Genomic DNA, 115343 nt, shown 5'->3' on the forward strand with positions numbered 1-115343 from the left:
ACTGAAAATTATGATATAAAAATCGTAATGGTTCACTTGTCCGCATTCTTAGAAGCTAGAGTCGGTATTTGTAACAAAATGATAGCGTGTGTATAAGCCACCTATGAAGCTGTGAGCTTGCTCACAGCTTGTAGTCACTTTGATTAATGAGCATAGTACGAGTTAGTTTTCTACTACTTTCAACCACTTAATATCATACGCATCAAAAATGATGTTTTGGTGATAGGGCTTTCGCTCTTGGTTAAGCACGTCTTGCACCTCTCTTGAACCCAAAATATCACATATGGATGTTGGAATGGTTTGCCGATGTTCACTGAAGTTACATATAGCCAATAGTCGGTCACCATTAGCTGCCTTTCTGACATAAGCAAAAAGATGAGGCCGATACGTCTCTAGAATTTCCGTTTCCGCCACACCTAACACTGGCAGAGATTGACGAAGCTGAATCATATCTATTAGCTGTTGATGAATGCGACCTCGCGGATCACATTGGTCTTGAGCAATCGCAATGTCTTTTTCCGAAATAGCTGGACGATTAACCCAACGAGTATCATCAACTTTGTGTGGATCGTTAACGTATTGATAGTCATTGAACATCCCGAGTTCATCACCTTGATAAATCAACGGTACACCGCCAATGCTCAAATTGACACTATTTAGCAATCTGACTCGTTTCACAGCAAACTCAATATCTTGCTGATGTCCAGATTGCATCGCTGCTTCCAAACCACATAGCGATGCTAAAGATCCACACACTCGACAATCCCCAGTCTCTGGATTTTCTTGGAATGGGATACCATTGGCAAACGCCCCTTCAAACTTACCTGTATAGAACTGATTGAGAAACTGACGATGGTCATGCCCATTGATACCCAGCTGATCTGCTACAGCATCATCGAAAGTCCAGCCAATGTCGTCATGACAACGTATATAGTTCACCCAACTGCAATCCGGCGAGATAGCAAAACTTTTCTTTAAAGACGCTGTGAGTAACTTGGTTTCTCTGGTTGCCAAGCTTTCCCACATCAAAGCCATCATCAATGGGTTATAGGATAATTGGCATTCATCTTTATCAATGTATTGAGCGACCTCATCCGGATGAACGATGGCTTCACTCTTAAATAAAACTGATGGAGCTGTGATCTGTAAGCAGAGGTTGAATGCCTGAATCAAAGTATGCGCTTTTGGCAAACTTTCACATTGAGTCCCCTTCTCCTTCCAGATAAACGCTAATGCATCGAGACGTAAGCCATCACAACCTAAGTTGGCCAAAAATAGCATTTCATCAGTGATTGCGTTAAATACTGCTGGGTTACTGTAGTTTAAATCCCATTGAAAGCTATTAAAGGTCGTCCATACCCATTTTTCTACGTCTTCCAACCACGTAAAACTGCCGCGCCTAACTGAAGGGAATATCTCTCGACACGTAGCGTTGTATTCATCAACGTCCCGTTTGTCGTCAAAAAAATAGTAAAACTCTTGATATTGCTCGTCACCAGATCGAGCACGCTTTGCCCATACATGTTCATCTGAGGTGTGGTTAAAGACAAAGTCTAAAACCAGGGCAATTCCAGCTTCGTTAAAGGCATTGGCTAAGGACTTCAGATCCTTCTCTGTACCTAGCTTGGGGTCCACTTTACGGTAATCCGACACAGCATAACCACCGTCGCTATTCCCTTCTGGAGCTAAATACAAAGGCATTAAGTGAACATAATTAATGCCAAGTTGCTCAAAATACGGGATCTTCTCTTTCAGTTTTTTAAAATCACCCGCAAACAAATCAACATAAACTGCCATGCCTAGGACGTTTTCATCTCGAAACCAATTAGGTGTTTTAAGTCGAATCGCATCTTTGTTTTTTAGCTTACGAGAACGCGATGCGAATCCTGCGCAGAGCATTTCTACCAGTTTCTGTAGATAAAAGAAAAAATCATAACGAGTGCCATACAAAGCGTAATAGTGCTCAAATAAGGCCGGAAAGTGCTGCTCTAATCTTCCATAAAGCTCTTTCTCATCTTTTTTAGTCAATTTGGGTAAGGTGATGGAGTCCATTACCTGCTTAAGTGCTCTCTGGCTTGTCGTGATTCCTTGCATTACCTCACCTTAATCGATTAAGTCTGAACTTAACCAATTATAGAATAAGTTAATTTTCGATATTCGAGTTTTTGTGTGACCAACTTCTTAATCGATTAAGTTCAATGAATAGAATCCAAAAAAAAGCGCATCAAAAGATGCGCTTTCCATTAGTGTTAGTTAATTCTAGATCGAGACTTAGAATTTTTTTGGAGCAAAACCTGTCATCACTTTCAGCTTTAGCTCTTTACCAATCTTCGTCATTGGATGCACTACGACCAAGCCTTTTACCGACTTTTTCAGTTTACCCATATCCGCCTGTTCTGCTTTGGTGATCTCACGAGAAAACGGCATATCAAGCAAGCTTTTACGCTCTTTGTTCATATCGTAGCTCTGCTTGTGCTTAAGCTGAGCAATCTTCTTTGTCAGTTTGTCGATTTCATCGGTAAAGCGAGAAATCAGCTCATTGTCGCCACGCGATTTGGCACCAGCCAATTTATGATTACATTTATCGAGGCGGTTATTCAGTTTTTGTAGTTCTTGTTTCATGCTCATGGCCGGAACGTTTCCTGTTAATTATTAGCGAATAGCGGTGTTGCGAACTAAGTGCGGTACAAGACCTTGACGACATGCCAACCAAACTTAGTCTTCACTAAATGGGGAACAAGCGTTTCACCACTAAAACAAACTTTGTCAAATTGAGGCACCATCTGTCCCTTACGAAATTCACCTAAGTCGCCGCCTTTTTTACCTGAAGGGCAAGTGGAGTACTTTTTAGCAAGAGTTTGAAACTTAGCGCCTTTTTTCAGCTGTTTGATGATATCTTCAGCTTGTTCTTTATGTTTCACTAAAATGTGAAGTGCTGCCGCAGTTCTTGCCATTAGTTGTCTACCCTTTTTAGCGTCTATGGGATGATGGAATGCGCAGAGTGTAATAGAAAATGAGATACAAATCACGTTTACTTTTCAAGCGGCTAAACTTTTTTCTTTCCCGGCCGCATTAACTTTTGATAATAAAGTTTATAAAATCAATCTATTGGCTTATAGAGTAAGAACTCAAATGAATACTAGCATCAGTAAAGCGAACCAATCACAGGGCATGTTACTGTTTACCCTCAACTTGCAAAAGCAACGTTTTGCCATTGGCACGCTAAAAGTGCGAGAAATCGTTCCTTTCTTACCCACTACGCAAATTCCCTACTCTCATCAACATGTCGTTGGCACTGTCAGCATTCGAGGCCTGACCGTCCCCGTTATTGATATGGCAGCTGCAATTGGTTTTAGACCTATCGCACCAGAGGAATACGCGAACACCTACTTAGTGGTTACCGATTGCCTGAGAACCGTTGTAGCGTTTATGGTTCGAGATATTGATAAAATCATAGAATGCGACTGGAAGTCCATTGAGCCAGCTCCCGATAGTGCAGGTAGAAATGTATTTGTTACTGGGGTCACTCGATTTGAAGATCATATAGTTCAGCTACTAGACGTAGAACTATTACTATCCAAAATCTATCCACAGTACGCCGATACCAAGATCCCAATGTTGACCGACGTCCAGCGCGAAAGAATCAAGTCGCTGAACATTCTGCTGGTTGACGACTCTTCCATCGCGCGCAAACAGTTAGGTGATGCGCTTAACAACATCAATATCCCTTTCGATATCTGCCGAGATGGCAATAGCGCCCTTGAGTTTATGCGCGTTAAAGCAAAGCAAAATGATGCTATCGATATATTAGTCAGTGACATTGAAATGCCCGGTCTTGATGGTTACGAACTGGCTTTCGAAGTTCAAAATGACCAAACACTCAGTCACGCCTACCGCATTTTACACACCTCGCTTTCAAGCGAAATGTGCACGGAGCGTGCTCATCAAGTTGGTGCCCACGAAGCGCTAGTTAAGTTCAATGCGGGTGAATTGATTGAAGCTATGTTGAGAGGGGCGGAGAACCTAACTGCGAATTGAAGTTCCCCTTCAACCAGTAGTTAAGCTGAAAGGGATAATGGACTTATTTACCGTCGTAGTTATTGTTTGGCGCAAATGAAAACCCTTGACCACCGATAGAAGCTTCATACATTAAGCCGCCCTTAGTCATGGTAAATACTGCCATGCCATTAATGTAATTCGCTTTAGTCTGGTTGTCTCCAGCCTGTGCCCCTACACCTGTTGAACCAGCTTGTGCACTAGCGCCCACCGTTAAAGCAACAGCAGATGCCTGAGCACCAAATTCAAAACTGCCGCTTGTAAATGAGTAGTAGTCTGCTTTGCTTTCGAAGAAAACGATTTCGCTATAAGCCTGTGCGCCTAATTGAAGTCCAATGCTAAGCTGCGCTAACGTTGAATCACCAACGTGAACGCCTTGGCGATACACTTGCCCTTCACCGTAGGACCCACCAATGCCAAAACCACCCTTACCAACGGTTGGAAATAGTGCATAACCATACGCATATTTGAAAAATGGGTGCGTTGCGTCTGCTTGCTTGAATTTATTTAACGTAGCTTCATATTTACTACTATTATCGCTAGCAGAAACTGCTTGGTCTTTTTCTTTAGCCACTTCAGTTCCTTCTGTGACACTTTGACCATCTTTCTGAAGTGCTTCTGAAGCATAGGCTTGGGGGATAATGGTAACACACGCAGCCAGTAGATAAGGCCTAATTCTAACTAACATACTCTTTCCTTTCTCGAGTAAGATTTTGTATTTTGACGACAATTTTCATCATTAGTTCACCCTATAACGCACTCATCAATAGATCAATTCCTTCACAGCATGTTTTGCACCTAAAGCAAATAGAATCTACACTGTTGCCATATCAAGTCGAGTAATAACTTAATGAATCCTATGATAAAGAAGCTGCTCATCAATCTAATTTTGATATTAGTCGGCGTTCCGATTCTGTTAGTCGTATTCCTTAAGTTTCTTAATCCGCCAATTTGGGGATGGAAAGTAGCTCGTACCCTATTTCCACCGGAAGGTTATCCAACACAAACCCACCACACATGGGTTCCTCTATCTCAGATAAACCCTAACATGCCGCTCGCAGTAATTGCGTCAGAAGATCAGAATTTCCCAAATCATATTGGTGTGGATTTTGGAGCCCTTATAAGTGTTTTGGCAGAGAGTGGCAGCCCGTCTCGCGGAGCGAGTACCATTACTCAACAAACCGCAAAAAACGTGTTCTTATTTCCAAGCCAAACTTACATTCGAAAAGCTTATGAACTTTATATTGCCTTACTGCTCGAAGTCATTTGGGGTAAAGAGCGCATTATGGAAGTTTATTTGAACGTTATAGAGTTTGGCCCCGGTATTTATGGTGTAGAAGCAGCCAGTCAATATTACTTTGGCATCAGTGCCAACAGATTAAGTAAAGTCCAAGCAGCTCAACTCGCAGTAGTGCTGCCTAACCCTTATCGAATTAAGCCGACACCGATGTCAGATTACGTTAACAAGCGGACACTCTGGGTAGTAAGTCAGATGAATAACCTAGGATATAATTCAATTAACTATCAATAGTGTCCATTTGTTTCGTTCCACCAGCATAACGTCTGATCTGGCTCATTAGAAGAACGGCTGCCATCAACAAGGCTGATGCAATATAGAAACTTCCTAGCGTCATTTGGCTTGTTACCCAGCGTTCAACCAAATACCCACCAAATACACCAGCTATCACCATTTGAATTGAGCCGGATAACGCCGACACCGCGCCCGCGTTTTCTTTATGAGGACCAAGTAACAAAGCGATGGAAATCGGAAATGACAACCCTTGAGCAACAGTGAGCCAAGTAAAAGCGAACACAAGGTTAAATACCGTCATCTCAGTCATTAACAACCACAAACCCGATAACGACATAATGGTAATGGCGAGGAACAAAATCCAGTTGTTAGAAAAATACCGGTTGAGGATATTGAGCGATACGCTTCCCATCATAAGACCTGCTGATGGGATAATCATTATCGTTCCATATTCTGCCGCAGTTAAACCCAGCTGATGCTGCATTAAGAATGGGAATAAACTTAAAGAGACAACTGCACCTAGGTAACTGATCCAGTTATAACTTGCACTGCCAATCACTTGAGGGTTAACAATTAACTTTGAATAGCCATGGATCACTTCTGTCACTTTGAATTTACGAGGCTTATAAGGCAAGGTTTCCGGCAAGATGAACCAGCCAAGCGTGAAGATAGCGACCAAATATACCAAGACGAAAACAAACACTGCTTCCCAGCTTAAGTGAAATGCAATCCAGCCACCAAAGACAGGGGCAATAATAGGCATAACCGAAGCCGTCACCGAAATATAAGACAGCGCCTTGGTAAGTTGTTTTCCGTCATAGCTATCACGAAGTACACTTCGTCCCAACACGGAAGCACTACCGGCTCCGAGTCCTTGAAGCAATCGACCTACTTCTAACGCGGTAAAGTGTTCATTTAAAGCAATACACAGCAGTGTTCCGACTAGGTAAACTCCTTGACCAAGGATAAACACGGGACGTCGGCCAATAGCATCGGACAAAGGACCATAAAAGAGTTGAGAAAGTCCGAAACCAACCAAAAACAGTGTCACGAGCATCTGAACATCCGCATGTCCAATCGATAGGGCTTCGCTAATAAGTGGAAGTGAAGGTAAGTAAATGCTCACGCCTACTTGACCCGTTGCGATGATCATCATCGCGAGCAACATAGGTGTTTTATTAAAAGATTTATTGTGTTTTCTATTCATACACACATTCTATATTGCGTATGAATCATTGATAATACACTATAAAGGAAACAGAATACGTCCTAATAGGAAATAATCTAGGAGTGCACATGGATTGGATATCGTGTATCAATACTTACATTCGTGTCGTCGAAGAAGGCAGTTTCAATGGTGCAGCCAGAAGACTGAATACTACCAGTTCAGCCATCAGCAAACGCGTCCACTGGCTTGAAGAACGTATCGGTGTCCAGCTTCTAAAAAGAACCACTCGCTCTGTCACCCAAACTGAAGCAGGTGCGCTTTTCTATCAACGCTCAAAAGATTCTCTTGATAGGTTTCAGTCCATCATTGACGAGACTCGCTCGGTCAATGAAACACCGGCAGGATTGTTAAAAATAGGCGCAACCATCGCCGTCGGCTCCAAATTTCTGGTTCAGTATTTAAACGACTTTCTGACGCAATATCCTGACATTCGAATTCAGCTGACCACCACAATTCCCGGTCAGCTTCCAGATACCAACCTAGATGTATTTATTAGTCGCGAGCTCGAAACACTCAATAGTCTTAGTATGAGACAAACTTCATTATTTGAGCAGCGTATCGGCTTTTATGCTGCGCCTTCCTACATCAGAGAGTTTGGCGCTCCTCAATCTATTGACGAGCTCAAACAACATAACATCCTTATTTGGGGTGAGCGTCCACAACGAGAATACAAGATATCCAAAACACAACGTGTGATGTTGTCAGGAAACTTTGCGACTACTAACCCAGAAGCATTGTTTTATGCCGCTAAAAATGGGATGGGGGTATTAATCAGTAACGACGTTATGATCAAAGAAGACGTCAAGTCTGGCGCTTTAGTTAGAGTTCTACCCGAGATCCAAGCGTTGGATTCTACCGTCTACGCCTATTACCCTAAACTGGATTATGAGCATACGAGAACCAAACTATTTTTGGACTATATCAAAATGCGTTTGGCTCAGTCGAACGAGGAAGGGTAAAGCAATGGAAAAATCGTAAGCACTACCCTGCTCTATATCAATAAAAAGAAAGCAAGCTCCATTTTGGTTCAAGATGCGCGAGTAAAGTGCATCTTTGTTTTTTTCAGAGTCCTATCTAGTACGCCGATGGCCAAAGACAAACAGAAGAAGAACCAAACGAGCTGACCAGCAATAACTAACCAACTGTTTTTCCATTCAGATGCTGTGTAAACAATGAGTTGCATCCCGGAAAAATAAGCCATGATGCTCAAGAAAACCAAGGCAATAAACCCGAACACCATCAACAATGTTATCCATTTAGGCATAATTAAACTCCAATAAGTAATGAAAAATCCAAATATTCCTTATTGTCCTGCATAAGTAGATCCACTTTAATTGTGGTTATTTTCTTGTTCAGTTATTTCGAACTTCTCTCTCAAATTTAGTGACTTTTCAGACACGCTTCGTCTGATTAAACTGGACGCATTGTTTAGGAAGCGAAAGTGACTTCCCCATAAAAGGATAACGATATGTCTAAAACTCTTGTTCTAAAGTCCAGCATTCTAGGTGATTACTCTCAATCAAATCAGATCATTGATCAAGTTATTGAAGGTAAATCCGAAGTGATCATTCGTGACCTAGCCACTAATCCAGTACCAGTATTGAACATGGAAGTGGCAACAGCTCTTCGCAGCAATGGCGAAGACTTAACGCCAGAACTTCAGGAGGTTGTCAAACTTTCAGACCACCTCATTGAGGAACTCAAGAGCGCAGACAAAGTGATTATTGCGGCACCGATGTACAACTTCATGATTCCAACCCAGCTTAAGAACTATTTTGATCTTATCGCCCGTGCTGGCGTAACGTTCACCTACACTGACACCGGGCCTGTTGGTCTTATCCAAGGGAAAGAAGTGGTGGTATTGACTACTCGTGGTGGCATTCACAAAGATACACCTCGCAACAGTATGAATGATTATCTTGCTACGATTTTAGGCTTCCTTGGTATGACGGATGTGGAATTCATTTATGCCGAAGCGCTAAACATGGGTGATGAACCTGCCGCAGAAAGCCGTGCATCTGCACTAGAATCTCTGAGCGCATTAGTCTAACCGTTCTTGGTGAGTCAATAGAGCAAATACAACGCGAATTGTACTCACCGCTTTTGTTTCTCGCACTCCTTCCCCTTGTTTCCATACAAACCTATGACACTTCTCCACAGATATAACTATACGCCTGTGCAATAATTTATTTATCAATGAATTGGAGGAGCCGTGTTGGTCGTTTTTTTCTGCTTTTGTCTAAGCGCGTACTACTTAGTCGCCTTTCCGGGGGGTGTTCACGCCTACCGCAAAGGAGCGTTGAGTTGGGGAGATGCGTTTTTGCCTCTAATGGTCTTCGCTGCTTGGTCTGTACTGGCAGTGTTTGGCGTAGGTGCACAGAGCTTGGGAAACTTGATAGAGGTTATCTTGCTGCTCATTGCAGCCGTTTGTATTTTCTATATTCGACTGATTTATGTTCACAGATATCCGAGTAACCGCCTGCATTCGCTCTATATGATGTATCTGATTATCACTGTGGTAGTTATTCTAACCCGTATTTTCTTTCCACATATGATGGAATAGCACTGAGGATAGTATTAATCATTATTAATACTCTTAGAAACGACGTTCTAACAGCCATTCGTTATGGTAACTCATCACTTATTTCATATTGATTTACCATGAAACGTCTTTTCGCTCTTGCTATCGCCATACTCGCTGCCTATGCCTTATTGAGTCCCAGTCATTATGTGACCAACCCTTGCCCTCAGTCTCACTTTGAGCCCACTTCAAAGTCATTTGATGATGTTCACTTCCAGCAGTTGATCAAACAAGCACAATCTTGTTCGTCTTGCTCAAAAAGTCACACCTAGAATTGATATAAAACCCCGTAAAAAAAATGGGCGCTCGAACCAGTCGATACGCCCTCCCAAAACAGTGCAAATTATCAACAATCCGTCAGTTCAAGCTCACTTCTACATCCGATTTAATGGTACTGGAACAAGCCAGCACAAATCCATTAGCTTTCTCTTCTTCAGTCAACGTTTCATAGCTGGTAGAGTCTACTTGGCCAACTTTCACCTTACATTTGCATGAACCACAAATACCACTGCGGCAAGCTGCAATAACCGGCACGCCTCCCTTCTCTAAGGCATCAATTAACAAGGTTCCCTTATCAGCATCAAGCTCAACGCCAAAGTCAGGCACCGCAACTTTTACAACGCCCTCTTCCATGTCTACCGTAACATCAGTCGGCGTAAAGCTTTCTTGATGGAACTCCGACATATCAAAGTTGGCTTGCTCTAGGGAAGATTTGACTACCTCCATAAAGCCCGTTGGACCACACAAATAAACGGTGCGTTCATGAAAGTCAGGAATTAACGACGTTAGCCATTCAAGATTTATCAAACCTTGCGGAAAATCTGTGCCAGAATTGTCCTCAAGCAACATTTTTAGTGCGAAGTTATCGACCGTTTGGTTAAGCTCAACCAACCTATCAAAGTAAATTGCATCTTGTTTGCTCTTCGCAAGATGGAGAAATTCGATATTGACATCTGCACCGTCCACAAGCCATTGATCGACCATGGACATGACAGGTGTGATACCACATCCCGCGCTGATCATTAGGACTTTGTTTTTGGGCTGACAGTCAATATTATTGAAATGACCAAGCGGTGCTAACGCTTCTACCTGAGCACCAACTTCAAGCTGCTCAACAATATGGTTTGACACCAAACCGCCTGCGACGCGCTTCACCGTGAATTTAAGCGTTTTACTCCCCGGTACTGAACTAATTGAATAAGCTCGATACGCTCTACTGCCGTCAATATCGAAGCCAAGCGATGAGAATTGACCCGGTTTGAATTGAAATTCAGTCTCGCCGGACTTTGAAGCAAGTTCAAACGATACCGAATCTGGTGTTTCAAACCACTTATTAGTACATGTCAGCTCTATCGTATCTGATTGGGACCATGCCATTACATCATTCCTCTGAGTAAGAAATGGCGTCTTAAACGCCATTTCTAGTACTTTTTTACGCTGCCAAAATCGTCTTTAAGTCGTTTTCTACGGTAGAAATACCGCGCATATCAAACTTCTCTTGTAGGATGCTAAGCAGGTTATCTGTAAGGAATGCAGGAGCCGTTGGGCCGGTATAGATGCCTTTAACGCCTAAAGCAAAGAGTGTCAGCAAAATAACAATCGCTTTTTGCTCAAACCAAGATAGGACGAGAGTCAGTGGCAATTCGTTAATGCCACAATCAAACTCATCAGCAAGCGCTAATGCCAATTGGATAGCAGAGTAAGCGTCATTGCACTGACCCACATCCAATAGGCGAGGAATACCATTGATGTCACCAAACTGGTTTTTGTTGAAGCGGAACTTGCCACACGCCAGCGTCAGAATAACACTATCTTCCGGAGCTTGAGCTGTAAAATCGCTGTAGTAACTACGCTCTGCCTTGTCGCCATCACAACCACCAACCAAGAAGAAATGCTTGATTGCGCCCGCTTTCACCTGTTCGACGACTGCTGGTGCTGCTTGCATTAGCGCATTGCGACCAAACCCAACCGTGATCATGTGTTCAATTTCGTCGTGCTGGAAGCCGTCTTGTGCAAGTGCACATTCAATCACTTGACTGAAATCGTCCCCTTCAATGTGCGCCACACCTGGCCAACCTACAATGCTGCGCGTGAACAGACGGTCCGCGTATTGACCGACATTAGGATTCAACAGGCAGTTAGACGTCATTACAATCGCACCAGGGAAGTTGGCAAACTCTTTTTGCTGGTTCTGCCATGCGCTGCCATAGTTACCGACTAAATGAGGGTACTTCTTAAGCTCTGGATAAGCGTGAGCTGGGAGCATCTCACCATTAGTGTAGACGTTAATGCCTTTTCCTTCTGTTTGTTGAAGGATTTTCTCTAAGTCATGAAGGTCGTGACCAGACACTAGAATGCAGTGGCCTTTTACCGTTTTAACGTTAACTTGAGTCGGCTCAGGGTGACCGAAGGTTTCCGTTTCACCTTTATCTAGCATTTCCATGATCTTGTAATTCATAAGACCAATTTGCATCGAGGTATTCAGTAATGGCTCCAAATCGACAGGGTCAGTACCTAACCAAGCCATAATTTGGTGATACTCACCATAGACCGCTTCATCTTTTTGAGAGAGTACACGAGCATGCTCAAGGTAGGCGGCTGCACCTTTAAGACCATAAAGACAGAGTAAACGAAGGCCAATCACGTCTTCATGTAGACTATCGTGACCACGGTTTACCGCTGCAGTTGGAGCAAATTCTAATAGCGCTTGTTTTGTAGTTGGTAAGTCAAACTGAGCTGCAGGAGAAAGTTCATCAATCGCGATACCTTGTACTAGAGAGGCAGCTTGAACTTGTTCTTGAAGACGCGCTTTATATGTTGCAGCCAGATTGGCGAGCTCGATGATGCGTTCAGGGTCGAAGTTAACGTTAGTTAGCGTAGAAAAGAATGCTCTAGGCGCCCATTGGTCGATTTCTTGGTCTACGATACCAAATTTACGACCCTGATCGGCCCAGAATGAAACCCCTTGAAGGGTATACACTAATACGTCTTGTAGGTCAGAAACTTCAGACGTTTTGCCACACATACCTTGAGTATAAGAACACCCTTTAGCAACAGGGGTTTGAATAGTTTGTTCGCATTGAATACAGAACATAATGAGGACTCCAGTATTTTAATTCGTGCCTTGGTACTTTGCCAAAGCTGATTATTCCTGAAGTCTCTATAGCATAACGTGTGCCAATTTTTATCTTATTGTAATTAAAGACTTTTAACACAAAAATCACAATTAAAACAGTCATTTAGACCTAGACCACAATCACAACATTAAAACACACCTGAGTCATTATGACCTAAATTACATCAAGAAAACGATTCTCCATTTCAACTTCTTGAAGTTTCATTAGTTTCAACGCGGTTTTCATATGTTTCTGCATGACTTTATACGCCATTTCAGAATCACCAACTCTCAATGCCTCAATTAATGAAAGTTGGCTATCTATACCTGTGCGCCAGAGATCGTAATTTTCTGGCTCATATAGCTTCTTGTAGATTGTCATATCTGACAACATTTGAGCAGTAAAACGGATAACCAGTTTTAGTAACTCATTGGAGGAAAAACTTGCCAAAATACGATGGAATTCAATCGACGCTAAGTGATGCTCTCGCTCTTCATAAATATCACGAGGAGGCGCAGCATACAATTTGGTTTGGTCCTTTAGCTCTTTGAGCTGATTCGACGTTAGTTTACCCGCTAAACTGGCGGCAAGTTGGGGCTCTAATGCGAGACGTAGCTGATACAAATCTTCAATTGAAGTCTCCTTGAAGAATAGATAATTACTCAGCAACATTTGCGCTTTTTCTTCAGAGACTTCGGAAACGAAGACACCACCTTTGGGACCCGTTTTTGTCTGCAATAGCCCCTGAGCGTCTAATAGTCGCATCGATTCGCGCACTGTGCTTTTTGAGGCGTCAAACATTTCCATCACTTCCACTTCATTAGGAAGTCTATCTCCTGGCTGAAGCTTCTGTTCCACAATCCATTTTTTAATCGCTGACGCTACGTTTTCGGTTCGTCGTTTTTTGACGGTCAAAAGACACCTCTATTTTTACTCGATTTCAATGTCTACGGTAACTGAAACTCCCTGTCGGGTGAAGCAGTTACCTTAAAACACAAGGTTATCAGCTCTCAATATCGTTACAAATCATACTCACAAAAGCGACGACATCGATTGCATTTATCATGATAAATAGTGTATTTTGCCAATTTATCATGATAAATAAGTAAACGCAGCATCAAAAACGAGAATAAATATGACCATTGCATCCACTTCATCACTAGCTTGGGATTGGCTTGAGCAACTAGCAAAATGTTCTGAGACAACCAACCCTGATGTAGAAGGCGTAACCCGTCTTTGTGCCACAAAAGAACATAAAGAGGCCATCAATCTACTTAAGCAATACATGATGGAGTCAGGCATGTCAGTGAGAATGGACAATGCCGCCAACCTAATTGGCCGATACGCCAGCGCGGAATCAAACGCAAAGACTCTCATCTTTGGTTCACATCAAGACACCGTTCCTAATGGTGGTAAGTACGATGGAATTTTGGGAGTCGTTGCCCCACTCGCTCTCGTTCACCACCTGAACCAGCAAGATATTCAACTTCCGTACAACATTGATGTCATCGCCTTTAGTGATGAAGAAGGCACTCGCTTTCAATCAACACTACTCGGCTCGAAAGCCATTTCCGGTATTTTCGACCCTGCAATGCTCGACGCTAAGGATCCACAAGGGGTATCGCTGCAAGACGCACTTCACGACTTTGGTTGTGAGACACAGCAAATAGAAAATGATGCCTACGACGCAGAAGAAGTCATTGGTTTTGTTGAGCTGCACATAGAACAAGGCCCACAGCTTGAAGCCGAACAACTGCCAGTCGGTGTTGTATCCGCTATCACTGGGATAGAAAGACATACCATAACCATTCATGGCAAAGCGGGACATGCTGGTACTGTTCCAATGCACAACCGCCAAGACTCTCTTGTCGGCGCTGCAAGTGTAATCAGCACTTTTGATGCCCTGTGTAAAAGTGATAGAGATCTCGTTGGCGTGATAGGAAAAATAGAAAACTACCCTAACGGCGTGAACGTCATCCCACAGAAAACGCATATTACCGTTGAACTTCGCTCTCCTATTGATGAGAAGCGCCGTAAAGCAAGAGCGACATTTTTAGCGTCTATTCAGCAACAACTTAACGCACTCAATCTCAGTTACGACCATACTCAGACCTATGAGCAACAAGCCGTTCAATGTTCAAAGGCCCTGTCAGATAAGCTAACTCAAGCTATCGAAACCTGTGGTATTAAACCGAAAACCTTATTCAGTGGAGCTGGTCACGATGGCCTCGCGGTCAGCTCTCTAACCGACATCGCAATGCTGTTCATGCGATGCACTGATGGCGTAAGTCATCATCCTGACGAAGCGATTACTCAGGAAGACTTACAAGCATCTTTACAAGTACTAAAAGAATTCTGCCTAGCGATATAAAAACGTAAAGAATCAACCTAGAATCAAACTATGGAGAATATTGGACATGGAAATGACCAATCAGATTGACACAACATCGAAACGCCCCTGGTACAAGTCAATGCCAGACCCTATGGTCTTAATTTTTGGCATTTTGGTGGCAACTTACTTGCTCACATTTATCGTTCCAGCAGGCGTATTTGAAAGGGCCGTTGTTGATGGAAAAACAACGGTAGTTCCTGAGTCGTTTACGTATCTTCAAGATGCACCATCGGTGCATTTCTTTGATATTTTCGTCGCCATTCCGAAAGGTTTGATTAGTGCAGCACCTTACCTGTTCATTGTGTTTATCGCTGGTGGGTTGTTCCATATTCTGCAACGTTCCGGAGCATTAGAAAATGCTATTGGTGTCGCAGTAAATCGCGTAGGAGTAGAAAACCGTAACCTAATAATCACTATTGGTACGTTTATTTATGGTTTCTTCGGTGTTGCGGTTGGTTTTGAAAATAACATTGCGTTGGTCCCAGTCGCTGTTTTGATTTCCGCGGCGGTCGGTTATTCAAGCCTAGTAGGTACCGTAATGGCAGTGGGTGGTATCGGTGTCGGTTTTGCTTTGTCACCTATTAACCCATATACCGTAGGTGTTGCTCAAGGTATTGCAGAACTGCCTACTTTCTCTGGCGCTGGCCTGCGTACCGCTCTTGTTATCGCCTCGCTGGCTCTTCTTTCACTCTTTATCTGCAAGAAAGTCACCAAAATGGACTTTGTAGAACAAGATGACTCCGCCGGGCTTAAGAAAGATCTTAGCGAATACTCGATGAATCGAGAGAACAAGCTCACGCTTGCTGCTTTTGTTGCAGGCCTTGGTGTGATGCTTTATGGTGTTTTCGCCAATGGTTGGTACATCAATGAGATTGCAGGTTTATTCCTGCTCATGGCGATTGTTATCGGTATCATCAACAAAATGAATGCTAACCAAATCGTCAAGGAAATGATGGTTGGTGCATCAGGTGTAACCGCAGGTGCCTTGGTAATCGGTGTCGCGGCATCCATTCAGGTGATTCTGGATCAAGCACAGATCATCGACACTATCGTTAATGCACTTAGCTCTCTAATCCAAGATATGCCAATTGCGATCTCTGCGATCGTAGCCAGTGTCGTGCAAGGTATTATCAACTTGTTTGTTCCATCAGGTTCAGGACAAGCAATGGTAACTATGCCGATTCTAATTCCTGTTGCTGATTTAGTAGGAATGAGTCGTCAGCTGATGATTACTGCATTCCAAGTTGGCGATGGTTTAACCAACCTAATTGTTCCAACATCAGGCGGTACTTTAGCTATGCTGGCATTGGGACGAGTCTCTTACGAGCAATGGCTTAAAGCCATTATGCCATTCATGCTTATGGTATACGGACTAAGCTGGGTCGCACTATTCATTGGCCAATTAATCGGCTACTAACTTCAATTATAAGTGGAGGCACTGCGCCTCCCATTTCCAGAAGACTATGACAATATCTCTATTACATTTTAATCCATTAACCGGAACCTCCGCGTCCATTACTGCGACAGGAGGTCCTTGCGTTGGCGGATATGTCAATCATTCTTGGCGCTCCGTTGGTGCATGTGCTACCCAAGGGTTATTTACCAATCCTTGGTATGCAGACTTTGCCAAAAACAAATTACAGCAAGGTACTTCCGCCAGAGATATTATCAACGAACTGACTGCGTTAGACTCAGGGCATAGTCAACGACAATGTCTTGTTATGGACCAAAACGGAGCATCCGCTGCGTTAAATGGCAGCGACAACATTGCCTACATTGGCCACCTTAGCTATCCAACTATTGCAGTGGCAGGCAATATGTTAGAGGGACATCAAGTCTTAGAGCAGTTCAGTCGAGTATTTATTGAACAAACGGCCATAAACTCCCAAGCGGTATTGGAGCACATTGAGGCCCCTCAATATAAACCAGACTATGAAGCAACTTTGCCCGATGCACTTATTAGCGCTTTAGAAGCGGCCTTATCAGCGGGTGGAGACAAACGAGGTACAGTTTCTGCTTCATTGCGTATTGAATTTGCGCATCTCGCACCGATCGACATCCGCATAGATTGGGCAAAGGCCGACCTTATCGAAGAGCTTCGCTTTGTTCTGGATAAAGTACGAGAAAGAAGCTTTCAAGCGTTTTTATCTGAGCTCCCTCGACAAGTAGACCATTAAATCTTCTGGTGTCAGAAGTGTGACATCACTTCTGACACACTTATTATTCAACTAGCTTCTCAAGCGCTTGTTATAGCTTAACGATATTGCTAATGTAGACGCATATAACAAAAACAATGGGTTCCAAGTGAACGCTGTCAGCTTTAACAACGTCGATAAATGGTTTGGGGAATTCCAAGCTCTCTCAGCAATTAACCTCGAAGTCCTCCAAGGTGAAATTGTCGTAATCTGCGGCCCTTCAGGCTCAGGAAAGTCCACATTAATCCGCTGCATTAACGGATTAGAACAATACAATAATGGTGACATCCAAGTATTGGGGCAAGCTATAAACTCTAGTGGAATAAAGCCCGGACAAGTTGGTATGGTATTCCAGCACTTCAATTTATTTCCACACCTTACTGTGTTAGAAAATCTCACTCTATCGCCTATTCGCACACTCAAGCTATCTAAAAAAGAGGCCACATCTCGTGCACTCGAAATGCTTGATCGCGTGAAAATCGCCGAGCAAGCGAACAAGTACCCTTCTCAACTATCCGGTGGTCAGCAGCAAAGGGTAGCAATAGCGCGCTCTCTTTGTATGAAGCCTGACATATTGCTGTTCGATGAACCAACTTCAGCGCTCGATCCTGAGATGATCAGTGAAGTGCTCAATGTGATGGTTGAGTTGGCAGAAGAAGGGATGACCATGCTCTGTGTTACTCATGAAATGGGCTTCGCAAAACGTGTGGCAGACAGAGTAATCTTTATGGATGAAGGACAAATTCTAGAATCCGCTCCGCCGAGCCAGATTTTTGATAATCCGCAACACCCTAGAACAAAAGCCTTCTTAGATAAGATCTTAAATCACTGATGATATTAAAGATTATTAAGCCAGTTCTATCGGCATTGATACAGATCGCATTAGTCACTGTCGCGCTTGTTTGGCTGCTCGATAGCGGAGCCCAAGCGATGGGCTATCGCTGGCAGTGGGAACGCGTACCCGATTACCTCGCCTTTTATGAAGATGGACAGTGGTGGCCCGCTGAGCTGCTTGAAGGACTTGTCGTAACACTCAAAATCAGTGGACTAGCGCTCGTTTTCACCTTGTTGTTTGGACTCATTACTGCCTTACTTAAAACATCAAACTCAGTCGTTGGTCGTGGCATAGCTCATTGTTATGTCGAAGGGATTCGAAATACACCACTACTTGTTCAAATCTACCTGCTTTACTTTGTGTTTGGTCCAATTATAGGTCTTGATCGTTTTTCTACTGCCGTGTTCGCGCTGGCTTTATTTCAAGGTGCTTATACAGCTGAGATATTGCGAGCAGGCTTAAACAGCATCCCTAAAGGGCAATTTGAAGCCTGCCGTTCAGTAGGTTTGTCGCGATTCTACACCTATTACGATGTGATACTGCCTCAAGTCGTGAGACGCACTGTCCCTCCACTCACCAATGAAATCGTATCGCTAATAAAAAACTCATCCATCGTCAGCGTTATGGCTATTTTCGATTTAACCACAGAGGGTCGCAACATCGTTTCAGAAACGGCCATGCCTTTTGAAATTTGGTTTACCGTGGCCGCTATTTATTTAGTACTAACACTTACGTTATCCGCTTTATCCGCTTGGTTGGAGCATCGCTTAAACCAATCGCAATCGATTTAACTTAAATCGCAATCAAGGAGTCAGACTATGCAAGGAAAACTCAAAAACATAATTAGAGCCATCACTACCGCTGCTATCGGTATGGCGGTGTCTCTAGGTGTCGCTGCCAGTGACACTCCAAACCTGGACAAGATCAATGAACGAGGCACGTTACGCGTTGGTATGTCCACCTTTGTTCCATGGGCTATGCGTGACAAACAAGGTGATTTAATTGGTTTTGAAATCGATGTTGCTAAACGCCTCGCAGAGGACTCAGGCTGGAAAGTAGAATTTGTTCCCACTGCCTGGGACGGTATTATTCCGGCTCTATTGGCGCAAAAATTTGATGTGATCATCGGAGGTATGTCGATCACACCAGAGCGTTCTAAGAGTGTTCTCTTCACTACACCTTACTCTCATTCAGGGGTTCAAATTGCCGCGAGTAAGAAACTTGCAGAAGGCTTCTCGACCATTGAAGACTTCGATTCTCGTCGAGTTAAGATCGCAGCAAGACGAGGCGCCTATACGGTTCAAGTTGCTCGTGAAACCTTCCCTAAAGCCAAAGTCTTACAATTTGACGATGACGCCCAAGCGTTTCAAGAAGTACTTAACGGTAACGCGCATGCAGTGATCGCATCTAGCCCTAAGCCAGAGCATGAAGCAATTAAACACGCCAATGCCCTGTTTATTCCGTTTAGTGAGCGTTTATCAAAAGGTAACGAAGCATTTGCAGTGCGCTTGGGTGAAGAGGACAAAAAAGCATTCTTTGATCAGTGGATTCAGGCTCGTACCGATGATGGTTGGCTAAAAGACCGCTATGAGTACTGGTTCTCTACTCTTGATTGGCAAGATCAAATCGCTGGCGGACAGTAAATATTATGATGAACACCGACACAACAAGTCGTAAATATCGCGATGGTGCAATGAAAAAGAAGTGGCGCTTATCCACTTTGGATCTTGTTCTTATTACCGTGCTGGTTGTACTACTAGCATGGCTCGGCTATCGCTCTTCCATCGGTATTAATTACCATTGGCGATGGTCTCAGGCTTTTGAGTTGGTGTTTACTCCCACTAGCAATGGTGGACTGCCCTACTTCGCTCAAGGCGCTATCTCGACATTGCGCCTTAGTATTTGGGGTATGCTGTTGGCGCTTTCCCTAGGCACTCTACTTGGACTAGCGAAGCACTCAAATATGGTGTTTTTGCGGGTTCCAGCAAATATCTTTATTCAGCTAGTAAGGAATATTCCACCACTCGTCTTCATATTTATTTTCTATTTCTTTATTTCCAATCAGCTAATTCCATTACTGGGGTTATCTGAATTACTTCGTGGTAGCAGTAGTGAAATCAGTGGCTGGCAATCCTTCTTATTCGGCCCCCAATCACTATGGGAGAACTTACTATCCGGCGTAATATGCATAGGTCTGCTTTCCTCAGCCTATGTCGCTGAAATTGTCAGAGCAGGGCTTAACGCTATACCAAAAGGTCAGTGGGAAGCTGGCCAATCATTAGGTTTGTCTACATGGCATCAATATCGTGATGTTATTGCCCCTCAAGTGCTTACTACTATAAGCCCCGCTTTAGCCGGTCAAGCCATATCCTTAGTCAAAGACACCTCGATTGTTTCACTGATCTCGATACAAGAGATGACATTTGTTGGCACTGAAATCGCTAATTCATCTGGATTGATATTTGAGATCTGGTTAATCGTGGGTCTGTGCTACTTTTTGCTCTGCTTTTCATTATCGCTATTGTTTAAAAAGCTAGAAGTAACCCAGCGCTAACACTGCGCAAACCTAAGCACTACTTTCTGACAGAACATTCAAATTATGGCCGTAATAGTATGTTATGGTCATTTCTTATCCATACTCACATTATTAGTAACCGCCAATTATTTTAACCACGTCATACTTTTAGGTATAAACATTATTATCTAACCATACGGTTTTATATAAACCTAGCGCCTTTATAATACGACATAATATTACATTTAATACATAACATTACCCGAACTTACATAACACCCTCACAAGTACCGACATACCGTAACTCATAGCCTATTTTTAAATATAAATTAATTTATCCATAAAGATCATCGTCGGAAATATATTCTATTAGCCATTTACTGAAACTTTAATTCCATTTGTCTGCACTTATAGCTTTGTTAATAATCATTTAGCCTATTTATAGATACGACGAGCCAAGAGCGTATTAATAATAAAACTTATTAGAGACTAAATAGGGATTTAACATGAAGAAAGTTTCTCTTTTAACAGCGGCTATTATTGCAGGTTTATCAGCAACGGCAGCGAATGCAGCTGACGTATATAAAGGTGATAATCTGAACCTAGCAGTGGGCGGTCGAGCTGAAGCGCGTGCTGATTTTGACAACAGTAGCAATGGTAGAGCGGTTACCGACACTAGCCGTGCGCGTGTGAATGTTCTAGCAACAACAGAAATTGCCGACGGCGTTCAAGCTAAAGGTTTCTTTGAAGAAGAGTTCAACCGAGGAAGTATGACCGACGGTAAGGCAAGCGGCGACGGGTATGATAACCGCTACCTATATGTTGGCATTGCTGGCGAGAACAACGAACTCCAATATGGTAAAACGGATGGTTCTTTAGGTATCATTACTGACTACACTGATATTCTTGATGCGTTCGGCGGCGAAGCGGGTAACAAAACAGCTACTGCTGACCGTACGACAAACCAATTGTTGTATATCGGTACATTCGGGGATCTTAAAGTTAAAGCTAACGCTAGTGGCGGCGGCAGCGCTGATTCATTCAACAAATACGACGCTGATATCTCAGGCACTGTAGATCAAGGTTATGGCATTGCTGCGCAGTACCAACTTGGCGGTCTTAGCTTCGGTGCAGGTTATGCTTATCAAAAAGATACTGATATCACGTCTAAAATTGGCGGGACAACAACTAACATTGACGAAGCGAAAAGCCAAAACGTTCTAGTTGGTGCGGGTTATCAGCTAAATGACCTATATCTTGGTGGTTTATATACTCAAGGTAAACTGCTAGACCAAGACTATAAAGGTTTTGAAGTAGCATCTAAATACGACCTAACAGACCGTATTCGTCTTGCTGCTGCATTCCAACAAGTTAAGTTCGATATCGCTGACGAAACAGACCAAAACATCGCGGCAAGCGTACACTACAAATTTACTAATTACTTCACGACTTACGCAGGTATCTCACAAGACCTTAAAGGCGACAAAGATACAGCAGGACGTGTTGGCGCTATCGTCACGTTCTAATTCTAAACTGCACTTTTGTTAGATGGGATGGATTAACATGACCGAAGATCTTTCCTGGCAGCTAGTTTAAATCCAAACGCCCTATCAGCCATCACCTTGTGATGGCTGTTTTTTTATTATTGAAGAATTAAATTGGTAGGTAGTGGTCCACCAGCAACACTACAAATAAAATCATCAAATGCATAATGGAGAATTTAAAAGTATCCATTGCTGTCTTTTCTGTTGCCGCATACTTTAATTTCCAAGCATAATAGATAAAACCTGCACTCAAGAAGGTCGAACCGGCCAAATACACCAATCCTGTCATTCCAACTAAGGCGGGTAATAAGCACACTAATGCCAACAAAATGGTATAAAGCAAAATAGAAGTCTTGGTGTATTCAATCCCGTGAGTCACCGGAAGCATAGGAATATCGGCTTTCGCGTAATCATCTTTTCTATGAATCGCCAATGCCCAAAAATGAGGTGGCGTCCATATGAAGATAATCATTACCAGTAACCAAGCATTAGCGTGCAGCTCTCCTGTGACCGCGGTCCAACCTAACAACGGCGGCATCGCACCAGCAATACCTGCGATGACAATATTTTGTGGCGTCGCTCGCTTTAAATACAAGGTGTACACAACAGCGTAGCCAAGCAAGCTAGCGAATGTAAGCCAAGCGGTTAACCAGTTCACCCCCAAAGCTAATATTGCAAAACCTAATACGCCAATACTCAGTGCAAAAGTAAAGACTTTACCAACACTCAAGTCTCCTGATGGCAACGGACGTTTATGGGTTCTAGCCATGACAGCATCAATTCGACGGTCAATTAGATGGTTGAAAGCTGCTGCAGAACCAGCCATTAAAGCTATACCCAACAATCCCAGCACGGTAGCCTGAACAGGCAAGGCTCCCGGTATCGCCAAACACATCCCAACCAAAGCTGTTAAGATCATTAATGCGACCACTTTCGGTTTGGTCAATGTTAAATACACACGCCAGTTGAGTCTTGGTTTAACGACGGAATCCACACGACTTGTCGCCGCCATTGTCAGTTTATTCATAGAGAACTCTCCTTGTCTCCAGATGCTTTCAGTCTCTCAACTTTATTCTCCGACTCAATAACTGTCAGTGTCGGCTTTTCTGATTGAGCGTACCGTATATTCCACATAATATAGTTAGCTTGAATTAGGCTTAATAGAAGTAGCGCAGCGCCCAGATTATGCATAACAGCTATTGGCAAAGGTAAATGGAACACCACATTGCTCACCCCAAGTGCAAGTTGAATCGCTAACAGTCCTAATAACAGTACTGCGACGTTGCGTACCACGCGTTGCTTATGTTTTAGCAAGCTCAGGCCTAATATCCCAACGAGTAAAGTCACCACAATCGCACCAAAACGATGACTCACATGGATGGTCATTCGTGCAGCATAGTCAAGTACGCCAAATTCGTAATTATCAAAGCCAGAATGGACTGGAGTGAAAGCGGTTTTAAAGTCGAGATAGCGCACCCATTCGCCTTCACAAATCGGCAAAGCGGTACACACCACAGCAGCATAATTTGAAGATACCCAACCGCCGAGTATTATTTGTAAGATGGTTGCGGTAAGAGCCAAGCCAGCCAATATTTTGAGTCGACGACCAATTATCTTTGGCTCACCAGTCACGATATTAGCTTCAACCACTGTTGGCTGAAAGGTCGCACTTACCGCAGATTTAGATTTCGCTTTATTATCCTGCCGCGTCGCTGTCACGTTCGGACGTAGTTTTAAATATGTGAAAAATAGTAAAGAAAACATCGTAAAGCCGCCTATCAGGTGACCCATGACTACAATTGGCATCAACTTAAGCGTCACCGTCCACATCCCCAATGCAGCCTGGAAGACAATCACTAAAGATAACGACAACGGCAAAGCCACCCCTAGTCGTGTACGCTCATATCTTAATGCCAGGTAGGTCATCGCGAACACAACCAGACCCAGAGATCCTGCCAAATAACGGTGTATCATTTCTAGCCAAGCTTTATGAGGCTCCACCGCTCGCTCGGGAAAAAGAGTATTAGCAACGGCAACATCAACGTTATTGCTCGGAACCGTAAGATGGCCATAACAACCTGGCCAGTCCGGACAACCTAAACCAGCATCAGCAAGGCGTGTATAAGCCCCCATTGCGATGACAACAACGGTCAGAACCAACGCCCCTTTCACCAAATCTATCAGTCTCATTGCAACTCCTTATGCCTTCAACACTGGTGCGCTCAACCTTTCGCTTCTACCCTACTCGCGATAACTTGAGTAACTTTCTTAGATCGGATAACAACCCCTTGCTATGGGCGATTTGTTGCTCCTTAGTTGTGGGTTCAAAAAACATCACGACTTGACCTAACGTGTCGGTAATGACATACCCTTGTGATGGCACTAAAGCCGAGAAAGCATCGTTAGCGGTCAACACGGTCACCGAATCCGGTAGTTCAGGCAGTACTTGTCCGGTCTGTACATAAACAACAGGTGTCACGCGCTCTTTATACTTTCCTAGCGCTAAGTATGTTTGTCCCATGACGTATAAGCGATTTAAGCATGCATCATCGCATGTAGCAGGAAGCATAAAACCAAGCTGCCAACTCTCTCCTTGAAGAGGGTTCACCATTCCCAGTGACTCAAACGTTACTCGAGGCTCCAACAGCTGACCATGATTGGTCACGCCAGACTCATACCAATGGTTACTCAGAATCGCCTTCGCGACGATAAACGGCAACGCAAAAAACAGAATCAACGCCAATAGCGTAAGTCGTCCTTTTAACACGGCTTTGGGCTTAAGCGAATGTGTCGTCATCCCTGTGCTCATAAACGCTCCTAATGTCTTGTTGAATGAGTTTTTCTGGCCCATCGATACACGGCAATACCTACTACGAAGGCAAATACCAACGCCATGGAGAACCACTGAAAAGCGTACCCATAGTGTTTGCTCGAGTTCATAGACAATGGTTTCCAAGGGTGAGCATAAGGCGTTGTTGAATCGATAGGCTGCAACGCCCATGCTTGTAAGGGCTTACCAGTAAGCTCTGCCAATGAACCTATATTTAAGTTCTGAATTCGAAATCTGGTAGAAATCGAAGAGGTAAAATCTTCAGGGTAGAGCTCATTACCTAAAGGGCTGTCCATCTTTTGATATAAACGCCCGGTTATCATCAGAGGTTGGGTTAAAGGCTCAACAACAGGTAATGACTGTCTTTGCTCCATTCCTTTAACGAAACCCAGTTCAAGAAGCAAAAAGCGTGACTGGTCATCGATAATAAGCTGAAACACCAAATAACCAACTTGTCCTTCAAAGGTCTGATTATCCAAATAAAAAAGCTCTGGCAGAGGTGTGACCTCAGCAAAGACGGTGACACCTATCCAATCAAGATAATCACTGTTCGATTGAGGCGTGTTTGAAAAATGGACAGAACTTAAAGAAACCGGAGGCAGCTTACTTCGCTGAGTCAACATCGACTCCATATGTGATTTGTCGTTACCTCGCTGTAGCTGCCACAATCCTAATTTGACCAAAGTAGAAAACACAACCACAGTTAATACAAAGCCGACCCAGAATTTCACCGATTTGAACCAAGCCACGTGAGGAACCTCAATGTCACCGACACTATTGTTTAAGATTGTTTTAGTACTGCTGTTACTTTTCATCATCTTTAACTTAGCGCTTGCCTTAATTCGAATGGTGCGAGACGACCCTAATTCTGATAAACCCATGAGTCACTATCTGGGTCGCCGTGTCTTATTTTCTGCGATCGTTATTATTCTTTTGATCATCGCCCTTCAAAGTGGATTGCTTGCTCCTAACCCCCGCCCTTATTAAGTCAGTTCTCTAAAACTTGAGTTAAAGTACATAAACAAAAACAAAGAGGCACAACCAAACCACATCAACAAAGTGCCAGTACCAACTGCCAGCCTGAAATGCAAAATGGTCTTTGGGAGTAAAATGATCTTTAGCGATTCGGAACAAGAGTACAATCAAGAAGATCGTTCCTAAACACACATGTAGGCCATGGAATCCAGTCAGCATAAAGAAGGTATTGCCGTATATCCCAGATTGTAAGGTCAGTCCCATATCTTGATATGCATGCGCATATTCAACCGCTTGGTAATAGAGGAAAAACACCGCTAGTACGATGGTAATCTCAAGCCAGACGATAAGCGCCGTTCGTTTGTTTTTCTCCAAACTGACATGCGCCATATGCAGCGTAATCGAAGAAAGCAGTAGTATGATCGTGTTCTTCAATGGCAAACCTTGCCATGGCATCGCCTCAGTCGTGTCACCTGCTGGCGTTGTCGTCAAAGGCCAAATTGCTTCAAAACTAGGCCACAGAACTTCGTGAGTCATCACATTGTTGTCTGCCCCGCCAAGCCAAGGGACGGAGATCATTCGTGCATAAAACAACGCCCCAAAAAAAGCGCCGAAGAACATCACTTCAGAAAAAATGAACCAGCTCATCCCTTGACGAAATGAACGCGTAATCTGATCTGAATACAAGCCTGACAATGATTCACTGACAACGTTGCTAAACCAACCTGACAGCATGTACAACAACACGACAAAGCCAAGCGCTAGAGTAACGTTACCAATGACACTACCCGCCCCACCAGTTTCTAAATGTTGAACCGTGAGCCCAGCACCAACCGCTACTAAAAACAGCGCGATTGCCCCCACGATTGGCCAACTACTCTGAGCTGGAACGTAATAAGATTGAGGTTTACTCATAGCTTAACTCCCTGTTAAGTGCGCTTTTGCTACCCTTACTGCGTTCAACGGCATCCTGCACGCTTGCATTGCTTGTGATGTTGTAGAGTGTGTACGACAAAGTCAGTGTGTGAATTGACTCGGGGATATCAGGTTCGATATAGAAAATTAGAGGCATCTCCGCTTCGCCATTAGCATCAAGAGGTTGATGGTTGAAGCAAAAGCACTCAATTTTATTAAAATAAGCAGCGCCAGTGCCCGGAGATACAGATGGCACTGCTTGCCCGATTAAAGATTGTGACGCATTGTTCTTTGCCAAATAAGCAGTTTGAATCACCTCACCGGGATGAACATCAAGGTAGATGGTTTCGGGCTTAAAGGTCCACGGCATATCAGGATTGATGTGTGCCATAAACTCAACACGAATCGTACGCGAGATGTCCGCCCTCATTCCGACGGGTTGCACCGCAGACACCGTATTGGTTTTACCATTGATACCCAATGCTTCACACATAATGTCGTACAACGGAACCAAAGCAAAACCGAACCCAAACATGCCGATAACAGCAACACTAAGCCACGTTACTAACTTTTTATTTGACTTACGGTTTTGCTCGCTCATAAGTCACCTCTCTAATCCACTTTGGGTGGAGTACTAAAGGTGTGATGCGGTGCTGGACTTGGGACTGTCCATTCTAGCCCTTCCGCTCTGTCCCAAGGTTTGGCTTCGGCCTTTTCTCCACCTTTAATGCACTTGATTACTAACCATAAGAAAATCAACTGCGACAAACCAAAGGCAAAACCGCCGATTGAGACGATCTGGTTTACATCCGCAAATTGAATTGCATAGTCAGGAATACGCCTTGGCATGCCCGCTAATCCTAAGAAGTGCATCGGGAAAAACAGCACATTAACCGAAATAACCGAGCACCAAAAATGCCACAAGCTAAGTTTGTGATCGTACATATGTCCTGTCCATTTGGGCAGCCAGTAATAAGCGGCCGCCATAATTGAGAACACAGCACCAGAGACCAATACATAGTGGAAGTGAGCCACGACAAAATAGGTATCGTGATACTGGAAGTCCGCCGGCACGATAGCTAGCATCAACCCAGAAAAACCACCGATGGTAAACAAGACAATGAAGGCGATGGCGAACAGCATGGGCGTTTCGAACGTTAACGCACCGCGCCACATAGTTGCTACCCAATTAAATACTTTCACACCCGTTGGCACAGCAATCAGCATAGTGCAGTACATGAAGAACAACTCTGCGAATACCGGCATCCCTGTAGTAAACATATGGTGCGCCCAAACCAAGAAAGACAACAGTGCGATACTGCACGTCGCATAAACCATAGAGTGGTAGCCAAACAGTTTCTTACCACTAAACGCTGGTACGATTGCAGAGACGATACCGAAAGAAGGTAAAATCATGATGTACACTTCTGGATGGCCAAAGAACCAGAAGATATGTTGGAACATCACAGGGTCGCCGCCACCCGCTGCATCAAAGAAACTGGTTCCAAAATACTTGTCTGTTAACACCATTGTCACAGCACCCGCTAACACTGGCATCACCGCAATAAGCAGGAAGGCTGTAATCAACCAAGTCCAAACAAAGAGTGGCATTTTCATCAACGTCATCCCAGGGGCGCGCATATTGAAAATGGTAACAATGACATTTATTGCCCCCATGATGGAGCTAATCCCCATGATATGTACCGAGAAAACAAACAATGCCGTACTATCGGGACCATAGGTTGTAGAAAGTGGTGCATAGAATGTCCAACCAAAATCAGGACCACCACCGGGCATGAAGAGAGATGACAATAGAATCAGGAAGGCGAACGGCAGAATCCAAAAGCTTAAGTTATTCATGCGCGGTAATGCCATATCTGGCGCACCGATCATCATAGGGATCATCCAGTTAGCCAACCCAGTAAATGCAGGCATTACTGCACCAAATACCATCACTAAGCCGTGAACTGTGGTCATCTGGTTAAAGAAATTTGGCTCTACAAGCTGTAAGCCCGGTTGGAATAGCTCTGCACGAATGACCATTGCCATCGCGCCGCCAGTAAGAAACATGGCGAAACTAAACCACAGGTACAATGTCCCGATATCTTTATGGTTAGTGGAGTATACCCATCTTGCCCAACCTGAAGGGGCGTGATCATGATGATCGTCTTCAATAACGGCCGTGCTTTCCGCACGACTCATCTCTGCATCCGTCGCTGTTGACGATTTAACTGTTTCCATAGGATCCGTTTTCATCATAACTCCTTGGAGCTGGTTTGCTCCCCATCTTGCGCTTTGAACGCATTGATATCAGAGGCTTGTACTGCATCTCCCGTATCATTACCCCAAGCATTTCGCTGGTACGTCACTACTGCTGCTATTTCTTTGTCTGTCAATTGGTTAGCAAACGACTGCATGGCTGTTCCATTTACCCCATCAACAATTTTGCTGATGTGAATCGACACATCTCCGGTCGTCGCAACTGCACTCCCCGCAATGGCTGGAAAAGCCCCCGTGATACCTTCACCGTTTGCTTGATGGCAGACAGCACAACGACCCGCATACACTTCTTCACCAATTGTCATCAGTTCATCAAGTGGAAGTGTGGCATCAAGAGATTTTGCTGCTTCCGCTGCTGCCAATGCCATTTCTTGTTTCTTTCCTGCTAACCATGCATCGTAATCACTCTGCTCCATGGCTTGAACGACGATCGGCATAAACCCATGAGCTTTACCACACAGTTCGGCACATTGACCGCGATAAACACCTGGCTCGTCAATCTTGGTCCATGCCTCATTAATAAAGCCTGGGATTGTGTCTTTCTTGACGGCAAAATCCGGCACCCACCAAGAGTGAATTACATCATCGGATGTCATTAAGAAGCGGATTTTTTGATTGATGGGTACGACGAGTGGATTGTCTACTTCTAGTAGGTAATGAGCACCTTTTTCTTCAATACCATCTATTTGCTTTTGAGATGTAGCCAACAAGGAGAAGAAATTAACATCTTCACCAAAGTACTCGTAGTGCCATTTCCACTGCGAGCCTGTAATTTTGATGGTGATATCGGATTGAGACGTATCTTCCATTGCCACCAAAGTTTTGGTCGCGGGAATCGCCATCGCAATCAATATGATAATCGGAATAACCGTCCAGACAATTTCAACTTTGGTGCTTTCGTGGAAATTAGCGGCGACGGCGCCGCGAGATTTTCTGTGTTTGAAAATGGAGTAGAACATCACTCCGAATACAACAAATGCAATGGCACAACAGATGTAGAAAATCAGCATATGCAATTCATAAACTTGGTTACTGATATCAGTAACGCCTTTAGTCAAGTTATAGCCGCTCGACTCGGCGATGAGAGGTTGGCTGATTAGCGCAGCAGCCACACCAATCCATAAGCGAATGGTCAGCAATCTCTTCAAAAGATTTCTCCTTTGCCTAGCCACGTTTGTCCTAACGTGGTTCCCCTATGACTTATACCAAGCACGTCTGAAGAGTGATCAAACAATTCAGGATGGTAAAGCCCGCAATCAAAACCCAACTAACTGTGATTCGACGACGTCTAACGAAGACCAACTAGGTTTTATCAACTCGAAAATGAGTTTCAAAAATAAAGCCAAACTGCACAAGTAAACAGTCATACACATGATAACCACTTACTTATTGAGTCCGGTATCAATAAAATACAACACAAAACAATTTGTTATATTTTTGTTAACTAAAGGCTAGTTAGAGAATTAGAGATTCGCAAGGATAAAAATAAAAGGTCACTTTTTGTGATGGTGGCTTGTCGATTACCGTTTAAATTTTGACAAACTGGAAAACTGATGTCTCTAGAACAACGGAAGGCGTGGATTCTGTCATTGCTCACAAAATACGTAAAAAACCATGAACCGCTCGTAGAAGTATTTTATTATTGTATGACAATATGGCATATTATTTCTATTCCCTTTAGACATACTTCGTATATACAAGAGAGTTGGTATGAGTAACGACAAATCATTCGATGCAATCAAGGCCATGAAGCTGGAAAACGACACTTCTGCTGGTAACTTGGTTGACCTACTACCTATTGAAGTTCAGAAACGAGACTTTGACCTGTCCTTCCTAGATAACCTTGCAGAGGCTCGTCCTCGCCTACTCATCCAAGCCAATGAACTAGCCGAATTTAAATCAAGAGTTAAAAAAGATGAATCTCACTGCATGTTCGATGACTTCATGAATAACTCGACGGCCAAATTTTACGATACTGAACCTTACCCAGAACCTCAGCCTTACCCAGAAGAAACGGTTGGCAAAGCCTCTCTTTGGCGACCTTATTGGCGTCAAATGTACGTTGATTGCCAGATGGCGCTCAATGCGACACGAAATCTAGCGATCGCAGGCATTGTCAAAGACGATAAAGAACTTATTGGCAAAGCTAAAGCTTGGACGCTCCAACTCGCGTCCTATGATCCAGACGGTGTAACATCTCGCGGCTACAACGACGAAGCAGCCTTCCGCGTCATCGCAGCAATGGCTTGGGGCTATGACTGGTTACATGGTCACTTTACTGAAGAAGAACGTACAATAGTACGTGAGGCATTAGTGACTCGTTTAGACGAAATTATGCATCACCTAAAAGTCACCGTTGACCTATTAAATAATCCATTGAACAGTCACGGCGTTCGTTCTATTTCTTCTGCTATTATCCCGACGTGTATTGCTCTCTATCACGACCATCCTAAAGCTGGTGAATATATTGCGTATGCGTTGGAATACTATGCCGTCCATTATCCGCCATGGGGTGGTGAAGATGGTGGCTGGGCAGAAGGTCCAGATTATTGGAATACTCAAACAGCCTTCCTAGGTGAAGCATTCGATCTGTTAAAAGCATACTGTGGTGTAGATATGTTCAATAAAACATTCTACGAAAACACAGGAGACTTCCCACTTTATTGCATGCCAGTTCACTCGAAACGAGCCAGCTTCTGCGACCAATCTTCTATCGGTGACTTCCCTGGGTTAAAACTTGCCTATAACATCAAGCATTATGCTGGAGTAAATCAAAAGCCTGAATACGTTTGGTATTACAACCAGCTGAAAGGCCGTGATACTGAAGCACATACGAAGTTCTATAACTTTGGTTGGTGGGACTTTGGCTATGACGATCTTCGTTTTAATATTCTTTGGGATGCGCCTGAAGAAAAAGCGCCGTCAAACGATCCGTTGTTAAAAGTGTTCCCTGTCACAGGCTGGGCAGCTTTCCACAACAAGATGACAGAGCGTGATAACCATATCCATATGGTCTTTAAATGTTCACCATTTGGTTCAATCAGCCATTCACACGGCGACCAAAATGCGTTTACTCTGCATGCCTTTGGTGAAACATTAGCGTCTATCACCGGCTACTATGGTGGCTTTGGCGTCGATATGCATACGAAGTGGCGTCGTCATACTTTTTCTAAGAACTTGCCCCTGTTTAATGGCAAAGGGCAGTACGGAGAGAACAAAAACACCAAATTTGAAGGTCACCAAGACCGCTTCTGTATCGAAGCAGGCGGTCAAATCACAGACTATGACACAGACTCTGACGTCAAATTTGTAGAGGGCGATGCAACCGAATCCTACAAGTTCTTTACACCAGATATCGAATCCTACAAACGTAAGATTTGGTTCGTGAAAGGCAAGCTCTTTGTCATCCAAGACAAAGCGAGCTTTGGCGAAGAGAAAGATCTCACTTGGCTAATGCATACCACGTTTAATACCGAGACGGCTCAAAAGTCATTTGCTATCCACGGTGACAAAGCACATCTAGATGTGAGCTTTATCAATCAGAGCGCTGAGAAAATTACGTCAGTGACCAACGTCGAAGGCTTTGGCGATGTGGACCCTTACGAGTTCCAAGATCTCGAGCTCCACCGTCATGTAGAAGTAGAATTTTCTGCATCAAAACAACACGACATTCTTACGTTGCTTGTCCCTAATAAGAACAACGGGGAACAGGTGCAGGTATCATACAGCGTTTGCGGTAGTGAACTAACGCTCATTGTAGACGGCGAAACGGTAGTCATTGATTTATCGTAATCCGTAAAAAAGGAACACAGCCCCTTTTAGCTACGCTTCAAGGGGCTTTTTTATCACTAACAGCTTTCGACTCTGGCTCATCCGAAACATCAAATTATATACATAATCTATAAACTGATTATCTATAGCCATCAATTATCAACAGAATAGACACCTGATAATCTCCGCCCTGCAATAAACAACGCATCGAACGCACTGTTGGTGCTGTTCATTGGAGAAACATATATGCAATATGAAGGTAAAGTTTATCGGCCTTGGCCCGAAGCGCGCAGCATCTTGATTCAGACCACTCTAGGTTGCAGTATTAATACTTGCACTTTTTGTAGCATGTTTGACGACAAACGCTTCAAAGTTCGAGATCTTGACGCTGTTTTTAAGGATGTTGACGACGCTAGATTCATCTATCCTCATGTGGACTCTATTTTCTTAATCGACGGTAATGTTATGGCAGCGCGCACCGAGTACCTTGTTAAGTTACTGGATAAACTGCGCAACACGTTTCCCGAAGCCTCTAAGATTTCGATGTACAGCGGCTTAAATGACTTTAGAAGAAAGACGGTCTCAGAGCTTAAAGAGATCAAAGATGCAGGACTGGATATGTGTTATTCCGGCTTGGAATCCGGAGATCCTGTCGTGCTGGAGCGAATCAAGAAACGTATGACCGCACAACACGCGATCGAAGGAATGGCAAGGGCGAAAGAAGCTGGTATTGAGACGCTGCTCTCTTTCATTTTTGGATTAGGTGGTCGTGAGCGTTCGAAAGAACATATCGTAGCAACGACTGAATTATTGAATATCACCAGTCCAGAACAAATTGCGCCCATGGCACTCGCGATTCAACCGGGTACCATCATGGAGCAAGAAGTGCAACGTGGCGAGTTTACTATGCCAACTCAGTTGCAAGTGCTGGAAGAAGAAAGATATTTGTTAGAAAACCTCAATATCGATACTTTCTATTGGGGTGATCACGGTAATAACCTTGTACCTCAAAAAGGTTTCTTACTTGACTCACGCGATCAGTTTTTGGCAAATATAGATCGAGCCATCGTGGCGAATCCTTTAGCAAAAGATAATATTATTCATACGTTTGCTTGGTAGAGGTAACGTGCTAGTGTGGCGGCCTACTTTAGACTGCCCACTTCATCGCTTCTCAAGTTCCCAATATGGCTGGCTTCCAAAATAGTCCGAGAAAAAGTCGATGAACGCTCGAACTTTTGGCGCTAGCAAGCGCGAACTTGGGTAGACCGCCCAAATAGCGGTTTCAGATATCAAAGGGTAGTCTTCTAGAATCGGAATCAACTCCCCTCGCTCTAGATACTCGTAGCAACACCATGCAGAGCTTACCGTTATTCCTAATCCATGCACACAAGCGTCTCTTACTGCTTCACCATTGTCGGCTTTAAACTCGCCTTTAGGTTTCACAGATACCGGACCATCTGGTGTCTCGAATGTCCAATTTTCAAAGCCAGTTAAACAGACAAAATCATGTTCAAGCAATTCAGTAGGATGAGTTGGCTTGCCATGTTTAATGAGGTAACTAGGAGATGCACATACAATTCTAGTATCACTGGTAAGTTTACGTGCCACTAATGTTGAATCTTTGAGGGCCGCATTCCTTATTGCAACATCAAATCCTCCTTCAACTAAGTCGATAATAGAGTCCGAGAGTCGGCAATCGATTTTTAACCCCGGATGTGCATCCATAAAAGCCTGCATGGCTGGAATCAAATGCATACGTCCAAAAGACGCCGGAGCAGAAACTCGTAGAACACCACTTGGTAGCCTATTCCCCGCTCCTACCGATGCTCTGGCTATTTCTATACTTTCCAATACCTCTTCCGCGTGCGGGAGAAAAGCTACTCCTTCTTCGGTTAGCGATACTTTTCGGGTTGTTCTATGAACCAATCTAACACCTAAAGCGCTCTCTAACTTACTGATATAGGAACTTGCTACGGCTGGCGACAAGCCTAGCTCTTGGCCAGCTTGACTAATATTGTGCGTTGCCGCAAGACGAACAAATAGTTTTAGATGCTCAACATTCATGGTTTCCCTTATCTCAAAACATCAGTAGGCATACTCACTTAGTGAGTAAATTAAAACCTAGCGACGCACTTACACAACAATGACACTTCACCAATAGCATTCAATATCTAAATAATAATGCAAATATCGGACGATTATAAACGTTATCTATAAAGTATTTCAGGAAAACAAGCATAGTTTGCAAGCAACTATCACTCTAAAGTTAGGTCAATAGCAACGGACAACGGACCTGCATCGAGATCAGGTTTGGTGATTTCAATAGTTAATGATCAATAAAAGGAAGGCGATATGTCTATGTATTATTCAGTTTTAGAAGTGACACCAACAAGTCAAGATTGGGTAGCTGACTACATTGGTCCGGCAAATAAACTTGTCGCTAAATATGGAGGTAAGTATCTGGCCCGAACTAATCACCATGAGCGTCTTGAAGGTGAACGACAGGATCCTGCTCTGCGAATTATTATTGAGTGGCCTTCACACCAGGCGGCCAAAGACTTTATGAATGATCCGGAATACCTTCCGCACCTTACCGCACGAACCAAAGGTTCAGTCAGTCATCACGCGCTTATCGAAGCCAAAGATGACTTAACATAAAATAAAAAGCCATCACGTTCGCAGTGATGGCTCAAAATGTCAGCTAAAGAAACTTGATAGTTCAATAAAAATGTACCGTCTGCTAACCTAAATCGCCAGCCATTCCACCTCGACAATGGGTTTGCCTAGATACTTCACACGTCCTAAGAAACGATCACCAGAAACAATCTCGCCAACCCCTTGGGGCGTCCCGGTCATCACAATATCTCCATCTTGCAATTCAGTGTAAGAAGCCAGTTCTTGCAAAATCACAGCTGGTTTATACAACATTTGTTTGGTGCCACCTAGTTGCATTCGCATACTGTTGATAAACAACTCCACCTCAAGCTCACAGACATCCATATCTGATAATGGAATGAAACGGCTAAATTTGGCCGAGTTATCAAACGCTTTAGCTCTTTCCCAAGGCAGACCCTTCTGTTTCAACTTAGACTGTAAGCTTCGTTTGGTAAGATCTAATCCAAAGCCCACTGCGTAGAGTTGTCGGTTGCGGATAAGGAAGCAAATTTCTGCCTCGTAATGAAGAGGCTCATCAAGGTAAGAATAAAGCTCTGATGCGATACTAGAGTTTGGTTTGTTGAACACCACCATATCTTCAGGGATCTCATTCCCTAATTCATTGATGTGTTCGACGTAGTTACGGCCTACGCACAAGATCTTCGATGGGAAAAAAGAGTCATCTCCAACAAATACCGCTTTCATTGCCCTTCCTTGACTGACAGGTAAATTCAACACTAAGAACTGTGCATTTTAACGGATTTATAGTGACAGACTTATGATTTAGAGGAGTATTTTTCAAAGTTGAGGCAAGGATCGAGGTTTAAGTTGTTATCGTAGTTGCGCACCCAGCCCACAAATTTGATAGGAATTCATCTCACTCCTTGCATTTTAATTCAATTTCGACAACCATTTGTATATTCAATTTATCGAGTGACGAGTCGTTAATGTCCGCTGAGCCCCTGTATATTCAAATCAAACAATACATCAAACAGAAGATAGACCAAGGGCACTGGCCTGTTGGACAGCGTATCTCAACCGAAATGGAGCTCACCGAACAGTTTTCTGTCAGTCGAATGACCGTTAATAAAGCCATTAGGGATCTGGTGGGTGAAGGAAAATTAGAGCGACGACCAAGGCTTGGTACGTTCGTAAAAAAGCAGAGTGAAAAGGCTGAGAGTCCTCTACTTGATACACGGAACATCGCCAAAGAAGTCGCTTCTCGCGGTAAAACTTATTCGTGCGATGTCATTAAACACCTCGCAACCAAAGCCGACCAGAATATCGCCACCAAGCTAGGCGTTATGTTGGGGAGCTCGGTTTACTACAGTGAGATCTTACACAAAGAAAACGACCTTCCTATTCAGTTGGAATGTCGTTGGGTAAACGCAAAGTTTGCACCTGACTATTACAAACAAGATTTCTCGAAAGTCACTCCAAACGAGTACTTGACGCTAAACTGCCCAATGACTGCAGTTGAACATACCGTCGAAGCCATTATTTGTAATGATGAAATAGGTCAGAGACTCAAAATGACGACAAAGGAGCCTTGTTTATTGCTCCACAGAAGAACTTGGAGTGACGACCGCCTTATCAGTACAGCCCTGCTCTACCATCCCGGTAGCCGCTATCAGCTGAGCTCGAAAGTCACCCTTTAGTCACGTGTAGTACTCTCGAATTAAACAAACTAAACAACTCACTAATTTGTAAGCTAACTAACTATAATACAACGAGTTAGCTTACGTTGGCTTACCCCAATACCTAAGTTCCAATGTTAGGATTTCTCGCATAATAACCACACAAACCAGTGAGAAATCAGAATGAAAAAAACAGTCTTAGCACTTTCTTTAGCCATCGCCGCTTTTTCTACGGCACCTTTAGCCAACGAAGGCTTCTACGTTGGTGCCTCTTATTCAAAAATGAGTTACGACGCAGCGTTTGTAAGCAGTAACGAAGTGACAAATGGCTTCTCAGCGAATGGCGGCTATGATTTTGCTTTGGGTAGCTTTTTTGTACTTGGTACAGAGCTAGAATATAAGAATCTTGGTTCAACCAAAGAGTCTTTCCTCAACGATTATTACACCTTGTCGATGACCTCATACGGAATCAATGTCATCCCAAAACTTTATATGGGCGATCGTTTTTACGCGCTAGCAAAACTAGGTTTCCACAAAATTAATTCTGAAGTTGAAACTAACGTTTCGGTCAACGGTTCATCAGTCTCCGACACTGCATCCGTATACGGACTCGGTCTTGGCTACGACATCACGGAACACTTTGCGATTCAAGCTAGCTACGAAATTCACAACATTGCCGTCTACAATACCAAGTCTGCCAACCTTGGAGTGAAGTTTAACTTCTAATCTTCCCTATATCTGGCAAATTGTACTCACTTTAGTAGGTCACCGTATAGTGGCCTACTTCTGTTTAAGAACATGTATATCAGTCAGTTAAGCCACAGAGTTACCGCCGTTAAGGTTTAAAATCACCTAACCTGATCCTTCTATTTAATCATCTACTAAAACCTCAAATCTTAGATGCTTAGATCACATTTTGTACGATGCACTATTGATCAATTGTATATATTCGACTAAATATTTGTATATACAATAAAGCTTTGGATTAAACATGCACTTAATTCTTAAAAATGCCCGACTTGTTACTATGGAAGAAGGTTCAACTGGATACACTCCTACGGAGCCTTGTTACCTTCTTATTCGTAGTGGGTTAATCGTCGCTATAGGTGAAGACCTATCCACACTCTACGGCAATACGCCAAAAGAGTGGTCAGATTGTCCAGTACTCGATTGCGCTGGCAGTATTGTTACGCCCGGATTAATTGATCCTCATACACATTTGGTTTTTGCCGGGAGTCGAGCACAAGAATTCGAAGCACGTTTAAACGGCGAATCGTACCAAGCTATCGCTCAGCGCGGTGGCGGTATTAACAGTACGGTTGCATCGACTCGTGCCGCCTCTGTGGACGAGCTAATTGAACTTGCCCTACCAAGATTGGACAGTTTGATCAAAAGTGGCTGTACAACTATCGAAGTGAAGTCAGGTTACGGATTGACGCTAGAAGATGAAGCGAAGATGTTGGTGGCCGCCAAGTCGTTAGAAAACCATAGACGCGTCAGTATTACCACGACGTTACTCGCAGCACATACTGTCCCCCCTGAATATCAGGATAGAGCGGACGACTACATAAACTACGTGGTAAACGACATCATCCCTCACATCGCAAAACACAACTTGGCAGATTCTGTAGACGTGTTTTGTGAATCCATAGGATTTACTCTAGAGCAAACTGAACGTGTTTTTGCCGCAGCTAAAGCGCATGGTCTTGCTGTCAAAGGGCACACCGAGCAGCTCAGTAATCTTGGCGGCAGTGTACTTGCCGCTCAATACAAAGCGCAGTCGGTCGACCATATCGAGTATCTGGACCAAGCGGGCGTAGAAGCTCTTGCCACTTCAGGGACCGTAGCAACACTTTTGCCCGGGGCATTTTACTTCTTAAGAGAAACACAGCTGCCACCCATTGAATGGCTGCGTGAGTTCAACGTGCCAATGGCAATCGGTAGCGACATTAATCCCGGAACCTCTCCATTTGCAGACTTACAGTTAATGATGAATATGGCTTGTACCTTATTCCGTCTAACGCCAGAAGAAGCGCTTCGTGGTGTGACATGCCATGCTGCGGCAGCAATTGGTCAGAAAGACACCATAGGACAAATCCGCAAAGGATTTAAAGCCAATTTAGCCATTTGGGATATCGACCATCCGAGCGAGCTTAGCTATCAGTATGGATTGAAAGGACTTAAACAACGTATCTTTGCTGGGAGTATCGAACATGTCGCCTAAAGCAATCAATACTCAGCACAGTTTTACTTGGTCTGGCCGTGACGACCTCGAAGATGGCAAGATGCGTCTCAGAGTTCATCACGTCATTACACAGATTCATGAGCTAACGTCAGACACTTGTGGTGCTCAACTTCTAGGTTTTGAAACCGATGAGGGCGTGTCCCGAAACAAAGGCAGAGTTGGCGCTAAAACGGCACCTAATGCGATCCGAGGTGCCTTAAGTAATTTGGCTTGGCACTCTGAAGCTAAGATTTTAGACCTAGGCAATTCCGGCTCACACAACACATCGTTGGAACAAAATCAAAGTACAACAGCCGAAATCATTACCAATGCCCTCTCGCATGGACCTGTCGTCGTGCTCGGCGGTGGACATGAAATCGCTTGGCCATCTTTCTTAGGGCTATCAAACTACCTACGCCAAAGCGAACCCAATCCCAGAATCGGTATCATCAATTTCGACGCTCATTTCGATCTTCGAGAGTATCAATCTGAAACCATGCCCTTAAAGCCGAGCTCTGGAACACCATTCTCGCAAATTGCTGACCACTGCCAATCAGAGCAACTCGCTTTCGAATACCTTTGTATCGGCATCAGTTCAACTTCCAATACACAAGCCTTATTTGATAAAGCGCAGCGCTTGAATGTTCGCTATATCGAAGACACAGAGCTACTGCTTACCCCCCACACACCAATGCTTGAGGAACTTGAACAGTTTATTGCCAGCGTCGACTACCTCTATCTCACAATCGATCTAGATGTGTTCAATGCAGCGCTTGCTCCGGGAGTCAGTGCTCCCGGTGCGATTGGTTTATCCATTGAACACTTCTATCCATTTTTTGACGCGATATTACAGCACAACAATAAGTTGCTGATGGCGGATATTGCTGAATATAACCCTACTTATGACATTGACAATCGCACCGCCAAACTCGCCGCTAGGCTCTGTTGGCAAATGCTGACGGCAATGTCCAAGCAGCAAAAATAGACAATAGATAACAATTAACAACCAATTACGTGAAACACAGTGCGACGCCGCATAACGAACCAACTTGGCGTCCACCATTCAAAAGGAAAACAAGATGACTGATAGTAATAATGCTCGTCTAGATGTGACTCGCAAAATCAAGGCACCACATGGTACTGAGCTAAATGCCAAATCATGGCTGACAGAAGCACCACTGCGCATGCTGATGAACAATCTTGATGACGAAGTTGCTGAGCATCCTCAATCATTAGTGGTTTACGGCGGTATCGGCCGAGCGGCCCGTAATTGGGAGTGTTACGACAAAATCGTCGAAGTCCTAAAACGTCTTGAAGATGATCAAACACTCTTAGTTCAATCCGGCAAACCCGTCGGCGTTTTCCCTACACATAAAGACGCCCCACGCGTATTAATTGCCAATTCCAACCTTGTCCCACATTGGGCCAATTGGGAGCACTTTAACGAGCTGGATAAGCAGGGCCTAATGATGTACGGCCAAATGACGGCAGGTTCGTGGATTTACATTGGTTCTCAAGGCATCGTTCAAGGCACGTATGAAACCTTTGTGGCGATTGCCAAGCAACATTTTAATGGCGATGCCAATGGCAAGTGGATTCTAACAGGTGGCCTTGGCGGTATGGGGGGCGCTCAACCACTCGCGGCGACTATGGCTGGCTTTTCAATGATTGCTGTAGAGTGTGACGAATCTCGTATCGATTATCGTCTAAATACTCGTTATGTCGATACTAAAGCGCATAGCCTCGATGAAGCATTGTCCATCATTAAGAATAGCGACAAACCAATCTCAGTTGGTCTACTAGGAAATGCCGCTGATATCTATGCAGAATTGGTAGAGAAAAACATCACGCCAGATGTTGTCACCGATCAAACCTCAGCACACGATCCTCTTAACGGTTACTTACCGCAAGGCTGGACCATGGAACACGCTAAACAGCAACGTGAAAGCGATCCAACGGGCGTGGTGAAAGCGGCCAAAGCCTCGATGGCAGTGCAAGTTGAAGCCATTCTAACTATGCAACAACGCGGCTCAGTAGCAACTGACTACGGTAATAACATTCGTCAAATGGCGTTGGAAGAAGGGGTAGACAACGCGTTTGATTTCCCAGGTTTTGTTCCTGCGTATATCCGTCCACTTTTCTGTGAAGGTATAGGACCTTTCCGTTGGGCTGCACTCTCTGGTGATCCGGAAGACATCTATAAAACAGACCAAAAAGTCAAAGAGCTGATTCCTGATAATCCGCATCTGCATAACTGGCTCGATATGGCGCGTGAGCGTATTCAGTTCCAAGGTTTACCTGCTCGTATCTGCTGGGTAGGCCTGAAAGATCGTGAGCGTTTGGGTCAGGCTTTCAATGAAATGGTTAAGAATGGCGAACTAAAAGCACCTGTGGTTATTGGTCGTGATCATCTTGATTCAGGTTCAGTAGCCAGCCCGAACCGCGAAACCGAAGGTATGATGGACGGCTCAGATGCGGTGTCCGATTGGCCATTATTGAACGCCTTACTCAACACCTCAGGTGGTGCTACTTGGGTCTCTCTGCACCACGGCGGCGGTGTAGGAATGGGCTTCTCACAACACAGTGGAATGGTCATTTGCTGTGATGGTAGCGATGATGCTGCTCGACGTATTGCACGCGTTTTACACAATGACCCTGCAACTGGCGTAATGCGCCATGCCGATGCTGGGTACGACATAGCTAAACAATGTGCCAAAGAACAGGGCCTAGACCTGCCAATGCTGAATCAAAATGATGATAATCGAGCTTAAGGAGCACACCATGTTGAAATTAGTTCTTGAGCCAGGTCAGCTAACGTTAGCGCAACTACGCCAACTCAGCCGTTCTCCTGTGAGCTTATCTTTGCATCCTTCAGCGGTTGAAGACATTGATGCAAGCACTCGAATTGTAGAGCAAGTTATCGCCGAAGATCGTACGGTCTACGGCATCAATACTGGCTTTGGATTGTTAGCTAATACACGCATTGAGCCAGAAGATCTCGAGATCCTGCAAAAGAGTATCGTATTGTCACACGCCGCCGGTATTGGTGAGCTAATGAGTGATGAAACCGTTCGTCTGATGATGGTGCTAAAGATTAACAGTCTTGCACGCGGCTATTCAGGTATTCGACTTAAAGTGATTCAAGCCTTGATTGAACTGGTTAACTCCCAAGTTTACCCATGCGTTCCACAAAAAGGCTCTGTGGGCGCATCAGGTGACTTAGCCCCACTTGCTCACATGAGCACAATCTTACTCGGTGAAGGTGAAGCGAGACATAACGGGAAAATCATTAGTGGTCTAGAGGCTTTGCAAATTGCTGGGCTTGAACCAATCACGCTAGCACCAAAAGAAGGGCTAGCACTACTAAACGGCACGCAAGCCTCGACAGCGTTTGCTTTAGAAGGTCTGTTCTTAGCGGAAGATCTGTTTGCATCAGCAACGCTATGTGGCGCAATGTCGGTCGAAGCCGCACTGGGTAGTCGCCGTCCATTTGACCCGCGCATTCATCGAGTAAGGGGACATCGCGCACAAATGGATGCAGCTCTAGCCTATCGCCACCTATTGGAAGGCAGTAGTGAAGTGGGTGATTCTCACCAAGCATGCGAGAAGGTACAAGACCCGTATTCGCTGCGTTGTCAACCTCAGGTGATGGGGGCATGTCTACAACAAATTCGTAACGCCGCAGAATCACTTCAAGTGGAAGCCAACTCTGTTTCTGACAACCCATTAGTGTTTGCTGATGACGGCGATATTATTTCCGGCGGTAACTTCCATGCTGAACCTGTCGCAATGGCGGCAGATGGCTTAGCGCTAGCGATCGCAGAAATTGGCAGTCTTTCAGAGCGCCGAATGGCATTGCTCATTGATAGTGCCCTGAGTAAGTTACCGCCTTTCCTCGTCGACAACGGCGGTGTTAACTCAGGCTTTATGATTGCGCAAGTAACTTCAGCAGCGTTAGCAAGTGAAAATAAAACCCTTGCTCACCCAGCCTCAGTTGATAGCTTGCCAACTTCGGCTAACCAAGAAGACCACGTTTCTATGGCAACCTTTGCAGCTCGTCGCTTAAAAGATATGTCAGAAAATACGCGCGGTATCTTGGCCGTGGAATATCTAGCGGCAGCTCAAGGGTTGGACTTCAGAGCACCACTGAAGTCCTCGCCACGAGTAGAGCAAGGTAAACAAATCCTGCGTGAAGCGGTGCCGTTCTACGATAAGGACCGCTACTTCGCCCCGGATATCGCTAAGGCAAATGAGATTATCAAGCTCGCACTACATAACGCACTGATGCCTGAGAATATACTTCCAAGCCTCTGATTTTATAGATTTAAAAAAGAGCTAGCATACTGCTGGCTCTTTTTTGTTGTACGCAAATATTTACCAATTAAATAACCGGACGACATGTTGGCAGTCACAAGTTTAAAATGAGCCTATGTGTACATGCATCAAATTGCGTTATAACAAATGTGCTTAATAAAAGAACAACGAGGCACAAAAGACATGGAAAATACGTTTAACCACCCTATGCCCAACGATGAGGGCTATTTTGGCGAATACGGCGGTAGTTTTATCCCTCCTCAGCTACAAGAAATCATGGATGAAATCAGCGCAGCTTACGACTCATGCCGCCAAGATCCAGATTTCAGAGCCGAGCTTGCACGCCTATATAAACACTTTGTAGGTCGCCCTAGTCCAATCTTCCACGCTCAAAATCTTTCTGATAAATACGGCGCACCTATTTATCTCAAACGGGAAGATTTAAACCACACCGGCGCACACAAAATTAATCACTGCTTGGGCGAAGCGCTGCTTGCTAAAAAGCTTGGTAAGAAAAAGCTCATCGCGGAAACTGGAGCGGGTCAGCACGGCGTTGCCCTTGCCACAGCGGCGGCTTTAGTAGGTCTAGAGTGTGATATCTATATGGGTGAAGTCGATATCGCAAAAGAGCACCCAAATGTAGTAAGAATGCGAATTCTAGGTGCTAATGTGATTCCTGCCACTCACGGTAGAAAAACGTTGAAGGAAGCGGTAGATGCTGCATTTGAAGCCTACTTAGCGGACCCGCACACTCAGTTATACGCCATTGGATCGGTTGTCGGTCCCCATCCATTCCCTGCAATGGTGCGAGACTTCCAATCGATTATCGGTAACGAAGCCCGCGTTCAGTTCCAAGAAATGACAGGTGAACTGCCCAATAATCTCGTAGCATGTGTTGGTGGAGGCTCTAATGCAATGGGTCTGTTTAGCGCGTTTTTGAATGATGAAGAGGTTAAAATCCACGGGGTCGAACCATCAGGGCGCGATTTGCATACCGAAGGTGAACATGCTGCGACGCTAACACTTGGTGAGCCTGGCGTTATGCACGGGTTCAAATCATACATGCTAAAAGACGGAGAAGGCGAGCCTCAAGAAGTATACTCAGTGGCAAGTGGTCTCGACTATCCATCGGTAGGGCCTCAACACGCCTACCTCAAAGATACTGGCCGAGTGAGTTACGGCCATATTAATGATAAAGAAGCCATTGATGCTTTTTTCGAGCTATCTCGTTTGGAAGGCATTATTCCAGCCATTGAGTCGGCTCACGCCGTTGCTTACGCGCTGAAATTGGCAAAAGAGGGAGAAAAGGGGTCTATTCTTCTCAACTTATCTGGTAGAGGCGACAAAGATATCGATTTTGTTGTTGAGCATTATGGGCAAGACTTCGGTATTGAATCGCTGCTGTAGGCCGTAAAAGACCACAACATACCTTAAAGAGTTCTGCCTGATTGAGTCGCTTATCAGGCAGAATTAACATTCTCACTCATTGATAAAATCAACATTAAAACCAACGCTAGACCAGTATTTTAGAATAATCATCTAGAATATGTCATTTTAATGCCAACCTCGCCGATTTATTGAGTTTGATTCCATAAATAAAGCAAACCATTCGCCACACTTATTTTTCCACTCTAAATTACTTTCTATCACTTGCCGGATGCGAGTGACCATAAGAATAAAGACTTCCACTTGCGTGTTAATACGCATTAGAAACTGATTAAGAGAAGGTATTGGTATGAAACAGACAAGAGTCTTGCTTTCAATGGCGGCACTTGGTTTAGTTGCTAGCCCGTTAGCATACAGCCACGGATACGTTTCAGCGGTTGAAAGCGGTGTTGCAGAAGCTCGTGCAACGTTATGTAAGTATCCAGCCGACACTGGAGAAAAGAACGTAAATTGTGGCTCCGTCCAGTGGGAACCCCAAAGTGTTGAAGGTCCTGAGGGCTTTCCTCAAGCTGGCCCTCCTGACGGCCAAATCGCGAGTGCAGGCCTAACACAGTTTTCTCCTCTTAACGAGCAGACGTCTGACCGTTGGGTAAAGCGCCCTATTCAATCAGGTATGCAGACTTTTGAGTGGACATTTACAGCCAATCACGTCACTAAAGATTGGAAGTATTACATTACCAAGCCGAACTGGAATCCGAACCAAGCCTTGACGAGAGATTCATTCGATCTGAATCCATTTTGTGTGGTAGAAGGCAATATGCAAAAGCCACCAAAATTAATGAGCCACCAGTGTAATGTCCCTGAACGGGAAGGCTATCAAATCGTACTAGCGGTGTGGGATGTGGGTGATACTGCCGCTGCTTTCTATAATGTTATTGACGTACAGTTTAATGGTGATAATCCTGGCATCCCTGGCTGGTCTCAAGCAGGTACAATCAATCCAACGATGGATTTGAAGGTTGGCGACTCCGTTTTCACTCGCGTCTTTGATTCTAACGGTGAGCTACCAAACCTTTCTACAAGTATTACCATTACTTCAGAGCAACAAGGACAGGCAAATCAGTGGTCTCACGCTCTCGCGACACAAATTAATCATGAGCACACTGATATCAAAGCTGGACAGCAAGATAGTAACGGCAATATCTCACCAGTTTATGGTAGCAACACCGTGTATGTGGCAGATAATAGCGGCTTAGATCGCGTTGAAATTGGCTATGATATTGTGACACCTCCACCTTCAATTGGTGCAGACGTAACGGGACTGGAGCCAGAGTATCAAATCGGTGAAACACCAGTTGAACTGACACTGAATGTCGCGGCTACAGGTAACGTGGACGTGAGCATGAATGTTTACAACCACGCACAAGAATCTTTAGCGAGTCAGGAACTTAGCTTAGCGGATGGTGAAAACCAGAATGTAACCCTCATACTGTCTAAATCTGAAGCTGGCCACCATATGTTAGTGACACGCGTAAGAGACGATAAAGGCAATCTTGTCGACCAAACAACGCAGGACTTTATGCTGGTAGAACAAACCATCCCCGGCGACTATGACTTCGTTTTCCCTGATGGTCTGTCACAGTACACAGAAGGCACTAAAGTCCTCGCTAAAGATGGTCACATTTATCAGTGCAAACCATTCCCGAACTCCGGTTACTGTGTGCAATGGTCACCAACAGCAACGCAGTTTGAACCCGGCGTCGGTAGCCACTGGACATCGGCTTGGAACAAACTGAATTAATTTTACCTCTAAGGTAGCACCTTCCCCTATGGGTGTTGCCTTTCTTGTTTTCACTCTTTTGAGTGGCCAATAAAAAAACCCATTAACCTCTAGTTAATGGGCTTTATAATTCATCGGTCCAGCATTTAGTTTTGCTGTTCGCCAACCATAGACAGAGCAAGCGCTTCTGCCACTTTGATACCATCTATACCTGCCGACAGAATACCACCAGCGTAACCTGCACCTTCACCTGCGGGGAAGAAGCCTTTAAGATTAACACTTTGATAGTCTTTACCGCGTTTGATGCAAACAGGCGATGAAGTACGAGTTTCAACACCAGTTAACAGGCCATCTGCACCAGCGAAGCCTTTGATCTTTTTATCAAACGCAGGAATCGCCTCTCTGATTGCTTCAATAGCAAAATCAGGTAGTGCTTTAGAGAGATCGGTTAGCTTGATGCCCGGTGTGAATGACGGTTCTACCTCACCTAAAGCACTTGGGTCATTACCTTTTAAGAAGTCACCAATTTTCTGAGCTGGTGCATCGTAATTCTCACCACCTAGCAGATAAGCATTACTCTCTAATTCACGTTGGAATCGAATACCTGCTAATGGATCACCTGGGTAGTCTTGATCAGGTGAAATACCGACTACAATTGCACTGTTAGCGTTGCGCTCAGCACGAGAGTATTGGCTCATTCCGTTAGTCACTACGCGACCTTCTTCAGAAGTCGCCGCAACAACGGTTCCGCCTGGGCACATACAGAAACTATATACTGTGCGACCATTTTTGCAGTGATGTACCAGTTTATAATCAGCCGCGCCAAGGATTGGGTTACCAGCATTAGGACCAAAACGTGCTTCATCAATCACTGATTGTCTGTGTTCAACACGGAAACCCACAGAGAAAGGTTTAGCTTCCATATAAACACCACGTTCATGCAGCATTTCAAACGTATCACGAGCACTGTGACCTACGGCTAGTACCACGTGGCGTGATTTGATTTCTTCGCCATTTGACAGTGTCAAGCCAGTGATTTGCCCGTCTTCCATGTGAATATCATCAACGCGAGTACTAAAACGAATTTCACCACCTAGTTCGATGATTTTCGCACGCATTTTCTCAATCATGGTCACAAGTTTAAACGTACCGATATGCGGCTTACTCACGTAAAGAATTTCTTCTGGTGCGCCAGCAGCTACAAACTCTTCGATGACTTTACGACCATAGTGCTTTGGATCTTTGACTTGGCTATAGAGTTTGCCATCTGAGAACGTCCCCGCACCACCTTCACCAAACTGTACATTCGACTCTGGGTTCAGTGTACGCTTACGCCAAAAACCAAAAGTATCCTTGGTACGTTCACGAACTTCCTTACCACGTTCAACGATGATCGGATTAAAGCCCATTTGTGCCAACACAAGGCCAGCAAATAGACCGCAAGGGCCAAATCCAATAACGACTGGACGTTCAGTGTTACCAGCAGGAGCTTTAGCAACGAATTTGTACTCCATATCCGGAGTGACTTTGACGTGCGGATCATCGGTAAATTTCTCAAGCAGTAATGCTTCATTCTGCACTTCTACATCTAGAGTGTAGATAAGGAGAATCTTGGCCTTCTTACGCGCATCATAGCCACGCTTGAACACATTGAATGACATCATCTGCTCAGCAGAAATGCCGAGTTTTTTAAGAATGGCAGCAGAGATTGCGCCTTCTTCGTGGTCAAGAGGAAGTTTAATTTCAGTTAAACGTATCATGGAGGGGTCTCGCCTAGTCGGTGTCTTAGCCTAATCGGTCAACTTGGGGACCGATAAGCTCACAATGGCGCGCATTTTACGTTAACTTGTTTTGTCTGTCATACTTAATTCACTTTAGGCAGGAGTTAGATACACGAATAACCTCCTTCTAATATTGAATTTTGTTGGCGAATGAGTATTATCGCCCCTCCACAAATTTGGCAAATTAAGAGTTGATAACCATGGCTTTTGTCGTCACTGATAACTGTATCCAATGCAAATATACCGATTGTGTCGCGGTGTGCCCTGCTGACGCATTCTACGAAGGCCCAAACTTTATGGTCATTAGCCCTATCGACTGCATTGATTGTGGACTTTGTGTACCTGAGTGTGACGCTCAAGCAATTTTCCAAGAAGACGAGCTTACGGAAGACCAGCAAGTATTTATTGAGTTGAACGCTGAATTAGCAGAAGTCTGGCCCAATATCACCGAAGTCAAACCTGCTATGGATGAAGCAGAGAAATGGAATGGCGTGCCAAACAAGTTAGGCATGCTTGAAAAATAGCACTATGAACATCAAAAAAGGGCGCAATATCAATAAGGTATTGCGCCCTTTTTAGTTCTAATCGTGTTCTGGAAAAGCCGTTAAACTTCACTATGTTGGCGGCGGAAGTTATCGAGAATAATCCCCGTTGCCATAGCTACATTCAGTGATTCGGCACCACCAAATGCTGGAATGGTAATTTTATCTGTCACATACTGTTCAGCGTCAGGGCGGACACCGTGAGACTCACTACCCATTAGCAAGATGCCCTCTGGAGAAAAGGTCATCTTATGCACATTTTCGCCTTCTAAGAATGCTCCATATACCGGTAGTGACGCTTGCTCTAGGTAGCTAGGAAGATCCAAAAGCGTTACTTGAACACGCCCAAAGCTGCCCATCGTAGCTCGGATGGTCTTTGGATTATACGGATCCGCACAATCGGTACTGGCCACGATATGTTTGATGCCATACCAATCGGCGATTCGAATAATGGTGCCCAAATTACCCGGATCAGAGACCCCATCTAGGGCGATCATCATCCCTTTAGCCGCTGGTATTTCCGTTTGAGGGATCGCTACAACGGCCACTGCCGCATTGTTACTCACAAGAGAACTGGCTTTAGTCAGTTCCTCAAGCGATGCTTCGATACATTCAACACGTTGCAACGCTTCTCGATTGCTTGCCAAAAATTCACTGGTGGCAAAGACATGTTTTATCACCATGGATGTCTCCAATAGCTCTAACACGTTCTTCTCACCTTCTACGAGAAATAAGCCATGTGCTTTACGCTGTTTCTTTTGACTTAATGCACGAAGAAGTTTTAATTGGTTTTTGGAAATCATAGTCATACCCCAGATGAAAGCGCGGGCATTATATACTTAATTGAGAATCTGATGCGAGTAGCAAAACGCTGCCTAGCGTCATTTCTAAAACCTTGGCGTTTCAGAGAATATTGGGCAATAGCCATAAAGTTGCACTTATCGACGTTATGAACCAATTTGATAACAAAGTTTATAAAAACGCACACTAAAGAGCCTCAGCAAACGGTTGCCACCTGCCAATACAAAATAGCCACAAAATAATCACCGTCACAATAAAACACCTAACTCAATGATTTTATTATGCTAAATATCAATATCACTCAGCTAGCTGTAAAAATACGACAATTCGCCTCTTGACTCTCACATTTACATCACCATAATACGCGCCGTTTGCCTGAAATCTGGTAAATGGTGTATTTAAATTTAGATAATTGTGAGGTAAGAGATGTCTGCGGATAACAACTACAGTCTAGGTCCGGTTCCACAATCGGCTAGAAAGGGAGTCGCTTCATTAACCATGGTGATGTTAGGACTGACTTTCTTCTCCGCAAGTATGTGGACAGGTGGTTCACTCGGTACTGGTCTCTCCTTTAATGATTTCTTCCTCGCTGTTCTCATTGGTAACCTCATCCTCGGTATTTACACTTCTTTTCTTGGTTACATCGGCTCTTCCACTGGCCTCTCCACTCACCTCCTAGCTCGTTTCTCTTTTGGCTCTAAAGGCTCTTGGCTTCCTTCTGTTCTTCTTGGCGGCACTCAAGTAGGTTGGTTTGGAGTCGGTGTGGCTATGTTTGCCATCCCCGTACAGAAAGCAACAGGTATCGATACCAATACACTAATCATAGTAAGTGGCCTGCTCATGACAGCGACGGTTTACTTCGGTATTTCTGCGTTAATGGTTCTATCAGCCATCGCGGTACCTGCCATTGCTATTCTTGGCGGTTATTCAGTATTCACCGCAGTCGACAGTGTTGGCGGTATTGGCGAGCTTCAGAAAATTCAACCGGCGGAGCCTCTCGATTTCTCAATTGCACTGGCCATGGTAGTCGGGTCGTTCGTAAGTGCTGGTACACTTACTGCTGACTTTGTTCGCTTCGGTCGTAATCCGAAAGGTGCTGTATTCATTACAATGGTGGCTTTCTTTATCGGTAACTCACTGATGTTCATCTTTGGTGCAGCAGGTGCATCGGTGACGGGACAATCAGATATATCTGAAGTGATGATTGCTCAAGGTCTATTGCTTCCAGCCATCATCGTACTAGGTCTGAACATTTGGACGACTAATGACAATGCGTTGTACGCATCAGGTCTCGGTTTCTCGAACGTGACAGGTTTGCCAAGTAAGTATCTGTCTATGGCGAATGGTCTGGTTGGCACATTATGTGCGCTTTGGCTCTATAACAATTTTGTTGGTTGGTTAACCTTCCTATCGCTTGCTATCCCACCTATCGGCGGCGTAATCATCGCGGATTTCATTACAAACAGAAAACGTTACGCAAATTTTGAAACTGCGAAATTCCAAACTGTGAACTGGGCAGGTATCATTGCAGTAGGTCTTGGCGTAGCAGCAGGTAATTTTCTACCAGGTGTAGTACCAGTTAATGCTGTACTTGGCGGTGCCATCAGCTACGTCATATTAGACCGCCTTATCAACAAGAAAGCGGCGCAACTTAAACAAGCAGACGCTTAATAATTAGGAATTTGGTGTTATGTCATCTTTGCTCATTCAAAATGCTTCAATCAATATGAAAGAAGGTCTTTATGACCTTTTGATTGAAGACGGCGTTTTCAAGGCGATTGAACCTGCTGGCTCAAAAACGCTGACTGCGGACAAACACATTGACGCGACTGGTCATATGGCGGCAGCGCCATTTTGTGAACCTCACATTCATTTAGACACGACTCAAACTGCCGGAGAGCCTAGTTGGAACATCTCGGGAACCTTGTTTGAAGGGATTGAACGTTGGGCAGAACGCAAAGCACTTCTGTCTATTGAAGACGTTAAGCAGCGTGCTAAACAAACTTTAAAGTGGCAGATTGCCAACGGTATTCAGCACGTTCGTACTCACGTTGATGTGTCTGACCCAACACTAACCGCGCTTAAAGCGATGGTGGAAGTTCGTAAAGAAATGAAGCAGTGGGTTGATATCCAGATCGTTGCTTTTCCGCAGGAAGGTATTTTGTCTTACCCGAATGGCAAAGAGCTCCTTGAAGAAGCGGTACAGCTTGGTGCGGATGTTATCGGTGCGATTCCACATTTTGAATTTACTCGCGAGTACGGCGTTGAATCACTTCATTACGTCTTTGAATTGGCGCGTAAATACGACCGCTTGATTGACGTTCACTGTGATGAAATTGATGATGAACAATCTCGCTTTGTGGAAACTCTTGCGGCGCTCGCTCATAAATACGAAATGGGCGACAAAGTGACAGCAAGTCACACCACCGCAATGGGTTCTTATAACGGCGCGTACGCATCTCGCTTGTTCCGTCTACTGAAGATGTCAGGCATTAGCTTTGTCGCAAACCCGCTGGTTAACATTCACTTACAAGGTCGTTTCGACGATTACCCTAAGCGTCGCGGTGTAACACGAGTAAAAGAAATGTTGGCTGCAAACATCAACGTCTGTTTTGGGCATGATGATGTTTTTGATCCTTGGTACCCATTGGGTACTGCCAACATGCTTCAAGTCTTGCACATGGGGCTACATGTATGTCAGGTGATGGGCTACGATCAAATCAATCAGTCACTTGACTTGATCAGTACTAATTCAGCTAAAGCACTGAATATCCAAAACAAGCACGGTTTGGAAGTGGGCAAAGCAGGTAGCTTGCTATTGCTGCCAGCGGAAAATGGCTTTGACGCTGTCCGTCGCCAAGTACCCGTCAGCTACTCTATTCGTAACGGTTCTATTATCGCTCAAACGAAGCCAGCCGAGACTCAAATCCACCTCGAGTCCTCTGAAAACGTTACGTTTAAACGCTAATCATCATCTCAAAAGAGCAAGTCACGAATGGCTTGCTCTTTTTGTAACTAATTCATAAGAAATTCATTTAATCCTTTGCTAGGTGTGTTACACTGCTTGCGCTCTGGTGTTCAGAGTTATTTAAAGTAAGAGTAAAAGAGTACGAGAAGTATTGTCAGATAATTTCCCTTGCGGGTATTTGTCATTCGTTTTTCCCATTTACGGCTTGATTAAATAAACGGAAACACAAAGCGAGATCGCCGAAAGGCAAATTTTAATCTTAAAAGTAAGGGACATAACATGTCTAACACAAATACTGGCACAGTAAAATGGTTTAACGAAGAGAAAGGCTACGGCTTCATCGCTCAAGAGAACGGTCCAGACGTATTCGTTCACTTCCGCGCTATCTCTGGCGAAGGTTTCAAAACTCTAAAAGAAGGCCAAGCGGTTTCTTTTGGTGTTGAGCAAGGCCAAAAAGGTCCTCAAGCTGTTAACGTTATTCCTCAATAATAACGACAGTTAAAGAATTTCTAAAAGGCTTCGAGTAATCGAAGCCTTTTTTGTATCTGCAAACACAACTACCCACCTCTCTTTTCCAACGCTTTTCTAACACTGCTACATTAGGCTACTAAACTCATCATCTTTACGATATCTCCTGTCACTCACCGTGACATAGGCTGTCTCTCCGAGGCTCTAAATCAGGAGAGTCAGTCATCCAATCTTATGGATTTCCACGCAGGGATGCGATTTCGTCAGTTGGTATTTTCTAACTGTATTTTTGACAATTTTGGAATCGTAAAGACAATGAAAAAACTACTCGCATCTGCACTAATCGTGGCTTCTTCCTCAACTATCGCAGCAGGTATGGACGACGTTAATTTTAACATTTTGGCAGGGTACGACCGCAATGCACCTACGGTAGCGTTTGAAGTTGATTATGCAAACATCCTATTGGGTACGCAACTCCATGCGGAAAAGACACAGTTCGTCATGGAAGCACCATCTGACAGCCAGCATAGCGCGGGTAAAACCGAGCAAAACAAATTTTCCATTTATACCGGTTATCGCTTCAATAACGGACTGACGCTAAAAGCAGGTACAACAATCAGCAAACTCGAGTTTTCTGGTATCGGTGGTAACACCGACGGTGTGGAAGCTAAAATTGATGCAAAATCTTCGAAAGTACTAGCATTCGTCGGTGCTGGTTATGAGTTTGACAACGGCTTCAACATGAACTTGCACAGCACTATTGGAAACAATGACAAAGTTGAACTGGGTAAATATGGCCATGCCAAAGTTGAAGATAAAGCCAACATCAGCTTCTTAGTCGGATACCGTTTCTAAAAGCCTTGTAACGAGAAGCCCACAGTAATCTCATCACTCGAAACAAGACATATGAAAACACTGAAATTAACAATGCTAGTCATTGGCGCTTCACTATTGTCAGGCTGTTCCGTCTACAACGCGGTGAAAGCAGGACAACTGCAAGCGGACTACGACCTAATCTTAAGAAATAGCGCCATTTATAATTCTGATAATGGCAGCCAATACAGTATCCCTGTACCTCATAATGAAAGCAGGAACAAAATGCTGGTTTGCTATAACCAAAGCGGTATCTTCAGTGCCTCCGATTCTGGGGAGTTACGAGAAGTGGCCAATGAATGGCTAAGCAAAAATAAGCCGGGAAAGCTCGCTGGCGACGAACTAAACCGTTCTGGCGTTTGGGATTCTAGAACCTGTTACGAGTTCGACATTGTAGATACTCAACCGATAGGTGCGTATCTCGATGAAGAAACAGGGGAAGTCGTTATCGTCGGTGAAAGTCACGGATAAGCAATATATAAGAGCCTAGATCTAGGCTCTTTTTACTTTATTCATACCACGACTCTGGGATCGGGTCATCGTACAAAAAGACATCTTGGTTTCGCTTTAAGAACGCTTGCACTATATCTGCCATTCCTTTAGCACTGGCTAAAAACGATCTTGCCTCGCCAATAGTCCCCCAATGGCCGATACCTTGTTTAACAAATGGACGCTCAAGCTTGTCATAGTTTTCATGAATGCTACCAAACGGACTTTTATGGCGACGCAGAATCGTCTCAATAGCCTCATCACCTTTAATAATCGTGATGGCTTCTGACTCAGAATCGATACGGTTAGGAATCGCACTCCACTCCTCCACACCATGTATGTATGTGTTACGAGTTAAAGGACACCCTAGAAAGAGAATCTGCGCATCAACGTCATAGAGTCTTCCCCAAGCGCCATGTCGAGGGCATGGAGACGTCAATGTTTCTTCGCCAGCAATAAACTGCTCGGCATTTTTCCCCAACGCGGCCATAGAGTGAGTAGGATGGAGCGAACGAAGCACGCCCTCTCTTTGCCTAAACATCTCACCAAGGATACCGACGCAAGAGGGTTCTGTTTTAGGGTCGTAAATACCATTAGCAAGATTGTGCTTGTCCCAACTGTGCGTGGGTAGCAATAACAGCCCTTCCGACATAAACTCACTCAAAGCATCCAGTACTGTGTCAGCCCCTCCCTCAACGTCTCCTATGGCTTTCATGGAGGAATGTACAAGCAACGTTCCATTTGGATTGATGCCGATATCTTGGAAATCGCTAATTAATCTCTGTTTCGTGATCATTTTTTTGTTGGTTTTCGTTGTTTCGAAAGATACTGACAAAAACCGCAGTAAATAACCGTTAACCAGACGTGTATTTTGGCATATTTACAGAGATATGACGAAAAAAGCCGGAGCAAAAAACTCCGGCTTAGCCAAAACTAGAGAACTTAGAAGAAGCCTAACGGACTAGTCGAATAACTCACCAACAAATTCTTGGTGTTTTGATAATGGTCGAGAGCCAGTTTATGAGTTTCTCGTCCAATGCCCGACTTCTTGTAACCACCAAATGCAGCGTGTGCTGGATATGCATGGTAGCAGTTAACCCACACTCGTCCTGCTTGAATTTCACGTCCCATGCGATACGCTAAGTTGCCATTACGAGTCCAAACCCCTGCGCCTAGACCATACTCAGTATCGTTAGCAATTCGCAGGGCATCGGCTTCGTCTTTAAAGGTGGTAATCGCGATAACAGGGCCAAAAATCTCTTCTTGGAATACACGCATTTTGTTGTTACCTGCAAGCATGGTTGGCTGAATGTAATAGCCGTCTTGTAAGTCACCTTCTTGCTTGTTCATGTCGCCGCCAATGATCACTTTTGCACCTTCTTGACGACCTATTTCAAGGTAGCTCATGATCTTATCAAACTGCTCTTGTGACGCTTGAGCACCGACTTGCGTGGTCACATCCAGTGGATTTCCTTGCTTTATGGTTGCTGAGCGCTCCTCAAGCTTGGCGATAAATTTGTCATAAATAGACTCTTGAACCAATACTCGGGATGGGCAAGTACATACTTCACCTTGGTTAAAGAAAGCTAATAGTGTCCCCTCAATGCACTTATCTAAGAAGTCATCATCCTTATCAAAGATATCTTCGAAATACACATTCGGAGACTTACCTCCAAGTTCAACCGTCGAAGGTATCAAACTTTCCGCTGCGCATTTCAATATATGGTGGCCAATTTCCGTCGAACCAGTAAACGCTAGTTTATTAATACGCTCGCTAGTTGCTAACGCTTGACCGGCCTCTGCCCCATAGCCGTTGACAATATTGACCACACCAGCAGGAATCAAGTGACCGATTTTTTCCATAAGCATTAAGATAGATGCTGGCGTTTGCTCCGCAGGCTTCAGTACCACGCAGCACCCTGCTGCTAATGCTGGTGCTAGTTTCCATGCTGCCATCAGCATTGGAAAGTTCCATGGAATGATTTGACCAACAACGCCCACAGGTTCTGGGAAATGGTAGCTTGCAGTGTTGGCATCAATATCCGCCGCAGATCCCTCCTGCGCACGAATACAACCAGCGAAATAACGGAAGTGATCCACGGCTAAAGGAAGGTCTGCAGCTAATGTTTCACGCACAGGCTTGCCATTTTCCCACGTCTCTGCGACAGCAAGTTCCTCAAGGTGTTGCTCTATCGTGTCAGCGATTTTGAGCAGGACGTTTGCTCGCTCAGTCACACTGGTTTTGCCCCAAGCTTCTCGTGCAGCATGGGCAGCATCGAGGGCCAAACTAATATCATCGGCATCTGAGCGAGGGACTTCGCAAAACGCTTTACCATTAACTGGAGATGTATTATCGAAATACTTACCGTTTACTGGTGCTACCCACTCTCCACCAATATAGTTTTCATATCGTTGCTTGTAGTTAACTACTGCGTTTTCCGTTCCTGGCTGAGCGTAAATCATAGCTTATCCTTTTGTTATTTAATCGAATGTTAGCAGCGTCGTATGCAAAAAAGTCATGCCTTATATGTCATACGACATCGTGATAAACGCAACAATTACGCCAATCTAACAAAAGAGATGTTATAATTTTGTAAATTTATGATTAATATAATTTAAACGTAATTTGTATTTGTCCTTCTATTGTTGATGCTCAAATGGCCGTTGTTCCGTTATGTAGCATGATGTCACAGTGAACTGCTACAAAATGGAACACTCATGTTAATTAGCCATACAACTAACGAAAAGGCGTGGATCAAGGACTCTTGGAAACGCAGTATTCAAGCTGGTTTGAGTAGCCGCCATCTGCCCGAAGATCATCGACTTAGTAACGTCGAAGTTACTGAACGAATCGATAAGCATCAAACGTTAATAAATGTCATTGAAAAACATGCATACCCACTTTTTTGTCAGATATTTTCTCGTACAGATAGCCGACTTATCTTAGCGGATACCAACGGTGCAATAGTAAAGACGTGGGGACAAAAGCGATTTCGCGAGAAACTCACGGAAATAGCGCTCGATCAAGGAGTGCTTTGGGATGAGGGACTGAAAGGTACAAACGCGATAGGAACAGCCTTGGTAGAAAAACGTCCAGTCTCCATCATAGGTGGAGAACACTTTATTAGGCATCATCATTTCATTAGTTGTACTGCCAGCCCGATCTTTTCACCCGCCGGAGAACTCATTGCTATATTGGACGTGACCAGTGAATATCAAACCCATAACGATGCCACTAGGGTACTTATTCAGAACATGGTCCAAAACATAGAGAGCGAACTACTCAACTTTATTCCCGATGCAGCATTAAAAATACGCCTTGGTCATGATAGTTCTGTTCTTAATAGTGGTTGGCAAGGAATCGTTGTCACCGATAAAAATGGGCAAGTGCTGGCTCAAAATGCTATTGCCTCCAGTGTACTAGCTAATCAACTTAAGCCGGGTGATCCTATTGAGTCTGTTATTGGCTCACTGACACTTGATCGTATCCGTAAAACAGACCAGTTTTATTATCAAGTTGAGTCTGTTAAACCTCTGCGTCACCTTCCTAAGAGTAAATCAAAAGCCGAGTCTTCAAGCTGCCCATTACACCAAGGAGATAGTTGTGTTGAAAAAGCTTGGCAACAAGCTACAAAAGTCATGTCAAAACGTATCGGCTTGGTAATTTCAGGAGAAACCGGAACCGGGAAAAATGAGTTTGTAAAAGCATTGCATAAACAAAGTTCACTTGCCGAAAGACCTCTTATTGCTATCAATTGTGGAGCGCTGCCAAAGGACCTTATTGAGTCCGAGTTATTTGGTTATGCTCCAGGAGCTTTTACAGGCGCTCACCCTAAGGGGTTCGAAGGTCGATTTAGGCAAGCCAATGGCGGTATTTTGTTTCTCGACGAAATTGCAGACCTTCCCCTTAACGCTCAATCTCGCCTCTTACATGTACTGCAAGAGAAAATTGTTGCACCCATTGGAGCCAATCGCAGCTATCCTGTTGATGTCTACGTCATCGTTGCTAGCCACAAGAACCTGACTGATATGGTCGCTAAAGGGGAGTTCAGAGAAGACCTATGGTATCGACTTGAAGGACTGAGTATCACTTTACCAAGCGTTCGTGAAAGAGAAGACACTCAACAGCTGATTGAGTCAACGTTTACGCAGGAGTCCAATAAACAGCGTCTCTCAGATGACGTTATTGACCTCATGCTTAAGTATGATTGGCCGGGAAACCTTAGAGAAGTGCACTCTACCTGCCGTTTGATCGCCGCTCTATGTGATAATCCCATCGTCAATCTAGATGATCTTCCAGAAAACACAATCCGTAAGCTCACCACTACACGAACTGCTACTCTCGAACAAGATAACGACTTACAATCGACCATTGACAATAAGCTATTGAAAACTATCGAAGAAACAAACGGAAATGTGAGCTTGGCATCGCGAATATTAGGCGTGAGTAGAAACACTATTTATCGAAAATTGAGGAAGCTCGGGATAGACAAAATTTCTTAATCGTTTCGAGAAAAACCTTTTGTTAGACATTAAACCCAATATATCCGTTAATGCGCACGACTCTTGAGTACCCTGCTCCACAACATTGGCACTCAAGAAGCTGTTCGTGACCATCATGGAAGATCATCACGAGGTTTGATTTTTCAGGTTAACGCTAATTCCCAATCATCAAATCGAGCGAAAATTCGAAAAAGAAAAAGATTAGTACCAGCCTGAGCGCATGATAAGTGAGACATGCCGTGACTAATACTTCCAAACTTGACCGCATCCGCGCCGACTACAACGTACAACACTGGAGCCAAAATTTCTTTGGCATCAATGACAGCGGCGATGTAACTGTTTCTCCTCGTAAAGACGGTCAACACCATGTTCCATTAACTCGTATTGCACAAGCACTTGAAGAAAAAGGCTTAACCTTGCCTGCCTTAGTGCGTTTTCCGCAAATCATCCATCAACGAGTTCATGGTATCTGCGACGCATTTAACCAAGCGATCAATGATTACGGATATAACAACGAATATCTATTGGTTTACCCAATTAAAGTGAACCAACAAAAAGACGTAGTAGAACAAATTCTTGCTAGCCAAGCAGAAGCAGAAACGAAACAGCTTGGTCTTGAAGCAGGAAGCAAACCTGAGTTAATGGCAGTACTGGCCATGGCTCAACGTGCGAGCTCAGTGATTGTTTGTAACGGCTACAAAGACAGAGAATACGTACGTCTTGCACTGATTGGCGAAAAGCTTGGCCACAAAGTGTTCATCGTTCTTGAGAAGCTATCCGAGCTGGATATCGTTCTTAAGGAAGCAAAAGCACTAAACGTTAAACCTCGTGTCGGTTTACGTATTCGCCTAGCATCACAAGGTGCAGGTAAGTGGCAAGCAAGCGGCGGTGAAAAGTCGAAATTTGGTTTGTCAGCGTCTCAAGTGCTACAAGTCGTTGAAAGATTGAAAGCTGAAGACCAGCTAGAAATGCTTCAGTTAGTTCACTTCCATCTAGGTTCGCAGATGGCCAACATCCGTGATGTACGCAATGGTGTGAATGAGGCTGCACGTTTCTACTGTGAGCTTCGCAAAATGTCAGTGCCTATTGCTTACTTCGACGTTGGGGGCGGCCTAGCCGTTGATTACGATGGTACACGTAGCCAATCAAGCAGTTCAATGAACTACGGCTTAGCGGAGTACGCTCGCAACATCGTAAGTACCGTAGGTGATGTGTGTGCTCTTTATGAAGAAAGCGCGCCAGTGATCATTTCAGAATCTGGTCGCTCACTCACTGCACACCACGCTGTATTGATTACCAATGTAATAGGTACGGAAAGCTATAATGTGGAAACGGTTGATGCACCGAGCGAAGACGCTCCACTGCTGCTGCAAAATATGTGGCAGAACTGGCAAAACCTAAGAGCGGGCACCGATGCACGTGCACTTATCGAGATTTACAACGATACTCAAAGTGACCTGATCGAAGCTCAAACACTCTTCACTTCTGGTGTCGTGGATTTGCATCAGCGTGCTTGGGTTGAGCAATTAAGCTTAAGCATTTATGGCGAGCTACATAAACAAATGGACAACAAGAATCGTTTCCACAGACCGATTCTTGACGAACTAAGCGAGCGTTTGGCCGATAAGTTCTTCGTGAACTTTTCACTGTTCCAGTCGCTTCCTGATGCTTGGGGTATTGAGCAAGTATTCCCAGTGTTGCCACTATCTGGTTTAGGAAGTGAAGAGCAGACTCGTGCTGTTATGCTAGACATCACATGTGACTCTGATGGTGCAGTTGACCAATATGTTGATGGTCAAGGTATTGAGTCAACACTACCAGTGCCAGCTTGGAACAAAGACCAGCCATACTTAATGGGCTTCTTCCTAGTAGGCGCATACCAAGAGATCTTGGGTGATATGCATAACCTGTTTGGCGATACGCACAGCGCGGTAGTTAACGTCACTGATAATGGTGATTTCGAGTTTTCTGCTATCGACCTTGGCGATACTGTTGAAGACATGATGCGTTACGTGCACATTGACGTAGAAGCGATCAAAAACAACTACAAAGAGCTTGTTGAAAAACACATCGAAGCCGATGAACAGGCCTTAATTTTAGAAGAATTAGAATACGGCCTAACAGGCTATACCTATTTAGAGGATTTTTAAATGAATGATTTGTTTACTAAAACTGATTATTCACTGTATTCAAACGCGATGACGTTTGTTCGTCGTCCATACGTGAAAAATCCAGTTTCTGCTGACGCAGATGTGGTTGTCTTGGGTGTTCCACTCGACATGGCGACCTCTGGTCGCCCTGGCGCTCGTCTAGGGCCAGACGCCATTCGCCGTGCATCAGTCAATCTTGCGTGGGAAGGAAAGAAGTTTCCTTGGGATTTTAACGTATTCGACAAAACAAAAGTTATCGACTCTGGCGACCTAGTTTTCGACTGTGGTGACGCAGAAGATTTCACCTATCGCTTAGAAGCAGCGACTAGCGAAATTCTAAAGAGTGGTAAGACTATGCTCGCATTGGGTGGTGATCACTTCATCACACTGCCGATCTTACGCGCGTACGCTAAACATCACGGAGAAATGGCGCTAATCCATTTCGACGCACATACTGACACTTATGCTAATGGCAGTAGTTACGACCACGGTACCATGTTCTACCATGCGCCAAAAGAAGGGTTAATCTCAGCCAAGCATTCGATCCAAATAGGCATTCGTACTGAGTATGATTACGATGACCATGGTTTTAAAGTCATCAACGCAATGCAAGCGAATGACCAGAGTGTTGACGAAATTGTTAGCCAGATCCGTGAGACTATCGGTGACAAACCAGTGTATATCACGTTTGATATCGACTGCTTGGATCCCGCTTTCGCACCAGGAACGGGGACGCCAGTTTGCGGCGGACTAAACTCAGATAAAGTGCTTAAGATCATCCGCGCTTTGGCTGGTATCAACGTGGTAGGTATGGATGTGGTAGAAGTCTCACCTCCTTACGACCAAAGCGAACTGACTGCTCTCGCTGGTGCAACCATAGCGCTAGAGCTGCTTTATGTTTGGGCGAGTAGACCGACTCAAGATTAAACACAAAAAACAGCAAGGCTTAACGGCCTTGCTGTTTTTCTAATCCAACCACATTTTCGCCAGTGTCGGTACCCCCATTCCATTGATCTCGACCCCTGATAAGTTATGTGACGTCTTGAATATCATGTCATCTCGCCATAATGGGCAATAGTAGAACTGTTGGATAAGCCAGTTTTCAGCTTTGTGCATCTTTAATAGGAAGTCGTCACTAGTTTCACTCTCTTCTAGCCATTCATCTAGAAAGCGGGTCATATTTTTCTGGTTCTCCACAGAGAGACACCTTCGGAAAACATCAGAAGTTAAGAGCCACTCGTAGTACTGAAATGCTTGGTCCTCACTAAACACATAGCAGTCAAAAGAGATGTCAACGCTGTAATTATGTGCTTCGTCTTTATCTACCACGACCCAAGATTCAGATGCGACATCGATTTGCTCTAGCACTTTCAAAAGCAGGCTGCGATGTACGTGCCTGACTTCAATAACCACAGGTCTTCGAGGTAATGCAGATGTTGTCGTAAAGAAGTACAGTCCTTCCTTTTGATGACATCGCATTATGCTGTTTGCCTGACACATATTCACTTCAACCGCTCTGAATTGATTCACGATCCAATGTCGTTCTTCAGACGATAACATGTTGCTATGATGAATAAACTGAAGTACTAAACCACCATCTTGCTCAGCTACTTGGCTATCTTCATCATTGCTATGTGATAACTCTCTTAGTTCTTGAAAGTGGGCAGTTGTGGGAGAAGAATCCGCTTCCCAAAATTCGACTTGATCTATCAAGCCACCGAGTGCGAAATATCTGTGGTTTTTAGTAAAACTCCAGTGAAAAGTCTTAAACATACCAACAGAGTAAGGCCCCGTTCCGTTAGGAAAGCTTGGTTGTTCGGTATCAAAGATCCCTGAATGGACGTCCGCTAAAAGGTGAACAAATACAGGGTCATGTTGACGTAGTTTTATGTGAACCCATTGTCCCTCAATAGTGATGCTCTCTAAATGCCTGAATAGTATTTTGTAGCTATGCTCACTAGTATGCCTGATTAACAGATTGTCCTTCACTCTATCTGCCGTTAGTCTTTGATTATCATGAAAAAAGACGTCATTTCTTAATCGGAAGCTCAGTTGATTATCTTGATAGCTGAAATGGTGGGCAAGGTGCGGTATGACACGCTGAGTGACAGTATCAAATCTTAACAATGTATCAAATACGCCCTCAAGTAGCATGATAGAGCGAGACGAACGAGCATGCATCGGTCGCCATTCAGGAACTGGGAATGGAGTCGCATAGATCAACGTATTTTGCTTTCTTAGCTCACTTTCTGCATCTTGTAACCAATTAGAAAGGTTGGCTTTAAAGTCAATCTGGTAATCAAAGTGTTCCGCTAATTCAAACGCTGTTTGGACTTGTCCTGCACCAACTAAAGCTCTCAGCTGATTTAGGATAACTGCCTTAAAGTCAACAAGTAATGTAACTTTAGACAAGTTACCTCGCCCTCTACCTGCTTTCCAATCTAGCCACCCACGCTCCATCAAAGTGCCCATCAGCTTGCTGACATTACGTTCGGAACACGACAGATTTTCCGCTAGTTCTCCTATCGTAACAGGATGAATGGTTCCGACTGAATATAGCTGATTGAGCTGTTGGAGCCTTCTAAGTTGCGTTATCGAGTAAAAAGGTGAACTTCCCATAATCATCTCTTCATTCTTTGTTCGCCAATTAGTTTACATAATAACCACACACTCAACCCGGAGGTCAATATGTATCCTGTATATTATCCAACACACACTGTAAGGGCCGAACGCCAAGATTACCGCTATGCCGCCAAAGCGACCGAACCTAAGCTGCTGAGCATTTTATTTGTATTTCTTCAACTCATTCTTGTTCTGTAAGCGATTGGGGGAAAACCGATACCATGAGAGCAAACTCACATTTTGCAGATAGAAAAAAGCCTCGATACTGTTGCCAGCATCGAGGCTTCTAGAAAATACCTACTTACCACATCAAGTCATCAGGCACCACATACTGCGCATATGGATCATCCTCTTCAAGGACTTCCTCTTTCGATTCATTCTCGATGATAGTTTCTGAATCACGTTCCATGATCTTCTTGGCAACGATACTTGGAATAACCGTATAACTGTCTTCTTGTCGTGCTATAGAAAGTATTCCTTTGCTAAGCTGATCTCGGACTTCCTGAGTCACATATATAGACTTCACAAGCGTGCCGTCAGTGAAATTGTATTTAATGTCACCGTCGCGCTGTTCAATAACATTTAATGTGATTAATTGTTTAACTTGAGCCTTAATCTCTTTGCTCAACTTTTCTTCGTCACGTTGTTTGTTTAACGCTTGATCTCGTTCTTTTTGAGCCGCTTTGTTCTCTTCAACAGCCGCTTTTGCTTCACGAGCTTGAACACGAGATTTTTTAGAGCCTTTTTTGGCTTTCTTCAGTTTTTTTTCGTTTACAAGGCCAGCTTTCAACATCTGTTCTTGTAGGCTTAGTTTCGACATGGGACGTAGACCTGAATCAATTTACCTATTGCCTTAATGTTCCCAAGAAATTCGCGCGAGAGCAAGTGCTACGCTGCTATCTCAAAATAAAAATCCGCCACATCAAATCAGAGATCACGTTGGTATTTAAACACTTTGAGACTTACGTAGGATTGCTATATGTTATTGCTTAGAAAATAACAAAAAATTAACGATTTTATGCTGCTCGACATCACTCAATTAGCCACCTTATTTGTTGCCGGTATTCTCGGCGGTATTCTCAACTCCATTGCTGGAGGGGGAAGTTTTATTACTTTCCCTGCCCTACTTCTAGCTGGTGTCCCTCCAATCACTGCCAATGCCACCAACACATTCGCCGCATGTGCTGGCTATATAAGTGGCACCTACGCGTTCAGACGAGAAATTGTCAGAGACAGAGCAAATCTTGCCAAGATCATTGTACTAAGCCTTTTTGGTGGTATTACCGGTAGTTTCCTTTTGATCCAAGTCTCTGAGCAACAGTTTGTTACTGCGGTACCTTGGCTTCTTTTAGTCGCTACCTTGTTGTTCTTATTTGGCGACATCATCAATAACCACCTCAAAAAGGTCAGCAGCCACGCTAAGCTTGGCTTGTTAATATCGCTGATGCTTTCATTGTTCCTAATAGGGGTAGGTGTATTTGGCGGATTCTTCAATGCGGGTTTAGGGGTTATCGGGCTGAGTTATTTAGCGGTAGCAGGCTATCGTGACATCAACCTAATGAACGGACTCAAACTGCTAATTTCAACCTGTGTGTCAGCTATTGCCATCGTACTTTTTATCTTCAATGGATTGATTGATTGGCAATCAGGTATTGCTGTCATGCTGGGCACATTAACGGGCGGTTACTTTGCTGCTGATTTATCACGAAAAGTACCCCAATCTTACGTTCGTGGCTTTGTGGCGCTGAGCTCTATTGCCATCACCTGCTATTTTTTCTACGACACATACCTATAACCAGTAGGAATAATCAATATAGCTTATATAACCCTCTGACCTATCAATGACAAAGTGATGACCGGACGGTAATCAACCAGGTGTGTGGATATGTTACTGATACTTCCTACCCTTATTAGTAAATGTATCCAAAAACACCGAGGCCTTCATGTCAGTACGCTACGCGGTTCTATTATCGCTTGTTTCATCGGCGGCTTTTGCACAGCCAAACCCTTTCCCGACCATTCCCAATGATACTGGGAAAGAGTTTATGGTCAGTGCTACCAACCCTTACGTCACAAGCACTGGCTACACCGTTCTCAAGCAAGGTGGAAATGCTATTGATGCTATGGTGGCCATGCAAATGGTTATGTCGGTTGTTGAGCCGGACATGACTGGCATTGGCGGTGGTACCTTCGCCTTATATTACGACAATGAAACCAAAAACTTTACCGCCTACGATGGACGAGATGCCGCTCCAGCGAGTGCAACGCCCGACATGTTTCTCGATGACAACGGCAAGGCAATAAGCCGAAACGACATATTGGGACCTCGCTCCGTCGCAATACCAGGGACCCTTAAGCTCCTCTACGAAACACATAAAAAACATGGCAAGTTAGAGTGGGCACAGTTGGTCCAGCCAGCTATAGATTATGCTGAAAACGGCTACGCCATGAACAGCTATACCTATGACATTGTCGTGCGTGAAAGTGAACGTTTAATCAATGACCCTGAGATAAAAGCGCTGTACTGGAAAGGAGAGACGATTCGGCCAACTGGTACCAAAATGACCAACCCTAAAATGGCGAAAACACTTAAAATGATCGCCCAACAAGGGGATAGCTATCTCTATCAGGGTCCATTGGCAGAGCGTATTGTTGAGACGGTCAACGGACAGCTAAAAGACGGACAAGCCACACTCACTCTAAAGGATTTTACCGATTATCGAATGAAGCAACGCGATATCGTCCGCTCAAATTACCGAGGCAATCAAATCGTCTCATTTGGTTACCCTGCTTCCGGCGGTGTCCTTGTTTCCCAGTCACTTGATATGCTCGAGAAGTATGATATCTCCAACATGACGTACACCAGTGCCGAACCTTGGCGACTAATGGTAGAAGCGATGAGACTCGCTAAGGAAGATCGTATAGCGTACGCAGGCGATCCTAGCTACGTTGATACGCCCGTCAAAGAACTGCTTGCGGAAGACTATATCGATGATCGTTATGAGCTCATTCCTGAACAAGGGGCAGGTAATAAGAAATCGATAAAACCAGGATTGCCTCCGGCTAAGACGCCAGCCAATCACGAGGGTTTTGAGAGTCAAGACACTGGACATATTTCTATCGTCGATGCACAGGGTAACGCGGTAGCCATGACGAGTACCGTCGGAACGGGAATGGGCTCCGGCGTTATGGTCGATGGCGTTTTACTTAATGCTCAGATGGCAAACTTCTCTTCAATTCCGAGTATCAAGGGTAAACCAGTTCAAAACTCTATCGAACCAGGTAAGCGACCACGTTCTGCCATCACGCCACTAATGATGATGGATGACAAAGGCCAGTTGCGTTTGGTGGTTGGCAGTCCGGGTAGTTCTCAGATTCCGGGGTATGTGCTAAAAACCATCGTTGGTATTGTTGATTGGAATCTTCCAGCTCAAGATGCTATCGACCTGCCCAACATTCAGTACGGGACAAAAATCGACCGTACCAAGCCATATAACCCCACAGGTCTATTGGTCGAAAAGCGCACCTTTGCAGAGTCTATGGTGCCGGAATTTGCCGAAATGGGCTACAAAGTTCACGTCATCCCTGTGGTAAGCGGGCTCAACGCAATTGAAATTAAGGATGGCGAGTTACATGGCGCCACTGATCGTCGCCGAGCCTCGACTTCGTTAGGTGATTAAACTTCTCTTTGACATAGTTTCACTCACTTAAAAGACAGAGCCTCATGACTATACTGAGGCTCCTGTTTTATAACTTAGTTAAACCTTCATACACAATAAATGAACTAAGTTGATAGAAACTATAAGAACTGCCTCAGGATTCAAAAAAGAAGGTTAACTCGAATCTTTACTTCCAACGATACTGAATAAGAAATATCCATCAGCGGTACTTTTTACAGTCCCACTACCTCTAGGTCCTCAGTGCTGTTTCTCCCTCTTCTCAAATTAAGTAGTGTAACTTCAGAGTAAGCTTTATTGACACTGAGTGACATGATGCTGTTTTAACCACTGGTTAATCTAAGCCTTAGTTAAATGAATCAAGACTTTACCTTTAACAGAGGCCAGACATGAAATATCAAGATCGTTTAGAAGAAACCGTGAACCATCTCGGCATGGTATTAGCAGAGCAAAAGCAGTTACTTGAAGAACACAAAGCAACCATGAACTACGCCGAGCGTCTTGAGAATATTCTCACTCCAACAGACACACTCACAACCAAGGGCGATGATCTGTTAATTGGAGGCTGCAAAGCAAACGATCTTATTGAACAGTATGGCAGCCCGCTATTTGTGCTGAGTGAAGATACACTGCGTGGTAACCTGCGTCGTGTTAAAGCAGCGTTTGGGAATTACTGGCCGAAACCTGTCAACGTTATGTTCGCAATCAAGTCGAATACTAACTTCGCGGTACGTGCTATTTGTAATGAAGAAGGTGTTGGCGGTGATTGCTTTGGTCCGGGTGAAGTAGAAGCGACTCATATTGCTGGAGCAGATCCGAAAACGATCGCTCTCAACGGCACCGTAAAGCCTGAGCTAGCAATTCGCAAAGCGATTGAGTACGGCTATGCCATTCACCTAGACTCTTATGAAGAAATCGAAATAGTTGAACGTATCGCCCGTGAAGTAAAACCTGAGGACAAAGTAAGAATTGCTGTTCGTCTCAAGGTTCTACCAGACGACTTCTTCGACAACTTCTCACCAGATGCCTACCCATTCCCTGACTTCAAAGGTGCAATGAAGTGGATCAAGTTTGGTTTGTTGCGTGAAGAAGCGAAGAAAATCGTTAACCGCGTAAAAGAGATCGATATATTTGAATTCTACGGCTTCCACACTCACCTAGGTCGTTTCTCTAAAGATCCAGCAGGCTGGGATGCGTTGTATCGCCAATATGCTAAAGATGTGATTGAAATTTCTCGTGCTTGTGATGTTCAACCATTCCAAGTCGACCTTGGCGGCGGTTGGCCACGTGAACGTGAGCCTGAATGTCGTAGCAAAGAGCACATGATGAACGCCAATACCATTGAAGACTACGCAAAAGTGGTTTGCGCGGGCATGTTGGACGAATTCAACCGTGCTGGTTTTGACATCCCTCAGTTGTGGTTAGAACCGGGCCGTTATATTGCAGGTAACATAGGTACGCTTCTCACGTCCGTTTATGTCGTTAAAGACGATCAAGAAATGGACTACACCTACACTATGGTGGATGCGTCTACTTACCTAGCGACCTTGGTGGAATCTCAGGAGTCGAAAAACCCTGTCCTTCCAGCAAATAAAATGACACAACCAGTGGTAGCAAAAACTACTGAGATTGCAGGACCAATCTGCATCCCTTCAATCTGGGAAAGTGGTGCCACCATGCCTGAACTGCAACCAAAAGATGTACTGGCGATTATGGATGTAGGACACTACGCTGAGTCTCAGGCCAGCCAATTTAACTCGTTACCGCGCCCGGCTACAGTACTGGTTAAGGATGGTCAATCTGAACTAATCAAGCGCGCAGAAACCGTAGAAGATGTGTTTGCAACTCAGATACTTCCAGAACGTTTTATCAAAGCAAAAGCGGAACTCGAAAAAGCCAGAACACCAGTGAAAAAGCCAGCACGTAAAGCTGCGACGAAGAAGCCAGCAGCCAAAACAGCAGCTAAAAAGCCCGCTGCCAAAAAGCCTGCGGCTCGCAGAGTGTCTCGTAGAAGCGCCGACAAAATATAGAGTAACGTAGAACGAAAAAGCTCCTCGCCACTGGTAGGAGCTTTTTTGCCTTAAGCTTATTTGGAGTAGATATGCCTAAACGTGAGATTAATCCTCGGTTCAACATGGCGGGCTGTTTTCGGTACCGTATGTAACCAATGGTGCTGTGTATCACCAGCCATCACTAATAGACTTCCACTGGGTAAATCTAGCGTTATCTTTTGCTTGGTTTCTCGATGTTTAAGCGCAAATCGGCGGGTGCCACCAAAGCTCAACGATGCGATCACTGGAGAGTTGCCAAGTTCTGGTTCGTTATCGCTATGCCAACCATTCGAGTCTTGTCCTGTTCGATACAGATTAGCTAAAACCGAATTAAACGGTGCTTCAGAAGCCAACTCACATCGCCGTCTTAAGTCTTCGAGATGCGGTGTCCAAGGTAGCGGATCCAACGTTAAATTGGAGTATTGATAACTCGCATCACCATACCATGCTTGCAACCTTGGTATCGTCACCCATTTACCAAACATCATGATCTTATCTTCACGCCATTGCAGCTCGCTGTTTAACAGACGAAACCACTCTAATGATTCGAACACGTCAATAAAATCAGGAATCCACAGTAGTTTGCCGCCCAGTACTTCAGTCCAACGTCCTTGTGCTAATTCCATAGTTAAAACTCGATAACTTCTCCGTCTTCGGGAATGAACACTTTATCTGATAGACCATGTTTTTCCAGTGATCGACGCAGCGTTTCTCGGTCAACTGGGCAGTGGTTTAGTGCTTCCATATGATTTGCGATAACTTTACCCGGAGACAAGCGGATGAACTCCATTACCTCATTGGTAGGCATCAATAACGGTTGCCCCACATCCATTTGCGCTTGACCTGCTGCCACAACAGTAATGTCTGGCTTAAGCTCGTTAAGCGCTCTTTTTACGTCCTCTGTCAACACAGTATCACCACTGATATAAATACTTGGTTCATTTGGAAGTCGTAAAAAGAACCCAAATCCATTTGCCATCACTTTATGGATCCAACCATGACCGTGCTGAGCAGGTACACCAACGATTTCTCCTCCTAGAAATGGTATTGGTTTCCATGCTTCGAGACCATTCGCTACCGTTATCCCATATTTTTCGAGATACGCTTTATCTTTGAGAGGAGTCGTAACTGGTACTTGATGATCAATTAAGAATTTTTCACCCGCGGGGTCTAAATGATCCCCATGCTGGAGAGGCTTAAAACCAAATGTCTGGCTGTGAGTAACAAGGGCTTGATTTACCCTATTAAGTATCGAATCCGCATTGGTTGGAAGATCAACGGTAGGGTTCTTTTCTGCTTTAAATCGAAACACAGAAAAAGGAGGCATTGACCCTTTTTCTCCAAGCATTGGGTCAATCAAAATGAAATTTTCGCCAGATTCAATAACAAACGTGGCGCTTCTTAAGTGATGAATTTTCATAGTTACCTCCTATCTGAATATAGGATAATTATGCAAAAGCCAAAGCGTGTGCAATACTGTCCCATGGGACATCTATCGCTCATATCGGGTCACAACAAATAAAATGAGTCAATACACAGTCGCCTTAGTGGCACTTAACAATATTAGTGCATTTCATCTGTCGGTACCTTGCTTGGTATTTCAAGATGTCTTTGTAGAACAGCAACCGCTTTTTGAGTTGATGATCTGCAGTGAAAGTAGCAACCACATTTCACTCAGTACTGGATTTCAAGCTTCTGTCAGTCACGACTTGTCCGCGCTCGATAAAGCGGACATTATCATTGTCCCCAGCTGGCCTAATTCACTTCCCGAACCAAGTGAGACCTTACTAAAACGGTTACGAGTGAACTATCAACGAGGTGCCACCATCGTTGGTCTTTGTTTAGGCGCTTATGCCCTAGCAAAAGCTGGCTTATTAGATGGTAAACGCGCAACGACCCATTGGGGATTCCAACAGATTTTCATCGACGCTTTTCCACGAGTCGATATAGATTGTGAGCCCCTTTTTATCGAACAGGATAGAATCATCACATCAGCTGGAACAGCAGCCTCGCTTGACTGCTGCTTGCATATTGTTCGCTCTTTGTGCGGGAGCGATATTGCATCAAAACTTGCTCGTATGATGGTGACAGCTCCGTTTCGGAGTGGTGGGCAACTACAGTACATTCCTAATCCGATCACCAAGCAACCTGACAAACCGACCAGCTTTGGCCACGTTATTGGTGAAATCGAGCAACACCTTGCCGAACATTATGATTTAGACAGTGTTGCACAGCGCTGCGCAATGAGTCGTCGCACATTTACACGACAATTTAAAGCGGCTTACGGCTGTACTTTTGGAGAATGGTTACTAAACAAAAGACTCGCTCTCAGCCAGCAACTACTAGAGTCAACCCACTATACAGTGGCGACCACTGCCGAACTTTCTGGGTTTGGCTCAGAAAGTGTGTTTCGTAAGCACTTCAAAGCAGCGTTTAACACCTCACCGAGCCAATGGCGCGCGACCTTCCAAGGTTAACGTACCTTATGTTAGCCACATGAGCTTCTGACCACCAACTTGGGCGGGAACACCACGCTTTTGTATGGCTGTTTGTCGCCCTCCATGCGAGACAGAATGATCTCTCCCGCCGCACGGCCAATTTCTCGTGCTGAGACAGAGATGGAAGTCAGCGCAGGATTGGTATCCGCGGATTCTGCTACGTCATCAAAACCTACAACCGCGATATCTTTGCCCACGGTTTTACCGAGATCTTTTATGGCTCGCATTACGCCAAAAGCAACAATATCTTGGTAGCCAATAATAGCGGTAATTTCAGGGTGCTGATCCAGTAACTCCCTCGTTACCTTAGCACCCTCAGAACGACTTGCTGAACAGCTTCGAATGTATCGTTCATTGAACGGGATGCCATGTTCCATCAACTTCGACATATAACCCCCAAGACGATGGGAACGCGTCTTCGAGATCTCCAGTCCACCAACGAACGCAATATGCTTGTGACCTTTTTTGATAAGGTGCTCGGTTGCCAACTGCAAGCCCATAAAGTTATTGGTACCAACGAAATCAAATTGATCTTCTCCAATAGGTCGAACAGCCAACACTATTGGGAAACCACGACTTTGTACTGTCTCCAAGAAGTCCAAATTAGTTTCCATCGCAGGACACATTACTACACCACCAGCGTTCTGGCTCAACAATGAATCAATGAACTTGCTTTGACGCTCAACGCTCTCTTCAGCATTAGCGAGAAACAGTAGCGAATCTTGCTCTTCAAGATAATGGCTAAGTCCTGCGATCATTTCAGAGAAAAAAGGGTTGGTAATATCAGGTGTGACGAGCCCGACTAGATTACTACGCTTATGTCGCAAGTTAGCCGCTGCTTGATTGTAAACATAACCAAGCTCCTTAACCGCCTCTAAAACCCGCTCACGAGTAGTCGCCGAGATTCGTCCTTTGTTAGTCAATACCATGGACACAGTCGCGGTGGAAACACCGCAATGCTTAGCCACGTCCGCAATGGTTGCTTTGGCCATGTTGAACTCCAGTAAATGAAATTAGCACCAGTTATAGCGACTTTCTTTTCTGATTAAAACAAGGTTAATCGATTAACCTAATCAACTGTCATTTATCGTCATGATTATGTGATTAACTACAAAATTGCCTCGCCAATTATTGGTTAACAACTGCTAAATGAGTGGTTAAACGCGTTAACCAGTTTGTTAGTTGATTAACTGAGTGATTAGACTGTAGTCAAATGATTAACTCAAGGTGATGTATGAAGTACCTATCTGGTCAATCCAATTATGACAAGTTTCCAAATGTAGAAGTGAAGGGCTTTGACCACGCTGCCGTTCGCGGTTGGGACAGTATCGTTGACACAATTGAACAACGTATTCAGGGCCAAGATAAACATATTTTGGTGATCGACACCTATCATGGTGTCAATCACAATGAACTCCTCGACCAGCTTGTTGCACCGCTCTCCCCCGCTCTTGTGGTGTCAATGGACGATGCGAAATACTCCGAAGAACACATCTTCGCCATGCTAGAACGCAACATTACCGATGATCGAGTATTTGGTGTCATTGCACCGCACAAGCTGGATGAGTTCTTTGACAGCGAAAAGCTACAAGGCTTGAAACAAACTGTTAGTAATGCTGATTCAGGTTTGATCGTTGTTATTGGTCATGGAGCTAGATTGGTCGCTGATGGTGATACCTTTGTTTACGCCGATTTAGCCCGTTGGGAAATTCAGCAACGCTTCCGCCGTGGAGAGCTTGGCAACTGGGGAGCAGAAAACTATAACGAAGACGTCCTGCGTAAATACAAGCGTTCATTCTTTATTGAATGGCGTGTCTTCGACCGATATAAAACTAAGCTGCTGTCAGATGTGGATTTTCTATTAGACACTAACACCGCTTTTGACCCTAAAATGGTCTCTGGCACAGCGTTCAACGCAGGCTTACAGCAAGCAACAACTCAACCATTTAGACTGGTACCTTTCTTTGACCCTGGGGTCTGGGGCGGTCAATGGATGAAAGAAGTCTGCGACCTCGACCAAGACAAGCCTAACTATGCATGGTGTTTTGACTGCGTCCCTGAGGAAAACAGCTTACTGCTTAAGTACGGCGACGTTGTTGTCGAAATTCCATCGCAAGATTTGGTATTAACGCAACCGCGCGCTCTATTAGGCGACAGTGTCCATGCTCGCTTTGGCGCCGAGTTCCCGATTCGATTCGACTTCCTCGATACCATGCAAGGTCAGCATCTAAGTCTGCAAGTACACCCTCTGACCGAATACATTCAGAACGAGTTTGGGATGCACTATACCCAAGACGAGAGCTATTACATGTTAGACGCTGGAGAAAAAGCCAGTGTGTACCTTGGCACTAAGTCTGGCATCAACCCAGATGAAATGATGGATGATTTATATGCAGCGCAGCGCGGCGAAAAGTCATTCGATGATGAGCGCTTTATCAATCAATTCCCAGCGAAAAAGCACGACCATTTCTTAATCCCCGCGGGCACTATTCACTGCTCAGGCTCCGACTCTATGGTGCTTGAAATCAGTGCAACCCCATACATCTTCACTTTCAAACTGTGGGATTGGGATCGTCTAGGGCTTGATGGCCTACCACGACCAGTACATTTGGATCACGGTAAAGAAGTCATTCAATGGGAACGCAACACGGAATGGTGTCAGGAGCATCTAGTTAACGCCATTACGCCAATCACAGAAGGTGAAGGCTGGAGAGAAGAAAAAACGGGCCTTCATGAGCGTGAGTTTATCGAGACCCGACGCCACTGGTTCAGCAAACCCGTTCTTCATAAAACTGAGGGAACCGTCAATGTTCTGAACTTAGTCGAAGGTAAAGAGGCAATTATCTTGAGTCCAGACAATAAATTTGAGCCATTTGTTGTTCATTATGCCGAAACCTTCGTTATCCCAGCTCACATAGACGCTTATGTCATCCAACCATATGGCGAAAGCGAAGGAAAAGAAATTGCCACTATTAAAGCGTTCGTAAGAGGTTAATCATGCTCCATTTTATCGTAGCCAGTCATGGCCCATTAGCCACTGCACTTATCAGCAGTGCCAACATGGTATTTGGCGAACTTAGTAACACGACTGCGATCTGTCTCACCGAAGAGGGAGGCATCGAGCAATTTAAACGAGATTTCCACCGTGAAATCACTGCGATAGCGCCCAATGTCGACGGCATTGTTGTGCTATGCGATTTGGAATGCGGCACGCCTTACAACGTTGCTTGCACTTACGCATTCAACCCAGATTTCAATCCAAAGGTTGAAGTCGTTACAGGGGTGAATTTCCCAACACTTTTAATGACGGCAGACTTTGTTGAAGAGATGGACGCTTCATACGTTGCAACGACCTTGCAGCAAGAAGCGCTAAAAACGGTTGTCGTTGCCAAGCCAGTAGAGCTGGCACAAGAAGACGATTTTTAAGGAGAAACACTATGGCTATTTCATTTGTGCGTATCGACGACCGCGTTATTCATGGACAGTTAATGACTCGTTGGGCGAAAGAACTTCCTTGTGATGGCATCGTAGCCATTGACGATGCTGTTGCAGCTGACCCATTGCTATCACAAGTCATGAAAGGCGCTGTAACCGACGTTAAAGTTTGGCTATTTGACACGGCGACCGCCGTCAGCAAGCTACCGAAGGTGATCGCCAGCGACAAGAAGTATTTCGTCATCGCGAAATCTCCAGTCACGCTGCGCCGTATTCGCGAAGCGGGTATTAGCCTTGAAAATCTCAATAACAAAATCAACGTTGGCCCAATGAGTGCTAGAGAAGGCACAACGACAATTGGCGGCAACCAATGCGTCAACCAAGAAGAAATCTCTGCATTTAACTACCTCTCAGAAGACGGTCACCACATCGACTTCAGATTGGTTCCTGATGCCAGTTCCTACACCTGGCAAGATGCACTACAAAAACTGAAATAACAACAAGACAACCTCCACTTTTGACGCGACTTTTCGCGGCAAAAGTGGAGCGACTAATACGTGAGCTAAAGGATGACATTATGTTTATAGAAGCAGTATTTATCGGGATACTCTGCTATCTCGGTGCCCTCTCCACCCCCTGGTTACTTGGATTAACAGGTGGTTGGTACACTATCACTCGACCACTGGTGTCTGGTATGTTGGTGGGTATCATCTTAGGTGATATTCAAACTGGCATCATGGTTGGTGTGGCAGTACAAGCCGTTTACATCGCAATGGTAACACCTGGCGGCTCCATGCCAGCCGACCTTAACTTCGTCGCCTACCCTGCTGTCGCGCTGGGCATCATGTCAGGACAGGGCGTGGAAGTCGCTGTTGCTATCGCCGCGACTATCGGTATCGCTGGAACCATCATTTTCAACTTTATGATGGTCATTAACTCTTACTGGAACCATAAAGCGGACTTAGCCATAGAAGCCGGTGATGAGAAAGGCGTGTACATGAACTCCGCCATTTATCCGCAGGTCACCAACTTCTTAATGCGCTTTATTCCGACCTTTATTGCGGTTTACTTCGGTAACCAATACATCGAAGGGTTTATGGCTAGCCTCCCGGATATGGTGATTAACACTATGACGGTTCTAGGTGGCATCTTACCTGCTGTTGGTATCGCAATTCTGTTAAAGCAGATTATCAAAGAGTCTACGATGCTGATTTATTTCTTAGTCGGTTTCGTTGGCATCGTATTCCTAAACCTCAACATGGTGGGTTTGGTAATGATTGGCGCACTATTCGCTCTACTTCATTACAACTACAAACCAGAACCACAAACAGCTAACGCTGCGCCAGTTCAACAGGCTGATGATGACGAGGATGAATTCTAATGACTGTACAACACAACAAAATTGGTACTGAGATCGAACCAAAGGTCGCACTCGACAAAAAAGATCTTAAGAAATGCTGGCGTGCATGGATGATGTACAACCTATCATCGATGAGTTTTGAACGCTTGGAATCGTTTGGCTTCTGTCTCGGTATGATGCCTGCTTTGAAAAAGCTCTATCCGAATCAAGAAGACCGAAAAGAAGCGATGAAACGCCATGCTTCCTTCTACAACACCGAACCGCAGTTGGGCGCTATCATCAATGGGATGGCTGTGGGTATGGAAGAGAAGAAAGCCAACGGCGAGCCTATTGACGGTGAGACCATCAATACACTCAAAGTCGGTTTGATGGGACCAGTTGCCGGTATTGGCGATTCCATGATTCCGGGTATGTTAGTACCTATCTTACTCAGTATTGGTATGGCACTAGCCGCTGGCGGTAGCATGCTAGGCCCGATCTTCTACATCGTGGCATTCAACGCCATCGCTATCATCGGCTCTTACCAGCTGTTTATGAAAGGCTACAAGATGGGTGCAGGCTCCGTTGAGATGCTTGTAAGCCACCGTTCAACCAAGATCCGTGAAGCGTTGTCACTATTAGGTGTCTTCGTCATGGGCGGTGTTGCGGCCAGTTACGTCAACCTAGGCACTGGTCTTGAGTTTGCAACCAAAGACGGCGTCGACATTAACGTACAAATGATGCTCGATGGAATCTTCCCTAAACTACTACCATTAGTTGTCGTTTTAGGCACGTGGTTTGCGATGGCGAAAAAAGGCCTTAGCCCAGTAAAAGCAATGCTTTCATTAGTGGTTATCTCTTTCATCGGTGTCGCTATCGGCCTCTTCTAATCTTTCAATACTTAGGGCACTCATTGAGTGCCCTATTCTTTGGAGCAAACCATGGACTCCCTAACTTTTCAAATTGCTCGTTGCCAACACTGGCTCACCCAGCATGCCCTACCTCGGTGGCAAAAAGCACAATCCCGTCAAAACGGGATTTTTGCCGAAGGCTTACTTTCCGACGGACAAGAGTTTAGTGACAGTTTACTAAGATTTCGCGTACAACCACGTCAGGTTTACGTCTTCGCGCACGCCACTGAGCTCAATCTAATCGACGGTCGCAATCAAGTTTTAGCGGCCATTGAACAAGGATTTGCACACTTTGGCTCACCATCATCCGGTTATCATTTCGCGCTGTGCAAAAGCAATGACAGTGAGAGTAAGGCGATCAACCTGTACGAACAAGCTTTCGCCCTTCTTGGGTTTGCTTGGCATTACAAACTAGCGGCGGATGAAAGTGCACTAGCCTCAATGGAAGGCATTTATCAATACATCTCAACACACCTTTGGGATACAGAACAAGGTGGTTTTTTTCTGACTGAAGGCAACGCGGTCAACAAAGGGCAAAACCCCCACATGCATTTGTTCGAAGCGTTAATGGTCAGCTATGAGCATACTGACAACCCCATTTGGTTAGAGCGAGCGACACAAATCTATCAGTTGTTCCAAACTCATTTTATGCAAAGTGACCATTTAGCCGAGTTCTTTCAGGCCGATTTCTCACTTGACGTGGAAACAGGTACTCATATTGACCCTGGTCATCATTATGAATGGATCTGGTTACTCAGCCATTATCAGAAACTGACTGGTGTTGAAGTCCGAAAGACCATCGACGTGTTGTTCCACTTTGCACAGCAATATGGACACAACGACAATGGTCTTGTTAGAGACGAGATATACGCCAACGGCAAGCCGTTGCGCTCAACATCACGCCTTTGGTGTCAAACCGAATACTTAAAAGCCTGTATTGCACTTTGGGAAAGAGATCCTAACGAAACTCGCAGAGCCGCAGTCAGTCAAGCAGTGGAGCACATCTTCGTTCATTACTTGAATCCAGCGTTGCCAGGGTTATGGGTCGATCAAGTAGATAGCACGGGTGAGCCGTTAAATGAACACTCTCCAGCGAGCAGTTTTTATCATCTATTTCTAGCCTTTTCTGAATTACTCAGAATCGCCAATAAGGATTAACATGCATTTATCTATTCCTCCTAGCATCAATTACTTAACTGGTCATATTGATGCAGAAAACGTCATCTGCAAAGAAACTACACTTGGCTCACTTGAAGGTGTATTTGCTGACGAAACCCAACGTGCCGCAAGTGCACAGGACCAAATTATCTACCAAGTGGAAATGCTACCTGCCCAGCATGCAGAAGGAGAACTAAACTTTGGTGTTTCGCATATTGAGCCCGGTTCTGTAGGTGATGAGTTCCACATGACGAGAGGACACATCCACCAACGTAAAGAGCAAGCAGAGTTCTATTTCGGCTCGCAGGGTGAGGGTTTATTACTCATGCAAACAGAGCAAGGAGAGGTGTCGATTGAGAAAGTATTCCCAGGCAGCGTGCATCATATTCCAGGCTTTGTCGCCCACCGATTGATCAATACGGGTAACACGCGATTATCTGCGCTTGCAGTTTGGCCTGCTATCGCAGGGCATAACTACGATTTTCTATATGAGGTGGGGTTTAAAGTACGGGTACTAAAAAGTAATGACGGATACCAAATAGTTTCTGAGGAAGAGCAGCAAACCGTTTAACGATAGTGCAAATCCCTTGCACTCATCATTGTTGGTATTACACGTTATCTTCAACCACATAACCCGCATACTCGCGCCACTCAGGAATATCACGAGGGTCACCGAACTGACGGAAGAATCGGACTGAACTTTGTGGCGCTTTACAATCAAGTTGATCTTGGCAGAAATTCGTCAGCTTATAATGGCTTTGATATCCCTCTGCCCATGCATCATACGCAAGGTGTGATTGTTTCCAGAAAACGTGGTCAACTTGACCTTTTGTCGCAAGGAATGGGTAACTTGGCTTTACCTGCTGCGTAGCGTAGACCGCGTGCCCAATAAGGTTGAGTAACTTAGAAATACAATCGGCACCAATGTCTTCGATAGTCAGCGTCTTAATTTTATCAATGTCGTCTCCAACGATAGAGGCGACACGATTAATAATGAACTCCATATCAATAAGTGGTTGAAGCTCATAAGCAAGCCAATTAAGACGTTCGCCTATTTCATCTAAATATTCCTGACGCGTAAACTGTCCTTCTCTTACTGCTTTCGCATACTGTGCAACATTAGGATTTTTACGAGCCAAATATTCCTGAAGTTCCGGATAGTCGGTCAATGAAGCATGGTTTTTTGAAAGGACTTCTAGCAGAGCTTCCTGGTTCACTAATAGCTTACCTAGCTCATTTTTGGCGTTTTCGTTCATTTTCAATCTCACTTATGATTCGTTGATTATCTTATGGCCGCAATCATACGTTTTCAATCTCTTTTCAGTCTAATTCTATAGCTTTAGTAAAGAGTAGTAATAGAAAAACAATGCCCAGCATACACTGTTGCTGGGCTTGGGTATGCGAGCATTAACTAAGTTCGATGAGTTCGTTATTAGAAGGTGAACCAGAGAAGAACGCTTGGATGTTGTTCAATGTGGTATCAGCGATATTGTCCAGCGCTTCATGGGTTAAGAAGGCTTGGTGGCCAGTAAATAGCACATTATGACAGGCTGACAGGCGTCTAAATACGTCATCAACGATGACATCATTAGACTTATCTTGGAAGAACAGATCTTTTTCGTTGTCGTAAACATCCAGACCAAGTGAACCTATCTTGCCAGACTTCAGTGCTTCAATAGCCGCAGAGGAATCCAACAATTCGCCTCGGCTGGTATTAATGATCATAACCCCATCCTTCATCAAGCCAAACGCCTGCTCATTGAGTAGGTGGTAGTTGTCTTTCGTCATAGGGCAGTGCAGAGAAATAATATCACTGGTACGGAATAACTCTTCCTTACTACAGTAGGTTGCCCCTAATTCTAATGCTTGTGGGTTTTCGTAAGGATCGAAACACACCAACTTCATACCAAATCCTTTGAGGATTCGCATGGTTGCAACACCGATTTTTCCAGTGCCGACAATTCCTGCTGTTTTACCGTGGAGATTAAAACCCACTAAGCCGTCTAATGAGAAATTGGCGTCACGTGTGCGCTGATAGGCCTTATGAAAGCGACGGTTTAGACACATCATCAAACCTACGGCGTGCTCCGCCACTGCCTCTGGTGAGTACGCTGGAACACGAACCACCTGCAAACCTAACGTTTTTGCCGCGTCTAAATCCACTTTATCGAACCCAGCACAACGCATCGCAATAAGTTTTACCCCCTCTTGTTGGAGCTTAACCAGCACTTGCTCCGATAAGTCATCATTGACAAAAGCGCACACCACATCACACCCAGCTGCCATCTTGGCCGTTTTTTCGGTCAACCTGAAATCATGAAAATGCATTTCATTGCCAAAGCGTTGGTTCACCTTTGAAAATGAATCCTGGTCGTAAGATTTAGAGCTGAAAAAAGCAATCGAAGTCATACTTACTCCCCCATCGATTATTGTATATCTGTTAGCATACGCCGACTTTTGAGCAATTACACATGACAAAAAGTATGGTTAAACTGTTGATGAATTAATAAGTTATGGCTGTAACGTCTATAAAATTCATCCATTTTCCAATACATCTATCATTAGAATCGCCAACTTAGTTTTAAAATTGACAACCAAGTCAATATTTTGACTCTTCGATAAGTTTTTTGATTGCATATCACTGCTTGAGATCCTAGTATTTCGCGAACACCATCCCAAAAAAATAACAGGTGTGAAGTAACAAACGTCAGGAATAACAGGCAGTGACGCAAACAAATAAAAGAACACTCTCCAGCACAACTCAAAGAAGCACACAAACACTAAATAGTACGGATGCTTTAGCCATGATAGAGCATGGCGGGGATGTGACGCTTACGGTGACCACTCCCGTTGGCACCTCGTTTCGTAGTGCAACTAAATTCATTGGTGCTCACTCCGATCATCGCATTCTGTTAGAAATCCCCAATATCGATGAAAGTGACCTTAAGTACTTTTTTCAAGAAGGCTTTTGGTTAATCGTTCGTGCTATCTCTCAGCGCGGAGAAGGTGGGGTGGTTCAATTCCGTTCTCAACTGCTACATATAATTGATGAGCCGCTATCACTGCTCATCTTGTCGATTCCCCAATCCATGCAGGTGACCAACCTCCGCAAAGAGCCACGATATGAAGTCAATTTGGGCGCACGTCTTTATACTGGTGATACACAAGTTCGTTGTGAACTTCGTGATATGTCAAAAAGTGGATGTCGATTTATCTTACCAGCCTTAGGGAAAAGCTTGACCGTTGGACAGGAAGTCGCCCTCAAAGTAGCTTCGGGTGGAGACAAAGACCGCTTCTTTCCTGCGCTCTCAGGATTAATTTGTAATCAGCAAAAGTCTAGCCACTACACTGGTTACGGAATAAAGTTTGATGAAGAGGGCGAGAAGAACGCAAAAGAGTTGCTCTCTCATCTAAAATTCGATGGTACTAAACTCAAACTACGCGCCTAAAAAAGCCAAGTGATAACACTTGGCTTTCTCTCCCTTGAGGGGCTAACTACTTTCTAAGTGCGTTGAGCCTTGCTTGTGCGATGCCATAAACAGTATCTATAGGATAGCTGCCTTCCAATGACGGTGTGCCCGCCTCTTTTCCGGTAAACAGTTCTATCGCTTCTGTCACATGATCAATCGCCCAAATATTAAATTCACCCTTATCAACCGCTTTAACGATATCAGGTCTTAGCATTAGGTTATGAACGTTTGAACGAGGAATAATGACGCCTTGTTCAGAGGTTCTACCTTTAATGGCACAGACATCGAAGAAGCCTTCGATCTTCTCATTCACACCACCAATGGGTTGAGATTCACCGAACTGGTTCATCGACCCGGTAATAGCGATGTCTTGTCGATTTGCCTGTCCTGAGAACGCCGACACTACCGCACAGAACTCAGCCATACTCGCACTATCACCATCGACACCACCATACGACTGCTCAAAGGTGATGGTCGTGGTCAGCGGGACTTTAGCCGTCTTACCAAATACCGAAGACAAGTACGCCGTTAAGATCATCACCCCTTTTGAGTGAATACTGCCGCCCAAATCCACGCTGCGCTCAATGTCGATAACATCACCATCGCCGTAAGAGGTCGTAGCGGTAATGCGATTAGGTGCGCCAAACATATGATCGCTGGTTGTCAGAACCGAAAGCGCGTTCACTTGCCCAATGGCCGATCCTTGGGTATGAATTAGCGTCGTGCCATTTACAAACCCTTCCATTACATTATCTTGTAAACGATTGACTCGCATCTGTTGGTATTCCAACGCTTGCTCAACGTGCCCAGCTCGGATCAGGTTGGATTTGGCATTACGAGCCACATAGTTTGACTCTCGCAATAGATTCGCAATGTGTGCCGAGTGCAATGACAGTTTGTTTTGATCACCCGATAAACGAGAGCTATGCTCGATGATACGAGCTATCGCTTTACGGTCACAATGCAACATATTGTTGTCATGAACGATACTGGAGATAAAGCGGGCATAATGTAGCTCGGAGTCCGCGCTGCGCTGCATCTCATCTTCGAAATCAGCGGTCACTTTAAACAACTCACTAAATTCCGGATCGTAGTGTTGCAACAATTGGTAGGTACGATAATCACCAAACAAAATGATCTTAACGTCAAGAGGAATTGGCTGCGGATCAAGCGAAACCGTACCAGTCAGAGTGACTTCTTTCTCTAATGAGGTGAAACTTAATTGTCGTGAACGCAAAGCACGCTTCAAACCATCCCAGACATAAGGCTGTTCTAGTACTTTTACCGCATCCATTAACAGTACGCCGCCATTAGCACGATGTAAGCTGCCAGCTCGAATCAAGGAGAAATCGGTAAATACTGTGCCTTTGTAAGTCGCCGTCTCTATATAGCCGAATAATGAGTGATAGTTCGGGTTTTCTTCCACAATGATAGGAAAGTCGGAACAAGACTGCTTAACAATCAAGTTTACCTTGTAGCGACGCGGGAACTTCTTATCAAGGGAAGCAGACGCGATTTCGCCCTGCTCACTGCCCTCCTCTAAGAAAATATCAACGTTTTCACAGATGTCCTTTTGCAACTCTGTAAAGTATTTCTTGATTTCAGTGTAACCGTTATACTCTTTCTTAAGCTTTTTAATCAGATGGCTAATAACACCAAGCGTCACTTCTTCATTAAGTTTTTGAATATTGTCGGTATAGGTTTCTTCCCAGTCGGTTAGCTCACGAGCCATTCCACGTAGGCTCACTTCCAACTCATCGATCGTTAAACCAAAGCGCTCCTGTTCATCATCCGGCAATTCTGCAAAACTTTCTTCTGTATGCAGGTCATCCTCGTTCATCGCTACAAATTGGTAGTCACCTTGAGGCGTAATGGTCAGGCTAATACCTTTCTCTTTAGCCTCTTCACTGAGTTTTTGTAACTCTACTTGCTGTTTCTTAGCGAGATCATTTTTCAGCTTATCAGCAGGACCAAAGTAAAGTTCATTGTCGAACGCCATAGGTATGGCTTTTACTAGCTTGAGGATAAGTTTTTCAACATCTTTTTTTAGCCTCTCGCCGACACCGCAAGGCAACTTCAACACTTTAGGCGTTCGAGTATCGGCAAAGTTAGCCACATAACACCAGTCATAGAGGTCACTGCTATCATGAGGATGGCGACTTAAATAACGTAAGATCATCGTACGTTTGCCCAGACCATTCTGGCCAATAGCGTAGATGTTGTAGCCTTTCTCTTTAATTGACATCGCAAACTCAACCGCTTTCTGAGCGCGTTCTTGTCCGACGATTTCATCAATTGGTGGAAGTTCTTTGGTGGATTTACAAGGCAGTTTTTCCAGTTCTGCTGCGTGGTATAGCTGTTTTGTTTCTAATCGTTGGATCGCCATAACCAGCTCCTTATCATTTCCTTCTTCACTTCAGTTTAGCCGAATTGGCTTTACAATTTAGTGACTTAGTAAGAAATTACGTTTAAGTGGTCAGTTTTTAGACAAAGCAGTAGCTTGTAGTAGAAGTGAAAAGTGCCAGAGTAAGGGTATACTCTGGCACGCAGACAAGATGTTTAGCCAATAAACAGTAAGTCCATGGAGTTGTGCTTTCGAAGTTCAGACTCAGCGCCGGAAATCGCAGAGAAAAAGCTGTGCTCTTTACCAAACACAACTAGGTTCGCGTTCAATTCCTCAATCAGTTTAAGTAAGTGTTTCGTCACATTCCCTTCCGACATATGGATAGCACGAATGGGATAACTCGTTCCCTTAGCAAGCGCCATAAGCTCTTCAAACTTACGAAACTGTTCGGAGTCATGAAAAGACGCTAACTCGACTTCAAGATCATTGAAGCTGTTATTGCCGATTCCTGGCTCAACATAAACAACATGTAAATCGGCGTTGTTTTGCTCTGCAATAACACCAGCTTTCACCAATAATCGGTGAGAGCGCTCGTCAGCTGGGTCAAGCGCTAGAAGAATAGTTTGATAAAGCATGGTTTCGTCCCGTTAAGATACCTACCTATAATTTCGGTCTTAACACGATAAAACTCAAGATATTAGTGAATTAATTCCAGCAAGCTAAGTTTACATATTCGCTCAAGTTTCTTTGCTAGGCTGACATTCCAGACGATATAAACGATACACGGTGGTCGACAACACGATGGCATTAAATGTGTCGTTTAGCATCCCACCATAAGAACCTACTATCACCGCGTTAACCAGCCAAATGAGTGTGCAAAGCAAAAACGCCAATCGCATTTTTAAACCATGCCCAAGAAATAGTGCCCAGCAACTCAACGATGACGCCAGCCAAGGTAGAAGATCCTTCGCCTCCGAGTAATAGGTGATGGTCATTACGGTTTGGATAGCCAAAAATAACCAAAACATAGACGCGCCTTTAAGCCTCAGAGAGACAAACGCACGCACTGAATTGATCAATAGATTAATGGCAGCAACTACTGCTCCCATAAAAAAATAATGGGTTGAAAACAACAAACAAGAACAACAAATGAGGGCTCGCATTCTATTATCGTTGACTGTACTCCCAGCTAACAGGTTGACGCCAAACGCCATAAAGCCTAATGCTTGTATTAGTTCACTGCTCACTTAGCTCTCGTTGATTATTTTCGGTAAAGCAACATTATGTCACTTGTCTTGAAACGGTATTGTGATTAACAGCTAGGCGTTATCCATTCCTTACATTTAAAACGGCCCAACTCCTTTTTGTTGCAAATAACGCAGACATCTGAAGTTACTATTGGTGTGCAGATTTGGTTCGGAAAGCGGGTTATTAAGTAGTTGAGTGCTGTGACCTCGATAGAAACTTACGTTGCCATTTTGTTCCGTTTTTTCCAAATAGATATCTCGCAAAAAACACTCAAGACTAGATGCATGAACCACCACATGAAGCTCGCAACCAATGCAAAGTTCTAGAAGAGTTTTTGTTAGACGAATACGAACATCTTCAGCCAGAGCCCCGTAACTGGCAAGGGAAAATACCCCGTTTTCAATGGAGAAGATCGCATGCCCAATAATTGCGCCACCGTGCAATAGCCGCAGCACCTGAGGCCGCTGAATATTCATCTTATTCAAAACATGCTCAAGAGGTAACGAAAATATTTTTGAGTGACCCTGAGAGATAAGTTGCTTGCTAGTGTCGTCCAACATGTCCCAATGCGTTACTATCTGTTTATCAACGGTAAAATTATAAAGGCACTGCTGGGCTAATAGATTATCTTTATTTTTAAGTGCTTTTGAAATAATCGCAGTTTCAGATTCTTCATAAACATAATCTTTAGAGAAAAAACTTGCGATACCAATTCGTCTTAATAGAGAAGGCTCAACATTACCTCTTTCCCAGTGACTAATCATACTCTGGCTAACATTCTGATATAGCTTATGAGAGGTAGACAATTGATCAGTTAACTCTGTTTGGGATAATTTACATTGCTTTCTGAAATAACGCATCGCCTCGGAAAATGTTTGGCGGCTAAACGAATTCATATAACCTCGAATCATTATTATTAGATTTATTAGTAATGGATAAAACTTACACTAAGCCGTAGTCATCAAACGAAGTTTACAGCTAGCTACTCAAGTCTTTTCTTATTCGTTTTGTTCGTCACCGTAATGCGTTGGTTAGCGAACCTTTACACCCAATAACCTTTCAACAGGAAGCAGACAAAAAAAACTTTTCTACCCTAGCATTTAACCTATCGTTTACTCCTAAAATCACATCAGTTATGTTGTTTGTTATGCAAGATTGATGTAATGGGTTTAATACATGGAAAAGTTTATGGCGGCATCTAAGTTCGCTTTTTCGATTGCTTTGATTGTGATGGCAGCGTCCATCTATAACTTTACGCAGGAAGCGAGACAACTCAGACTCGAACTTCCTACGCTATTGGCACAAGTTGACTCGACCGCTCAGAAAATCACCCCGGTCATTCAAGAAATAAAAAATATTCAAGAAATTGTGCCTCAGATTCTGGCTCAAAGTGAAGAGTACCAGAGACTTATTCCAGAAGTTCTAAAACGAATCGATGATGTCAATCAGCAGGTTCCGGTTATTGTCAATGAAGTCGCTCAAGTGCGTGAAGCCATTCCACCCATTCTCAGTGAAACGCAAAAATGGCACCAGTCTGTACCCGATATTTTGGCAGAGGTGGACAAAACCAATACAACGGTTCGTCAAACCAACCAGCAAATCGCGGCGACAAATAAACAAATTCCGCTCATTTTGTCTGAGAGTGCGGCTCTTAGAAAAGAAGTACCTGATATTCTTACGCAAGCAGAAGGCCTTGTTCAGCAAGCAGAACAGGCAGGAAGAGAAGCGAGTAAAGGTGCAGTCTCCGGAGTCATTGGCGGTATTTTAAGCTCCCCTTTTCAATTGGTTGATAAAATAACCGAAGTGTCTGCTGATACGTTCGGGCTAAAAGAGAGCGACAGCTACACCAAGAAAGATAAAGAACTTCATAAAGAGGCAGTCGAAGCCTTAGTTAAGAATCCAAAATCAGGCAAATCGAAGACATGGAGTAACCGTTCCTCCGGTAATTCGGGCGTTGTTAGTATTCAATCAATGAAGGACTCGAGTGAATCGCGCTGTTTCACCATACTGAGTCGACTCACCATTGCCTCTGGCCCAGATAAAGGCACACACAGCGTAACAACAGATAAATGTATAAAACTCTAGGAAGTATCGTGACAGACATTAAATACATACTTGATGACAACGTAGACGACACCATCAACCAACAGTTGATCGCTTTATTAAGTCGCTGTTTTACCAAGCCCAGCGATGAGCGTTTTAAGGTGCAACGCTACTACAATGAGATGCCACAACATCGTTGGTATATTAAGTCACCATCGGAAGACGCCATTATTGCTCATCTAGCGGTACATGAGAAAACAGTTCGTATAGGCTCACAGCAAGCCTTGATTGGCGGAGTTGCTGAGGTGTGCGTGCATCCGGATTATCGAGGTCATGGGTATGTGAAGTTGTTGTTGAAACAGGCTCATAACTGGATGGCGCAGCAAGGCTATGTCTATTCGGTATTATTTGGTAGAGATGAAGTGTATAGCTCTAGTGGCTATGAACGCGTCACTAACCTTTACTTAGTTGGAGAAGAAATTCCACCACGTGCAACTTCAGTCTCCGCCATGGTCACACCACTCACAGATAAAAAGTGGCCGCACTTCAAAGTTGAACTCAAAGGTTTAGCGTTTTAGTTCTCGAAAAATCTCGACATAGTTATGCTTAACGCTTAAACAAGATAACCTCTGTCACTAACTCGTTTGCGGTTACTTGTTCAGGATTATTGAGGTAACGCTCGATACCTAATGGCTTACGCTTCACTTTGACTTTATGATGCCGTGAAGCGTTCATTGCCATCGACCACGCATTGCCAAGGAATTGATACTCTCCAGTGTGCTTAACGACATATGTGTCACAAGCCTTTATCTGGCCACTTACAAATGGTTGCGGGACGCTCAATTGACGTTCTATTGGGACGCAGGTGATAAATTCAAAAAACTGAGTCTCCATTTTCATACTTTGATAATAACTAAAGGGTGCGCCGGTTGCTGGAAGCTGCTTTTCGTCGATGAGTACAGAGAGCTTTTCAATATGCTCTCGCATAATCGGACCTATTTCGTTTATCGTCCCACTCCCACGTAAGCCAATGTAATTTACGTTATCTTGTTGCCGGTCCCCAACTAGTAAAAGCTCAGAGTTGACTTGCCCGATTTCGAGTTTGGCTTTGAGCATTTTCAAGCCTCGATCATAATCCATACCTATCATGGTTTTGAAAAGACCTTTGAGAAAAAACAGATACCAGGGTACTTGACTTGACATCGTCCAGCGAACTTCGCTTCTTGCCCCCATTTGGACAGCTTGAAACGAAACGTGTGCCTCCGATTTGAACGGTTTGAAAAAGCGTAAATGCATCTCTAATTGATGTGACGTTCGCTTCATCAGAGTCATTTCGCCTGAGCCCACTAAGTCGCCATGCCAACTGTACCCGTCACCAATATTTCCCTGCTCTCCTCGATAATCTAACTTACACTCGCGCTCCATAATGAGCCAAGGTGACCATTCAGGCCAATTTCTATAGTCCGCTAAAAACTCAATTACGTGATCTGCGGTGGACTCTATGTCGATTCGTTTCTCTACGGTGTAGTTCAACATGGCTAAGGAGATCCTATCTTTTTTATCAATAGTTTAGTCACGATTTATGCAATATGCGAACTCAGCAATTAAGAGGTTTAACAGAAACTTGAAACGGTTTTAGTGATCGATAGAAAACTCAACACGTAACAGAGCTCTGCCTATATGAACAAACAAGGAACGCTACTATGAAACACCTTATATCTCGTGTGATCACCTTTTTTTCTGTGCTTCTATTTTCGTTTTCGGCTAGTGCAGGACATCATGGAAAAGACATTGTCGACGTCGCCTCTGAGAACGGCTCGTTCACCACGCTCGTTGCTGCGGTTCAAGCCGCAGGATTAGTCGATACGCTCAAAGGCCCTGGTCCGTTCACAGTCTTCGCTCCAACAGACGAAGCCTTTGCTAAACTGCCGGCAGGTACTGTTGAAAGTTTGTTAAAACCAGAAAACAAAGACAAGTTAGTCGCGATACTCACTTATCATGTCGTTCCTGGTAAAGTCATGGCAGCTGACGTCATGGGGCTCGACAAGGCAACTACCGTTCAAGGGCAAGACATCATGATTACTAAGAAGGATGGAAAGGTAATGGTAGATAATGCAACCGTTGTGGCGACCGACGTGATGGCGAAGAATGGTGTAATTCACGTCATAGATACGGTAATCATGCCGAAATAAACCCTGAATACCTTTGAGTAGGTGATCAGCACAACGACCACCTACTTTTTATTCCTCTCGACAAGGCAACGCCCTAATTAGCTCTAGAGGGAATTAAGTTAAGCATTGAAGTAATGATTTTTTCCATTTCATGTTGCTGACTTGGTTCATCAATACGACGCTCAGTAGGTCCTTGTGCCAACACTCGCCAACGTGGGAAATCGCCAACTGGGGCAAAAGCCGCGACATAGACACTGCCTTTCTCACCTTCCTCACCAGGTTTTGCCTGCACCTTAATGCCGGTAGATATTTGGGTCGATTCAAAGATCTCTTGATCATTCATACCAGACTCCGTCGCGATCCCAAAATCCATGAACATATTAGGACGTTGAGAAGAAGAAACTTGAACATAACCCTTATTGGCAAGCTCTTTATCAATAAGATCTTTAATAACTTTGAGATACTTTTCGCCATCAACATTATCCGATACTCTCGCCACTGCAGAGTCTGGTCTCCACGCGTAAGTCGCAACACCTTGAGTTGGCAGGAAAGAGAAATCGCCCGTGGTAGCGATACCATAGGACAAATTGGGCTGCGGTGAGATCGTAGTGGTTGTGCAACCAACAAGTGCCAATCCAGCAATCAGTAATAGGGATAGTTTATTCGTCATCTCGTCACTCTTCTATTAACCTTTCCGTTACAATACTAAATGACTCTAAAAAGAATGACACCGTTTTTCACACATTAGCGAAGAGCTTTCTACTCAAATACAGCGCGATACGAGATACCTTCCAATCGCTTTCTGAGGCTTTGTGCCTTGCCTTGGCTATCATCAAAATTGGAGAGTATGTGCTCTAAATCAAAACCCTCACCATAGTAGGCCGTGTTAAGTTGATCATTTAAGGACAGTTGAAATGTATCGATACTGCCACCGAAATAGAGCCCCTTGTTTTCGGATACCATCATGGCACTGATTCCACTCGTTCCACCGATCACTTTACCACTAACACCTTTACCAATAGTCAGATCTGCCGTTCCTCCTAGTTTGAATGGTTCTTGTTGTAGTGTGGATAGCACATCATTTGAAAGTACAACACCAACGCCACTAATAGACTGGCCTCCGGCCAAAAGCCCAAACATAAAACTGTTGAAGTTGATAAAAACGGGCTGGCTCCAATGGTGTGCTTGTCTAGTCATTAATATGCCCTGACCTCTTTGCATGCCTAGTAAAAAACCGCCTTGTCCACCGGAAGGGAAAATCACGATAGCTTTAGCAACACCAGTGAGATTTTTCACCGAGTCCCAATGAGATGTTGAGTCGAACTGGTCAATTTTCTCGGCAGAATCAACAATAATAGCGTGAGCTTGACGAAAAGATTGGTTATCTGATGATTCAATAGCATACGCCCTAGTCGGTAGCAACAAAGCTAATAGGGTAAAGGAAAGTAACATTGATAGAGTACGATGAGTTAACGACATATAAGCAAACCCAAGTAGAAATATGGATGAGAATTGTAGCAAAAAAAAAGGTGACGCCAATGGCATCACCTATTTAAAATTCAGATACATTAAATGTAATTACTTATGAGCGACTGCCATCAGCACTTTTCGCACACCTTTGCCAGTGTCGATTTCAAATGGTGTCGTGACGTCAACTTTATCAAAACCCGCATTAAGCAATGTGTCTTTTGCTCGTTTCAGTGTCAAACCATAATCTTGGTTGTCTGTCTCTGCCACCCAATCCCAATGAACAAATAAACCGTATTCATCAAGCAACGTGTAAATGATATTAACCGTCTCTTGAAGGTTATCTAAAAAGCCGCATACCGAAGACGCGACGACAAGATCAAACTGATTACGAAATGCTGGATGCTGAGCAACCAAACCGCGAGTCAAAAGATCAACGACCGGCTCAACATTTTCCAAGCCTTTTTTGTCTAACTCTTCGATCATCGCTTCAGAGCCATCCAATGCCACAATATCTTTCGTCTCAGGAGACATCAATTGGCTTAAAAGACCCGTTCCACAGCCAAAGTCTAATACCGATTTACGCTTAAGTGACGTGAGTTCAGTTAACTCTTTGAAGCAGGCTTGTGCAAAGGTTGCCGTCGCTTCGTTGTTTTCCCATGTCGCGGCGTACTCATCCCACTCGTTAGACATAGTTCACTCCATTATTTCTACTAGTACCACGATATCTCAGGCACCAAACTTTAATCCTTAATAACTAGGCATAGATTAAACCAGAACACCAATCAATTCCTAGTGTTATCTTCGTATTCTTTGGCACACATGCTATGATTTTTGTTCCGTTAAGTAACAGGTAGTTTCACCGCTATGTCGATAAATCTTTCTCAAATAGAGGCATTTTGTGCAGTGGCCGACACTGGTTCAGTCTCTGAGGCTGCAAGAGTCCTAGACTGCAACAGAACGAAACTTAGCATGGCAATCAAAGCACTAGAGAAAGATCTCGATACCGAACTGTTTGTGCGTACGGGCAACAACGTCTCTTTGTCTGAGACGGGTAAAGCGATCTACAAAGACTGTGAGAATTTACTGATTACTTCGGCGCGCATTCGTCAAACCTGTGCGCAAGTCTCTGGCGATTTTGCCACCGAGTTACGCATTGCCCATGATGACTCACTGCCAGACACCTTGTGGCGTGATTTCTCAATCCACTTAAATCAGCAGTTTCCTGCCATCTCTTTCAATGTGGTTCTAGTTTCTTCAGGAGACCTAGCCGACATTGTTGAGAAGAAACAGGTAGATTTCGCGTTTGGTGTTGATTTCGAGCGCGTTGAAAACCCTCGTTTGGCCTATCAGCCATTGGGTAAAATCCGCATGATGTCAGTATGTCGTTCAGATAATAAGCTTTCCAAGCTGCCTCGAGTCTCTGATGAAGTTCTACGCGACTCTATGCAGGTTTCCCTCGCTTACCTCAATCATCGCGATAACCCAGAACTATTGCCTTTCTCACTAAAGTACATTGGGTTTTCTAGCTTTGAATTTATGTTGAAAACGATTCTGTCCGAGGGAGCTTGGGGTGTACTGCCAGAGCCGCTGATAAGACAGCACCTAAGAGAGCAAGAACTCTCAGTCATCAAACACACTTATGGTCTAACACAAGAAGATTATTGCATGTTCACTTCAGCAGGTATGTCCGAACACCCCGCGATGATTTGGCTTGCAGACCAAGTCAGTGAATACTTGTTTGCTTTCTAAACCAAGTACCATCAGTGAGCGTCAATATTCCTGCCACCAGAAAAGCGTTCTAATATATTGATTTTCATAAAATTAATTCATACCATTAGATTTTCAAGTCATGTTTAGCAAACTTTTGTTTGAAAGATAACCAGCCTAGCTGAACAATGGATACAGATTTTAAAGAAGGTAAATCGTATGTATCCCAATAATCCACATAATGAGTCAAAAACTCTGACAGTATCAGCCATTATTGCAACAGGCTTTGCTATCGCAGGACTTGTTGTCGGTGTGGTGATGGGCTCATTAGTTATCGCTTTTGATGGTGTGTACTCATTAGTCAGCCTACTGTTAACTTTATTGTCGCTGGTTGCTGCGACACAGTTGAAAAAGCCAAACAGCACACTTGCCAAATACGGCCGCACGACAGTTGAAGGTACCGTGATCGCCATTAAAGCTTCTGTAATTCTACTGATTGTATTGGCGTCGTTGTATTCCGCAGTAACAGCAATGTTTGGTGGTGGCCGTCCAGTAGATACCTCTATTGCAACCATATTTGGACTGTTTAACGTTATCGGATGTGCGCTTTCATGGTGGTATATCGCTAAGAAAAACGTAGCACTTAACTCAAACCTTATTGATGCTGAAACAAAACAATGGCAAATGGACACCATGTTAAGTGTCGCTGTAATGACGGGCTTCATTGCAGCTTGGGTACTAGAGCAATCCCCATTCGCTGCATACAGCGTCTATGCTGACCCAATGATGATGATTTTGATCTCAGCGTATTTTATTAAGGTGCCTGCCGTCATGTTAAAGGACGCATGTGAACAGCTTTCTAGCCCACAAAGTAAGCAAGTATCAACGTCTAACGCTTAACTCAAATTCAATATAGCTTTAATTAAGCCGGAGCATTTTCATGCTCTGGCTTCTCTTTGGTGGCCCAATAACACACAAGTGACCCTATCGTTACTAATGCCACGCCTTGCCAAAATGAAGCGCCTAGAGCAACCGATAAATAGAATGAAGAGAAGATCGTCGAAAATACTGGCGTAAAGTAAGAGAAGGTCGCAAGAAGCACCATATTTCCGCCAATGATAGCTTGATTCCACAGTGCATAACCCGCTCCCATGACTACACCTGATATCAATAATGTTGATACAGATGAGAGCGTAAATGTCATTCCACTTTCAGAGCTGAATGCATATTGAATCCACAGGGTGATGGCTGTCGCGGCGAAAAATAATACTATGGCATTCTTCCCATTACTCATTTTCGGAGTGATATTACAGTAAAATGCCCAAATAAACGCCGCACTAAATGCCATAAAATAGGTAATCGGATTCGTCGCAATATTTGCTGCAAGTACAGACAACGCTAGACCAGAGTCCCCCGAAATACACCATGCGACGCCAACAAATGCCACCAATACACTTGGATACACCAGAGCACTGACTTTGCGTTTAGTCGATACAACGGCAAGCAATACCGTTAGGGCTGGCCACAGATAGTTGATCACCGCCATTTCCATCGCTTGATGACGGTCATTTGCCATTCCTAGCGCGAGAGCCAAGAAGATTTCGTAGCTTATAAAAAGTGCCCCACCTAGTAACAGATATTTACGATTGAAGTCTGATAACTTAGGAACCCCCATCACCATAGCAAGTGAAATGGTACTCACAGTGTACAGCATTGCTGCCCCACCAATTGGCCCAAACAACTCGGCAATATTACGAGTCAATGCCATTAACGTGCTCCACAATAATATTGCAGCAACTCCAAACAGCGTGTATTTGTTTGAGCCAAGTCCAGCCATAATCTCTCCTTAAATAATGGCAGTTAATTTTCTATAAACTGATATCAGCAATTGCTATGCAACTGAGCGGGTTTCTATTAACCTTAGATTAAGCAAGTGTGAAAAATATCAGTCAAAAGCCTGAGGATACAGTGCATTTGCCAATGGAAGTGGCTAAACTCGCTCTGCATTTTTAGGAAATCACAATTTAAAGTAACACTTTAACTATGCTCAATTTTTTGTCTATAAAAAACCTGTTTTCTGTTTTACTGATTATTGCCTTAAGCGGGTGTGTATCATCAAGCATTGATCCATCGAGGTACGAAAAATCCCCGTCCTACACAATCATCAACGACACACCCACACGCTTGGACGACTATTTCTCACGAGAAGTCGCCTCACACTCCTTGACCACTGAGACCGGATTCTATCCACTAGACAAAGGTCATGATGCACTGCTTGCTCGTCTAGCGATAATTGAAACCGCGCAATCTAGCATTGATGTTCAATATTATATTTTCCGTGATGATGAAGCGGGCAACTTAATTGCTTGGCGTCTGTTCGAAGCAGCTGAACGTGGCGTTAGAGTTAGGTTGTTACTGGATGACATGCAAAAGTACGATGACAGCGACCTAGTGCGCTTCAGCAGTCATCCGAATATTGAAGTACGCATGTTTAACCCGCATCACTTGCGATCCGCTCGTGGTATCGCAATGCTTAGTGACTTTGAGCGACTCAACCACCGAATGCACAATAAGTCGCTGACCGTAGATGGCGTGGTTTCCATTGTTGGTGGAAGAAACGTTGGTAACGAATACTATTCCATCGAATCAACGGTCGAGTTTGCCGATTTAGATCTACTTATGGTTGGGAAATCGGTTCGACAAGTAAATCGCCAATTTGATCTTTATTGGAATAGTGATTACAGCGTTCCTATTGAATGGATAACACCTCAGATGGAACACTACACCGACGCAGATGTAGATACTTGGGTTAAAAATCTAGGGTTAGAAGCGAAGTTCTCAGGCGGTATTTATGATTTTGCTAAGCTGCCTCTTTATACCGATCTCATCAATGGAACCATTGATTTGTATTGGGGTGAAAGTGACTTGTTATATGATCTGCCTAATAAACCGGACAGCAAACAGAGCACCCTAATCGATAGCCTAGGCGCCGTATTAGATGAAGGAGAAACCTCTTTAGTATTCATTTCACCCTACTTCGTTCCCACGGAGCGTGGTACCCAAGACTTGGTGAATGCCGTCAAGGATGGCCTAGAAGTCGTCATTATAACAAACTCACTGGCTTCCAATGATGTATTTGCCGTTCACGGGTGGTATGCCAAATACCGTAAAGATTTAGTGGAAGGCGGCGTGCAACTATGGGAAGTGAAATCCCATGCCGAAATCAAGAAGAATTGGAGCCTGACAGGGAGCAGCCGTTCAAGCCTGCACACTAAAGCCATGGTTATCGACAAAACCAAGATCTTTGTAGGCTCAATGAACTTAGACCCACGTTCCGCGCACTTGAATACGGAAATGGGCGTTGTTGTTGAACAGCCTGAATACGCACAAAAGGTCTATGATGAGATTATGCGAGAAATACCCACTACTGCGTATGAGATTGCCGTCAAGGATGGTGATGTGGTTTGGATAGATCATTCAACAGGTAAAACACTCACCTCTGAGCCTGATGCCAGTGTCTGGCGCAAAATGGGCGCGTGGTTCAGTGGCATACTACCCATTGAAGAGCAGCTCTAATGGATGGGATAAAAACTAAAAAAGGTAGCCTTGGCTACCTTTTTTCTCAATCTTGAAAGTGATTATGCTTTCTTAAGATCACGTGCTGGGTAAGTTAGAGACATGCCGTCTACTTTAACGTGAACGTAGTAGCCACCACTGCTCAAACCAGTAACAACCATCTGACCTAGATCGATACCTTTTGTTGCAACAACAACATCATCAATAGCAAACATTTTGAACCCTTAATTGGAAATAAGATTAACAGCAATCTTTCGGGCGCTATTGAAGCAAAGTTGATGCGTTTGAACTAATCTGATTTTTTGTCGTTTGGACAAGATTATTTTGTTGTGGCAGGAATAAAAAAACCACCGCTGCGGCGATGGTTTTTACTATTCATAATCAATATATTACAGTGACACTGAGCCGAATGCTTGATGCCAAACTGTGTGGCGATTCTCACCACCGTTTTCTTTCTTGCGCTCTTCAGCTAACCAGCATAGAAGTTCCCAACCAAAACCAGCAGCAATGATGCCATCTTTGTCAGTTGGATCCGTATCAGGCGTGTATTCTGCAATATCTGCTCCCACCAAACGTACTTTGCCTGATGCCTTTACTTTACGAATGATATCGTAAACTTGCAGGTGAGTAAGGCCGAACGGATCTGGGCTTGAGTTTGAACGACAGAATGCAGTATCCAGAGCATCAAGATCAAATGTAAAGTATACCGGACCACCGTCACCACATAGCTCGATGATCTTATCCGCAACAGCGTCTACGCCTTGCTCGTAAACTTCATTGGTCGTGAAACCTGTAGTCCCAAATGCAATATGATTACCTTTTACTAACGCTGTTTGACGACCACGCATACCAATTTGTACCGTGCGCTCTGGGTCCGCTAGACCTTCAGAGTAAAGCTTTGGTAACCAGTGACCTGATGTGTACGGGTAATCAAAGTCTGCACGTGTCGACAAGTCATAGTGTGCATCGAAGTGAATCACTCGCAAAGGACCATACTTCTCACCAAGCGCACGCATCGTTGGATATGGGATTGTGTGGTCACCACCAAAAATCAGTGGAGTACAGTCTTTTTCGACCACCATGTGGTGTAGAAGCTCGGTTAACTGCTCGACTTCTGCTTTTAGTTCAAATTGACCTAAGCTGTCCCAGTTACCATAGTCAGAAACGCGGCACCATTCGAATGGAATTTCACCGTTATCACCAACCGTTCCCATCCCCATTTTACTTAGGTGACGTAGACGCTGTGGTGCGAACTTGTGAGAAGAACCAGTTGGAGAGCATTTCTCAATACCCATTCCATAGATAACAACATCAGTGTTATCCAAATCTTGCGAGAACGGCGCTTGATAGAAGCCTAGGTAATCTTTATTGATGAAACTCATCTGCTCGATACCTTTGCCACCACCTTGCTCTTTAACACGAGCTAAGTAAGCCGCTACTTCAGGATCAAGGTTATCTGCTGCCGATACGTTTTCCCAAATATGTTTATATTTAGCAACTTTCTCTGGGTCAATTGCTGGCCACTTCTTAACATTAGACATGGTATTGCCTCTCATTTCTGTTGAACATCATCACTTTAGCGACTCTGTTATGGCAAAACCAGTAGCAAGGGGTATGTTACTTAAGTAACCCTGACACGTCGTCTGGTATCAGGGTTACCAATAGTAAGTCGCGCCACCATTTTAGTGATATCAGGCTAAGCGAATACTCGCTGTAGTCGCTCAATAGCTTCGACCACTCGTGCTCGCGGTGTTGCTAGATTAAATCGCAAAAATTGTTCACCACCAGCGCCGAATGACGAACCATGGTTCGCAGCAATTTTGGCTTCGCTCTGCACCTTTTCAATCACTTGTTCGGCGGTTAAACCCGTGCCTGAAAAGTCTACCCATGATAAATACGTCGCTTGCAAAGCCATAGATTGTAATCCATCGATGGCATTAATCGCTTCATCAAAGAGACGACGGTTTTCATCCAAGTATTCCACCAGCGCTTCCAACCATGCTTCACCCTGTTCATAAGCGGCCGTTGCCATCAGCATACCGATGCGGTTAGGACCAATACCGGCAGCATTAAGAACACTCGTATACTGCGCTCGCAACGTTTCATTTGGGATGATGGCGGCACCGGTCAAAGCAGAGGCGATGTTAAATGTCTTTGTTGTCGCCGCAAGGATGACCATATTCTGTTCATGTTTAGGTGCTGCAAGTGTTGCCACAATGTGCTTATTAGGAGAGAAAACCAGATCATGATGAATTTCATCCACTACTAATATCAAGTCATGCTGAGCACAAAACTCGGCCACCTCGCGGATTTCATCCGCACTCCAAACACGGCCGCCGGGATTATGAGGGGAACACAAGATCACCATCTTTTCTCGGCCATTAAGATTAGCCGCTAAAGCTGGTAGATCCATTTTGTATTGACCGTCTTCCTGTACTAGCGGACTCTCTACCACAACTCGTTGATTGGCATTGATAACGCGCGAGAAAGCATGGTAGACAGGAGTAAACAAAATAACGCCATCGCCAGGCTCACTATACGCCTGAACACAGAGTGCCGTACCTTGTACTAATCCTGCACAGGTCACTATCCACTCGGGCTGAACATTCCATTGGTGTCGCTTATTCATCCAAGCAATAACGGCATTTCTATAACGATGGTCATCACCATAGTAACCATTAACCCCGTTATCCGCGGCTTCCATTAAAACCTGATTGACGGCAGGCGGTGCTTTAAAATCCATGTCAGCGACCCACATGGGTAACCCTTCATCAGGAGAAACACCAAAACTACTCTCCATCTCATCCCATTTGGCCGAATGGGTACCTCTACGCTCTACAATCTCATCGAAGTTAAACATTGCTTATTTCACCGTCCATTTCGTTGGAGAAACAGTTTAACTCGTTGATATTCAGGGAACCAGACAGTTAGCCCGACATTGTCAATTGAATGTGACCTGTGTGGGGGTCAAGGCTTTCATCAACAATGCTAAAACCACAACGATGATAAAAGCCTATTGCACGACAGTTGTGTTTATACACCGACAGGGATAACGCCTGGCTTTTCTCTCTGGCATCCGTTATTAAACGCATCCCAATGCCGTCGCCTTGTGCTTGTGGGTCAACAAACAAGGCCGCTAAATTAGAATTTACCAAAGAATAAAACCCCAAAACCCGTCCGGCTCGCTCATATACAAAGGTATCTGAGTTCGGAAGGTATTTGTTACGCATATCGTCTACACGTTGGTGCCAGAATAGCGGCTCAACAAAATCATGCGCTTCTACTGACGCGCTGAGCCAAATCTTTAACACACTGTCTAAATCTTCTTCGCTAAACTCTCTGATCATTGACCTATTCCATATAGTATTTGAATCCGTAGTGACTTTTCTCGAAACCAAGACGCTCATAAAACTGATGGGCACGTTCACGAACTTGATTGCTAACAAGTTGAACTATCTTGCACCCTTGATATCTAGATTGCTCAATAGCAAACTCAACCAAAGTAGCCCCTACACCTTTTCCTTGAGCATGATTTGCGACAAACACGCCTTCAATATTAGCTCGTATTTCGCCGTTATAGGTAAATTGAGGAATAAAACTCAGTTGCAACGTCCCAACGACTTTGTCATCAATAGTAGCGACATACAGGAAATGATCCTTAGATGTCGCAAAATGGTCAAATATCCGATACATATCGTCAGTAATTTGCTCATCGCAAGCTTGCTTTAATTCAGGCTTATCATCCCAAAACAAAGGCAGGATTGAAGGCAGATCATCAGAGTGGGCAATACGGATTTCTATGGTCATAACACGTTCACTTATTCAAATTGAGAAAGGTATCGTTAAGTATGCAGACCATTCATGACTAAAGCTTTACAGCTTAAAATCAACAAGTTGCTGCGCTACCTTGTCACAAATATACTCTCCAATCGGTATGGCGGATGTCGCTGCCGGAGAAGGTGCGTTACAGACATGCAAGCTTCTAGAAGTTTGAGCAAATAAAAAGTCGTGCACTAACGACCCATCTGCTTTGACGGCCTGCGCACGAATTCCGGCTGGATACGGTTTAAGATCATCCAAAGTAATCGACGGGCAGTACTTGTGCACTAACCCTAAGTATCCGGGCTTCCAAATGGAATTTTTGAACTCATATAACCCAGTAGTTAAATGCTGCAACGTAACTTTCCAGTAACCTGAAAATGTCAGCATTTGCCAACAGTCACGCCAACTAATGTTAAATGAGCCGTAACCTTCTCGTTTCCAACCTTGCACTGCATTAGGGCCAACAGTAATAGAGCCATCGATCATTTTTGTTAAGTGAACACCTAAAAAAGGTAGCTCGGGATCGGGAATAGGATAGATAAGGTGGTTAACAACATCACGGTGCTTATCAGCAAGCCGATAGTATTCACCGCGATAAGGAATGATTTGGAAGTCGGTTTTAATACCTATCATAGTGGCCATTCGATCCGCCATTAAACCTGCGCAAACCACTAGTTGTCGACATTTAAGAGTGTTCAAAACGCCGTTTTGCAAGCAGGTTAACGTCACATGGTCGTCATACTCCTGCATCGCTTTTACTGACGTTGATAGCTGCACTACACCACCCAATAGCGAAAATTGCTGTGCCATCACTTCGGTAACCTTTCGATAATCAACAATGCTAGTTTCGGTCACTCGAATAGCTCCCAATCCCGATATATTGGGCTCTAACGCTGCTAACTGCTTTTGATCGATAAGCTCGACCTCAATTCCATTTTGTAGGCAGCGTTGATACAAACTCTGCATCCGTTGCATTTCTAGCTCAGAGGTCGCAACAAGTAGCTTGCCACAGTTTTCAACGGGTATTTGGTGTTGATGACAAAATTCTATCGTCGCTTTAAGACCACGCTTACAGAAATCCGCTTTTAAACTGCCGGGTTGATAGTAAACACCTGCGTGAACAACGCCGCTATTGTGTCCGGTTTGATGCTGCGCCACATGCGATTCTTTTTCCACAACCAGAACAGAGCTGTCGGGATAACGCTGCTTAAGCTGCCATGCGGTTGATACACCTACAATGCCACCACCAACCACAATAAAGTCGTACATGTCTCTCATCCTTGTGAAACTCGATATTGACTACCTTACTCCGCTGGCTGCTAGGAGGAAAGTGAAGGTGTCACAGCTTTTAAATACAGCGTTATTGACCCCTGATAAATGTCGTATTTCGCTTGCTGGTCAATCTCGGAAAACTGCATAGAGAATGCGAACCCATGCAAATAATCCGCAAGCAGACTCACTGCATTTTGTTTCTCTGTCGTAGATAGATCAAGTTCCTCAATAACTTGATTGAACCGACTGATAAATACATTAGCGGGTCCGGCTGTTTTCATCTTGAACAGTGTTTCTAATAAACCCGGATATTGTCCCAATAGCTCAAGGTAACTCCAACCCAGTTGCTGTAACTCCTGTTGCCATTCTCGTCCTTCCTCCGGCAGATATATCCCCTCAACCAAAGATACTGCTACAGCTTCTAGCAACTCATCCTTGTTTTTGAAGTAATAGTAGATAGCCATTGCATCTATATTCAGCTCAGTCGCTAGCCTTCTGATACTTGGGATCTTTCCATCCATTTGCATCAAGCGCTTTGCGTTTTCCACTATTACTTCTTTGCTCAGCGTGACATCACCTTTAGTTGGACGCCCCCTTTTTTTGGCCTTGACAGTCATAAAAGATCCTAGCTAAACTAACATTAATTTCTACACTGTAGAATTATAGCAAAATGACCTTTAATATCAAATAGCGGAGTCTCAACAATGGCAAATATCGTATACATCGGAACCAGTCTAGACGGCTATATCGCAGACAAAAATAACGGTCTCGATTGGCTACATGACATGCCAAACCCTGAGGGCTCAGATTTTGGTTTTGCAGAGTTTATGGACCGAGTTGATGGACTCGTCATGGGCAGAAACACTCTAGAAATCGTTCTGAGTTTTGGTATTGAGTGGCCCTACTCTAAGCCAGTATTTGTGTTAAGTAATACACTTACTAAAGTGCCTGAAGGCTATGAAGACAAGGTCTTTTTGGTGAAAGGTAAGCTAAGCGACATCGTTAGTGACTTGAACTCGAAAGGCTACAAAAACCTCTACATTGATGGCGGTAAGACGATTCAGAGTTTCTTAGCGGAAGATCTAATTGATGAGATGATAATCACCACCATTCCAACCCTTCTTGGTGGCGGTATTTCATTGTTTGGTGAACTCGATAAGCCTCTGAAATTCAAGCATGTATCAGCAGAGCGTTACCTTGATTGTATAGTTAAAAACCGATACGTAAGAGCGTAGCCATTTGCCAAAGGTGCTAGATAGCTTATCTAGCACCTCAATGGTTACTCTAGCAACAATAAATGCATTCAGAATGCGACGCTTCAGTTTTTAGCTTTCAAATGAAAGCTTGTCACCAAACACTTCTGACCAATCTTTATCAAACTGTGCTACTGCTGGTTCAATGGCTGGATGCGAGAACATTTGCGCAGCCACATCAACTGGTAAAGTAATTGCACCAATCCCCAACTTCATCACATCCATCGCCTGCTGGACATTCTTGAAGCTTGCAGCGAGGACTTTTGTTGAAAGTCCATGTTTTTCTATCAGCAATTGAAGGTCACGAACCACTGCAACGCCATCACCATTCATAGCATCAATACGGTTAACGTAAGGCGCAAGATAATCAGCGCCACACAATGCAGCCATGAATCCTTGCTGCACCGTGTATATTGCTGTAGCTAGAACCTGAATACCCTCTTGTTTCATTAACTTAATAGCAGCCAACCCTGCCTCCGTAGCGGGCACTTTTACCACCATATCGTAAGGAAGTTCACTGAGCTTCTTTGCTTCCGCTAGCATTGAATGAGGATCTTTACTCACCACTTGAGCGTGAAAACGCGCCGTATCACCCAATACTTCTGTCATATTAGCAAGTGTCGTCGTGAGCCCCACCTTAGATTTAGCGACAATCGTCGGGTTGGTGGTCACGCCCTTTAACGGGAAACATTGGTTAAAACGTGCGGTCTCGCTGACATCCGCCGTATCTAAGTAGAGTTCAATCATCTTCTATTCTCAAACCTTTATTTGAACATTATCAAGTTACCAACAATATAGATTTTGCCAATTTGACGGATCTTGATTTTGATCAAGACAATCTTCATATGAAGAGTTAAAGTTTCATTTAATGAAAGTATACAACTTCTTAAAATGAAATATTGGATGGCACATGTATTTTAATATCCAAAGATTCTCTACTCATGATGGTGATGGTATTCGAAGCCTACTGTTTCTCAAAGGATGTAGCTTGGCTTGCCCCTGGTGCCAAAACCCAGAAAGTCGCAGTGCTAAGCATTCTGTGCTATTCGATAAACGCAGCTGTTTAAGTGACTGTCATCGCTGCTCGGACGCTTGCCCTTCAATTGAAGCTACACCAGAAGGCATCAAGATAAACAGAGATACCCTTGATGATTCACAAATCATTGCTTTGCGAAATGTGTGCCCGACACAAGCGTTAACCGTGTGTGGAGAAGATGCTCAACAAAAAATGCTGTTCGATACCTTAATGAAGGATAAGCCGTTTTATGATCAAAGTAGTGGCGGGGTAACGTTCTCTGGTGGCGAACCATTGATGCAGTCGGATCTAGTGACGTCCTTAGCAAAGCAACTCCAAGCTGAAGGCGTAAATACGGCTGTAGAAACGTGTATGCATGTACCGTGGAAAAACATTGAACAAGCAGCGCCCTATATTGATTGCTGGTTAACCGACCTTAAACATACCAACGAAAGGAAATTCTTAGACTGGGCACAGGGTTCACTGAAGCGTATTAAGAATAACTTCCACAAACTAGCGCCTATTGCAAAACGAATCATCATTCGTGTCCCAGTGGTCCCAGACTTTAATGACTCCCCCGAAGAGCTCGAAGACATTATTGATTTCGCGGCTGATATCGAAAGCTGCATTGAACTACACCTGCTGCCCTATCACACACTAGGCATCAATAAATACCGTTTGTTGGACATGCCCTATTTATGCTCCGACAAACCGCTCAACAACCCCGACCTGCTTGAATACGCGCAACAGTACGCCAAGCAGTATCCACGTATCAACGTGATTGTAAGAGGCTAATGACTATGGAACTCAATTACTTACCTAAGCGTATTCAAGAACATAAGAAAGCTCTGGTTAATATTATTACGCCACCTATTTGTACCGAGCGTGCGCAAGCATACACCAAAGTCTACCAGCAGAATGAAGACAAGCCTGTTATCGTCCAACGTGCATTAGCACTGGAAGAACATTTAGCGACACGTACAATCTGGATCGATAATAATGAGCTAATTGTGGGTAACCAAGCCAGCAAACTGCGCGCGGCGCCAATCTTCCCTGAGTACACCGTACGTTGGATTGAAGCAGAGATTGATGAGCTTGCTGACCGACCAGGAGCAGGCTTTGCTGTCACCGAGCAAGACAAAGACGTTATTCACGCCCTTACCCCATATTGGCGGGGTAAAACGGTACAGGATCGTTGCTATGGTTTATTCACCGATGAACAACAAGCCATCTTGGCAACAACCATTATCAAAGCCGAAGGTAATATGACATCCGGTGACGCTCACCTAGCAGTCGATAACGAGAAAATTCTCGCCATTGGTTTAGATGGACTCATTACCGAAGTGGACGACCACCGTTTAAATAACGATATTTCCTCTTATGAAGGACTTAAGAAAGAGCAGTTTTATAAGTCGGTCGATATTGTGTTACGCGCGATTCAGCAACATATTTTGCGTTTCTCGGAATTGGCACTGAGCATGGCGAAAAAGGAGTCGGATACTCAGCGCAAACTAGAGCTTGAAACCATTGCCGCAAACTGTGAACACATTGCTTACCACCCACCTTGCAATTTCTGGCAAGCATTACAGCTAAGCTACTTTGTGCAATTGATGCTGCAAATCGAATCAAACGGTCACTCGGTTTCATTTGGTCGTATGGACCAATATCTTAATGATTTCTACATCACCGATATCAACAATGGCTCCTTACAACCTAGCTTCGCCACAGAGCTACTGCAAAGCTGTTGGTTAAAGCTGTTGGAAGTCAACAAAATACGCTCAGGGGCTCATTCTAAAGCCTCAGCAGGTTCTCCCCTTTATCAAAATGTGTGTATTGGCGGTCAAAAGCTTGATGAGAATGGAGTGCCAATGGATGCGGTCAACCCACTCTCTTGGGCAATTCTTGAGTCATGTGGTCAACTCCGCTCCACGCAGCCTAACTTGAGTGTTCGCTATCACGAAGGCCTGAATCAAGAGTTCTTAATGGGTTGTATCGAAGTCATTAAGTGTGGCTTTGGTATGCCAGCGTTTAACAACGATGAAATCGTTATTCCTGAGTTTATAAAACTAGGGGTCGAGCGAGAAGATGCCTACAACTATGCGTCGATTGGTTGTATTGAAACCGCGGTCCCTGGTAAGTGGGGTTATCGCTGCACCGGTATGAGCTTTATTAACTTTGCTCGAATCCTATTGGCCGCGTTAAATGAAGGTGTCGACGCCACGTCTGGAGAGTGCTTCTTACCTCACAGTAAATCACTAGAGAAAAACAATTTCGCTAGTATGGATGAAGTGATGCACAGCTGGGCAGATCAAATCCGCTACTACACCAGAAAGTCGATTGAAATTGATACCGTTGTCGACTCTGTGCTGGAACAGCAGGCGCACGATATCTTTTGCTCATCGTTGGTTGATAACTGCTTACCAAGTGGCAAAACCGTTAAAGAAGGCGGTGCGAAGTATGATTGGATATCTGGATTACAAGTGGGAATTGCAAACTTAGGGAATAGCTTGGCAGCCATCAAGCATCTGGTGTTCGATGAGAAGCAGATCAGCCAGCCTGAATTGGCGAAAGCGCTGGCGGAGAACTTTGAAGGTTCACAACAAGAACAGTTGCGCCACCAGCTGATTAACTTTTCGCCTAAATATGGTAACGACGATGACGCTGTTGACCATCTACTAGCGCAAGCGTATCAAGTTTACATTGATGAACTTAAACAATTCGTTAATACCCGACATGGACGAGGCCCGATTGGCGGTGGGTACTATGCGGGAACCTCTAGTATCTCTGCTAACGTGCCATTCGGAGCCTCGACGATGGCAACGCCTGATGGCAGAAAAGCGTCAACTCCACTTGCTGAAGGAGCAAGCCCTTCGTCTGGCTCGGATCGTTTGGGACCAACAGCTGTGTACAACTCAGTGGCAAAAATCCAAGCAAATCAGATTCTTGGTGGTGTGTTGTTGAATCAGAAACTCTCTCCTGCAGCGGTGCAGTCGGAAAGTGACAAACTGAAGCTATCCATGTTGATTAGAACTTTCTTCAATCATCATAAGGGGTGGCACGTTCAATACAATATCGTATCGAGAGAGACCTTATTGGCAGCCAAACGTAATCCTGAACAGTATCGCGATCTCGTGGTTCGCGTTGCAGGATACTCAGCGTTCTTTACTGCATTGTCTCCAGACGCGCAGGATGACATCATCGCTCGTACCGAGCACGACTTGTAACAAGTTTCAAATCACCACTTTCAAATGAAATTGAAACGAAAGAGGGCTATACTAGCCCTCTTCTTTATTGATTTACGTAACGCCCGGGGCCTCAATGAATTCCAGACAGTCTGAAATCTTAAACTTAGTGAACGACAGAACACGAGTGCAAGTCACCGACCTCTCTGAGCTCACTGGTGTTTCCGGTGTGACCATACGTCAAGACCTCAACTATCTAGAGCAAAACGGCTACTTAAAACGAGTTCATGGTGCCGCTGTTTCCTTGCAAAGTGATGACATCGACTCGCGCCTTGAAGTGCATTTCGATATAAAACAGCAACTTGCCAACAAGGCTGCTGATCTTGTTGCCGCTAATGAAACGGTGCTTATCGAAGGCGGCAGTGCCAATGCGTTACTTGCTCGTACACTAGCAGAAAGAGGTGATGTCACCATCATCACTCCTTCGGCCTACATCGCGCATCTCGTTCGTCATACCTCAGCCAATATCATTTTGCTGGGTGGTGTTTACCAACATCAAGGTGAAAGCTTAGTTGGACCACTAACCAAGCTTTGCATTGAGAACATTCATTTTAGTACTGCGTTTTTAGGTATCGATGGCTTTGATATTAATACCGGCTTCACTAGTCGCGATATGATGCGTGCAGACATTGCCGATACCATCATCCAGAAGAAACGCCGTAATATCGTCTTAACAGATTCCAGCAAGTTCGGGCAGATTTTTCCGTCGTCGATTGGCGACACCAGCGAAATCTCCATTTTGTTGACTGATGACGCAGTACCAGAAAACATGGTTAAACATTTGCGGTCCAAGCACGTCGAGGTCATTATCGGCTAGCGATATTAATTCAAAGGCAATAGTATTAGTACTGATATGCTTTTATGTAATAAATGGTGAGCAAGGAAGATATGAAGACTCTTGAGCAGGAACTATCAAGAATAGACTTAAATTTGCTGGTATCACTTAGCGTACTGATAAAAGAGCGCAATGTGTCACGAGCGGCTGAAAAGCTCTACCTCTCCCAACCAGCGATGAGTCGTACCCTTTCCCGGTTGAGAGCGCTTTTTGACGATCCTTTGTTTTACCGCGAATCCAATGGTCTGCAACCCACAACTAAAACCCTTGAACTAGAGCCTGAACTCGATCGAATCCTGCTATCCATTGATGCCTTACTTAATGGACTGAACTTCTCGCCCAGTCAATGTGAACGCGCCTTTAGAATTTCTGTACCACCGTTAATGAGCCGCTTTCTCACTGCTCCTTTAGCCAAAGCAATTAAAGAAGTCGCCCCTAACGCATCCCTTGAAGAATACCCCTCGTCTCTCGACCCTACTCAGCTCTTAAAAGACGGACAAGTGGATTTTTCAATTCACGTTGAAGAAGTGATACAAAGTGAGGAGTACCACTGTGAAAAGATTGGAAGCACTTACCCTGTTATCTATGGTTCGAATAGCCACCCATTGCTGGATAAACAGACTATAAGCATCAATGATTGCTTAGAGTATCAATTTGTCGACCTATCTCTAGATGTGCGCTCTACTCAGCATTATCTCAACCCGATTGATATAGAGCTTGCCAATCAAGGGCTATCAAGAACCATCGCTTTAAAATCAGGACAACTCGCCACATTGATGGAATCACTTGAAGACACCGATAGGTTAATGATTTCGAGCCACGCATTGGCCCAAACGTTTGAGAAAAGCTCCAACCTCAAGAGCATCAAGCCGTTTAATGACAAGCCGTATTTAGTCAGTATCTATTTGATTGAACATCGCCGCACCTTGAGCAGTCCCGCTCACAAGTGGTTTAAAACATTGATGTTGGAAACGCTGGCAGAAAAGATATCGGTATCAGGTAGTTAATCAAGATATACGCTTCATGCATATCTGAAATAAAAAGGTATCATTGGTAATAATACCTATCTCTACATAGTCTTAACCTCATTCAAGAACGCGATTAAATACAAGGTTGAGTTAATCGTCACTTTGGTTAATTACTACCCTCGGAGATAGTTATGATACTCAAGAAAACGTTACTCGCCACTTCTGTCATCAGCTTAAGCTTTGTGCTCAGCGCCTGTGGAACCACCATTACTAATAATGACAGCAACGAATTCATCAAAGTAACCGAGCAAAACTACGCGTTTGCAGAGACAGCACGCAACTATCGCAATTGGGCAGCGCTCGGAGCTAACCAACACATCACTCATATGCGAAACCTACCACCACGTGGTAAAGCCGCCCCTACAGTGCAAATGAATGATGACACGCTTTACTCTGTAGCCATTGTTGAAGCCCAAAATGGCTTTGTCTCATTCGATATCCCGCAAAGCGATGTCTATATGGCCGTTCAAGTAGTCAATGAGGGTGGCCATGGGGAACATTACGTCGTGGGTGAAGGTTCTTACACAACCAAAGTAGAAACAGACTATGCCTTTCTGATTTACCGCACTGGTGCTGAGAAAGGCCTCGATGCAGCGAGAGCCGCTCAGGACAGAATTACGACTGACCAGTTGAAATTTGGTACTTATCAAGTCAAAAACTACGACTTCGACGAAGTAGAGGCATGGACTTCAAAGTTAACCGCTGAAACTCAGGGCAAAGTCTTCGCTTACACTTTTCCACGCTCATCGTCTGACATTACCGATCTTCATCAGTGGAACCTAGAAAATGCCAACGGCTGGGGAGGCTCTTCGCCTGAGGTCAACGTAGCTAACCTATATACTAACTCGGTCATGTTAAAGGCGAATCAGTGCCAGACAACAACATTCGAGAGTCCTGACTCCAAGTACTTTACATCCGTTACGCCATATGACAAAAACCGCTACCTAATCGATGGTGCCAATCATGTGTCATCAAATAACTGGCAGAAAAATGCGAATGGCTCCGTCACTGTCTCTTTCAACTGTGGGCAAGAGGCAATCAACAACATTGACACCAACGGCCAAAACTTCTCTTTTACCGTTCGCTATTACGGCGTGAACCAAAAAGTACTGGATGGGAAAATCACACCAGAGAAAACCGTAGTTAAGTCATGACCTTAACTCGATTTCTCAACTGATGATGCGCTCCTAGCGCATCTCATTCTATCCATCGACTTTATTTGCTGCGTCTTAATCGAATTCTAACCACCATGAAGGAGAGTTTATGATTCCCGTTGTTTATAGCGACTATGCCACGAGTATTTTATCTCAATTGCACCGCAGCGGTGTTGATGTTCACGAGTTCGTATCTTCGGCTGGTCTACCGACCGAATATGAACAAGCGGAACCCACATTTCTTCCTTTGCAAGCCGTCTTTCGTCTGGTTCAACTTACGTATGATCAACTGGGTCCTGAATCTGGCACACAAGTAGTGCGTATTGCATTACGAGAACATATTGTCCCACAATTGCTATGTAACGTAAGTTCAGAAACCACTCTCGAAGACGCACTGAAACAGGTCATTCAAGCACTTCAAGTTCAGTTACCTCAATCGGACATTGAGTTGAAACTATTTGGCGATCATTTTCTATTTTCTCGCTACAAAGCAGTAAATACTGAAGATACCACTTTTGTCTGGTCCGAAGTGTTTAGTCTTTGGGCAATGATAGAAACCATTCAAGCGTTAACCAAAACAGATTGGATACCAACGCAAGTGCACTTACAGTCATTGTGTCATGACGACATTATCCAGTGTTTTCCAGCAACAATTCAGTTTGTTCAAGCTCGCACTGTTTGTGGCGTGGTCATTGAACATTCATTGGCGCAGTCAACTATCACAGTGACGAAAAGTGAGGTGGGGTTTCGTAAAGAAGAAGAGGAAAACAACGGGATTTATTACAACGCCATCAGTCATATATACAGCGCGCTTCGTCCGTATGTATTAGAAATTAAGTTTGACCTAGAGCGAGCCGCTCAAGTGATCAATGTTAGTAAACGCACACTTCAACGTCGACTTAAGGAGCAAGGTATCACTTTTCGACAACTAAGAGACAACCTAATTTTAGACATAGCTATGGAACAACTGCAACGCGGTGAAACAGTATCGCGCGTAGCAGTTAATATGGGCTTCTCAAGCATATCTCAGTTTTCGCGCGCTTTTAAGCGACTGACGGGCATCTCACCATCGCGCATCGCTATTCGTCCGCTTTAGGTGGTGACCACTTTATCCGCTCTCAACACACCTCAATTAATAGTCTGTAACAGCGCAGATTAGCTTGGAAACGAACCATATCTAAACCCGCACACTCTGGTTTGTTTCCATCAAGCTCACTATGTTGAACAATTCTTATCTCTCCAAACTGTCTCTCCAGTTGATAGACAATCGACAATGCTGCGTTCAACTGTTCATCGGTAAACACACCAGAGCGACCAATCAAGCATATCCCAACAGATTGAGCGTTGTGCCCTTTCACATGAGCACCTACTTCAAAAGGAGAGACCAAGGAATCGCTATTCAACGCTCGTCCAGTTTCAATGTGACCGTTATAGCAAGGATGATAAGATCTGGCGCTCAGCCAGCCATTCAAAATCACGTAATGATATCCAATCCCTTGCCAGCCTCTCGCCAGATGCCATTTCGCAATGAGCGCAGCATTACCAAAATGAGAATCAGAACAATGCAACACTATGGTTACCACGTAATTTGTTCCTTCACTCTCTGTTCAAGGGTTTTAGCGGAGTTGTCACTTTGTGCTTTTGAAGCACCGGTTACCAATCGCGTAACCGAATTAGAGATGCCGCGTTTTTCGGCACTTCTCCCTAATGCGTAGGCACCTGCTACTGTTCCCCACATATACAGAAATGCCGATAATATTGCCGTAGAGCTTTCAATAACGGCCGAGCTCGCTTCAAGGTGGGAAAGTAACGCTACTCTCAACCCAAGCAGTTCTAGAAACACAAACAAAAGCCCCGCATAAATCACTGTTGGCCTTGCTCGCTTAGTGTAAAGATCGGATTGGTGAAGCTCGGCGACAATGACATCTTTCGAGGCACTGATTTCTCGTTGGTAGGTATCGTGGATTTGTTTTTCGCGCTCTGCGATTAGCTGTTCTAGTTGAACTTTAAAGCGCTGTTCATTTTGTGCTAACTGTGAAGTAATCGCCGCCATTTGTGCTTTAAACTTTGTGCGACTTTTCTGTGCTGAGACGCTGTCTCTGCTCTTTTCTTCATCCGTATAGAAGTAATCATCTACGGCAGATTCTACCTGCTCAACTATCGAAGCTGCATGACCAGTCACAAATCCCCAGATCTGACTCCACATGTTCAAGTTCTCCTTATTCCTTTACACATCAAAACGTTGGGTAGCGAAATTATAATGACAACTAGAACACTGACGTCGCGTGAAGTATGAGATTTTTCGACCGTATTCACGTGTGAGGATGAAATGTTACCTAGGACTAGGGACAATTAGTTGAGTAGCGCTGAAGAGTTACTAACGTACTTCGCTTTCTAGGCTAACCACCAACTGTTTTGCATCGACAGTAAGATAAAGCAGCGGTTTCATCTGAGTCTCATCTGACGATGACAGAGTTTGCATTGTGACCTGACTAATATCTCCCGTTGCCATTTTGATTAAATACGCTTTGTCATTCACAAAACTACTTTGATCGATAGATTGGAACTGCACAAAAATGAAATCTCGATTGAAGTCCTCATACAGTTTTACACAAGGTGCGGCATCAGACTGACATTGAGAAGGCAAGTCCGCCAATGGTAAGCGATATTTATCCGTTACATTTCGGAGGATATGAATGTATTCACTTCGTCCAACGGGCTCTCCATAAAAATGACTGTCGTCATCGCATTTGATGTTGGCCAGTTCGCCCTTAGAATCGTGAGAAACGGTAAGCGATTTGTCTACGGTATGATGAGACAGCGTGTTTTCAGTTAATCCAGCGATTTCAAATCCTCTATGATTGAGCTCCATTAAGAGATAGGTTGCGTCGTTGCTTCCATAAAGCCCATCAGTATAAGTGTAGGTATAACGGCCATTTTGAGCTTGATACTCCGAAGCAGCTCCTCGTGAATACCCTTCACTCAGTGTCTTCATTGTCCCTGGCTGGCGTTCCTTTATAGTCAACTCAATATTGTTAGGTTTACCGTAACGGTATGTCGTTAACCCTGTTTTATCAGTACAGAAACTAACAACCTTATCGTTGCGAAGCTCGCATCCCGCTAACCAATTTTCTTCTTGGTGACACAAGGTACTTGCTTGACTTAACACTGACACAAATGCAAGAAATGATATTAAACCAGATTTCAACCTATCTTCCTTTCTAAACTCCGCCCTTTCGTGGCGAGTCTAACATAGCTAATCGAACGAACTAAATGCCTACGTTGGGGAACGTTAACCACTCTCACTTGATGATTAAATGTGGTTACTACAATTTGAGAATACGAGATCATGAACACGACAAACGCTGTCCTCCTTGTGGCACAATAACGCCCTCATGCTTGAAACCATAGCGCCTCTCCTAAACTATCATTCTCAGCAGGAAAATCGGATGAACAAAGAGATGAAACTACTCGTGGTGGCAATAGTGATTGCTTTACTGAACATCATTTCCCACTTGTTACTTTCAAAATACTTCACCGACTTCCCTTGGCTAGAAATCTCCTTGGCGTCCATTCCTTTTATTATGATGCTTTTGTGTGTGTTCGCAGTTCGCTACGCAGCTAACGCCTTGAAGGAAAAACAGTCAACAGAAGATCGCTAGAGGATCTACGGCGGCATTTCATGGTTGCCTTTAAGTCCTTATGTTGCCCAACACCTTAACTAATATGGTGACTTGCCTAATACAAATATTTATATTGAAAAATCTAGGGTGTATACTTAGCTAAGTGAAATTAAAAAGTTTGTACACTGGAAACTAAATGTTAATAAAAAAAATGGACGCACCATTAGATATGCAAATAGGTGCGAGATTTGAAACTAAAAAGCATGGTTATGTTACTGTTGTGGAATACTACAATACACATACCGTCATTGTCGCGTTTGAAAATACCGGTAATATACGTTCAATTACAGCCGCTAAACTTCGAAGTGGTCAACTTACCGACCGTTCTGTTCCAGTTCAATCATCAATGGTTGGTGAAACTATTCAATCACCAAACCATGGTTTGTTAACTATTATTCAAGTTGAGTCAGATAACATTGTCGTATTGGAAAATGAACTCGGTGATGAAGTTCGCATGCTTTTACCTGCGGTACAGAAATTGAGAGATAAAGCCGAAGATACAGTCGAAGATTCCGATAAACCGCAGCTACCAACCTCATTAAGTGCTCTTACAAAAAGAAATAAAAAGACCAAGGACGTTAATAAGCTCCTTAAGAAAATGCTCACTGATTATGGTAAGTAATAACATCGTCCCCTACCAATTATAAACAAGTGAAAATCTATTCATATACACAGATCACATTATTTCTCTTGTGATGTTTCATCGCTACCATCCTATTAAATCCACAAATAACCCTTAAGTATTAGCGCTCAAGTTTTAATCGATATTACTCCACCAATACTGTGATCCAGATCATAAGGTCAACTTGATTTTGTGATTTGGATCCATGGCAACCCTCCTGTTTTTCGTTATGATGCACTCAATCCAATAGAGAGGTGAACGGCCTCCTTCTCAATAACTCTACAGAGAATGACGATATGAAAAAGATAATGGTTGTATGCGGAAACGGTCTTGGTACTTCATTAATGATGGAAATGGCAGTT

The 115343-nt window shown here is 44.2% G+C and carries 113 protein-coding genes (1 of these 113 cut by a window edge); 63 read left to right on the forward strand and 50 right to left on the reverse strand.

The annotated features are described in order from the left end of the window. Window positions 1–162: 162 nt before the first annotated feature. The 3 genes from OH456_RS00985 to ppiC form a co-directional block, all read right to left on the reverse strand. Window positions 163–2094 (reverse strand): alpha-amylase family protein, encoded by a 1932-nt coding sequence (locus tag OH456_RS00985; RefSeq protein ID WP_270032612.1) that lies wholly within the window; start codon window positions 2092–2094, stop codon window positions 163–165. A gap of 177 nt (window positions 2095–2271) precedes the next feature. Continuing rightward, window positions 2272–2628, reverse strand: a complete 357-nt coding sequence (locus OH456_RS00990) for a YibL family ribosome-associated protein (RefSeq protein ID WP_006069097.1) — start codon at window positions 2626–2628, stop codon at window positions 2272–2274. Window positions 2629–2675: 47 nt separating this feature from the next. Then, on the reverse strand, window positions 2676–2954 hold the full coding sequence (gene ppiC / locus OH456_RS00995; protein ID WP_004737764.1) for a peptidylprolyl isomerase PpiC: 279 nt from the start codon (window positions 2952–2954) through the stop codon (window positions 2676–2678). A gap of 178 nt (window positions 2955–3132) precedes the next feature. Here ppiC and OH456_RS01000 point away from each other — a divergent pair, with 178 nt between their 5' ends. Then, window positions 3133–4038 (forward strand): chemotaxis protein, encoded by a 906-nt coding sequence (locus OH456_RS01000; protein WP_031496647.1) that lies wholly within the window; start codon window positions 3133–3135, stop codon window positions 4036–4038. Between the two features lie 43 nt (window positions 4039–4081). Here OH456_RS01000 and OH456_RS01005 read toward each other — a convergent pair whose 3' ends face one another. Next, window positions 4082–4744, reverse strand: coding sequence for a YSC84-related protein (locus OH456_RS01005; protein WP_270032613.1), 663 nt, complete (start codon window positions 4742–4744; stop codon window positions 4082–4084). A gap of 162 nt (window positions 4745–4906) precedes the next feature. Between OH456_RS01005 and mtgA the strand changes: the two genes are divergently transcribed. Continuing rightward, window positions 4907–5587 carry a monofunctional biosynthetic peptidoglycan transglycosylase gene (gene mtgA, locus OH456_RS01010; protein WP_270032614.1) on the forward strand — a complete coding sequence of 227 codons (681 nt, stop codon included), beginning with the start codon at window positions 4907–4909 and terminating at the stop codon, window positions 5585–5587. Here mtgA and OH456_RS01015 read toward each other — a convergent pair. After that, complete coding sequence (locus OH456_RS01015) at window positions 5574–6794, reverse strand: multidrug effflux MFS transporter (protein ID WP_062455662.1); 1221 nt, start codon at window positions 6792–6794, stop codon at window positions 5574–5576. The genes mtgA and OH456_RS01015 overlap by 14 nt on opposite strands. Before the next feature lie 89 nt (window positions 6795–6883). Between OH456_RS01015 and OH456_RS01020 the strand changes: the two genes are divergently transcribed. Then, the gene (locus tag OH456_RS01020) at window positions 6884–7774 is read left to right on the forward strand and encodes a LysR family transcriptional regulator (protein ID WP_006069102.1); all 891 of its coding nucleotides are present in this window, start codon (window positions 6884–6886) and stop codon (window positions 7772–7774) included. A 68-nt stretch (window positions 7775–7842) separates the two neighbouring features. Here OH456_RS01020 and OH456_RS01025 read toward each other — a convergent pair whose 3' ends face one another. After that, window positions 7843–8079: a hypothetical protein gene (locus OH456_RS01025; RefSeq protein ID WP_124941847.1), complete on the reverse strand. Its 237-nt coding sequence runs from the start codon at window positions 8077–8079 to the stop codon at window positions 7843–7845. Window positions 8080–8283: 204 nt separating this feature from the next. On the opposite strand from OH456_RS01025, the gene OH456_RS01030 reads away from it, so the two are divergent. The 3 genes from OH456_RS01030 to OH456_RS01040 all read left to right on the forward strand — a co-directional run bounded on the left by OH456_RS01030 (window position 8284) and on the right by OH456_RS01040 (window position 9668). After that, window positions 8284–8865 (forward strand): FMN-dependent NADH-azoreductase, encoded by a 582-nt coding sequence (locus OH456_RS01030; RefSeq protein WP_031493742.1) that lies wholly within the window; start codon window positions 8284–8286, stop codon window positions 8863–8865. Window positions 8866–9027: 162 nt separating this feature from the next. Further along, window positions 9028–9378, forward strand: a complete 351-nt coding sequence (locus tag OH456_RS01035; RefSeq protein WP_038221539.1) for a hypothetical protein — start codon at window positions 9028–9030, stop codon at window positions 9376–9378. A 98-nt stretch (window positions 9379–9476) separates the two neighbouring features. Beyond that, on the forward strand, window positions 9477–9668 hold the full coding sequence (locus OH456_RS01040) for a hypothetical protein (RefSeq protein WP_038166299.1): 192 nt from the start codon (window positions 9477–9479) through the stop codon (window positions 9666–9668). An 85-nt stretch (window positions 9669–9753) separates the two neighbouring features. On the opposite strand, the gene OH456_RS01045 is transcribed toward OH456_RS01040, so the two are convergent. From OH456_RS01045 to OH456_RS01055, 3 genes are all read right to left on the reverse strand, one after another. Further along, the gene (locus OH456_RS01045; protein WP_124941846.1) at window positions 9754–10773 is read right to left on the reverse strand and encodes a hybrid-cluster NAD(P)-dependent oxidoreductase; all 1020 of its coding nucleotides are present in this window, start codon (window positions 10771–10773) and stop codon (window positions 9754–9756) included. Window positions 10774–10828: 55 nt separating this feature from the next. Further along, the gene (gene hcp, locus OH456_RS01050) at window positions 10829–12490 is read right to left on the reverse strand and encodes a hydroxylamine reductase (protein WP_006069107.1); all 1662 of its coding nucleotides are present in this window, start codon (window positions 12488–12490) and stop codon (window positions 10829–10831) included. Window positions 12491–12686: 196 nt separating this feature from the next. Further along, entirely contained in the window at window positions 12687–13427 is a 741-nt protein-coding gene (locus tag OH456_RS01055; protein WP_270032615.1) for a FadR/GntR family transcriptional regulator, read from the reverse strand. Window positions 13428–13647: 220 nt separating this feature from the next. Between OH456_RS01055 and OH456_RS01060 the strand changes: the two genes are divergently transcribed. The 8 genes from OH456_RS01060 to OH456_RS01095 all read left to right on the forward strand — a co-directional run bounded on the left by OH456_RS01060 (window position 13648) and on the right by OH456_RS01095 (window position 21975). Next, a complete protein-coding gene (locus tag OH456_RS01060) occupies window positions 13648–14883 on the forward strand; it encodes a M20 family metallo-hydrolase (RefSeq protein ID WP_096442255.1) in 1236 nt (411 codons plus the stop codon). A 46-nt stretch (window positions 14884–14929) separates the two neighbouring features. Next, entirely contained in the window at window positions 14930–16321 is a 1392-nt protein-coding gene (locus OH456_RS01065; RefSeq protein ID WP_006069110.1) for a YfcC family protein, read from the forward strand. A 46-nt stretch (window positions 16322–16367) separates the two neighbouring features. Further along, window positions 16368–17081: a DUF1028 domain-containing protein gene (locus OH456_RS01070; protein WP_270032616.1), complete on the forward strand. Its 714-nt coding sequence runs from the start codon at window positions 16368–16370 to the stop codon at window positions 17079–17081. Window positions 17082–17208: 127 nt separating this feature from the next. Continuing rightward, the gene (locus tag OH456_RS01075) at window positions 17209–17931 is read left to right on the forward strand and encodes an amino acid ABC transporter ATP-binding protein (RefSeq protein ID WP_270032617.1); all 723 of its coding nucleotides are present in this window, start codon (window positions 17209–17211) and stop codon (window positions 17929–17931) included. After that, complete coding sequence (locus OH456_RS01080; RefSeq protein WP_006069113.1) at window positions 17931–18725, forward strand: amino acid ABC transporter permease; 795 nt, start codon at window positions 17931–17933, stop codon at window positions 18723–18725. Before OH456_RS01075 ends, OH456_RS01080 begins: the two co-directional genes overlap by 1 nt. Before the next feature lie 81 nt (window positions 18726–18806). Continuing rightward, window positions 18807–19577: a transporter substrate-binding domain-containing protein gene (locus OH456_RS01085; protein ID WP_420883083.1), complete on the forward strand. Its 771-nt coding sequence runs from the start codon at window positions 18807–18809 to the stop codon at window positions 19575–19577. Between the two features lie 8 nt (window positions 19578–19585). Continuing rightward, a complete protein-coding gene (locus OH456_RS01090) occupies window positions 19586–20488 on the forward strand; it encodes an amino acid ABC transporter permease (protein WP_270032780.1) in 903 nt (300 codons plus the stop codon). 467 nt (window positions 20489–20955) lie between these two features. Further along, window positions 20956–21975, forward strand: coding sequence for a porin (locus OH456_RS01095; RefSeq protein ID WP_270032618.1), 1020 nt, complete (start codon window positions 20956–20958; stop codon window positions 21973–21975). 127 nt (window positions 21976–22102) lie between these two features. On the opposite strand, the gene cyoE is transcribed toward OH456_RS01095, so the two are convergent. From cyoE to OH456_RS01115, 4 genes are read right to left on the reverse strand one after another with little or no spacing between them, the layout of a single operon-like run. Further along, a complete protein-coding gene (cyoE, locus tag OH456_RS01100; RefSeq protein WP_038221602.1) occupies window positions 22103–23005 on the reverse strand; it encodes a heme o synthase in 903 nt (300 codons plus the stop codon). 11 nt (window positions 23006–23016) lie between these two features. Further along, window positions 23017–24183 carry a COX15/CtaA family protein gene (locus OH456_RS01105; protein WP_252039590.1) on the reverse strand — a complete coding sequence of 389 codons (1167 nt, stop codon included), beginning with the start codon at window positions 24181–24183 and terminating at the stop codon, window positions 23017–23019. Window positions 24184–24229: 46 nt separating this feature from the next. Further along, window positions 24230–24802 (reverse strand): hypothetical protein, encoded by a 573-nt coding sequence (locus OH456_RS01110; protein WP_270032619.1) that lies wholly within the window; start codon window positions 24800–24802, stop codon window positions 24230–24232. Between the two features lie 8 nt (window positions 24803–24810). Next, window positions 24811–25572 (reverse strand): SURF1 family protein, encoded by a 762-nt coding sequence (locus tag OH456_RS01115; RefSeq protein ID WP_270032620.1) that lies wholly within the window; start codon window positions 25570–25572, stop codon window positions 24811–24813. Between the two features lie 13 nt (window positions 25573–25585). On the opposite strand from OH456_RS01115, the gene OH456_RS01120 reads away from it, so the two are divergent. Continuing rightward, entirely contained in the window at window positions 25586–25810 is a 225-nt protein-coding gene (locus OH456_RS01120; RefSeq protein WP_081411502.1) for a DUF2909 family protein, read from the forward strand. Between the two features lie 21 nt (window positions 25811–25831). On the opposite strand, the gene OH456_RS01125 is transcribed toward OH456_RS01120, so the two are convergent. The 4 genes from OH456_RS01125 to coxB are packed head-to-tail and all read right to left on the reverse strand — an operon-like array spanning window position 25832 to window position 30141. Then, entirely contained in the window at window positions 25832–26713 is an 882-nt protein-coding gene (locus OH456_RS01125) for a cytochrome c oxidase subunit 3 (protein ID WP_236110121.1), read from the reverse strand. After that, window positions 26706–27314 carry a cytochrome c oxidase assembly protein gene (locus OH456_RS01130; protein ID WP_006069123.1) on the reverse strand — a complete coding sequence of 203 codons (609 nt, stop codon included), beginning with the start codon at window positions 27312–27314 and terminating at the stop codon, window positions 26706–26708. Before OH456_RS01130 ends, OH456_RS01125 begins: the two co-directional genes overlap by 8 nt. A gap of 11 nt (window positions 27315–27325) precedes the next feature. Then, complete coding sequence (gene ctaD / locus OH456_RS01135) at window positions 27326–28954, reverse strand: cytochrome c oxidase subunit I (protein ID WP_373455203.1); 1629 nt, start codon at window positions 28952–28954, stop codon at window positions 27326–27328. Window positions 28955–28968: 14 nt separating this feature from the next. Beyond that, window positions 28969–30141: a cytochrome c oxidase subunit II gene (coxB, locus tag OH456_RS01140; RefSeq protein ID WP_038221542.1), complete on the reverse strand. Its 1173-nt coding sequence runs from the start codon at window positions 30139–30141 to the stop codon at window positions 28969–28971. A gap of 562 nt (window positions 30142–30703) precedes the next feature. Between coxB and OH456_RS01145 the strand changes: the two genes are divergently transcribed. Next, complete coding sequence (locus OH456_RS01145; protein ID WP_124941838.1) at window positions 30704–32785, forward strand: DUF4962 domain-containing protein; 2082 nt, start codon at window positions 30704–30706, stop codon at window positions 32783–32785. 225 nt (window positions 32786–33010) lie between these two features. After that, complete coding sequence (locus OH456_RS01150; RefSeq protein ID WP_124941837.1) at window positions 33011–33883, forward strand: radical SAM protein; 873 nt, start codon at window positions 33011–33013, stop codon at window positions 33881–33883. 42 nt (window positions 33884–33925) lie between these two features. Here the strand turns inward: OH456_RS01150 and OH456_RS01155 are convergent, their stop codons facing one another. Further along, on the reverse strand, window positions 33926–34828 hold the full coding sequence (locus OH456_RS01155) for a LysR family transcriptional regulator (RefSeq protein WP_124941836.1): 903 nt from the start codon (window positions 34826–34828) through the stop codon (window positions 33926–33928). 288 nt (window positions 34829–35116) lie between these two features. Here OH456_RS01155 and OH456_RS01160 point away from each other — a divergent pair, with 288 nt between their 5' ends. Next, window positions 35117–35422 carry a DUF1330 domain-containing protein gene (locus OH456_RS01160; RefSeq protein WP_124941835.1) on the forward strand — a complete coding sequence of 102 codons (306 nt, stop codon included), beginning with the start codon at window positions 35117–35119 and terminating at the stop codon, window positions 35420–35422. 87 nt (window positions 35423–35509) lie between these two features. Here OH456_RS01160 and OH456_RS01165 read toward each other — a convergent pair whose 3' ends face one another. Then, window positions 35510–36124 carry a fumarylacetoacetate hydrolase family protein gene (locus tag OH456_RS01165; RefSeq protein ID WP_006069131.1) on the reverse strand — a complete coding sequence of 205 codons (615 nt, stop codon included), beginning with the start codon at window positions 36122–36124 and terminating at the stop codon, window positions 35510–35512. A gap of 242 nt (window positions 36125–36366) precedes the next feature. Between OH456_RS01165 and hutC the strand changes: the two genes are divergently transcribed. The 8 genes from hutC to gbpA all read left to right on the forward strand — a co-directional run bounded on the left by hutC (window position 36367) and on the right by gbpA (window position 46781). Continuing rightward, window positions 36367–37077 (forward strand): histidine utilization repressor, encoded by a 711-nt coding sequence (hutC, locus tag OH456_RS01170; RefSeq protein ID WP_124941834.1) that lies wholly within the window; start codon window positions 36367–36369, stop codon window positions 37075–37077. Window positions 37078–37239: 162 nt separating this feature from the next. After that, the gene (locus tag OH456_RS01175) at window positions 37240–37782 is read left to right on the forward strand and encodes a porin family protein (protein ID WP_124941833.1); all 543 of its coding nucleotides are present in this window, start codon (window positions 37240–37242) and stop codon (window positions 37780–37782) included. A gap of 265 nt (window positions 37783–38047) precedes the next feature. Beyond that, on the forward strand, window positions 38048–39280 hold the full coding sequence (gene hutI / locus OH456_RS01180; protein WP_124941832.1) for an imidazolonepropionase: 1233 nt from the start codon (window positions 38048–38050) through the stop codon (window positions 39278–39280). Continuing rightward, the gene (gene hutG, locus OH456_RS01185; protein ID WP_124941831.1) at window positions 39270–40265 is read left to right on the forward strand and encodes a formimidoylglutamase; all 996 of its coding nucleotides are present in this window, start codon (window positions 39270–39272) and stop codon (window positions 40263–40265) included. Before hutI ends, hutG begins: the two co-directional genes overlap by 11 nt. 94 nt (window positions 40266–40359) lie before the next feature. Further along, window positions 40360–42051, forward strand: a complete 1692-nt coding sequence (gene hutU / locus OH456_RS01190; RefSeq protein ID WP_124941830.1) for a urocanate hydratase — start codon at window positions 40360–40362, stop codon at window positions 42049–42051. A 10-nt stretch (window positions 42052–42061) separates the two neighbouring features. Continuing rightward, window positions 42062–43594: a histidine ammonia-lyase gene (gene hutH / locus OH456_RS01195; RefSeq protein WP_038226375.1), complete on the forward strand. Its 1533-nt coding sequence runs from the start codon at window positions 42062–42064 to the stop codon at window positions 43592–43594. A gap of 207 nt (window positions 43595–43801) precedes the next feature. Next, the gene (gene trpB, locus OH456_RS01200; RefSeq protein ID WP_240206436.1) at window positions 43802–45001 is read left to right on the forward strand and encodes a tryptophan synthase subunit beta; all 1200 of its coding nucleotides are present in this window, start codon (window positions 43802–43804) and stop codon (window positions 44999–45001) included. 328 nt (window positions 45002–45329) lie between these two features. Then, window positions 45330–46781 carry an N-acetylglucosamine-binding protein GbpA gene (gene gbpA / locus OH456_RS01205; RefSeq protein ID WP_006069139.1) on the forward strand — a complete coding sequence of 484 codons (1452 nt, stop codon included), beginning with the start codon at window positions 45330–45332 and terminating at the stop codon, window positions 46779–46781. Between the two features lie 125 nt (window positions 46782–46906). Here the strand turns inward: gbpA and OH456_RS01210 are convergent, their stop codons facing one another. Beyond that, window positions 46907–48520: an NAD(P)/FAD-dependent oxidoreductase gene (locus tag OH456_RS01210; protein WP_270032621.1), complete on the reverse strand. Its 1614-nt coding sequence runs from the start codon at window positions 48518–48520 to the stop codon at window positions 46907–46909. A 221-nt stretch (window positions 48521–48741) separates the two neighbouring features. Here OH456_RS01210 and fdxA point away from each other — a divergent pair, with 221 nt between their 5' ends. After that, window positions 48742–49065 (forward strand): ferredoxin FdxA, encoded by a 324-nt coding sequence (fdxA, locus tag OH456_RS01215; RefSeq protein WP_006069141.1) that lies wholly within the window; start codon window positions 48742–48744, stop codon window positions 49063–49065. A gap of 80 nt (window positions 49066–49145) precedes the next feature. Here fdxA and OH456_RS01220 read toward each other — a convergent pair whose 3' ends face one another. Continuing rightward, window positions 49146–49886, reverse strand: a complete 741-nt coding sequence (locus OH456_RS01220) for an RNA methyltransferase (RefSeq protein WP_031493789.1) — start codon at window positions 49884–49886, stop codon at window positions 49146–49148. A 424-nt stretch (window positions 49887–50310) separates the two neighbouring features. Between OH456_RS01220 and codB the strand changes: the two genes are divergently transcribed. The 5 genes from codB (at window position 50311) to OH456_RS01245 (ending at window position 54664) form a co-directional block, all read left to right on the forward strand. After that, window positions 50311–51555, forward strand: a complete 1245-nt coding sequence (gene codB, locus OH456_RS01225) for a cytosine permease (RefSeq protein ID WP_006069143.1) — start codon at window positions 50311–50313, stop codon at window positions 51553–51555. A gap of 19 nt (window positions 51556–51574) precedes the next feature. Beyond that, window positions 51575–52852 (forward strand): cytosine deaminase, encoded by a 1278-nt coding sequence (locus tag OH456_RS01230; protein WP_270032622.1) that lies wholly within the window; start codon window positions 51575–51577, stop codon window positions 52850–52852. A 279-nt stretch (window positions 52853–53131) separates the two neighbouring features. Beyond that, window positions 53132–53341 (forward strand): cold-shock protein, encoded by a 210-nt coding sequence (locus tag OH456_RS01235; protein ID WP_006069145.1) that lies wholly within the window; start codon window positions 53132–53134, stop codon window positions 53339–53341. A gap of 294 nt (window positions 53342–53635) precedes the next feature. Then, a complete protein-coding gene (locus OH456_RS01240) occupies window positions 53636–54175 on the forward strand; it encodes an outer membrane beta-barrel protein (RefSeq protein WP_146159000.1) in 540 nt (179 codons plus the stop codon). A 51-nt stretch (window positions 54176–54226) separates the two neighbouring features. Further along, window positions 54227–54664: a hypothetical protein gene (locus OH456_RS01245; RefSeq protein ID WP_198558704.1), complete on the forward strand. Its 438-nt coding sequence runs from the start codon at window positions 54227–54229 to the stop codon at window positions 54662–54664. Window positions 54665–54701: 37 nt separating this feature from the next. Here the strand turns inward: OH456_RS01245 and OH456_RS01250 are convergent, their stop codons facing one another. Next, window positions 54702–55478 carry an AAC(3) family N-acetyltransferase gene (locus tag OH456_RS01250; RefSeq protein WP_270032623.1) on the reverse strand — a complete coding sequence of 259 codons (777 nt, stop codon included), beginning with the start codon at window positions 55476–55478 and terminating at the stop codon, window positions 54702–54704. Window positions 55479–55624: 146 nt separating this feature from the next. Beyond that, window positions 55625–57145, reverse strand: a complete 1521-nt coding sequence (exaC, locus tag OH456_RS01255; protein WP_171392173.1) for an acetaldehyde dehydrogenase ExaC — start codon at window positions 57143–57145, stop codon at window positions 55625–55627. Window positions 57146–57400: 255 nt separating this feature from the next. On the opposite strand from exaC, the gene OH456_RS01260 reads away from it, so the two are divergent. The 3 genes from OH456_RS01260 to speB all read left to right on the forward strand — a co-directional run bounded on the left by OH456_RS01260 (window position 57401) and on the right by speB (window position 62262). Continuing rightward, on the forward strand, window positions 57401–59185 hold the full coding sequence (locus tag OH456_RS01260; protein WP_270032624.1) for a sigma-54-dependent Fis family transcriptional regulator: 1785 nt from the start codon (window positions 57401–57403) through the stop codon (window positions 59183–59185). Between the two features lie 239 nt (window positions 59186–59424). After that, on the forward strand, window positions 59425–61335 hold the full coding sequence (gene speA, locus OH456_RS01265) for a biosynthetic arginine decarboxylase (protein WP_270032625.1): 1911 nt from the start codon (window positions 59425–59427) through the stop codon (window positions 61333–61335). After that, entirely contained in the window at window positions 61336–62262 is a 927-nt protein-coding gene (speB, locus tag OH456_RS01270) for an agmatinase (RefSeq protein ID WP_198558701.1), read from the forward strand. Window positions 62263–62301: 39 nt separating this feature from the next. On the opposite strand, the gene OH456_RS01275 is transcribed toward speB, so the two are convergent. Together OH456_RS01275 and OH456_RS01280 are read right to left on the reverse strand one after the other, a co-directional pair. Then, on the reverse strand, window positions 62302–63954 hold the full coding sequence (locus OH456_RS01275; RefSeq protein WP_270032626.1) for an SgrR family transcriptional regulator: 1653 nt from the start codon (window positions 63952–63954) through the stop codon (window positions 62302–62304). A 304-nt stretch (window positions 63955–64258) separates the two neighbouring features. Next, complete coding sequence (locus OH456_RS01280) at window positions 64259–64777, reverse strand: DUF2058 domain-containing protein (protein WP_006069154.1); 519 nt, start codon at window positions 64775–64777, stop codon at window positions 64259–64261. Between the two features lie 198 nt (window positions 64778–64975). On the opposite strand from OH456_RS01280, the gene OH456_RS01285 reads away from it, so the two are divergent. The 3 genes from OH456_RS01285 (at window position 64976) to OH456_RS01295 (ending at window position 69664) form a co-directional block, all read left to right on the forward strand. Further along, window positions 64976–65752 carry a sulfite exporter TauE/SafE family protein gene (locus OH456_RS01285; RefSeq protein WP_171388811.1) on the forward strand — a complete coding sequence of 259 codons (777 nt, stop codon included), beginning with the start codon at window positions 64976–64978 and terminating at the stop codon, window positions 65750–65752. Between the two features lie 148 nt (window positions 65753–65900). Continuing rightward, window positions 65901–67637 carry a gamma-glutamyltransferase gene (ggt, locus tag OH456_RS01290; protein ID WP_270032627.1) on the forward strand — a complete coding sequence of 579 codons (1737 nt, stop codon included), beginning with the start codon at window positions 65901–65903 and terminating at the stop codon, window positions 67635–67637. Window positions 67638–68023: 386 nt separating this feature from the next. Beyond that, window positions 68024–69664, forward strand: coding sequence for a diaminopimelate decarboxylase family protein (locus tag OH456_RS01295; protein WP_124941817.1), 1641 nt, complete (start codon window positions 68024–68026; stop codon window positions 69662–69664). 56 nt (window positions 69665–69720) lie between these two features. Here OH456_RS01295 and OH456_RS01300 read toward each other — a convergent pair whose 3' ends face one another. Beyond that, a complete protein-coding gene (locus OH456_RS01300; RefSeq protein WP_006069158.1) occupies window positions 69721–70311 on the reverse strand; it encodes an alpha-ketoglutarate-dependent dioxygenase AlkB family protein in 591 nt (196 codons plus the stop codon). Between the two features lie 2 nt (window positions 70312–70313). Further along, the gene (locus tag OH456_RS01305; RefSeq protein ID WP_270032628.1) at window positions 70314–71105 is read right to left on the reverse strand and encodes an MBL fold metallo-hydrolase; all 792 of its coding nucleotides are present in this window, start codon (window positions 71103–71105) and stop codon (window positions 70314–70316) included. A 103-nt stretch (window positions 71106–71208) separates the two neighbouring features. Between OH456_RS01305 and OH456_RS01310 the strand changes: the two genes are divergently transcribed. Continuing rightward, a complete protein-coding gene (locus OH456_RS01310) occupies window positions 71209–72162 on the forward strand; it encodes a GlxA family transcriptional regulator (protein ID WP_270032629.1) in 954 nt (317 codons plus the stop codon). An 11-nt stretch (window positions 72163–72173) separates the two neighbouring features. Here OH456_RS01310 and OH456_RS01315 read toward each other — a convergent pair whose 3' ends face one another. After that, window positions 72174–73175 carry a LacI family DNA-binding transcriptional regulator gene (locus OH456_RS01315; protein ID WP_006069161.1) on the reverse strand — a complete coding sequence of 334 codons (1002 nt, stop codon included), beginning with the start codon at window positions 73173–73175 and terminating at the stop codon, window positions 72174–72176. Window positions 73176–73417: 242 nt separating this feature from the next. On the opposite strand from OH456_RS01315, the gene OH456_RS01320 reads away from it, so the two are divergent. From OH456_RS01320 to OH456_RS01350, 7 genes are all read left to right on the forward strand, one after another. Beyond that, window positions 73418–75178 carry a class I mannose-6-phosphate isomerase gene (locus tag OH456_RS01320; protein WP_270032630.1) on the forward strand — a complete coding sequence of 587 codons (1761 nt, stop codon included), beginning with the start codon at window positions 73418–73420 and terminating at the stop codon, window positions 75176–75178. A 2-nt stretch (window positions 75179–75180) separates the two neighbouring features. Beyond that, a complete protein-coding gene (locus OH456_RS01325) occupies window positions 75181–75609 on the forward strand; it encodes a PTS sugar transporter subunit IIA (protein ID WP_006069163.1) in 429 nt (142 codons plus the stop codon). An 11-nt stretch (window positions 75610–75620) separates the two neighbouring features. Then, on the forward strand, window positions 75621–76115 hold the full coding sequence (locus OH456_RS01330; RefSeq protein ID WP_006069164.1) for a PTS system mannose/fructose/N-acetylgalactosamine-transporter subunit IIB: 495 nt from the start codon (window positions 75621–75623) through the stop codon (window positions 76113–76115). A gap of 80 nt (window positions 76116–76195) precedes the next feature. Beyond that, window positions 76196–76999, forward strand: a complete 804-nt coding sequence (locus OH456_RS01335; RefSeq protein WP_006069165.1) for a PTS mannose/fructose/sorbose/N-acetylgalactosamine transporter subunit IIC — start codon at window positions 76196–76198, stop codon at window positions 76997–76999. Then, window positions 76999–77847, forward strand: coding sequence for a PTS system mannose/fructose/sorbose family transporter subunit IID (locus OH456_RS01340; RefSeq protein ID WP_006069166.1), 849 nt, complete (start codon window positions 76999–77001; stop codon window positions 77845–77847). Before OH456_RS01335 ends, OH456_RS01340 begins: the two co-directional genes overlap by 1 nt. Before the next feature lie 51 nt (window positions 77848–77898). Continuing rightward, window positions 77899–79026 carry an AGE family epimerase/isomerase gene (locus tag OH456_RS01345; RefSeq protein ID WP_270032631.1) on the forward strand — a complete coding sequence of 376 codons (1128 nt, stop codon included), beginning with the start codon at window positions 77899–77901 and terminating at the stop codon, window positions 79024–79026. A gap of 1 nt (window position 79027) precedes the next feature. Further along, a complete protein-coding gene (locus OH456_RS01350) occupies window positions 79028–79597 on the forward strand; it encodes a glucose-6-phosphate isomerase family protein (RefSeq protein WP_270032632.1) in 570 nt (189 codons plus the stop codon). A gap of 37 nt (window positions 79598–79634) precedes the next feature. On the opposite strand, the gene OH456_RS01355 is transcribed toward OH456_RS01350, so the two are convergent. Next, complete coding sequence (locus tag OH456_RS01355) at window positions 79635–80282, reverse strand: hypothetical protein (protein WP_006069169.1); 648 nt, start codon at window positions 80280–80282, stop codon at window positions 79635–79637. A gap of 151 nt (window positions 80283–80433) precedes the next feature. After that, entirely contained in the window at window positions 80434–81435 is a 1002-nt protein-coding gene (locus OH456_RS01360; RefSeq protein ID WP_270032633.1) for a 2-hydroxyacid dehydrogenase, read from the reverse strand. A gap of 395 nt (window positions 81436–81830) precedes the next feature. Here OH456_RS01360 and OH456_RS01365 point away from each other — a divergent pair, with 395 nt between their 5' ends. Next, on the forward strand, window positions 81831–82475 hold the full coding sequence (locus OH456_RS01365) for a flagellar brake protein (protein ID WP_252040004.1): 645 nt from the start codon (window positions 81831–81833) through the stop codon (window positions 82473–82475). Window positions 82476–82521: 46 nt separating this feature from the next. Here the strand turns inward: OH456_RS01365 and OH456_RS01370 are convergent, their stop codons facing one another. The 4 genes from OH456_RS01370 to OH456_RS01385 form a co-directional block, all read right to left on the reverse strand. Then, window positions 82522–84882, reverse strand: a complete 2361-nt coding sequence (locus OH456_RS01370) for a Lon protease family protein (protein WP_270032634.1) — start codon at window positions 84880–84882, stop codon at window positions 82522–82524. A gap of 173 nt (window positions 84883–85055) precedes the next feature. Continuing rightward, window positions 85056–85475 (reverse strand): universal stress protein, encoded by a 420-nt coding sequence (locus OH456_RS01375; RefSeq protein ID WP_006069193.1) that lies wholly within the window; start codon window positions 85473–85475, stop codon window positions 85056–85058. Between the two features lie 102 nt (window positions 85476–85577). Beyond that, entirely contained in the window at window positions 85578–86087 is a 510-nt protein-coding gene (locus OH456_RS01380; protein WP_270032635.1) for a YgjV family protein, read from the reverse strand. Window positions 86088–86183: 96 nt separating this feature from the next. After that, entirely contained in the window at window positions 86184–86984 is an 801-nt protein-coding gene (locus OH456_RS01385) for a helix-turn-helix domain-containing protein (RefSeq protein WP_270032636.1), read from the reverse strand. Between the two features lie 280 nt (window positions 86985–87264). On the opposite strand from OH456_RS01385, the gene OH456_RS01390 reads away from it, so the two are divergent. Continuing rightward, the gene (locus tag OH456_RS01390; protein WP_270032637.1) at window positions 87265–88173 is read left to right on the forward strand and encodes a hypothetical protein; all 909 of its coding nucleotides are present in this window, start codon (window positions 87265–87267) and stop codon (window positions 88171–88173) included. Between the two features lie 8 nt (window positions 88174–88181). Beyond that, on the forward strand, window positions 88182–88709 hold the full coding sequence (locus OH456_RS01395) for a GNAT family N-acetyltransferase (protein WP_162174938.1): 528 nt from the start codon (window positions 88182–88184) through the stop codon (window positions 88707–88709). Between the two features lie 28 nt (window positions 88710–88737). Here the strand turns inward: OH456_RS01395 and OH456_RS01400 are convergent, their stop codons facing one another. Continuing rightward, window positions 88738–89667: an SRPBCC family protein gene (locus OH456_RS01400; protein ID WP_270032638.1), complete on the reverse strand. Its 930-nt coding sequence runs from the start codon at window positions 89665–89667 to the stop codon at window positions 88738–88740. Window positions 89668–89834: 167 nt separating this feature from the next. Here OH456_RS01400 and OH456_RS01405 point away from each other — a divergent pair, with 167 nt between their 5' ends. Then, complete coding sequence (locus OH456_RS01405; protein ID WP_270032639.1) at window positions 89835–90323, forward strand: fasciclin domain-containing protein; 489 nt, start codon at window positions 89835–89837, stop codon at window positions 90321–90323. 73 nt (window positions 90324–90396) lie between these two features. Here the strand turns inward: OH456_RS01405 and OH456_RS01410 are convergent, their stop codons facing one another. The 3 genes from OH456_RS01410 to OH456_RS01420 all read right to left on the reverse strand — a co-directional run bounded on the left by OH456_RS01410 (window position 90397) and on the right by OH456_RS01420 (window position 92462). Further along, window positions 90397–90972, reverse strand: coding sequence for a hypothetical protein (locus OH456_RS01410; RefSeq protein ID WP_198558688.1), 576 nt, complete (start codon window positions 90970–90972; stop codon window positions 90397–90399). An 89-nt stretch (window positions 90973–91061) separates the two neighbouring features. After that, the gene (locus OH456_RS01415; protein ID WP_270032640.1) at window positions 91062–91781 is read right to left on the reverse strand and encodes a lipid-binding SYLF domain-containing protein; all 720 of its coding nucleotides are present in this window, start codon (window positions 91779–91781) and stop codon (window positions 91062–91064) included. Window positions 91782–91880: 99 nt separating this feature from the next. Further along, a complete protein-coding gene (locus tag OH456_RS01420) occupies window positions 91881–92462 on the reverse strand; it encodes a class I SAM-dependent DNA methyltransferase (RefSeq protein WP_270032641.1) in 582 nt (193 codons plus the stop codon). 180 nt (window positions 92463–92642) lie between these two features. Here OH456_RS01420 and OH456_RS01425 point away from each other — a divergent pair, with 180 nt between their 5' ends. Further along, on the forward strand, window positions 92643–93521 hold the full coding sequence (locus tag OH456_RS01425; protein WP_038221630.1) for a LysR family transcriptional regulator: 879 nt from the start codon (window positions 92643–92645) through the stop codon (window positions 93519–93521). Between the two features lie 177 nt (window positions 93522–93698). Next, complete coding sequence (locus OH456_RS01430; protein ID WP_124941803.1) at window positions 93699–94379, forward strand: cation transporter; 681 nt, start codon at window positions 93699–93701, stop codon at window positions 94377–94379. 22 nt (window positions 94380–94401) lie between these two features. Here the strand turns inward: OH456_RS01430 and yddG are convergent, their stop codons facing one another. Further along, window positions 94402–95316, reverse strand: coding sequence for an aromatic amino acid DMT transporter YddG (gene yddG / locus OH456_RS01435; protein ID WP_270032642.1), 915 nt, complete (start codon window positions 95314–95316; stop codon window positions 94402–94404). Between the two features lie 206 nt (window positions 95317–95522). Here yddG and OH456_RS01440 point away from each other — a divergent pair, with 206 nt between their 5' ends. Further along, a complete protein-coding gene (locus OH456_RS01440) occupies window positions 95523–97055 on the forward strand; it encodes a phospholipase D family protein (protein WP_198558685.1) in 1533 nt (510 codons plus the stop codon). Window positions 97056–97117: 62 nt separating this feature from the next. Here the strand turns inward: OH456_RS01440 and OH456_RS01445 are convergent, their stop codons facing one another. The 7 genes from OH456_RS01445 to OH456_RS01475 all read right to left on the reverse strand — a co-directional run bounded on the left by OH456_RS01445 (window position 97118) and on the right by OH456_RS01475 (window position 102766). Then, window positions 97118–97270: a hypothetical protein gene (locus OH456_RS01445; RefSeq protein WP_006069207.1), complete on the reverse strand. Its 153-nt coding sequence runs from the start codon at window positions 97268–97270 to the stop codon at window positions 97118–97120. 174 nt (window positions 97271–97444) lie between these two features. Further along, window positions 97445–98596 (reverse strand): arginase family protein, encoded by a 1152-nt coding sequence (locus OH456_RS01450; RefSeq protein WP_031494544.1) that lies wholly within the window; start codon window positions 98594–98596, stop codon window positions 97445–97447. Between the two features lie 155 nt (window positions 98597–98751). Next, window positions 98752–99915, reverse strand: coding sequence for a MalY/PatB family protein (locus tag OH456_RS01455; RefSeq protein WP_038226293.1), 1164 nt, complete (start codon window positions 99913–99915; stop codon window positions 98752–98754). Window positions 99916–99982: 67 nt separating this feature from the next. Then, window positions 99983–100402, reverse strand: coding sequence for an N-acetyltransferase (locus OH456_RS01460; protein WP_038226292.1), 420 nt, complete (start codon window positions 100400–100402; stop codon window positions 99983–99985). 4 nt (window positions 100403–100406) lie between these two features. Then, window positions 100407–100862: a GNAT family N-acetyltransferase gene (locus OH456_RS01465; protein WP_270032643.1), complete on the reverse strand. Its 456-nt coding sequence runs from the start codon at window positions 100860–100862 to the stop codon at window positions 100407–100409. Between the two features lie 66 nt (window positions 100863–100928). Further along, window positions 100929–102155 (reverse strand): L-2-hydroxyglutarate oxidase, encoded by a 1227-nt coding sequence (gene lhgO, locus OH456_RS01470; RefSeq protein WP_270032644.1) that lies wholly within the window; start codon window positions 102153–102155, stop codon window positions 100929–100931. Between the two features lie 41 nt (window positions 102156–102196). Next, on the reverse strand, window positions 102197–102766 hold the full coding sequence (locus tag OH456_RS01475; RefSeq protein ID WP_270032645.1) for a TetR/AcrR family transcriptional regulator: 570 nt from the start codon (window positions 102764–102766) through the stop codon (window positions 102197–102199). Window positions 102767–102853: 87 nt separating this feature from the next. Between OH456_RS01475 and OH456_RS01480 the strand changes: the two genes are divergently transcribed. Further along, window positions 102854–103384: a dihydrofolate reductase family protein gene (locus OH456_RS01480; RefSeq protein ID WP_270032646.1), complete on the forward strand. Its 531-nt coding sequence runs from the start codon at window positions 102854–102856 to the stop codon at window positions 103382–103384. A 90-nt stretch (window positions 103385–103474) separates the two neighbouring features. On the opposite strand, the gene OH456_RS01485 is transcribed toward OH456_RS01480, so the two are convergent. Next, window positions 103475–104149, reverse strand: coding sequence for a fructose-6-phosphate aldolase (locus OH456_RS01485; protein WP_270032647.1), 675 nt, complete (start codon window positions 104147–104149; stop codon window positions 103475–103477). 163 nt (window positions 104150–104312) lie between these two features. On the opposite strand from OH456_RS01485, the gene OH456_RS01490 reads away from it, so the two are divergent. The 6 genes from OH456_RS01490 to OH456_RS01515 all read left to right on the forward strand — a co-directional run bounded on the left by OH456_RS01490 (window position 104313) and on the right by OH456_RS01515 (window position 111772). Then, a complete protein-coding gene (locus tag OH456_RS01490; RefSeq protein WP_270032648.1) occupies window positions 104313–105212 on the forward strand; it encodes a glycyl-radical enzyme activating protein in 900 nt (299 codons plus the stop codon). Window positions 105213–105217: 5 nt separating this feature from the next. After that, window positions 105218–107641 carry a formate C-acetyltransferase/glycerol dehydratase family glycyl radical enzyme gene (locus OH456_RS01495; RefSeq protein ID WP_333482760.1) on the forward strand — a complete coding sequence of 808 codons (2424 nt, stop codon included), beginning with the start codon at window positions 105218–105220 and terminating at the stop codon, window positions 107639–107641. A 94-nt stretch (window positions 107642–107735) separates the two neighbouring features. Beyond that, window positions 107736–108476, forward strand: a complete 741-nt coding sequence (locus OH456_RS01500; protein ID WP_270032650.1) for a DeoR/GlpR family DNA-binding transcription regulator — start codon at window positions 107736–107738, stop codon at window positions 108474–108476. A 71-nt stretch (window positions 108477–108547) separates the two neighbouring features. Continuing rightward, window positions 108548–109501: a LysR family transcriptional regulator gene (locus OH456_RS01505; protein ID WP_270032651.1), complete on the forward strand. Its 954-nt coding sequence runs from the start codon at window positions 108548–108550 to the stop codon at window positions 109499–109501. A gap of 152 nt (window positions 109502–109653) precedes the next feature. Beyond that, on the forward strand, window positions 109654–110676 hold the full coding sequence (locus tag OH456_RS01510) for a DUF1254 domain-containing protein (protein WP_270032652.1): 1023 nt from the start codon (window positions 109654–109656) through the stop codon (window positions 110674–110676). A gap of 109 nt (window positions 110677–110785) precedes the next feature. Further along, on the forward strand, window positions 110786–111772 hold the full coding sequence (locus tag OH456_RS01515) for a helix-turn-helix domain-containing protein (RefSeq protein WP_270032653.1): 987 nt from the start codon (window positions 110786–110788) through the stop codon (window positions 111770–111772). Window positions 111773–111794: 22 nt separating this feature from the next. On the opposite strand, the gene OH456_RS01520 is transcribed toward OH456_RS01515, so the two are convergent. The 3 genes from OH456_RS01520 to OH456_RS01530 form a co-directional block, all read right to left on the reverse strand. Further along, complete coding sequence (locus OH456_RS01520; protein WP_240206357.1) at window positions 111795–112259, reverse strand: N-acetylmuramoyl-L-alanine amidase; 465 nt, start codon at window positions 112257–112259, stop codon at window positions 111795–111797. After that, the gene (locus tag OH456_RS01525) at window positions 112253–112882 is read right to left on the reverse strand and encodes a 3TM-type holin (RefSeq protein WP_270032654.1); all 630 of its coding nucleotides are present in this window, start codon (window positions 112880–112882) and stop codon (window positions 112253–112255) included. The genes OH456_RS01520 and OH456_RS01525 overlap by 7 nt, the downstream gene beginning before the upstream one ends. A 171-nt stretch (window positions 112883–113053) precedes the next feature. Next, window positions 113054–113884 carry a hypothetical protein gene (locus OH456_RS01530; protein ID WP_270032655.1) on the reverse strand — a complete coding sequence of 277 codons (831 nt, stop codon included), beginning with the start codon at window positions 113882–113884 and terminating at the stop codon, window positions 113054–113056. A gap of 241 nt (window positions 113885–114125) precedes the next feature. On the opposite strand from OH456_RS01530, the gene OH456_RS01535 reads away from it, so the two are divergent. From OH456_RS01535 to OH456_RS01545, 3 genes are all read left to right on the forward strand, one after another. Further along, a complete protein-coding gene (locus OH456_RS01535) occupies window positions 114126–114338 on the forward strand; it encodes a hypothetical protein (RefSeq protein WP_006069228.1) in 213 nt (70 codons plus the stop codon). Window positions 114339–114495: 157 nt separating this feature from the next. Continuing rightward, window positions 114496–114981, forward strand: a complete 486-nt coding sequence (locus tag OH456_RS01540) for a hypothetical protein (RefSeq protein ID WP_038221557.1) — start codon at window positions 114496–114498, stop codon at window positions 114979–114981. A gap of 296 nt (window positions 114982–115277) precedes the next feature. After that, window positions 115278–115343 carry the 5' portion of a PTS sugar transporter subunit IIB gene (locus tag OH456_RS01545; protein WP_006069230.1) on the forward strand. The gene runs 204 nt beyond the window's last position, so the window shows 66 of its 270 coding nt (coding positions 1–66); the start codon lies at window positions 115278–115280; its stop codon lies beyond the right edge, outside the window.

The organism is Vibrio sp. La 4.2.2, assembly GCF_027586995.1.
Lineage (GTDB): Bacteria > Pseudomonadota > Gammaproteobacteria > Enterobacterales > Vibrionaceae > Vibrio > Vibrio mediterranei.

Bases quoted from the DNA above. Each gene is read 5' to 3' on its own strand.
- OH456_RS00985 (WP_270032612.1), bottom strand. From the start codon at position 2,094: ATGCAAGGAATCACGACAAGCCAGAGAGCACTTAAGCAGGTAATGGAC.
- OH456_RS00990 (WP_006069097.1), bottom strand. From the start codon at position 2,628: ATGAGCATGAAACAAGAACTACAAAAACTGAATAACCGCCTCGATAAA.
- ppiC (WP_004737764.1), bottom strand. From the start codon at position 2,954: ATGGCAAGAACTGCGGCAGCACTTCACATTTTAGTGAAACATAAAGAA.
- OH456_RS01000 (WP_031496647.1), top strand. From the start codon at position 3,133: ATGAATACTAGCATCAGTAAAGCGAACCAATCACAGGGCATGTTACTG.
- OH456_RS01005 (WP_270032613.1), bottom strand. From the start codon at position 4,744: ATGTTAGTTAGAATTAGGCCTTATCTACTGGCTGCGTGTGTTACCATT.
- mtgA (WP_270032614.1), top strand. From the start codon at position 4,907: ATGAATCCTATGATAAAGAAGCTGCTCATCAATCTAATTTTGATATTA.
- OH456_RS01015 (WP_062455662.1), bottom strand. From the start codon at position 6,794: ATGAATAGAAAACACAATAAATCTTTTAATAAAACACCTATGTTGCTC.
- OH456_RS01020 (WP_006069102.1), top strand. From the start codon at position 6,884: ATGGATTGGATATCGTGTATCAATACTTACATTCGTGTCGTCGAAGAA.
- OH456_RS01025 (WP_124941847.1), bottom strand. From the start codon at position 8,079: ATGCCTAAATGGATAACATTGTTGATGGTGTTCGGGTTTATTGCCTTG.
- OH456_RS01030 (WP_031493742.1), top strand. From the start codon at position 8,284: ATGTCTAAAACTCTTGTTCTAAAGTCCAGCATTCTAGGTGATTACTCT.
- OH456_RS01040 (WP_038166299.1), top strand. From the start codon at position 9,477: ATGAAACGTCTTTTCGCTCTTGCTATCGCCATACTCGCTGCCTATGCC.
- OH456_RS01045 (WP_124941846.1), bottom strand. From the start codon at position 10,773: ATGGCATGGTCCCAATCAGATACGATAGAGCTGACATGTACTAATAAG.
- hcp (WP_006069107.1), bottom strand. From the start codon at position 12,490: ATGTTCTGTATTCAATGCGAACAAACTATTCAAACCCCTGTTGCTAAA.
- OH456_RS01060 (WP_096442255.1), top strand. From the start codon at position 13,648: ATGACCATTGCATCCACTTCATCACTAGCTTGGGATTGGCTTGAGCAA.
- OH456_RS01065 (WP_006069110.1), top strand. From the start codon at position 14,930: ATGGAAATGACCAATCAGATTGACACAACATCGAAACGCCCCTGGTAC.
- OH456_RS01070 (WP_270032616.1), top strand. From the start codon at position 16,368: ATGACAATATCTCTATTACATTTTAATCCATTAACCGGAACCTCCGCG.
- OH456_RS01080 (WP_006069113.1), top strand. From the start codon at position 17,931: ATGATATTAAAGATTATTAAGCCAGTTCTATCGGCATTGATACAGATC.
- OH456_RS01085 (WP_420883083.1), top strand. From the start codon at position 18,807: ATGGCGGTGTCTCTAGGTGTCGCTGCCAGTGACACTCCAAACCTGGAC.
- OH456_RS01090 (WP_270032780.1), top strand. From the start codon at position 19,586: ATGAACACCGACACAACAAGTCGTAAATATCGCGATGGTGCAATGAAA.
- OH456_RS01095 (WP_270032618.1), top strand. From the start codon at position 20,956: ATGAAGAAAGTTTCTCTTTTAACAGCGGCTATTATTGCAGGTTTATCA.
- cyoE (WP_038221602.1), bottom strand. From the start codon at position 23,005: ATGGCGGCGACAAGTCGTGTGGATTCCGTCGTTAAACCAAGACTCAAC.
- OH456_RS01105 (WP_252039590.1), bottom strand. From the start codon at position 24,183: ATGAGACTGATAGATTTGGTGAAAGGGGCGTTGGTTCTGACCGTTGTT.
- OH456_RS01110 (WP_270032619.1), bottom strand. From the start codon at position 24,802: ATGAGCACAGGGATGACGACACATTCGCTTAAGCCCAAAGCCGTGTTA.
- OH456_RS01120 (WP_081411502.1), top strand. From the start codon at position 25,586: ATGTCACCGACACTATTGTTTAAGATTGTTTTAGTACTGCTGTTACTT.
- OH456_RS01125 (WP_236110121.1), bottom strand. From the start codon at position 26,713: ATGAGTAAACCTCAATCTTATTACGTTCCAGCTCAGAGTAGTTGGCCA.
- OH456_RS01130 (WP_006069123.1), bottom strand. From the start codon at position 27,314: ATGAGCGAGCAAAACCGTAAGTCAAATAAAAAGTTAGTAACGTGGCTT.
- ctaD (WP_373455203.1), bottom strand. From the start codon at position 28,954: ATGGAAACAGTTAAATCGTCAACAGCGACGGATGCAGAGATGAGTCGT.
- OH456_RS01145 (WP_124941838.1), top strand. From the start codon at position 30,704: ATGAGTAACGACAAATCATTCGATGCAATCAAGGCCATGAAGCTGGAA.
- OH456_RS01150 (WP_124941837.1), top strand. From the start codon at position 33,011: ATGCAATATGAAGGTAAAGTTTATCGGCCTTGGCCCGAAGCGCGCAGC.
- OH456_RS01155 (WP_124941836.1), bottom strand. From the start codon at position 34,828: ATGAATGTTGAGCATCTAAAACTATTTGTTCGTCTTGCGGCAACGCAC.
- OH456_RS01160 (WP_124941835.1), top strand. From the start codon at position 35,117: ATGTCTATGTATTATTCAGTTTTAGAAGTGACACCAACAAGTCAAGAT.
- OH456_RS01165 (WP_006069131.1), bottom strand. From the start codon at position 36,124: ATGAAAGCGGTATTTGTTGGAGATGACTCTTTTTTCCCATCGAAGATC.
- hutC (WP_124941834.1), top strand. From the start codon at position 36,367: ATGTCCGCTGAGCCCCTGTATATTCAAATCAAACAATACATCAAACAG.
- OH456_RS01175 (WP_124941833.1), top strand. From the start codon at position 37,240: ATGAAAAAAACAGTCTTAGCACTTTCTTTAGCCATCGCCGCTTTTTCT.
- hutI (WP_124941832.1), top strand. From the start codon at position 38,048: ATGCACTTAATTCTTAAAAATGCCCGACTTGTTACTATGGAAGAAGGT.
- hutG (WP_124941831.1), top strand. From the start codon at position 39,270: ATGTCGCCTAAAGCAATCAATACTCAGCACAGTTTTACTTGGTCTGGC.
- hutU (WP_124941830.1), top strand. From the start codon at position 40,360: ATGACTGATAGTAATAATGCTCGTCTAGATGTGACTCGCAAAATCAAG.
- hutH (WP_038226375.1), top strand. From the start codon at position 42,062: ATGTTGAAATTAGTTCTTGAGCCAGGTCAGCTAACGTTAGCGCAACTA.
- trpB (WP_240206436.1), top strand. From the start codon at position 43,802: ATGCCCAACGATGAGGGCTATTTTGGCGAATACGGCGGTAGTTTTATC.
- gbpA (WP_006069139.1), top strand. From the start codon at position 45,330: ATGAAACAGACAAGAGTCTTGCTTTCAATGGCGGCACTTGGTTTAGTT.
- OH456_RS01210 (WP_270032621.1), bottom strand. From the start codon at position 48,520: ATGATACGTTTAACTGAAATTAAACTTCCTCTTGACCACGAAGAAGGC.
- fdxA (WP_006069141.1), top strand. From the start codon at position 48,742: ATGGCTTTTGTCGTCACTGATAACTGTATCCAATGCAAATATACCGAT.
- OH456_RS01220 (WP_031493789.1), bottom strand. From the start codon at position 49,886: ATGATTTCCAAAAACCAATTAAAACTTCTTCGTGCATTAAGTCAAAAG.
- codB (WP_006069143.1), top strand. From the start codon at position 50,311: ATGTCTGCGGATAACAACTACAGTCTAGGTCCGGTTCCACAATCGGCT.
- OH456_RS01230 (WP_270032622.1), top strand. From the start codon at position 51,575: ATGTCATCTTTGCTCATTCAAAATGCTTCAATCAATATGAAAGAAGGT.
- OH456_RS01235 (WP_006069145.1), top strand. From the start codon at position 53,132: ATGTCTAACACAAATACTGGCACAGTAAAATGGTTTAACGAAGAGAAA.
- OH456_RS01240 (WP_146159000.1), top strand. From the start codon at position 53,636: ATGAAAAAACTACTCGCATCTGCACTAATCGTGGCTTCTTCCTCAACT.
- OH456_RS01245 (WP_198558704.1), top strand. From the start codon at position 54,227: ATGAAAACACTGAAATTAACAATGCTAGTCATTGGCGCTTCACTATTG.
- OH456_RS01250 (WP_270032623.1), bottom strand. From the start codon at position 55,478: ATGATCACGAAACAGAGATTAATTAGCGATTTCCAAGATATCGGCATC.
- exaC (WP_171392173.1), bottom strand. From the start codon at position 57,145: ATGATTTACGCTCAGCCAGGAACGGAAAACGCAGTAGTTAACTACAAG.
- OH456_RS01260 (WP_270032624.1), top strand. From the start codon at position 57,401: ATGTTAATTAGCCATACAACTAACGAAAAGGCGTGGATCAAGGACTCT.
- speB (WP_198558701.1), top strand. From the start codon at position 61,336: ATGAATGATTTGTTTACTAAAACTGATTATTCACTGTATTCAAACGCG.
- OH456_RS01275 (WP_270032626.1), bottom strand. From the start codon at position 63,954: ATGGGAAGTTCACCTTTTTACTCGATAACGCAACTTAGAAGGCTCCAA.
- OH456_RS01280 (WP_006069154.1), bottom strand. From the start codon at position 64,777: ATGTCGAAACTAAGCCTACAAGAACAGATGTTGAAAGCTGGCCTTGTA.
- OH456_RS01285 (WP_171388811.1), top strand. From the start codon at position 64,976: ATGCTGCTCGACATCACTCAATTAGCCACCTTATTTGTTGCCGGTATT.
- ggt (WP_270032627.1), top strand. From the start codon at position 65,901: ATGTCAGTACGCTACGCGGTTCTATTATCGCTTGTTTCATCGGCGGCT.
- OH456_RS01295 (WP_124941817.1), top strand. From the start codon at position 68,024: ATGAAATATCAAGATCGTTTAGAAGAAACCGTGAACCATCTCGGCATG.
- OH456_RS01300 (WP_006069158.1), bottom strand. From the start codon at position 70,311: ATGGAATTAGCACAAGGACGTTGGACTGAAGTACTGGGCGGCAAACTA.
- OH456_RS01305 (WP_270032628.1), bottom strand. From the start codon at position 71,105: ATGAAAATTCATCACTTAAGAAGCGCCACGTTTGTTATTGAATCTGGC.
- OH456_RS01310 (WP_270032629.1), top strand. From the start codon at position 71,209: ATGAGTCAATACACAGTCGCCTTAGTGGCACTTAACAATATTAGTGCA.
- OH456_RS01315 (WP_006069161.1), bottom strand. From the start codon at position 73,175: ATGGCCAAAGCAACCATTGCGGACGTGGCTAAGCATTGCGGTGTTTCC.
- OH456_RS01320 (WP_270032630.1), top strand. From the start codon at position 73,418: ATGAAGTACCTATCTGGTCAATCCAATTATGACAAGTTTCCAAATGTA.
- OH456_RS01325 (WP_006069163.1), top strand. From the start codon at position 75,181: ATGCTCCATTTTATCGTAGCCAGTCATGGCCCATTAGCCACTGCACTT.
- OH456_RS01330 (WP_006069164.1), top strand. From the start codon at position 75,621: ATGGCTATTTCATTTGTGCGTATCGACGACCGCGTTATTCATGGACAG.
- OH456_RS01335 (WP_006069165.1), top strand. From the start codon at position 76,196: ATGTTTATAGAAGCAGTATTTATCGGGATACTCTGCTATCTCGGTGCC.
- OH456_RS01340 (WP_006069166.1), top strand. From the start codon at position 76,999: ATGACTGTACAACACAACAAAATTGGTACTGAGATCGAACCAAAGGTC.
- OH456_RS01345 (WP_270032631.1), top strand. From the start codon at position 77,899: ATGGACTCCCTAACTTTTCAAATTGCTCGTTGCCAACACTGGCTCACC.
- OH456_RS01350 (WP_270032632.1), top strand. From the start codon at position 79,028: ATGCATTTATCTATTCCTCCTAGCATCAATTACTTAACTGGTCATATT.
- OH456_RS01355 (WP_006069169.1), bottom strand. From the start codon at position 80,282: ATGAACGAAAACGCCAAAAATGAGCTAGGTAAGCTATTAGTGAACCAG.
- OH456_RS01360 (WP_270032633.1), bottom strand. From the start codon at position 81,435: ATGACTTCGATTGCTTTTTTCAGCTCTAAATCTTACGACCAGGATTCA.
- OH456_RS01365 (WP_252040004.1), top strand. From the start codon at position 81,831: ATGATAGAGCATGGCGGGGATGTGACGCTTACGGTGACCACTCCCGTT.
- OH456_RS01370 (WP_270032634.1), bottom strand. From the start codon at position 84,882: ATGGCGATCCAACGATTAGAAACAAAACAGCTATACCACGCAGCAGAA.
- OH456_RS01375 (WP_006069193.1), bottom strand. From the start codon at position 85,475: ATGCTTTATCAAACTATTCTTCTAGCGCTTGACCCAGCTGACGAGCGC.
- OH456_RS01385 (WP_270032636.1), bottom strand. From the start codon at position 86,984: ATGAATTCGTTTAGCCGCCAAACATTTTCCGAGGCGATGCGTTATTTC.
- OH456_RS01390 (WP_270032637.1), top strand. From the start codon at position 87,265: ATGGAAAAGTTTATGGCGGCATCTAAGTTCGCTTTTTCGATTGCTTTG.
- OH456_RS01400 (WP_270032638.1), bottom strand. From the start codon at position 89,667: ATGTTGAACTACACCGTAGAGAAACGAATCGACATAGAGTCCACCGCA.
- OH456_RS01405 (WP_270032639.1), top strand. From the start codon at position 89,835: ATGAAACACCTTATATCTCGTGTGATCACCTTTTTTTCTGTGCTTCTA.
- OH456_RS01410 (WP_198558688.1), bottom strand. From the start codon at position 90,972: ATGACGAATAAACTATCCCTATTACTGATTGCTGGATTGGCACTTGTT.
- OH456_RS01415 (WP_270032640.1), bottom strand. From the start codon at position 91,781: ATGTCGTTAACTCATCGTACTCTATCAATGTTACTTTCCTTTACCCTA.
- OH456_RS01420 (WP_270032641.1), bottom strand. From the start codon at position 92,462: ATGTCTAACGAGTGGGATGAGTACGCCGCGACATGGGAAAACAACGAA.
- OH456_RS01430 (WP_124941803.1), top strand. From the start codon at position 93,699: ATGTATCCCAATAATCCACATAATGAGTCAAAAACTCTGACAGTATCA.
- yddG (WP_270032642.1), bottom strand. From the start codon at position 95,316: ATGGCTGGACTTGGCTCAAACAAATACACGCTGTTTGGAGTTGCTGCA.
- OH456_RS01440 (WP_198558685.1), top strand. From the start codon at position 95,523: ATGCTCAATTTTTTGTCTATAAAAAACCTGTTTTCTGTTTTACTGATT.
- OH456_RS01445 (WP_006069207.1), bottom strand. From the start codon at position 97,270: ATGTTTGCTATTGATGATGTTGTTGTTGCAACAAAAGGTATCGATCTA.
- OH456_RS01450 (WP_031494544.1), bottom strand. From the start codon at position 98,596: ATGTCTAATGTTAAGAAGTGGCCAGCAATTGACCCAGAGAAAGTTGCT.
- OH456_RS01455 (WP_038226293.1), bottom strand. From the start codon at position 99,915: ATGTTTAACTTCGATGAGATTGTAGAGCGTAGAGGTACCCATTCGGCC.
- OH456_RS01460 (WP_038226292.1), bottom strand. From the start codon at position 100,402: ATGATCAGAGAGTTTAGCGAAGAAGATTTAGACAGTGTGTTAAAGATT.
- OH456_RS01465 (WP_270032643.1), bottom strand. From the start codon at position 100,862: ATGACCATAGAAATCCGTATTGCCCACTCTGATGATCTGCCTTCAATC.
- lhgO (WP_270032644.1), bottom strand. From the start codon at position 102,155: ATGAGAGACATGTACGACTTTATTGTGGTTGGTGGTGGCATTGTAGGT.
- OH456_RS01475 (WP_270032645.1), bottom strand. From the start codon at position 102,766: ATGACTGTCAAGGCCAAAAAAAGGGGGCGTCCAACTAAAGGTGATGTC.
- OH456_RS01480 (WP_270032646.1), top strand. From the start codon at position 102,854: ATGGCAAATATCGTATACATCGGAACCAGTCTAGACGGCTATATCGCA.
- OH456_RS01485 (WP_270032647.1), bottom strand. From the start codon at position 104,149: ATGATTGAACTCTACTTAGATACGGCGGATGTCAGCGAGACCGCACGT.
- OH456_RS01490 (WP_270032648.1), top strand. From the start codon at position 104,313: ATGTATTTTAATATCCAAAGATTCTCTACTCATGATGGTGATGGTATT.
- OH456_RS01495 (WP_333482760.1), top strand. From the start codon at position 105,218: ATGGAACTCAATTACTTACCTAAGCGTATTCAAGAACATAAGAAAGCT.
- OH456_RS01500 (WP_270032650.1), top strand. From the start codon at position 107,736: ATGAATTCCAGACAGTCTGAAATCTTAAACTTAGTGAACGACAGAACA.
- OH456_RS01505 (WP_270032651.1), top strand. From the start codon at position 108,548: ATGAAGACTCTTGAGCAGGAACTATCAAGAATAGACTTAAATTTGCTG.
- OH456_RS01510 (WP_270032652.1), top strand. From the start codon at position 109,654: ATGATACTCAAGAAAACGTTACTCGCCACTTCTGTCATCAGCTTAAGC.
- OH456_RS01515 (WP_270032653.1), top strand. From the start codon at position 110,786: ATGATTCCCGTTGTTTATAGCGACTATGCCACGAGTATTTTATCTCAA.
- OH456_RS01525 (WP_270032654.1), bottom strand. From the start codon at position 112,882: ATGTGGAGTCAGATCTGGGGATTTGTGACTGGTCATGCAGCTTCGATA.
- OH456_RS01535 (WP_006069228.1), top strand. From the start codon at position 114,126: ATGAACAAAGAGATGAAACTACTCGTGGTGGCAATAGTGATTGCTTTA.
- OH456_RS01540 (WP_038221557.1), top strand. From the start codon at position 114,496: ATGTTAATAAAAAAAATGGACGCACCATTAGATATGCAAATAGGTGCG.